Origin of the sequence: Synechococcus sp. BIOS-E4-1 (assembly GCF_014279995.1) — a bacterium.
Taxonomy (GTDB): domain Bacteria; phylum Cyanobacteriota; class Cyanobacteriia; order PCC-6307; family Cyanobiaceae; genus Synechococcus_C.
This window is the reverse complement of the sequence record NZ_CP047935.1, coordinates 3,120,994-3,236,336: the sequence shown is the minus strand read 5'-3', so window position 1 is coordinate 3,236,336 and position 115,343 is coordinate 3,120,994. Positions and strand designations below refer to the sequence as shown.

General features: G+C 56.1%; 93 protein-coding genes, 1 tRNA gene and 2 pseudogenes (2 of these 96 only partly in view). 31 read left to right on the top strand and 65 right to left on the bottom strand.

What is annotated here, in order from left to right:
- Both urtD and urtE read left to right on the top strand, forming a co-directional pair.
- Positions 1-730, top strand: the 3' portion of a protein-coding gene (urtD, locus tag SynBIOSE41_RS17405; RefSeq protein ID WP_186539106.1) for an urea ABC transporter ATP-binding protein UrtD. Its footprint begins 44 nt before the window's first position; 730 of the gene's 774 nt are visible here — the last part of the coding sequence; the start codon falls outside the window, past its left edge; the stop codon is at positions 728-730.
- Positions 727-1,437 (top strand): urea ABC transporter ATP-binding subunit UrtE, encoded by a 711-nt coding sequence (gene urtE, locus SynBIOSE41_RS17400; RefSeq protein ID WP_186539105.1) that lies wholly within the window; start codon positions 727-729, stop codon positions 1,435-1,437. The genes urtD and urtE overlap by 4 nt, the downstream gene beginning before the upstream one ends.
- Positions 1,438-1,465: 28 nt before the next feature.
- Here the strand turns inward: urtE and SynBIOSE41_RS17395 are convergent, their stop codons facing one another.
- Positions 1,466-1,711: a DUF1830 domain-containing protein gene (locus SynBIOSE41_RS17395; RefSeq protein ID WP_067327000.1), complete on the bottom strand. Its 246-nt coding sequence runs from the start codon at positions 1,709-1,711 to the stop codon at positions 1,466-1,468.
- A gap of 216 nt (positions 1,712-1,927) precedes the next feature.
- Entirely contained in the window at positions 1,928-3,223 is a 1,296-nt protein-coding gene (locus SynBIOSE41_RS17390; protein WP_186541407.1) for a glycosyl transferase, read from the bottom strand.
- 69 nt (positions 3,224-3,292) lie between these two features.
- Here SynBIOSE41_RS17390 and SynBIOSE41_RS17385 point away from each other — a divergent pair, with 69 nt between their 5' ends.
- On the top strand, positions 3,293-5,023 hold the full coding sequence (locus SynBIOSE41_RS17385; protein WP_186539104.1) for an alpha-amylase family glycosyl hydrolase: 1,731 nt from the start codon (positions 3,293-3,295) through the stop codon (positions 5,021-5,023).
- Positions 5,020-5,841, top strand: coding sequence for an HAD-IIB family hydrolase (locus SynBIOSE41_RS17380; protein WP_186539103.1), 822 nt, complete (start codon positions 5,020-5,022; stop codon positions 5,839-5,841). The genes SynBIOSE41_RS17385 and SynBIOSE41_RS17380 overlap by 4 nt, the downstream gene beginning before the upstream one ends.
- A 14-nt stretch (positions 5,842-5,855) precedes the next feature.
- On the opposite strand, the gene SynBIOSE41_RS17375 is transcribed toward SynBIOSE41_RS17380, so the two are convergent.
- Genes SynBIOSE41_RS17375 through queC form a run of 3 tightly spaced genes read right to left on the bottom strand, consistent with a single transcriptional unit; the run spans position 5,856 to position 8,673 of the window.
- A complete protein-coding gene (locus SynBIOSE41_RS17375) occupies positions 5,856-6,692 on the bottom strand; it encodes an aminotransferase class IV (protein ID WP_186539102.1) in 837 nt (278 codons plus the stop codon).
- A complete protein-coding gene (locus SynBIOSE41_RS17370; protein ID WP_186539101.1) occupies positions 6,689-7,996 on the bottom strand; it encodes an anthranilate synthase component I family protein in 1,308 nt (435 codons plus the stop codon). Before SynBIOSE41_RS17370 ends, SynBIOSE41_RS17375 begins: the two co-directional genes overlap by 4 nt.
- Entirely contained in the window at positions 7,993-8,673 is a 681-nt protein-coding gene (gene queC, locus SynBIOSE41_RS17365) for a 7-cyano-7-deazaguanine synthase QueC (RefSeq protein ID WP_186539100.1), read from the bottom strand. Before queC ends, SynBIOSE41_RS17370 begins: the two co-directional genes overlap by 4 nt.
- 27 nt (positions 8,674-8,700) lie before the next feature.
- On the opposite strand from queC, the gene SynBIOSE41_RS17360 reads away from it, so the two are divergent.
- Positions 8,701-9,246, top strand: a complete 546-nt coding sequence (locus SynBIOSE41_RS17360; RefSeq protein ID WP_186539099.1) for an ecotin family protein — start codon at positions 8,701-8,703, stop codon at positions 9,244-9,246.
- On the opposite strand, the gene SynBIOSE41_RS17355 is transcribed toward SynBIOSE41_RS17360, so the two are convergent.
- The 10 genes from SynBIOSE41_RS17355 to gcvT form a co-directional block, all read right to left on the bottom strand.
- Positions 9,247-10,527, bottom strand: a complete 1,281-nt coding sequence (locus SynBIOSE41_RS17355; protein WP_186539098.1) for an HlyD family secretion protein — start codon at positions 10,525-10,527, stop codon at positions 9,247-9,249.
- Position 10,528: 1 nt separating this feature from the next.
- A complete protein-coding gene (locus SynBIOSE41_RS17350) occupies positions 10,529-13,465 on the bottom strand; it encodes an ABC transporter transmembrane domain-containing protein (RefSeq protein ID WP_186539097.1) in 2,937 nt (978 codons plus the stop codon).
- Between the two features lie 17 nt (positions 13,466-13,482).
- The gene (locus SynBIOSE41_RS17345) at positions 13,483-14,241 is read right to left on the bottom strand and encodes a peptidylprolyl isomerase (protein ID WP_186539096.1); all 759 of its coding nucleotides are present in this window, start codon (positions 14,239-14,241) and stop codon (positions 13,483-13,485) included.
- 3 nt (positions 14,242-14,244) lie between these two features.
- The gene (locus SynBIOSE41_RS17340) at positions 14,245-14,898 is read right to left on the bottom strand and encodes a M23 family metallopeptidase (protein ID WP_255475865.1); all 654 of its coding nucleotides are present in this window, start codon (positions 14,896-14,898) and stop codon (positions 14,245-14,247) included.
- A gap of 33 nt (positions 14,899-14,931) precedes the next feature.
- Entirely contained in the window at positions 14,932-15,555 is a 624-nt protein-coding gene (locus tag SynBIOSE41_RS17335) for a 7-carboxy-7-deazaguanine synthase QueE (RefSeq protein ID WP_370594157.1), read from the bottom strand.
- Positions 15,552-17,231 (bottom strand): CTP synthase, encoded by a 1,680-nt coding sequence (locus tag SynBIOSE41_RS17330; protein ID WP_186539095.1) that lies wholly within the window; start codon positions 17,229-17,231, stop codon positions 15,552-15,554. Before SynBIOSE41_RS17330 ends, SynBIOSE41_RS17335 begins: the two co-directional genes overlap by 4 nt.
- Positions 17,232-17,292: 61 nt before the next feature.
- Entirely contained in the window at positions 17,293-17,775 is a 483-nt protein-coding gene (locus SynBIOSE41_RS17325; protein ID WP_186539094.1) for a Dps family protein, read from the bottom strand.
- 29 nt (positions 17,776-17,804) lie between these two features.
- Positions 17,805-18,935 (bottom strand): RNA polymerase sigma factor, RpoD/SigA family, encoded by a 1,131-nt coding sequence (locus SynBIOSE41_RS17320; protein ID WP_066912133.1) that lies wholly within the window; start codon positions 18,933-18,935, stop codon positions 17,805-17,807.
- Positions 18,936-19,018: 83 nt separating this feature from the next.
- Positions 19,019-20,854, bottom strand: coding sequence for an aspartate--tRNA ligase (gene aspS, locus SynBIOSE41_RS17315; RefSeq protein WP_186539093.1), 1,836 nt, complete (start codon positions 20,852-20,854; stop codon positions 19,019-19,021).
- A gap of 48 nt (positions 20,855-20,902) precedes the next feature.
- A complete protein-coding gene (gene gcvT / locus SynBIOSE41_RS17310; RefSeq protein ID WP_186539092.1) occupies positions 20,903-22,006 on the bottom strand; it encodes a glycine cleavage system aminomethyltransferase GcvT in 1,104 nt (367 codons plus the stop codon).
- A 219-nt stretch (positions 22,007-22,225) separates the two neighbouring features.
- Here gcvT and SynBIOSE41_RS17305 point away from each other — a divergent pair, with 219 nt between their 5' ends.
- Positions 22,226-22,414: a hypothetical protein gene (locus tag SynBIOSE41_RS17305; protein WP_255475864.1), complete on the top strand. Its 189-nt coding sequence runs from the start codon at positions 22,226-22,228 to the stop codon at positions 22,412-22,414.
- A 101-nt stretch (positions 22,415-22,515) separates the two neighbouring features.
- Positions 22,516-22,896: a cyclic nucleotide-binding domain-containing protein gene (locus tag SynBIOSE41_RS17300; protein WP_066912148.1), complete on the top strand. Its 381-nt coding sequence runs from the start codon at positions 22,516-22,518 to the stop codon at positions 22,894-22,896.
- On the opposite strand, the gene speB is transcribed toward SynBIOSE41_RS17300, so the two are convergent.
- Positions 22,890-23,708, bottom strand: coding sequence for an agmatinase (gene speB, locus SynBIOSE41_RS17295; protein ID WP_186541401.1), 819 nt, complete (start codon positions 23,706-23,708; stop codon positions 22,890-22,892). The two genes, SynBIOSE41_RS17300 and speB, sit on opposite strands and share 7 nt — an antisense overlap.
- 44 nt (positions 23,709-23,752) lie before the next feature.
- Positions 23,753-24,616, bottom strand: a complete 864-nt coding sequence (speE, locus tag SynBIOSE41_RS17290) for a polyamine aminopropyltransferase (RefSeq protein WP_186539091.1) — start codon at positions 24,614-24,616, stop codon at positions 23,753-23,755.
- 110 nt (positions 24,617-24,726) lie between these two features.
- Between speE and arfB the strand changes: the two genes are divergently transcribed.
- The 3 genes from arfB (at position 24,727) to SynBIOSE41_RS17275 (ending at position 26,197) form a co-directional block, all read left to right on the top strand.
- The gene (gene arfB, locus SynBIOSE41_RS17285; RefSeq protein WP_186539090.1) at positions 24,727-25,161 is read left to right on the top strand and encodes an alternative ribosome rescue aminoacyl-tRNA hydrolase ArfB; all 435 of its coding nucleotides are present in this window, start codon (positions 24,727-24,729) and stop codon (positions 25,159-25,161) included.
- 64 nt (positions 25,162-25,225) lie between these two features.
- Entirely contained in the window at positions 25,226-25,402 is a 177-nt protein-coding gene (locus tag SynBIOSE41_RS17280; RefSeq protein ID WP_186539089.1) for a hypothetical protein, read from the top strand.
- A gap of 54 nt (positions 25,403-25,456) precedes the next feature.
- Positions 25,457-26,197, top strand: a complete 741-nt coding sequence (locus tag SynBIOSE41_RS17275; RefSeq protein ID WP_186539088.1) for a dienelactone hydrolase family protein — start codon at positions 25,457-25,459, stop codon at positions 26,195-26,197.
- On the opposite strand, the gene mazG is transcribed toward SynBIOSE41_RS17275, so the two are convergent.
- Together mazG and SynBIOSE41_RS17265 are read right to left on the bottom strand one after the other, a co-directional pair.
- Positions 26,198-27,052 (bottom strand): nucleoside triphosphate pyrophosphohydrolase, encoded by an 855-nt coding sequence (mazG, locus tag SynBIOSE41_RS17270; protein WP_255475863.1) that lies wholly within the window; start codon positions 27,050-27,052, stop codon positions 26,198-26,200.
- 29 nt (positions 27,053-27,081) lie between these two features.
- Positions 27,082-27,648 (bottom strand): metal-binding protein, encoded by a 567-nt coding sequence (locus tag SynBIOSE41_RS17265; protein WP_370594156.1) that lies wholly within the window; start codon positions 27,646-27,648, stop codon positions 27,082-27,084.
- Position 27,649: 1 nt separating this feature from the next.
- On the opposite strand from SynBIOSE41_RS17265, the gene SynBIOSE41_RS17260 reads away from it, so the two are divergent.
- Together SynBIOSE41_RS17260 and SynBIOSE41_RS17255 are read left to right on the top strand one after the other, a co-directional pair.
- Positions 27,650-27,721 (top strand) — tRNA-Val (locus SynBIOSE41_RS17260).
- A gap of 607 nt (positions 27,722-28,328) precedes the next feature.
- On the top strand, positions 28,329-28,610 hold the full coding sequence (locus SynBIOSE41_RS17255) for a hypothetical protein (RefSeq protein ID WP_186539087.1): 282 nt from the start codon (positions 28,329-28,331) through the stop codon (positions 28,608-28,610).
- A gap of 431 nt (positions 28,611-29,041) precedes the next feature.
- Here the strand turns inward: SynBIOSE41_RS17255 and SynBIOSE41_RS17250 are convergent, their stop codons facing one another.
- A complete protein-coding gene (locus SynBIOSE41_RS17250; protein ID WP_255475862.1) occupies positions 29,042-29,314 on the bottom strand; it encodes a DUF3104 domain-containing protein in 273 nt (90 codons plus the stop codon).
- Positions 29,315-29,539: 225 nt separating this feature from the next.
- Here SynBIOSE41_RS17250 and SynBIOSE41_RS17245 point away from each other — a divergent pair.
- A pseudogene (locus tag SynBIOSE41_RS17245) lies at positions 29,540-29,698 on the top strand (Nif11-like leader peptide family RiPP precursor); the annotation flags it as partial.
- A 402-nt stretch (positions 29,699-30,100) separates the two neighbouring features.
- Here the strand turns inward: SynBIOSE41_RS17245 and SynBIOSE41_RS17240 are convergent.
- Together SynBIOSE41_RS17240 and SynBIOSE41_RS17235 are read right to left on the bottom strand one after the other, a co-directional pair.
- Positions 30,101-31,045 (bottom strand): DMT family transporter, encoded by a 945-nt coding sequence (locus SynBIOSE41_RS17240; RefSeq protein ID WP_186539086.1) that lies wholly within the window; start codon positions 31,043-31,045, stop codon positions 30,101-30,103.
- Positions 31,046-31,627: 582 nt separating this feature from the next.
- Positions 31,628-32,344: a hypothetical protein gene (locus tag SynBIOSE41_RS17235; protein ID WP_186539085.1), complete on the bottom strand. Its 717-nt coding sequence runs from the start codon at positions 32,342-32,344 to the stop codon at positions 31,628-31,630.
- A gap of 248 nt (positions 32,345-32,592) precedes the next feature.
- Between SynBIOSE41_RS17235 and SynBIOSE41_RS17230 the strand changes: the two genes are divergently transcribed.
- Positions 32,593-32,904, top strand: a complete 312-nt coding sequence (locus SynBIOSE41_RS17230; RefSeq protein ID WP_186539084.1) for a hypothetical protein — start codon at positions 32,593-32,595, stop codon at positions 32,902-32,904.
- Positions 32,905-33,951: 1,047 nt separating this feature from the next.
- Here the strand turns inward: SynBIOSE41_RS17230 and SynBIOSE41_RS17225 are convergent.
- Positions 33,952-35,427 (bottom strand): cell wall metabolism sensor histidine kinase WalK, encoded by a 1,476-nt coding sequence (locus SynBIOSE41_RS17225; protein WP_186539083.1) that lies wholly within the window; start codon positions 35,425-35,427, stop codon positions 33,952-33,954.
- A 102-nt stretch (positions 35,428-35,529) separates the two neighbouring features.
- Positions 35,530-36,498, bottom strand: a complete 969-nt coding sequence (locus tag SynBIOSE41_RS17220; RefSeq protein WP_186539082.1) for a PhnD/SsuA/transferrin family substrate-binding protein — start codon at positions 36,496-36,498, stop codon at positions 35,530-35,532.
- 127 nt (positions 36,499-36,625) lie between these two features.
- Here SynBIOSE41_RS17220 and SynBIOSE41_RS17215 point away from each other — a divergent pair, with 127 nt between their 5' ends.
- Positions 36,626-37,321, top strand: coding sequence for a response regulator transcription factor (locus SynBIOSE41_RS17215; protein ID WP_186539081.1), 696 nt, complete (start codon positions 36,626-36,628; stop codon positions 37,319-37,321).
- 405 nt (positions 37,322-37,726) lie between these two features.
- Entirely contained in the window at positions 37,727-37,960 is a 234-nt protein-coding gene (locus SynBIOSE41_RS17210; RefSeq protein WP_186539080.1) for a hypothetical protein, read from the top strand.
- Between the two features lie 192 nt (positions 37,961-38,152).
- On the opposite strand, the gene SynBIOSE41_RS17205 is transcribed toward SynBIOSE41_RS17210, so the two are convergent.
- The 4 genes from SynBIOSE41_RS17205 to SynBIOSE41_RS17190 all read right to left on the bottom strand — a co-directional run bounded on the left by SynBIOSE41_RS17205 (position 38,153) and on the right by SynBIOSE41_RS17190 (position 40,179).
- A complete protein-coding gene (locus SynBIOSE41_RS17205) occupies positions 38,153-38,419 on the bottom strand; it encodes a hypothetical protein (RefSeq protein WP_186539079.1) in 267 nt (88 codons plus the stop codon).
- 364 nt (positions 38,420-38,783) lie between these two features.
- A complete protein-coding gene (locus SynBIOSE41_RS17200) occupies positions 38,784-38,969 on the bottom strand; it encodes a chlorophyll a/b-binding protein (RefSeq protein ID WP_186539078.1) in 186 nt (61 codons plus the stop codon).
- Positions 38,970-39,293: 324 nt separating this feature from the next.
- Complete coding sequence (locus SynBIOSE41_RS17195; protein WP_186539077.1) at positions 39,294-39,497, bottom strand: hypothetical protein; 204 nt, start codon at positions 39,495-39,497, stop codon at positions 39,294-39,296.
- Between the two features lie 58 nt (positions 39,498-39,555).
- Entirely contained in the window at positions 39,556-40,179 is a 624-nt protein-coding gene (locus SynBIOSE41_RS17190; RefSeq protein ID WP_255475861.1) for an AAA family ATPase, read from the bottom strand.
- A gap of 560 nt (positions 40,180-40,739) precedes the next feature.
- Here SynBIOSE41_RS17190 and SynBIOSE41_RS18245 point away from each other — a divergent pair.
- Positions 40,740-40,874, top strand: a complete 135-nt coding sequence (locus tag SynBIOSE41_RS18245) for a hypothetical protein (protein WP_255475860.1) — start codon at positions 40,740-40,742, stop codon at positions 40,872-40,874.
- Positions 40,875-41,310: 436 nt separating this feature from the next.
- Here the strand turns inward: SynBIOSE41_RS18245 and SynBIOSE41_RS17185 are convergent, their stop codons facing one another.
- The gene (locus SynBIOSE41_RS17185; protein WP_066910661.1) at positions 41,311-41,544 is read right to left on the bottom strand and encodes a chlorophyll a/b-binding protein; all 234 of its coding nucleotides are present in this window, start codon (positions 41,542-41,544) and stop codon (positions 41,311-41,313) included.
- Between SynBIOSE41_RS17185 and SynBIOSE41_RS17180 the strand changes: the two genes are divergently transcribed.
- Positions 41,543-41,689 (top strand): hypothetical protein, encoded by a 147-nt coding sequence (locus SynBIOSE41_RS17180; protein WP_186539076.1) that lies wholly within the window; start codon positions 41,543-41,545, stop codon positions 41,687-41,689. The two genes, SynBIOSE41_RS17185 and SynBIOSE41_RS17180, sit on opposite strands and share 2 nt — an antisense overlap.
- A gap of 124 nt (positions 41,690-41,813) precedes the next feature.
- Here SynBIOSE41_RS17180 and SynBIOSE41_RS17175 read toward each other — a convergent pair whose 3' ends face one another.
- Positions 41,814-41,978: a hypothetical protein gene (locus SynBIOSE41_RS17175; RefSeq protein ID WP_170951801.1), complete on the bottom strand. Its 165-nt coding sequence runs from the start codon at positions 41,976-41,978 to the stop codon at positions 41,814-41,816.
- Positions 41,979-42,115: 137 nt separating this feature from the next.
- Here SynBIOSE41_RS17175 and SynBIOSE41_RS17170 point away from each other — a divergent pair, with 137 nt between their 5' ends.
- The gene (locus SynBIOSE41_RS17170) at positions 42,116-42,313 is read left to right on the top strand and encodes a hypothetical protein (protein WP_186539075.1); all 198 of its coding nucleotides are present in this window, start codon (positions 42,116-42,118) and stop codon (positions 42,311-42,313) included.
- 81 nt (positions 42,314-42,394) lie between these two features.
- On the opposite strand, the gene SynBIOSE41_RS18240 is transcribed toward SynBIOSE41_RS17170, so the two are convergent.
- The 4 genes from SynBIOSE41_RS18240 to SynBIOSE41_RS17150 form a co-directional block, all read right to left on the bottom strand.
- Complete coding sequence (locus SynBIOSE41_RS18240) at positions 42,395-42,475, bottom strand: DUF1651 domain-containing protein (protein ID WP_231857159.1); 81 nt, start codon at positions 42,473-42,475, stop codon at positions 42,395-42,397.
- Between the two features lie 284 nt (positions 42,476-42,759).
- Positions 42,760-43,155 (bottom strand): transcriptional repressor, encoded by a 396-nt coding sequence (locus tag SynBIOSE41_RS17160; RefSeq protein WP_066910742.1) that lies wholly within the window; start codon positions 43,153-43,155, stop codon positions 42,760-42,762.
- 14 nt (positions 43,156-43,169) lie between these two features.
- Positions 43,170-44,090 carry an oxidoreductase gene (locus SynBIOSE41_RS17155; protein ID WP_186539074.1) on the bottom strand — a complete coding sequence of 307 codons (921 nt, stop codon included), beginning with the start codon at positions 44,088-44,090 and terminating at the stop codon, positions 43,170-43,172.
- A gap of 38 nt (positions 44,091-44,128) precedes the next feature.
- Entirely contained in the window at positions 44,129-44,386 is a 258-nt protein-coding gene (locus SynBIOSE41_RS17150) for a hypothetical protein (protein ID WP_066910649.1), read from the bottom strand.
- Positions 44,387-44,454: 68 nt separating this feature from the next.
- Here SynBIOSE41_RS17150 and SynBIOSE41_RS17145 point away from each other — a divergent pair, with 68 nt between their 5' ends.
- A complete protein-coding gene (locus SynBIOSE41_RS17145; RefSeq protein ID WP_186539073.1) occupies positions 44,455-44,904 on the top strand; it encodes a protein phosphatase in 450 nt (149 codons plus the stop codon).
- A gap of 17 nt (positions 44,905-44,921) precedes the next feature.
- A complete protein-coding gene (locus SynBIOSE41_RS17140; protein ID WP_186541375.1) occupies positions 44,922-45,548 on the top strand; it encodes a 2OG-Fe(II) oxygenase in 627 nt (208 codons plus the stop codon).
- Here the strand turns inward: SynBIOSE41_RS17140 and SynBIOSE41_RS17135 are convergent.
- On the bottom strand, positions 45,499-46,773 hold the full coding sequence (locus SynBIOSE41_RS17135) for a mechanosensitive ion channel family protein (protein ID WP_186539072.1): 1,275 nt from the start codon (positions 46,771-46,773) through the stop codon (positions 45,499-45,501). The two genes, SynBIOSE41_RS17140 and SynBIOSE41_RS17135, sit on opposite strands and share 50 nt — an antisense overlap.
- The gene (locus SynBIOSE41_RS17130; RefSeq protein WP_255475859.1) at positions 46,770-47,999 is read right to left on the bottom strand and encodes an extracellular solute-binding protein; all 1,230 of its coding nucleotides are present in this window, start codon (positions 47,997-47,999) and stop codon (positions 46,770-46,772) included. Before SynBIOSE41_RS17130 ends, SynBIOSE41_RS17135 begins: the two co-directional genes overlap by 4 nt.
- A gap of 174 nt (positions 48,000-48,173) precedes the next feature.
- On the opposite strand from SynBIOSE41_RS17130, the gene SynBIOSE41_RS17125 reads away from it, so the two are divergent.
- The 4 genes from SynBIOSE41_RS17125 (at position 48,174) to SynBIOSE41_RS17110 (ending at position 53,544) form a co-directional block, all read left to right on the top strand.
- Positions 48,174-50,918 carry a valine--tRNA ligase gene (locus tag SynBIOSE41_RS17125; protein ID WP_186539071.1) on the top strand — a complete coding sequence of 915 codons (2,745 nt, stop codon included), beginning with the start codon at positions 48,174-48,176 and terminating at the stop codon, positions 50,916-50,918.
- Positions 50,919-50,982: 64 nt separating this feature from the next.
- A complete protein-coding gene (locus tag SynBIOSE41_RS17120; RefSeq protein WP_186539070.1) occupies positions 50,983-51,957 on the top strand; it encodes an ATP-binding cassette domain-containing protein in 975 nt (324 codons plus the stop codon).
- Entirely contained in the window at positions 51,957-52,754 is a 798-nt protein-coding gene (locus tag SynBIOSE41_RS17115) for an ABC-2 family transporter protein (protein ID WP_186539069.1), read from the top strand. Before SynBIOSE41_RS17120 ends, SynBIOSE41_RS17115 begins: the two co-directional genes overlap by 1 nt.
- 1 nt (position 52,755) lies before the next feature.
- The gene (locus tag SynBIOSE41_RS17110) at positions 52,756-53,544 is read left to right on the top strand and encodes an ABC transporter permease (RefSeq protein ID WP_186539068.1); all 789 of its coding nucleotides are present in this window, start codon (positions 52,756-52,758) and stop codon (positions 53,542-53,544) included.
- Here the strand turns inward: SynBIOSE41_RS17110 and SynBIOSE41_RS17105 are convergent.
- From SynBIOSE41_RS17105 to SynBIOSE41_RS17090, 4 genes are read right to left on the bottom strand one after another with little or no spacing between them, the layout of a single operon-like run.
- Positions 53,541-54,731 (bottom strand): mechanosensitive ion channel family protein, encoded by a 1,191-nt coding sequence (locus SynBIOSE41_RS17105; protein ID WP_186539067.1) that lies wholly within the window; start codon positions 54,729-54,731, stop codon positions 53,541-53,543. The genes SynBIOSE41_RS17110 and SynBIOSE41_RS17105 overlap by 4 nt on opposite strands.
- Complete coding sequence (locus SynBIOSE41_RS17100) at positions 54,728-55,957, bottom strand: ABC transporter substrate-binding protein (RefSeq protein ID WP_186539066.1); 1,230 nt, start codon at positions 55,955-55,957, stop codon at positions 54,728-54,730. Before SynBIOSE41_RS17100 ends, SynBIOSE41_RS17105 begins: the two co-directional genes overlap by 4 nt.
- Before the next feature lie 44 nt (positions 55,958-56,001).
- The gene (locus SynBIOSE41_RS17095) at positions 56,002-56,160 is read right to left on the bottom strand and encodes a hypothetical protein (RefSeq protein WP_186539065.1); all 159 of its coding nucleotides are present in this window, start codon (positions 56,158-56,160) and stop codon (positions 56,002-56,004) included.
- 12 nt (positions 56,161-56,172) lie between these two features.
- Complete coding sequence (locus SynBIOSE41_RS17090) at positions 56,173-57,060, bottom strand: mechanosensitive ion channel family protein (RefSeq protein ID WP_255475858.1); 888 nt, start codon at positions 57,058-57,060, stop codon at positions 56,173-56,175.
- Positions 57,061-57,063: 3 nt separating this feature from the next.
- Between SynBIOSE41_RS17090 and SynBIOSE41_RS18235 the strand changes: the two genes are divergently transcribed.
- Positions 57,064-57,309 carry a hypothetical protein gene (locus SynBIOSE41_RS18235; protein WP_255475857.1) on the top strand — a complete coding sequence of 82 codons (246 nt, stop codon included), beginning with the start codon at positions 57,064-57,066 and terminating at the stop codon, positions 57,307-57,309.
- Here the strand turns inward: SynBIOSE41_RS18235 and SynBIOSE41_RS17085 are convergent.
- Positions 57,306-58,688, bottom strand: coding sequence for a mechanosensitive ion channel family protein (locus SynBIOSE41_RS17085; RefSeq protein WP_186539063.1), 1,383 nt, complete (start codon positions 58,686-58,688; stop codon positions 57,306-57,308). The two genes, SynBIOSE41_RS18235 and SynBIOSE41_RS17085, sit on opposite strands and share 4 nt — an antisense overlap.
- Positions 58,685-59,953 carry an extracellular solute-binding protein gene (locus SynBIOSE41_RS17080; protein ID WP_186539062.1) on the bottom strand — a complete coding sequence of 423 codons (1,269 nt, stop codon included), beginning with the start codon at positions 59,951-59,953 and terminating at the stop codon, positions 58,685-58,687. The genes SynBIOSE41_RS17085 and SynBIOSE41_RS17080 overlap by 4 nt, the downstream gene beginning before the upstream one ends.
- A gap of 224 nt (positions 59,954-60,177) precedes the next feature.
- Between SynBIOSE41_RS17080 and SynBIOSE41_RS17075 the strand changes: the two genes are divergently transcribed.
- Positions 60,178-60,819: a TVP38/TMEM64 family protein gene (locus SynBIOSE41_RS17075; RefSeq protein ID WP_186539061.1), complete on the top strand. Its 642-nt coding sequence runs from the start codon at positions 60,178-60,180 to the stop codon at positions 60,817-60,819.
- Here the strand turns inward: SynBIOSE41_RS17075 and SynBIOSE41_RS17070 are convergent.
- From SynBIOSE41_RS17070 to SynBIOSE41_RS17055, 4 genes are all read right to left on the bottom strand, one after another.
- A complete protein-coding gene (locus SynBIOSE41_RS17070) occupies positions 60,801-60,989 on the bottom strand; it encodes a hypothetical protein (RefSeq protein ID WP_186539060.1) in 189 nt (62 codons plus the stop codon). The genes SynBIOSE41_RS17075 and SynBIOSE41_RS17070 overlap by 19 nt on opposite strands.
- A complete protein-coding gene (locus tag SynBIOSE41_RS17065; RefSeq protein WP_186539059.1) occupies positions 60,986-62,113 on the bottom strand; it encodes a TIGR00341 family protein in 1,128 nt (375 codons plus the stop codon). The genes SynBIOSE41_RS17070 and SynBIOSE41_RS17065 overlap by 4 nt, the downstream gene beginning before the upstream one ends.
- A gap of 133 nt (positions 62,114-62,246) precedes the next feature.
- Positions 62,247-64,346 (bottom strand): NAD-dependent DNA ligase LigA, encoded by a 2,100-nt coding sequence (ligA, locus tag SynBIOSE41_RS17060; protein WP_186539058.1) that lies wholly within the window; start codon positions 64,344-64,346, stop codon positions 62,247-62,249.
- 12 nt (positions 64,347-64,358) lie between these two features.
- Entirely contained in the window at positions 64,359-64,778 is a 420-nt protein-coding gene (locus SynBIOSE41_RS17055) for a hypothetical protein (protein ID WP_186541371.1), read from the bottom strand.
- A gap of 92 nt (positions 64,779-64,870) precedes the next feature.
- Between SynBIOSE41_RS17055 and SynBIOSE41_RS17050 the strand changes: the two genes are divergently transcribed.
- The 3 genes from SynBIOSE41_RS17050 (at position 64,871) to SynBIOSE41_RS17040 (ending at position 66,647) form a co-directional block, all read left to right on the top strand.
- The gene (locus SynBIOSE41_RS17050; RefSeq protein WP_066910586.1) at positions 64,871-65,419 is read left to right on the top strand and encodes a SprT family zinc-dependent metalloprotease; all 549 of its coding nucleotides are present in this window, start codon (positions 64,871-64,873) and stop codon (positions 65,417-65,419) included.
- 110 nt (positions 65,420-65,529) lie between these two features.
- Positions 65,530-66,081: an RNA helicase gene (locus SynBIOSE41_RS17045; protein ID WP_066910584.1), complete on the top strand. Its 552-nt coding sequence runs from the start codon at positions 65,530-65,532 to the stop codon at positions 66,079-66,081.
- 44 nt (positions 66,082-66,125) lie between these two features.
- Entirely contained in the window at positions 66,126-66,647 is a 522-nt protein-coding gene (locus SynBIOSE41_RS17040; RefSeq protein ID WP_186539057.1) for a DUF1269 domain-containing protein, read from the top strand.
- Between the two features lie 10 nt (positions 66,648-66,657).
- Here the strand turns inward: SynBIOSE41_RS17040 and SynBIOSE41_RS17035 are convergent, their stop codons facing one another.
- The 13 genes and pseudogenes from SynBIOSE41_RS17035 to SynBIOSE41_RS16980 all read right to left on the bottom strand — a co-directional run bounded on the left by SynBIOSE41_RS17035 (position 66,658) and on the right by SynBIOSE41_RS16980 (position 93,617).
- On the bottom strand, positions 66,658-67,089 hold the full coding sequence (locus SynBIOSE41_RS17035; RefSeq protein ID WP_186539056.1) for a hypothetical protein: 432 nt from the start codon (positions 67,087-67,089) through the stop codon (positions 66,658-66,660).
- Between the two features lie 87 nt (positions 67,090-67,176).
- On the bottom strand, positions 67,177-67,770 hold the full coding sequence (locus SynBIOSE41_RS17030; protein WP_255476065.1) for a chorismate lyase: 594 nt from the start codon (positions 67,768-67,770) through the stop codon (positions 67,177-67,179).
- A gap of 14 nt (positions 67,771-67,784) precedes the next feature.
- Entirely contained in the window at positions 67,785-68,516 is a 732-nt protein-coding gene (locus SynBIOSE41_RS17025; protein WP_186539055.1) for a hypothetical protein, read from the bottom strand.
- Between the two features lie 24 nt (positions 68,517-68,540).
- Positions 68,541-70,517, bottom strand: coding sequence for a tRNA uridine-5-carboxymethylaminomethyl(34) synthesis enzyme MnmG (gene mnmG, locus SynBIOSE41_RS17020; RefSeq protein ID WP_186539054.1), 1,977 nt, complete (start codon positions 70,515-70,517; stop codon positions 68,541-68,543).
- Between the two features lie 40 nt (positions 70,518-70,557).
- Positions 70,558-79,242, bottom strand: coding sequence for a cadherin domain-containing protein (locus SynBIOSE41_RS17015; protein WP_255475856.1), 8,685 nt, complete (start codon positions 79,240-79,242; stop codon positions 70,558-70,560).
- A 147-nt stretch (positions 79,243-79,389) separates the two neighbouring features.
- Positions 79,390-79,566, bottom strand: a pseudogene (locus SynBIOSE41_RS18450) (SwmB domain-containing protein); the annotation flags it as partial.
- A 174-nt stretch (positions 79,567-79,740) separates the two neighbouring features.
- Complete coding sequence (locus tag SynBIOSE41_RS17010; RefSeq protein ID WP_255475854.1) at positions 79,741-80,052, bottom strand: helix-turn-helix domain-containing protein; 312 nt, start codon at positions 80,050-80,052, stop codon at positions 79,741-79,743.
- The gene (locus SynBIOSE41_RS17005; protein ID WP_186539051.1) at positions 80,049-80,717 is read right to left on the bottom strand and encodes a hypothetical protein; all 669 of its coding nucleotides are present in this window, start codon (positions 80,715-80,717) and stop codon (positions 80,049-80,051) included. Before SynBIOSE41_RS17005 ends, SynBIOSE41_RS17010 begins: the two co-directional genes overlap by 4 nt.
- A gap of 18 nt (positions 80,718-80,735) precedes the next feature.
- On the bottom strand, positions 80,736-81,071 hold the full coding sequence (locus SynBIOSE41_RS17000) for a hypothetical protein (protein ID WP_186539043.1): 336 nt from the start codon (positions 81,069-81,071) through the stop codon (positions 80,736-80,738).
- Between the two features lie 106 nt (positions 81,072-81,177).
- Positions 81,178-81,927: a helix-turn-helix domain-containing protein gene (locus SynBIOSE41_RS16995; RefSeq protein WP_186539047.1), complete on the bottom strand. Its 750-nt coding sequence runs from the start codon at positions 81,925-81,927 to the stop codon at positions 81,178-81,180.
- Between the two features lie 271 nt (positions 81,928-82,198).
- The gene (locus tag SynBIOSE41_RS16990) at positions 82,199-82,612 is read right to left on the bottom strand and encodes a hypothetical protein (protein WP_186539046.1); all 414 of its coding nucleotides are present in this window, start codon (positions 82,610-82,612) and stop codon (positions 82,199-82,201) included.
- Between the two features lie 331 nt (positions 82,613-82,943).
- Positions 82,944-83,240 (bottom strand): hypothetical protein, encoded by a 297-nt coding sequence (locus tag SynBIOSE41_RS16985; RefSeq protein ID WP_186539045.1) that lies wholly within the window; start codon positions 83,238-83,240, stop codon positions 82,944-82,946.
- A gap of 27 nt (positions 83,241-83,267) precedes the next feature.
- A complete protein-coding gene (locus SynBIOSE41_RS16980; protein ID WP_186539050.1) occupies positions 83,268-93,617 on the bottom strand; it encodes a hypothetical protein in 10,350 nt (3,449 codons plus the stop codon).
- On the opposite strand from SynBIOSE41_RS16980, the gene SynBIOSE41_RS16975 reads away from it, so the two are divergent.
- The gene (locus SynBIOSE41_RS16975) at positions 93,616-93,759 is read left to right on the top strand and encodes a hypothetical protein (RefSeq protein WP_186539049.1); all 144 of its coding nucleotides are present in this window, start codon (positions 93,616-93,618) and stop codon (positions 93,757-93,759) included. The genes SynBIOSE41_RS16980 and SynBIOSE41_RS16975 overlap by 2 nt on opposite strands.
- A 7-nt stretch (positions 93,760-93,766) precedes the next feature.
- On the opposite strand, the gene SynBIOSE41_RS16970 is transcribed toward SynBIOSE41_RS16975, so the two are convergent.
- The 6 genes from SynBIOSE41_RS16970 to SynBIOSE41_RS16945 all read right to left on the bottom strand — a co-directional run.
- Complete coding sequence (locus tag SynBIOSE41_RS16970; protein WP_186539048.1) at positions 93,767-100,426, bottom strand: hypothetical protein; 6,660 nt, start codon at positions 100,424-100,426, stop codon at positions 93,767-93,769.
- An 18-nt stretch (positions 100,427-100,444) separates the two neighbouring features.
- On the bottom strand, positions 100,445-100,780 hold the full coding sequence (locus SynBIOSE41_RS16965; RefSeq protein ID WP_186539043.1) for a hypothetical protein: 336 nt from the start codon (positions 100,778-100,780) through the stop codon (positions 100,445-100,447).
- Positions 100,781-100,886: 106 nt separating this feature from the next.
- Positions 100,887-101,636, bottom strand: a complete 750-nt coding sequence (locus SynBIOSE41_RS16960) for a helix-turn-helix domain-containing protein (RefSeq protein ID WP_186539047.1) — start codon at positions 101,634-101,636, stop codon at positions 100,887-100,889.
- A 271-nt stretch (positions 101,637-101,907) separates the two neighbouring features.
- Positions 101,908-102,321: a hypothetical protein gene (locus SynBIOSE41_RS16955; protein ID WP_186539046.1), complete on the bottom strand. Its 414-nt coding sequence runs from the start codon at positions 102,319-102,321 to the stop codon at positions 101,908-101,910.
- Between the two features lie 331 nt (positions 102,322-102,652).
- A complete protein-coding gene (locus tag SynBIOSE41_RS16950) occupies positions 102,653-102,949 on the bottom strand; it encodes a hypothetical protein (RefSeq protein ID WP_186539045.1) in 297 nt (98 codons plus the stop codon).
- 27 nt (positions 102,950-102,976) lie between these two features.
- Positions 102,977-115,343, bottom strand: partial view of a hypothetical protein gene (locus SynBIOSE41_RS16945; RefSeq protein ID WP_186539044.1) — the 3' portion only. Its footprint extends 5,456 nt past the window's final position; only the last 12,367 of its 17,823 coding nucleotides appear in the window; its start codon lies off the right edge, out of view — the gene reads right to left on this strand; the stop codon is at positions 102,977-102,979.

Sequence of the window (115,343 nt, the reverse complement as noted above, 5' to 3'; positions counted from 1 at the left end):
GCAGATCACTGTCAGCTTTGATGGTTTTCTGGCTCTGAGAGACCTCAACCTCAGCCTGGCTCCTGGCGAACTTCGGGCGGTGATCGGCCCCAATGGCGCCGGCAAGACCACATTCCTTGATGTGATTACGGGCAAGACGGCACCAACGGAAGGCGATGTTGTCTTCAAAGGCTGTTCATTGCTGGGACGTCCAGAGCACCGCATTGCTCGCATGGGCATCGGTCGCAAGTTCCAGAGTCCAAGGGTGTTTGAACACTTGAGCGTTCAGGACAACCTTGTGCTGGCTGTGAATCAGCCGAAGCAGCCCTGGTCGCTGCTGGTTGGCGGCCTGAATGCCAGCAAGAGGGATCAGGTGCATCACTTGATGAGTATCGTCAACCTGCAAAACCGAGCAGACTGGGTTGCCGGTTCGTTGTCGCATGGTCAAAAGCAGTGGCTAGAGATTGCCATGCTTGTTGGCCAGGATCCCGATCTCTTGCTGGTGGATGAACCGGTTGCTGGTCTGACTGATGAGGAGACTGATCTCACCGCAGATCTGCTCAAGTCATTAGCTGGGGATCACACCGTGCTGGTGATCGAGCACGACATGGAATTCATCCGTCGTTTGGAGAGCCCAGTGACGGTGTTGCACCAGGGGCATGTGCTTTGTGAAGGAACGATGGATCAGGTGCAGGCCGATCCACGTGTGATTGAGGTCTATCTCGGAACCACAGAGGAGGACAACGGATGACAACGCTTTTGGAAATGCGCGGTCTGAACACCTACTACGGGGAGAGTCACATTCTTCGCGATGTCGATCTAACCGTAAAGGCTGGTGAGATGGTTTGTCTGATTGGTCGCAACGGGGTCGGCAAAACGACCTTGCTCAAATCTCTGATCGGGTTACTGCGACCACGTCGTGGTGAGATCGTTTTCAACGGCATCCCCCTCGATCGTCAGGCTCCGCATCAGCGGGCGCATGCTGGTTTGGGTTATGTGCCTCAGGGACGCGAAATCATTCCGCAGCTCACAGTTGAGGAGAACCTCATGCTCGGTATGGAGGCGCTGCCGGGAGGTCTGGACCGCCAACGAGGGATTGATCCCTTCGTTTACGACTTGTTCCCGATTCTGAGGGATTTCCTTACTCGCAAGGGTGGGGACCTCAGTGGTGGTCAGCAACAGCAATTGGCGATTGCACGCGCGCTGCTTGGAAAACCCAAATTGCTCCTACTGGATGAACCCACCGAAGGGATCCAGCCCAATATCGTTTCTAATATCGAATCGGCAGTGCGACAGATCATTTCCCAGGCTGGAATCAGTGTCTTGCTGGTGGAACAGCATTTGCACTTTGTTCGTCAGGCAGATCGTTATTACGCCATGCAACGTGGCGGCATTGTTGCCAGTGGCCCAACGCAAGAGCTGAGTCAATCAGTCGTTGATCAGTTTCTCAGTGTTTGATCAAAGAGTTCAATGGCATTGGCCTCCATTAACTTGCCATCGCTGATTCGGGGATTTGATCATTGTCCATCGCGTAGTCGGCTGCATAGGCTCGTACATCCAGCATCTGGCCTTGTGGCGACATCAGCCAGAGCTCCAACCGAGCCTCTTGTGGGGCTTGAAACCAGAACATCTCTTTGGGCATGACAACCTTTTCCAGGTAAAAGTGCGATTCCCCAATGCACTTCATAATCACCATCTTGTTGGTGTTGTTGCGGTACACGCATTCGATCATCTTGTTGGAAAACTCATTCATCCAATGTCGTCAAAATCTGACAGGTCAAATGTCTGATTCGTCACAAAAGCAGCCTCGGCAATATTCCAATTTTGCGCGCTTGATACCAAATCCTTCGATTTGGTAGTTGTCGCAACATTGCTTACAGTTCGCTGTGTAACACCCATTATCTTCTGTTCACTGATTGGCAAGAAAGGTCTTGCTTCACGGTCAGCCTCACGCTGCTGCGGTTGTTGCTGCTTTGGCCTGATCTTCGTGTCTTGCTGGTGAATGGTTCGGTCGTCTGAGCCTGATGGCGCTGGGTGTGTAGCTCGGTGACTGGCGCCCGACTCTGCCAGCTGTTGCCAAATCCATTGCAAAGGATGGATTACAGCTGTTCAGTCGCGACCAGCTGGGGAGCTGATGGGCGATCGGAGAAGCCAGCAGACCGCTCAGGCTTGGGCGCAGCAGGTCTGCAAACCGGTGTAAAGCAAGCTCCTCGCCATGACGGTCATAGGGAAGACGGTTAATGGCGGAGTCGAGCCCGAATTGACGCACTCTGTCTTCTCCGACACGCCGGTAAAGCACCTCCAGTGTGGGCAGTTGATCCATCGACATCACGCAGCCTTCGTGTTCCATCAGGCTGCGCAGCACGGTGCAGAAGATTTCGCTGGCCATGCGTTGCAGGCCTTCGTCTGGTTTGTTTCCCAGGCTTTTGTGCTTGTGATCAAACAACCCCAGATCCACCTGCGTGATCCGGCTGGGTGCAACGTGTCGATAAACCTCGGAGAGCAGTCCCATCTCCAGTCCCCAGTCGGAAGGGATCCGCAGGTTCATCGCCAGGTCGCGCGTGAAAGCGAATTCACCAGCCAGTGGATAACGGAAGGTCTGGATGTAGCGGAGGTAGGGCAGTGCGCCGAAAATCTGTTCCAGGCTTGCCAGTAAGGGGCCGACGAACAGTCGTGTGGCGCGCCCCTGCAGCGCCTGTGTCTCTAAGGAGAGTCGGCTGTAGAAGGCCTTCACATAGGCCATTCCATGGGATGGGTTGAGCAGTGGTCGCAGCATTCGCTCCGGATAGCCGGAACCAAAGGTGCGGATGTCTGCGTCAAACAAGCCGATCACTTCCGCCTGCTGGCAGGCCACTCCCAGACCTTGCCAGACAGCCCAGCCTTTGCCGGGTGGGCCCGTCAGATCCAGCCCCAGGCTGGCCATGGAGGAGAGCACGTCCTGCACAGCAGGGCCGTTGGTCCAGTGCACCTGCACTTGGAAAGGCATGTTTGCAAAGAAGGCTTCGGCTGCATTGACGTCGTCGATGCTGTCGGCGGAGAGGGCAATCACCAGGCTGGATAGTCCTGTGAGCGTCGATAGTGTGTCGCGAATCAGGCTCAGGGCCGGCCGCTTGAATTCCTCCATCAGGCAAGGAATCAGCAGGGCGGTAGGCCTTTGCCGCAGCTCCTTGTTGAAGTCGATGGCGTCGAGATTGCCAAGGCTGTAATCATGAACCGTGGTGATCAGGCTTTGCTGAAAATCCATGCGGTGTTCGATGCGACAACAGAGGAGAAGAACCTGTTCCATACCTGAACGACGTTCTGGTGGAACCTGATGCAGCCTCCGCGCGATCAAACGCTGCGAACCCTGCTAGGAGATCTCTACCTCAGTAATTCTTCCGTCGATCTCCAAGAGTTGTCGTCGCAATTGCTGCAAATTCTCGGACCGGCTTCAGCACATGCCGACCCGGCAGTCGCGAATCACTGCTGGAACGGAGACGATGTGGTGTTGATCACCTATGCGGATTCTGTCGTCGATGATGCAAAACCTGGATTGCAGGGGCTTCGCAGCTTTGTGAACCGCCATCTGCAGGTTTTTGCACCTGTGATTCATGTGCTTCCGTTTCTTGAGTCCACCAGTGATGGGGGGTTTGCCGTTTCGAGTCATGAGCAGTTGGAGTCACGTCATGGCGACTGGACTGACCTTGCTGCGTTGGCAGAGGGGCGTTGCTTGATGGCGGATCTGGTGCTCAACCATGTTTCTGCCTCCCATCCGTGGGTCCGTCAGTTTCTGCGAGATGAGCAGCCTGGTTGCTCCTGTGTGCTTGAGGCTGCCCCTGATCCCTGCTGGGACGACGTGGTCCGCCCTCGTAGTTCAGCGCTATTCACCCATCTGCAGAGCTCTGGGGGTCAGCGTCAGGTGTGGACCACATTCGGACCGGATCAGGTTGATCTGGATTGGCGTTGTCCTGAAGTTCTGCTGGGCTTCACGCGTTTGTTGAAGCAGAAGCTCGCCCATGGTGTGCGCTGGATTCGACTCGATGCTGTTGGCTTCGTCTGGAAGGAGCCGAATACTTCCTGCATTCACCGTCCTCAGGTTCATCGGCTCGTTGAGGTGCTGCGTCATCTGCTCACGCATGCCTGTGCGGGTCGAGGCGTAGTGGTGACGGAGACGAATGTTCCGGAGGAGGAGAACCTCTCTTACTTACGAAGTGGTCGGGAAGCCCATCTCGCCTACAACTTCCCGCTTCCTCCCCTGTTAATGGAGGCCGCGATGAGCGGTTCTGCTGATTTGCTCAATCGCTGGCTCTCGCGCTGGCCCCAACTGCCAAACTCCACTGCATTGCTCAACTTCACGGCCTGCCATGACGGTGTGGGGTTAAGGCCACTGGAGGGACTGATGCCCCAGCGGCGTTTGTTGAATCTGCTGATTGCCTGTGAGCAGCGAGGTGGCTTGGTGAGTCATCGTCGTCTCGCTGATGGGGAGGACGTTCCCTATGAGATCAACATCAGCTGGTGGAGCGCCATGGCCGATGGCGGTCTCGACCCAGCTCATCTTCAGCGCCAGCGTTTTCTGCTCACCGAAATGCTGAAGTTGGTGCTTCCTGGCATTCCCGCTTTTTATTTACCAGCTTTGCTGGCCAGTCCAAACGATCTGGCTCGCTTTCGTCAAAGTGGTCATCGCAGGGATCTCAACCGTCCTCAATTCAAAGCAGCGGCTCTGGAGCGGCGCCTTGATGATCCCGATAGTGATGCCACCGCTGTGTTGAGGGCTCTGCGCCATGCGCTTACGCTGCGGGCTGAGCTGCCTGCACTGCATCCGGACAGCGTTTTGGATGTGCTCAGTGTGGATCGCGTGGATCGTGTCGTCCTTCGCTGCTCCCATCAGGGCCACACTCTGGTGGCTGTCCACAATTTCACAGCCTCTCGCCTCACGTTTGATCCCACCGTTCTGGGCGGTCGAGATGATCGGGTCTGGGTCGATCGCCTCACTGATCAGCAGTTCGCGCCGCGGAGGAGACATTCACTGGAGCCGTATGCCGTGCTCTGGCTGGTGCAGCCATGACGGTGACTCCACACTCCAACTGGTGGGTTGTGACTGATCTCGATGGCACGCTCATGGATCATCATTACGACTGGTCCGCCGCGATGGACGTGATTCTTTGTCTGCAGCGTCATGGCATTCCTGTGATCCCCTGCACGAGCAAGACGGCAGAGGAGGTGCTCCGCTTTCGTGAGTTGGCGGATCTGCACGATCCGTTCATCGTCGAGAATGGTGGAGCCATCTATGGAGAATCCGCGACTGGTGAGCTTTGGCACCATGACTTAGGTCCATCCTGGAGACAGCTCAGACCGCAACTTGCTGATCTTGAGCGTGAGCTCGGCGAACCGCTCCAGGCTTTGGACGATCTCAGTGAAAGCGAGGCTGATCGACTTTTAGGCCTCAGTGGTGAGGCCTTACGGCAAGCACAGCGCCGTCAGTGCAGTGTTCCCTTCGTTCCGCCGAAGACCCCTGAATCTCGCCATCGACTTCAGGGGCTGGCTGCGATGCGCCAGCTGGGCGTGGTGCAGGGCAATCGTCTCGGTCATCTGCTGGGTGCTGGCGTCAGCAAGGGCCAGGCACTGAAGACCCTCAAACAACGCCAGGGAGTTCCGGACGTGAAGGTGCTGGCTCTGGGCGATTCGCCCAACGACCTGCCACTGCTGGATGCCGGCGACTGTGCTGTGGTGGTTCCAGGACCGACCGGACCGCATCCCGAGCTGAAGAACGGAGTGGCCGAGGGTCGTTATCAACTGGCGCCTGCACCCCATGGCGAGGGTTGGTCGGCGGCTGTGCTGCGCTATATCCCAGGGTTGCAGGACAACGACACGGTGCTTGCCTGAAAGCCAGTTCTGCTTCAGCCATCGAGCAGCTGTTGCCACAGCTGTTCTGGCTCGGGATATGGATCCAGGTCCATTCCGTTTACGCTGTTCAGTGATATGCAGCCCAGGCTGTTGATCAATAGCGCCTGGTCATTGGCTCTCAGCTCCGGACCGATCGTCGTCTCTTTGATGAGTCTCTGTTCCAGTGCTTTGGCTCGCATCACACCTGGCAGGCAACCGCTGCTCAGCGGTGGGGTGATCCAGGCGCCTTGTCGTTTCACCAGCAGGTTGGAGCTGTCGCCGCAGCAGAGATCACCAGTTGTGTTGCGCAGCAGGGCCAGTTCTGCTCCCCGCGCCTGCACTTCCCGCCTGGCCTGAATCGCCTGACCGTAGGCGAGTGTTTTGCAACGACTGAGAACACTGTTGACGTTGCGTTGTTCCTGAACACTGATCCAGGCCTGAGCGGGTTCAAAATTCAGCTGATGGGGTTGAAGGGTGAGCCAGAAGCGGTGCTGAGTTGGATCTGGATCACCGGTTGCTAAGCCGATTCCTCGGCCAGCGCTGCTGCCGCGGCTCCAGTTGAGACGCATCGCCCCTGCAGTAGCGGCGGTGTTCAGGCCTGCTCGAGAGATGGCTTCATCAGTTAGTTGCTCTAGCCAGGGGCGAGCAGGAGGAGCTGCCATTCCGAGCAGTGATGCGCCGCGCCGCCACCGCTGCAGATGTTCACTCAGCAGCTGGGCATTTCCGTTCTGGACCAGCACTGTCTCGAACAATCCATCCGCAAGCTGCAGACCTCGATCCGTAAGCGGCATTCGCAGGTCATCGGCACTGCCCCACTCGCCGTTATGCCAGCCGAGGATTGTTGCCGTCATGTCAGTGCCTCCAGCAAGGGCAGCAGCTTCCAGTCGAGCTCGTCCGCTTCCGCTTCGGGGTCGGAGTCAGCCACAATTCCGCAACCTGCATGCAGCCGTAGCTGCGCGTCTTTACGTAGCAGGGTGCGGATCAGGATGTTGCTGTCGAAGCGGCCGTTCCAGTCGAGGTGCAGCAGCGAGCCGCAATAGGGGCCACGGCCCTGCGCTTCCAGTTCATGCAGCCTTTGGCAGGCTCTCAGCTTGGGTGCTCCCGTGATCGACCCCCCTGGCCAGCTGGCCTCCAGCAGATCCACCCAAGACGCGTCCGGATGCAACTGACCTGTGACAACAGAGGTGAGATGGTGCACGCGCGCATAGCTCTCGAGCCGTACGAGGTCTGGCACCTGGATGGATCCAGGACGGCAGACACGACCAAGGTCGTTGCGCAGCAGGTCCACGATCATCACGTTTTCGGCGCGATCTTTGGCGCTGCACACCAGGTCTGCTGCCAGGTCGTCGTCGATGCGCGGATCAGCATGGCGCGGCCGGGTTCCTTTGATCGGCCTTGTCTGGACTGCGCCGCTGGCCTCCACCTGCAGAAAGCGCTCGGGGGAGGTGGAGAGAACCGCTTCACCTGTGGCAGAACCGCTGCCAACCAGCAGACCGCTGAAGGGAGCGGGGCATTGATCGCGCAACCGTCCGTACAGCTCCAAATTGTTGACATTGTTTCTGAGCGTGCTGCTTGCGCAGCTGGTGAGGTTGGCCTGGAACAGATCGCCGCTGGCAATCAGCTCACGGATTGTGCTGACGCCCGCTTTGTATGTGGAGCGGTCGCTGTGTCGATGCCAGCTGCATCCAAGCGTCTTCCTAGGCAGTGAAGTGGTTTTGGCTATGTCCAGGTTCTCCAGTGTCCTGACCATGGCGACATGGCGTACGGGGTCGACGCCTTCCAGATGGATCTCTCTGGCTTTGAGATCAAAGCGCAGCACAGGATCGTGGCGTGCGATCCAGAGGGTTGCCATTTCATCACGGCGCCAGGGGTTTCCGGGTTCCGTCCAGGCGGCAGCGTCGTAGCTGAGCCAACCAGTCCAGTGGCCGCCCTTGAGTTGCCGCAAGGTCGTGAAGGGATTGGTCGCTCCTGGGTCACCCGGCAGCCCTCTGCAGCAGTACTGCTCCAGAGGATCAACCGCCAGGGTGATGTGCCGTCCAAGGTCGCTGCCATCTCCATCGAGCCAGATCAGGCCGCTTTCACCGTGAAGGTCAGCCAGGTTTTCCGCGACCAAGGCCGGCTCGAGCCAGGGCAGACGCCTGCGCAGCAGGGTCATCGGCTTGCGCTGCTGCACAGATCGGGGCGACCTGCATCGCGCAGAGCCGCATCACGGATGCGACAGCTGTCGCAGACGCTGCAGGGTCTGCTTCCTCCGCTGTAGCAGCTCCAGGTGGACGCAATCGGTACCCCCAGGCGCAGGGCTTCTTCCACGATGCGTTGCTTGCTCCATTTCACCAGTGGTGCCCAGAGCCGGGGGCCATGTCCCTCGCGGCCAACCCTGCTGCTGAGATTTGCCAGGGTCTGGAAAGCCTCCAGATAGTCGGGCCGACAATCGGGATATCCCGAGTAGTCCACGGCATTGACCCCAAGAACCACTCGCTCGGCGTTGCGAGCCTCGGCCAGGCTGAGGCCGATGCTGATGAAAACAGTGTTTCTGCCTGGGACGTAGGTGTTGGGGATGACTCCCTCCTGCACCCCATGGGTCGGTAAGGCCTGCTGCTGGTCAGTCAGCGACGATCCACCCCAACTGGCCAGGTTCACGCTGATGGTGTGGTGCTCGGCCAGCTTCAGAGCTTCGGCGATCGTGTTGGCTGCCTGCAGTTCCCGCCGATGGCGTTGGCCGTAATCGAAGGAGAGCCCGATCACCCGCCCACCTGCTTCAATCGCCAGGGCTGCCGCTGTGGCGGAATCCAGGCCGCCAGATAAGAGGGCAATCGCTGTGAAATCGGTCATGCTGTGCATTCTGTTGTCCATGGGGTGATGACGAAGCCTCCGCATCAGCTGTTGAAGCCAATCACCTGCTTTGGAGCTGCTCTGTCGCTCTCCGCTGTTTCTGCGCTGCCCGGTGTTGCGATTCCGCGGCTGAATTTGACCGGCTATCCGGAGCCAGCCCCTGGCCTCAAACGTTGGGTGATTCAGCCGTCGGGTCTGCTGCCTAAGAGTTCAGATCCATTCATCTCTGCACAACCGATCGACTGGCGGATTCAGCTGATCGTGGGCCTAACGGTCACCCTTGATTGCAACACCAAGCGCCTTTCAGGTTCTGGGATGACCATGCGCATGCTGCCCAAGGCATCTGGCAAGGCCCTTTTTGAAGTGAAGGCTCCAGTGGCTGTGATCAGCACCAAGATGGCCTGTCCTGATGATCAGTCCACCGGTACTTCTTTCCTATCGCTCGGCAAGCAACCCTATCTCGTTCCTTACAACGCCTCCTGGCCGATCGTTGTGGATCTGCCCGAGACCTTGCAGCTGCGCTGGCGGATCTGGAAAGCGGAGACCCGCCAGCAGCCTGGGGTCAGGCTCTGATCAAATCTGTCGCAGTGAGTCGGTCTTGCTTCGGAAGGTGTTCAGCATCAGCTGCAAATAGCTGACACTGCGCAACTTGATGTTGGCGGTGAGTGACATGCCCACCTGAAGTGGCAACTGTTTGCCGCTCTTGAGTTTGAGTTGCTGGCTGTCCAATTTGATCACTGCTGGGTAGGTGTACTCCTGTTCCATCTGCTGTGGGTTAGGAGGAAGTGCGTCTGATCCCACCGACTGAACGGTTCCTTCAAGTACGCCGAAGTCAGTGGCTGGAAAGGAGTCGATGCTGATGTCTGCTGGCTGACCAGTTCGTACGAAACCAATCTTGTTGCTTGGGATCATCACGTCCGCCTCGAGGGTGTTGAAAGGCACCACCTTCAACATCACATCGGACGACATGGCCTGGGAGACGAAACCGGGATTGTTCAGTTTCAAATCAAAAACAATTCCGTCAACAGGTGCTCGCAGGATCTGATTTTTGTTCGTAACCCTGACTTGCGTCAGCTCGGAATTGAGCCGAGCTCTCTCGCTGCGTAGGCCTGCAAGCTGTGCGTTAATTAATTTGGTTTCCTGGTCGAGCTGATTCATTTGACGGCGACCATCGAGCTTCAATTTGATTAGATCACCTTTCACCTCCTCTACCGTGTTGCGTTGCTGCAGATATTGAATATCTTTGATGCCTCCTTCTTCGGCCAGGGTACTTAATCGTCTCAGGATATCTTCTTCAAGAGCAAGTTTGGCGCGCGTGGTGGCTACCTGTTCGCGGTTTAAATCCTTGGTGCGCTCTTTTTCCTGATTTTTCAGAACGAGCTGTTGTTCTCTCTGGTTGATTTCAGTGGTTTTTTCTTCCACGCCCTGGATCGCGGACTTGAGTTGTTCCGCTGTGCTTTCCTGATCGAGGCGGATGAGGGCCTGGCCCTTGGTGACGCGTTCGCCGCTTTCTACCAGAATTTCCTCGACGACTCCGCCAGGTGGGACCCGAACTTCCTTGACGTTCCCGATCGGTTCGAGTTTGCCCTTAGCAACCACCACTTCTTCAGTACGAGCTACCGCCAGGAAGCCGATGCCGAGCAGGGTGGTACCGATCAGCCCCCAGGTGACTGTCTTCATCCACAAGCGACTTTGCTGCAGAACGTTCTCCTGATCGCTGACCAGGGTGATGCGGTTCTCCAGTGCTGAGCGTGCCTGCCTGACAAGCTTTCCGGGAGCACTTTCCTTGTTGCTTCCGTTCTCCTGACTGCCAGTGTCGTTCTGAGAGTTGTTGTTGTTGGAATCGTTCTTCATCTCAGCTGGCCTCCTGCTGGCGGTAAAGGGCGTAGTAACGACCGCGTTGGCTCATCAGTTCGTCGTGCGAACCCTTTTCAACCACCGCGCCCTGGTGCATCACAACAATCAGATCTGCCCGACGCACGGTGGATAGGCGGTGGGTGATGAAGAAAACCGTGCAGTCGTGCAAGGCCTGGATCATGTTGTCGCAGACCCTGCGCTCGGTTTCGTAGTCGAGTGCGCTCGTGGCTTCGTCCATCACCAGCAGCTTTGGATTGGCTAGGAGTGTGCGGGCGATGGCAATGCGCTGACGTTGTCCTCCACTGAGAGAGGCTCCACGCTCACCCACTGAGGTGCTGTATCCAGCCGGTAGCTCCATGATGAAGTCATGGGCACAAGCAACTTTTGCGGCCATCACAATCTGTTCGCTGGTGGCATCCGGCTGTGTCAGAGCGATGTTCTCGCTCACGTTTCCCGAGAACAGCAAAGGGTCCTGGGGAACGATGCCGATCTGGCGCCGCAGCGAGTAAAGCTCGACTTTGTCGATGTCATATCCATCGATCAAGATCCGGCCCTTGTTTGGCGAGTAAAGCCGTGGCAACAGTTTCATCAGCGTGCTTTTGCCGCTTCCGCTTTGTCCAACGATTCCGACAAAGGTGCCGGGTTTCACTTGCAGCGATACATCGTTCAAGACCGGAGCTGAGCCTGGATTGAAGGCGAAAGTGAGGTTGTCGAAGTGCACTGCACCTTCAATGGGGGGCAGGGGCACCTTGGCTTTGTCCTGATCGTCAGATTCCTGTTTGGTGTCGATCACATCAGCCAATCGCTCGAAGCTCACCCTTAATTCCTGGATCGTCTGCCAGATCGTTGAAAGGCGCAGAAGTGGTTGAGTCACATAGCCGGAGATGATTCGGAAGGCAATCAGCTGACCGAGGGTGAGATCTCCAGAGAGAACCAATATGGCGCCCACCCAGAGCACCAAGAGCTGGGAGATTTTCTGCAGAACCTGTGATGTTTGGCTGAGTGCTGTTCCAGTAATGGTCTGTTCAAATGTGCGGCTGATGTACTTGGCATAGCGTTCTTGCCAGGTCCAACGACTCACCATTTCAACGTTTTGGCTTTTCACCGTTTGAATTCCGGTAAGCACTTCAATGAGATGGCTTGACGTTGAAGCATTGGCTTCAGCCGCTTTGCGGTACTGCCTCCGGAACAGAGGTGCACCCAGCAGGGTGAGTGCGATCTGTATCGGCAGAACGGCCAGGGCGACCAAGGTCAGCACCCAGCTGTAGAAGAGCATCACCACGATGTAGATGACTGAAAAAGCCGCATCAAGAACAGTGGTCAGAGCCTGACCAGTCAGAAAGTTGCGGATCTTTTCAAGCTCGGCGATTCGGGATCCCAGCTCACCCACCGGGCGGCGATCGAAATAGCCGAGGGGGAGCCGGAGCAAATGGTCAATGACTTCCGCGCCGAGGCGCTGGTCGATACGGTTGGTGGTTTCGGTAAATAAGTAGGTCTTCAGACTGCCCAGAACTCCTTCAAGCAGCGTCACTGCCACAAGTGCGATGCCAAGAACCTGCAGGGTGTCCAGGCTGCGCTGGGCAATCACCTTGTCGACGATCACCTGGATCAGCAGAGGATTGGTCAGGGTGAACAACTGCACCACGAAGCTGGCGATCAGCACCTGAGCCAGTACACCGCGGTAGCGCTTGAGAGCAGGCCAAAACCAGGAGGGACCAAAATTTTGCTCTTGTGTGGCGCTGGTGCGGTCGATCAGCAGCAGATCAATTCCCTCTGGGAAAGCGTTTTCCAGTTGGGTTAAATCGAGTTCCACAAAGCCCTGGCTCGGCGACGCCAGCACAAGGCCTCGTTGATCGCTGCGCACTGCCAGGGCAAAGGCCTGTCCCCAGGGCACCAATGTTGGCGTCTGCAGACGCAGGCCCATGCTCGCCGCCACCTTGGCACCCGATACGTGCAGGCCTAAACCGGCTGCGATCTGGCCACAGAGTCGCAATGTGGGTGCCTGGTTGCGGCGCAGCTGATCGCGTAGGACCCGTTCAATGGCATCGCGCCGGAATGGCAGCTTCATCAGCTTGGTCAGCATCTGGAAGCAGGCCAATGTCTCTTCGACAACGCCTTCACCCGCCACGAAGAAGTCGCGGTTGTCTTCATTGGTTTGGTTGAAGCGGCTCACCGGCACGTGCCGAGGGGCCTGCGTGATCTCACTGCGAGATTGGGAGCTGTCAGTCAGGTTGCTGACGGCCTCGGGTTCGACTTTTTGCTCTTGTATTTCGGCGTCGATCGCTGCAAAAGCCCCGCCTGGAAGGGCGATCACCCGCATCGGCAAGCCGTGCACATCGACTGGCATCGCAGCGATGAGACCAGGATCGATGAGCTCATCTCCAAGCGCAGCCTCAGTTCCCTCAGGGGGTTGACTGGCAAGGAACAGTCGCTCCCCTTGGTTCAGGGAGGTGCGGATGGCGCCGTCGTTCGAGGCGTCCAACAGTTGTGCTGTGGGCAGGAGCTCCGTGAGCAATTCGCTCAGAGACAGTGATTGCTTGGCGACACGATCGAGTTGCTGCTGCAGAAGCGCTGCTAGCTCCGCTTCCCACAGATGATTGCGGCAAGCAGCAGCGATTGTTGGGTCACTGTTCACAAGTGCAAGCAGCTGTTCGTCGCTGAGGCTGATGGCGACCAGCTCTGAGGCAGCTCTGACCTCTTCGCAAGCAGCGGCACGCAGCAGTGAAGCCACACCCACAAAGCTGCCAGCCTCAAGACGGATCAGGGTGCTGAGTCGACCCCCTTGTTCTCCGAGCAGTCGGGCACTGCCACTCTCGATCAGCAGCACGCGACCAGGGATGAACTGCCTCTCACAAAGGGGCTGACCCAGGGCATACCGCTGGGATTCACCCTGTTCGCGGAATCTGGTACGCAGGGCTTCGAGCCCGATCGACATTGCGGATTCCAGAATCGTTAGGGCACGGCCGGATCATTTTCCATGCTTGAGAGAGATTTGACCAGTTCCTTGGTCTCAATCCGCAGCCAATCCTCAAGCATTTCGCTGGCCATGCGCTGACGCATCGCGTCATTGAAGCTGGCTTCATGACGCTCATCAAGGCGGCTCACCACCCACCATTGATCGATGAGTATGGGTTCCATGACCACACCAGGGGTGGCTGTACGCAACCGATAGCGCAGTTGAGGATGCGCACGCATCAGGCTTCCTGGGCCGATTTTGCCGCTGCTGCGTTTTTCAGGTCCTTCGCTGTGATCTGTGGCCAGGTTCTCAAAGCTTGCTTCACCTGCCTCCAACTGCAGATACAGCTCATGGGCCATTCCGGAATCCTTGACCCGCAGCAGGCTGTAGGTCACTTGATCGAGCGATTCCTTTCGCTGCAGAAAACGTGCTTCTGCTTGGATGCCAAAACTGTTCAACGCCAGTTCAGCGAGCTTGAGAGGCATACTTAATTGCACGAGCAGCTCATCCCTGCTCAAACAACGCTCTTCCAACCAGATTTTCAGAGCTGCTTCATCTTTGATCTGGGCCTGTTGGCAGTGGTTGACCAGCGCCTTCTGAATCAGTTCTGCTGAGGGGCTGAGGCCGGTGGTGGCCTCGTGCATGAGCTGCTTTCTCACCAAGGAATGCAGCAGGTCATTGCGACGCAGCAGGTCGAGGGTGTCGGCACCCAGGTTGGTCAGTGAGGCCTGAACAGCGGGCCGGAAGTCATCCATGCATCAGAAGCTAGCTGGCGGGCCAGTGATCTCTGAGAGTGTGGATTCTGGCGGCAGTAATGGACCAAGATCCAGCGCAAAGGCCTGGCGTCCTTCCAGTCGTCGCAACTCCACATGCAGATGGTCGGTGCTGGCGGAGCCGCTGCGACCAACGCGGCCGATGCGGTCACCGGCACGCAGCAGCTGACCGGCATGAACGTCCGCGCTCTGCAGATGGGCGTACAGGGTCTGCCAGCCCCGGCCATGGTCCAGCAGCACCGTGAGTCCATAGCCACTGATCGACTGCACCAGATGGACCCGTCCTGAAAGCATGGCCAGGACCGGGGTGGCTGCAGGAGCGATCAGGTCATGACCCACGTGCATGCGCCAGCGTTGGCGACGGTCTGAGTAGCGCCAGCCATAGGGCTGAACCTCCTGCGCAGGCTGAGCGAGTGGATAAACCAGACGCAGAGTTTCGCCTTTGCGGAAAGGACGGTGGGTGTCGGGCAGCCGTCGCGGGCGGGATTGGCTCAGCAAGGCCAGATTGGAAACACCAGTGCGTTCTGGGACCTGTTCAGGAGGAAGAGGTTGTGCATCGATGGTCGATGCCATGTCTGCAAAAGCCCATGTGATCCCAATCGCCGTGGCTGCGAGCATCAGCAGACTGTTCCGGCGCATGGCAGAAGGATCTGATTCCGCTGTTGTATCGATTCAGCGCACGCCAAGCCACTTGTGGTTCTGCAGGCTCAGCCGCCAGCGTCCGTCTCTCTGTGCTTTGGTCACTGCCAGCTTCTGGCCTTCCTGGCTCTCCCATCCCGGTTGTACAAGCCAATGAGCCTGAGGAGCCTGAGAGGCCACCACATCGGCGAACAGCAGATCTGCAGCTTCATGAACCACCACCTTCAGTTCATGGCAGCAGGAGAGCAGATCCTGCCTGGGTGGTTTGTGTCGTTTCGGCGAGAGCGTGATCCAGTCGGGGCTGCCGCTGAGGGGATCCACGCCACTGGTCTCAAGGTGGATCGGAAGTGAACAGCTGCTGTGGATGGCGCTGGTGAGCGGTTCAAGCTGGTGATGCAGTGGTTCTCCGCCGGTGATGACCACGAATGCTGCTCCTTCCTTCGCGGCCTGCAAGGCATCCTGCGCCAGGTCTTCGACGCTGCGTTGCGGGTGCACGTTTGCTGACCAGGAATGCTTGGTGTCACACCAGCTGCAGCCCACCTTGCAGCCGCCGAGGCGGATGAAGAAGGCGCTGCGACCTGCATGCAGACCTTCCCCCTGCAGGGAGTGGAAGGTTTCCACCAACGGCAGGCCGTTCAGGGACTCGGCAATGCTCAAGGGTTGCGGCTGGCTTCAGGGAAGTCGCGGCCTCCGATGGCAGAACCCTGTTGACGCAGAGCTTCGCTGGGACTTGAGGGCAGGCGCTGCTGGGCTGCCTCGATCAAACCGCGGAACAGGGGATGTGGTCTGCCCGGGCGCGACAGGAATTCCGGGTGGTACTGGCAGGCCGTGAAGAAGGGATGACCCGGCAGCTCGATCAGTTCCACCAGCCGGCCATCGGGTGAGCTGCCGCTGATCCGATAACCCGATTCGAGGAACAGGCTGCGGTAGGCATTGTTGAACTCATAACGGTGCCGGTGTCGTTCGTAGACCACCTGATCGCCGTAGAGGTGTGCGGCCATCGAGCCCTCTGCGATCCGGCACGGATAAACCCCCAGACGCATCGTGCCGCCGAGATCGACGACGTCCTGCTGCTCAGGAAGCAGGTGAATCACCGCATGTTGGGTGTCGGGATCGAGCTCAGCGCTGGATGCATCCGTGAGACCGGCCTGATTGCGAGCCCACTCGATCACCGCCGTTTGCATGCCGAGACACAAACCCAGGAAGGGCACCCGTTGTTCCCTTGCCCAGCGAATGGCGGCCACCTTGCCGTCAACACCCCGATTGCCGAAGCCGCCCGGTACCACGACGGCGTCCATGCCTTTCAGCAGGCTTTCGGCTCCGTCGTTCTCGATCTGCTCAGCGCAGACCCAGTGCAAATCCAGGGAGGCATTCTGCGCTAAACAGGCGTGGCGCAGGGCTTCGACCACCGAGAGGTAGGCGTCGTTGAGTTGCACGTACTTGCCGACCAACGCCACCTTGACGGTCGGTCCTGGGTTGCGCATCTGATGCACCAGCTGGGCCCAGCCAGCCATGTCGCTGTCATGGTCCTCCAGTTGCAGAACATCGAGCACTTCGCGGCAGAGGCCTTCGTCCTCGAGGGTCAAGGGCACGGCATAGATGCTGTCGGCGTCGAGGGAAGGAATCACAGCTCGTTCGGGAACCCCACAGAAGCCGCCGATTTTGCGTTTGAGCTCCTGGTTGATGTCCCGGTCGCTTCGGCATACCAGCACATCGGGTTGGATGCCGATCGATCGCAGCTCCTTCACCGAGTGCTGGGTGGGTTTGGTTTTCAGTTCTCCAGAGGTGCCGATGTAAGGCAGCAGGGTCACGTGGATGTAGGCCAGGTCATGGCGACCCACATCGCCGCGGAATTCTCGGATGGCTTCCAGAAAGGGCAGCGACTCGATGTCACCCACGGTGCCGCCGATTTCGGTGATCACCACATCGGCGCCACTGTTGGCGGCCACGCGGTGGATCCGTTCGCGGATCTCACCGGTGATGTGGGGGATCACCTGCACCGTGCCACCGTTGTAATCACCGCGGCGCTCCTTGTTGATCACCGACTGGTAGATCGAACCGGTGGTCACGCTGTTGAGGCGCGACATCGCTGTATCGGTGAAGCGTTCGTAGTGACCCAGGTCGAGGTCGGTCTCAGCCCCATCTTCGGTGACGAAGACCTCGCCATGTTGAAACGGGCTCATCGTGCCTGGGTCCACATTCAGGTATGGATCCAGCTTCAGAATCGAAACGCTGTAGCCACGCGATTTGAGCAGGCGTCCCAGGCTGGCGGCCACGATTCCCTTGCCGATGCTGGAGACGACACCACCGGTGACGAAGACGAACTTGGCCATGAACCCCTGGTCGATTCTTCAATGTACCCATTGCACCAAGGGGTTCGGTTTTGGCCGAGCCTCAGTCCTCCAGCAGGCTTCTGAGCATCCAGGCGGTTTTCTCGTGAATCTGCAGCCGCTGGGTCAGCAGGTCAGCGGTGGGTTCATCGCTGGCGGCCTCCGCCAGCGGGAAAATGCTGCGAGCGGTTCTGGCCACGGCCTCATGGCCAGCCACCAGTTCGCGCACCATGTCGAGAGCAGCAGGTGGTTGGCTGACTTCCTTGATCGATGCCAGTCCGGCAAGGGTCGCGCCGCCATAGGGGGCCACGATGCCCAGAGCCCTGATTCTCTCGGCGATCTCGTCCAGGGAGTTCCAAAGCTCGGTGTACTGGTCCATGAACATCAAATGCAGGGTGTTGAACATCGGACCGGTCACGTTCCAGTGGAAGCCATGCGTTTTTCCATAGAGCACATAGGTATCAGCCAGTAATCGACTGAGCCCAGCAGCGATCTGCTCGCGCTGTTCCTGAGGGATACCGATGTTGATCTGGGGTGCGCTGGCCATGCAATTGGTTTGGATAACGGTGGTTGAGGTCAGGAATCCAGGCCCAGGATGTAGTCCTTCACCTTGGATCGCCGCTGCGGTTGGCGCAGCTTGAGCAGGGCGCGCGTCTCGATCTGGCGAACCCGTTCCCGCGACAGCGCCATCGCTTCACCGATTTCCGCCAGGGTGCGCGGGTGATCGTCCTCGAGGCCGAAACGGCTGCGAATCACTTCCGCTTCCCTTGGTGTCAGCTCATCCAACAAGTGCTCCAGATCGTCATGGAGGGAGTCGCGGGTGAGGGTCTGCTCAGGTGTGGCACTGCCGTCTTCCAGCAGGTCTCCCAGCTGGGTGTCCTGATCCTTTCCGACCCTGGTCTCCAGGGAGACCGAGCGAGGAACCCGCATTAGCGTCATGCGCACTGTTTCTTCGCTCAGCCCCAGTTCCCTGGCCAGATCAGTCACCGATGCCAGTCGTCCCTTTTCGGTGGCGATCTCCTGCTGAACGCGCTTGATGCGGTTCAGTTTTTCGGTGACATGCACCGGCAGACGAATCGTTCGGCTCTGGGTGGCGATGGCTCGGGTGATTCCCTGACGGATCCACCAGTAGGCATAAGTGCTGAAGCGGAAGCCTCGGGTGGGGTCGAACTTTTCAACCGCCCTCTCGAGGCCAAGCGTGCCTTCCTGAACCAGATCCAGCAGCTCCATGCCCCGCTGCTGGTATTTCTTGGCCACTGCCACCACAAGGCGCAGGTTGGCCTGGATCATCCGGTCGCGTGCCCTGCGACCCTCCCGAAGCCGTCGCTGCAATTCCTTGGCCTCAAGGCCCACCTCCTCGGCCCAGAGGCTGTAGCCCTCATTCAGCTGTCGATTGAGTTCCTCGAGGGGCAACTCAGCCGCCCGAGCCCATTCCTGACGTGTGGGCCAGTGGCTCACCTGATTGGCCTCACGCAACTGCAGTTCCTCCAGATCCAGCAGGATCCGGATTGCCGCATGGTGATTGCTGAGGTCCCGCTCCTGCACGAGCAGTTTTTCCCGCGCCTGGACCTGACGAGAGAGGGTGACTTCTTCTTCGCTGGTGAGCAGGTCGACTCGACCGATGTCCTGTAAGTACAGGCGCAGCAGGTCGTTGCCACCGCTCCAGCGGATCGGGGCATGCCCCGTCGATCGGGAGTGTTTGGCCAAGGAAACCCTGAATGGCTCACAGTCCTTCCAGGGTTGATGCTTTGAGAGCCCAGTGCTCCGAACCGCTGGTTTCTGTTCGGGTTCTAGTTCGCGGTCTCGTCGTTCTCTTCCACCCAGGTGCTGGCCACATGCAGCTCCTCAAGCTGTTTGTCGGCAACACCGCCGGGAGCGTTGGTCATCAGACAACGCGCCTGCTGGGTCTTGGGGAAGGCGATCGTGTCGCGGATCGATTCCTCGCCTGCCAGCAGCATCACCATCCGGTCGACGCCGAAGGCCAGGCCTCCGTGGGGGGGAGCTCCGACATCCAGGGCATCCATCAGGAAGCCGAACTGCTCCTGGGCTTCCTCCAGGGGCAGACCCACGGTCTGTAACACCTGTCGCTGCAGGGCCGAGTCATGGATGCGCAACGAGCCACCACCGAGTTCGAGCCCGTTGAGCACGAGGTCGTAAGCCTGAGCGCGGGCTTCCGGCAGTGTCTGGGCCCACTTCGAGGGGTCGTTGCCCAGGTCTTCGGCGTTGGGAGCGCAGAAGGGGTGATGCAGAGCCTCAAAACGATTCTCATCACTGTTGAACTCGAACATCGGGAAATCCACGACCCAGAGGAAGTTCCACTGGTCGTTCTCCCTGTCGGGTTGGACCATGCCCAGCTCTTTGGCGAGGTATTGACGCACCCGGTCGAGGGCCTTGTTCACCGTGGCGGTGTCACCGGCACCGAATAACAGCAGCGTGCCTGGTTGGGCTCCGGTGCGACTGAGCAGCTCCTGCTTCTGCGCATCGCTGAGATTGTCCTTGATCGCACCGATCGTGTCGATTTCGCCACCGTCGCGCACGCGGATGAAGGCCAGGCCACCGGCACCGGCTTTCTGGGCTTCGCTGAACACGTCGCCGCCGGGCTTGATCCGCACGTTGCTCACCGCATCGTTGCCGCCGGGGACAGCGATGCACTTCACCGATCCGCCGGATTTCACTGCACCGCTGAACACCTTGAAGCCCATGTCCTTGACGATGTCCGAAACGCTCACCAGCTCCATGCCGTAACGGGTGTCGGGCCTGTCGGTGCCGTAGCGCTCCATGGCCTCATGCCAGGTCATGCGGGGGAAGGGCCGCGGCAGCTCGATGCCCTTCACGGCCTTCCAGATGGCGCAGATCAGTGATTCGTTGAGCTCGAGGATCTGCTCTTGATCCATGAAGCTCATTTCGATGTCCAGCTGGGTGAACTCCGGCTGGCGGTCGGCACGCAGGTCTTCGTCGCGGAAGCAGCGGGCCACCTGGTAATAGCGCTCGATGCCACCCACCATCAGCAGCTGTTTGAACAGCTGGGGGGATTGCGGCAGGGCGAACCAATCGCCGCCGCAGACGCGGCTTGGGAGTACGTAGTCGCGCGCGCCTTCGGGGGTTGAGCGCGTGAGCACCGGTGTCTCCACCTCGATGAAGCCTTCGTCTTCCAGGTAGCGGCGGGCGGCCTGGATGGTCTGGGCCCGCAGGCGCAGGTTGTCGTTCATGCGCTTGCGGCGCAGATCCAGATAGCGGTGACGCAGTCGCAGCTCTTCTCGGGTGTTTTCCTCGTCGTGCACGGAGACGGGGAAGGGAAGGTTTCCTTTCACGCTGTTCAACACCGTGATGCCGCTGGCCAGCACTTCCACTGAGCCCGTCGCCAGCTTGTCGTTGAGGGATTCGGCCGGCCGGGCTCGCACCTTGCCGTTCACCTGCAGCACGGTTTCGCTGCGCAGATGTTCGGCCACAGCAAAAGCCTCAGTACCCAGGTCGGGGTCCACGGTGATCTGCACGGTGCCGCTGCGGTCGCGCAGGTCAATGAAAATCACACCGCCGTGGTCGCGGCGTCGATCTACCCAGCCGCACAGCTGCACCTGCTTATCAATGTGCTGCTTGCGCAGGTCGCCGCAACCGTTGCTGCGCATGGGATTTATCAGCTGGTGACAGGCGAGTTTCCCATAGCCCGGGCCCTTTTAACCACGTCGGTAGAAGGGTCGCTTCACCACAGTGGCCGGTTGCACCTGCCCTCGGATCTCCACACCAAGTTCGCTGCCGACTTTCGCCAGTTCCTTGGGTACGAGGGCAAGGGCGATGGCCTCCTCCAGGGTGGGTGACCAGCTGCCGCTGGTGACCACTCCCACCTTTTCACCGTTGTGCAGCACCGGGTAGTCATGGCGGGCGATGGCTCGTCCTTGCAGCTTCAGCCCCACCAGCCGCCGGGAGACTCCATGGGCGGCGACCTGCTCCAGAGCGTCTCGGCCGATGAAGTCCTGAGGCATCTCGAGGTGGACCAGCCAACCCAGGCCTGCTTCAAACGGGTTGGTGTTGGCGTTCATATCTTGGCCATAAAGGTGCATGGCGGCCTCAAGACGCAGGGTGTCGCGTGCTCCCAGGCCGCAGGGCACCACATCCAGGTCCAGCAGTTGCGCCCAGAGTTTGCGTCCGTCTGCCCGGCTCAGCAGCAGTTCAGCACCGTCTTCTCCCGTGTAGCCGGTTCGGGCGCAGAACACCTGTTCGCTGAGCCCTTGCAGTTGCAGCAGGCGATGGCCAAAGCGGGGTAGCTCGTGCAGTGACTCCCCGCTCAGTTTTTCGAGAATCCCAATCGCCTTTGGACCCTGCAGGGCGAGCAGCACGCCATCCCGCTTTTCATCTTGAACACTGAGACCTCGCGGTTCCAGCTGCTGTTTCAGCCAGGCCGTGTCGCTGTCAGCGCAGGCAGCATTGATCACCACCAGCACGGTGCCGTCGCCGGATGCCGCTTCCCCCTGGTCGTAGACGATCAGGTCGTCACGGATGCCGCCGTTGTCATTCAGCAGCACGGTGTAGCAGGCCTGCCCCACACCGATCCGGTGCAGGTCTGTTGGCACCAGAGTCTGGAGTGCGTCCTTGGGATTGCTGCCTTCGATCCGAAGCACGCCCATGTGGGAGATGTCGAACATGCCCACGCCTTCACGCACGGCTTTGTGTTCGGCGATCAACCCCGAGAATTGCACCGCCATGTCCCAGCCAGCAAAAGGAACCATGCGGCCCTTGGCTTCTCGGCAGAGGTCATGAAGCGGCGTGCGTTGCAGATCCATGACGGAGATCAGGCGTTCACAGCGGATCCTATGGATGCAGTTCCGGTTTGCGTTGGAAGTGGAAGCAAAGCCGCAGATTGAGTCATCAGCGTCGACCGCTACGGAAAGCGTCCTTAGCTTGAACTCCTCCGTTCAGAGTGCCTTCTGTCCAAGTCTTCCTGCCAGTCCTGTCAGCACTGCATCCCTGCCCAGGGTGGTGGGGGAGGCGGATGGTGCAGGTTGCGCAATCTGACGGTGCACGTTGAGCTTGCACGGGTGATCTGGTGCCATCACTGGACAGCGCGTGCTCCGGTGCTTCCTGGCCTCGTGTCCTCCGATCAGCCTTTGGTCGGAGGTGATCGACAGCTGGACCTGGGATCTTCCCTGGATGGTCTTGGTCAATCCGAAGAGCCAGCCCAGGTCTTGTGAACAAAGATGGTGTGTCGTTTCAGTTACAACACCCCTTGAATCGGTCGCAACAATGAAGAGACTGATGATTATTTGCGTCTCCGTTGTCGGTCTCCACATCCATGCCGACCGCTGTTCAGCTGATCGCTGAACATCGCAACGTTGATCAGTTGTTGCTGCCCACGGGCAGCATCCTGTTTGAACGGGGTGAATCGGCGACTGCTCTCTACGCGATTGAACGCGGGCTGGTGGAGCTCACGACCGGTGGTCGTGACCGCCTTCGCTATGGCGATGGAGAAGTGTTCTTCTACGAAGACCTGGTGGCGGAAGACGCCCATCACAGCCGAACAGCGCGAGCGATCACTCCGGTTCACGTTCTTCGACTGGATCGCAACAGTTTTCTGGAGTTGATTCACGGGCATCCCACACTCGTGCTCAGTCTGCTCAGCGGTCAGCACCGACGACTGCGGCAGCAGCGTCTGGAAGCTGCTCACTTCTACTGAGCCATCAGCAACAGCAGGCTGCGGGTCACCTTGGCTGCCAGAACGCTGCTGATGCCACTCGGGTCCAGTTGAGGAGCCAGTTCGACAACATCGGCTCCGACGAGGTTGTGATGGCGTAATTCGCTTATCAGTTCGGCGAAGTGTTGCCAGAGAAAGCCACCTGGTTCAGGGGTCCCTGTGCCAGGAATCACGGCCGGGTCAAACCAGTCAAGGTCAACGGTCAGATAAAGAGGCTTGCCGCGCAAATTCTGCAGACGTGAGCCCATCTGATCGAAGGGGACCAGGCGGTTGCTGCTGTGCAGTTCCGAGAATTCCTCCCTGGTACCGCTGCGAATGGCGATCTGCAGCAGCTCCCGACTGGGAAGCACCTCCAGGCAGCGTCGCATGGCGCAGGCGTGGCTAAAGCGAGATCCCAGCCATTCATCGCGGAGATCTGCGTGGGCATCCAGCTGCACCAGTGCCAGATCAGGATGTCGTTCGGCGACAGCAGCCACCGCTCCGGAGCTGATGGAGTGCTCACCACCCAGCATCAAGGGCTTGAGCTGCAGGTCCAAGGCATGGATCGTGGCCTTGTGAACGGCCTCCACCACGGGTTCAGCGGCGCCAAAGGGGATATCAACCGCTCCAAGGTCGGCGTAGGCCATGGTCTCGAGGTCAAGGTCAAGCTGGGGGCAGTAGGTCTCAAGGCCAGCACTCACATCCCGTACTGCTGAGGGTCCGAAACGGGTGCCTGGCCTGAAGGATGTTGTGCCGTCGTAGGGCACGCCGAACAGGCCTACCTTGCAGCCGTTCGGATCCCGGCTCGCGCCCATGTAGACCGCTCCCTCCCGGTCAAACAGTGAATGGACCGGGATGCTCACGCCAAGAGCTCCCGTTCGATGAAGGCAGGTATCGCTTCAAAGGCACCGGCTTGCCAGCGAGGGCTCCAGATTTCGCAGCCTGCGGCGATGTTGGCCGCTCGCTCCACAATGGCTTTTCGGTAGCGGGGGCCCTCCACCGCAGCGAAAGTCCAGCTCCACCAACCGCTGGGATACATCGGCACCCAGCCGTAAAGGGGATCGGCATGGCCGAACACATCCCTCAGCAGCCGAACGATATCGATGTGAACCTGCCGGAAGGCCTCAGGTGATTCGCTCTGGGTGGCGAAGATGCCTCCCGGCCTGAGGATGCGCCGGCAGTGCTCGAAGAAGCTGCGGTTGAACAAACCTTCGGCCGGACCTGCCGGATCGGAACCGTCCACGATCACCACGTCGTAGCTGGCTTTAGTGCAGTCCGCTGCCCAGGCAATGCCATCTCCCACCGTCAGGTGAAAGCGGGGGTCCTGCCAGCAGCCTCCACCAATGCAAGCCAGATGCTTCTGGCTGAGTTCCACCACCCGGCCATCGATCTCCACCATGTCGAGATGTCGCACGCCCGGATGGCGAAGGCATTCGCGAGCAGTGCCGCCGTCGCCACCGCCGATGACCAGGACGCGTTCAATGGCCGCGGCACTGCAAAGAGCCGGATGCACCAGTGCTTCGTGGTAGTGCCGTTCCTGGTGCTCGGCGGTCATCCAGCAACCGTCCAGCAGCAAGCCTCTGCCATAGCGCTCGCTCTCGATCACGGTGATGCGCTGGAAGCTGCTCTCTTCATCCACCAGCACCTGTCCAGTGAGTCCATAACGAACCCCTTCATGGTGTTCATCGATCCAGCGGCCTGTGGCCGGGGATGCCTTGGTCATGAAGGTTGTGGAGGAATCCTTCCTCCAGCTAAGAACAGCGTTGGCTCATCGTTTGCGCGGAGCGGACGCAGACTGCTGTTACCACCTCCAGTGCTCGTCGGAGTCGGCGCGTGATTCAGGATCTGCCGATCAACGACCGTTTGGTGATCCCAGCCGCTGAGCTGCAGTGGCGGTTTTCCCGGTCCTCTGGTCCGGGTGGGCAGGCTGTGAACACCACCGATTCCAGAGTGGAGCTGCGATTTGACCTGGAGAGTTCCCAGGCTCTGGGTCCCTTTCGCAAGGCCCGCCTGCGTGAGCATTTGGCGTCGCGTCTGGAGGGGAATTGCCTGCGGGTGGTTGCGGCTGAGGAGCTTTCGCAGTGGCAGAACCGTCAGAGGGCCATGGCGCGACTGGCCGATTTGTTGAGGGAGGGGCTCAAGCCGCCGCCGCCGAAGCGCAGGCCCACACGTCCAGGACGTGCTGCAGTCAAACGGAGATTGGAGGCCAAAGGCAGGCGCAGCGAACTCAAACGTCGTCGCCAAGGCCGGCCCTCACTGGATGACTAAGGGTTGGTTCAGATGGATTGCTTGATTAAGGTGCGGTTAACCAAGCTGTCTTGGAGGTGGATTGATGAATCAATTTCATGATCAACACCCCGCAGCGGAATTGGTCAACCTGATGCGTCTGGAAGAAGGGGCGCGGAGCTGCACAACCCGTGATCAGGCGCGCGCCATCATCCGCGAAGCCGACCAGGTCAAGCGCCATCTCTGGGGCACAACGGAAGGCACGATCGCTGCTCACGATTGATCCAGGCCTCAGAGCTGGTTTCTGTCTACGGTCCGCGCAACGTCGCTGATCATCGTGCAGATACGCAAAGACACTGTGGGCCTGACCGTCGACAAAAGCTTGATGCGCCTGCACGTTGTGCGGCCCCAGAGCGATGGTCGCTGGCCGGGCATCCTGTTTTATTCGGATATTTATCAGCTCGGTGCGCCGATCACCCGTCTTGCTGATCGTCTTGCCGGCTATGGCTATGTGGTCGCTGCGCCGGAGATCTTCCATCGCCGTGAGCTGATCGGCTCAGTGATCGAGCCTGATCCCATCGGCCGATTGCGAGGCAACGACAACGCTGCGCACACGTCAATCGCGGCCTATGACGCCGATGCGTCGGCGACATTGGCCTGGCTGGCTGAGAATGCGGATGTGGATAGCGGTCGCCTTGGGGCCGTTGGCTTCTGCATCGGAGGTCATCTTGCCTTTCGTGCTGCGCTCCTGCCGCAGGTCAGGGCCAGTGTGTGCATCTATCCCACCGGTCTTCAGGACGGCAAACTCGGTCTGGAAACGGCTGATTCATTGCAACGGGCTGCAGAGATCCAGGGGGCTCTGCTCACGATCTTCGGCCGGCTCGATCCCCATGTCCCTGGCGAAGCCAGGGAAGTGATTCTTGCGACGCTCGCGGCGATCCCTCACCTGCGGCACGAATCCATTGTTTATGAGGCGAACCACACCTTCATGCGCGATGACGGCGAGCGGTGGGATCCGCAGTGTGCTGATCAGGCCTGGACAGAGCTCACTGGTTTCTTGGAGAGGGAACTCAGCTGATCAGCTTCCCTGATCTTGAGACGCGCTCTGGCTCCGGATGGCTTGTTTGGCCTGCTGCCAAAGCCCCTCCAGTTCCTGAATGCTGTGCCCGTGGAGATCACCGCCCAAGGCTGCTTCGACCCGTGAAAAGCGATCCAGGAAGCGGTGATTGGTTCCTGCCAGTCCTTCCTCCGGACTGATCTCACACCAGCGAGCCACATTCACCAGGGTGAACAACACATCCCCAAGCTCCTCCTGGGCATGGGCCCTGTCGCCTGAGGCAACGGCTTCCTTGAGCTCTTCGAGTTCCTCGTTCACCTTGCTCCAGACACCGGTCATGTCCGCCCATTCGAAGCCGGCCTTTGCGGCTTTTTTGGAGATGGTCATCGCTCCAGAGAGGGCCGGCTGTCCACGTACCTTTTCGGCGAGCTGATCGCTGAGGGGAGAGGTCGAGTTCGCGGCAGCTTTTGCTTCTGCTCTTTCCTGCGCCTTGATGGCCTCCCAGCTGATGCGAACAGCTGCACTGTCGCGGGCTTCGGCGTCAGCGAAAACATGGGGATGGCGGCGAATCAGTTTCTCGCTGATGCCGACTGCCACAGCATTGAGATCGAATCGTCTGTCTTCTTCGGCGATGCGGGCATGAAGCACCACCTGCAACAGCAGGTCACCGAGCTCCTCCTTCAAGTGCTTGTCATCGCCATGACGGATTGCATCGGCCACCTCATGGGCTTCCTCCAGCACGTAGGGGGTCAATGACTGGTGGGTCTGTTCGAGGTCCCAGGGGCAACCTTCTTCAGGATCGCGTAACCGTGCCACCAATCCCTCCAGCTGGCGCAGGGGGTCCTGGTGCTGGGTCATTTCGGAGCCTGAGGCCATGGAAACCACAAAAGGTTGTGGACACCCTCTCATCGACGTCGATGCCTGCGCCATGGTTTTGACCACTCCGCAGGCAGTGGATCCCCATCCAGAATCAGATGCAGCCAAACGCTGCTTTCCAGACCCACCAGGACGCCGATCCAAGTTCGGGGATGTTCTCTCAAGGTTGTGAGCAGGTCTGGCCATGCCTGGGATGGAGTTGGAATGGCAGGGGACAACAGCGATGCAGTGGCTGTCCAGCTCAGCAGCATCAGGGCTGACAGCCATGCCAAGCGCAGTGTCATGCCGATCAGGGGGCCGTGGGATAAGAGGGATCGATGCGGAAGCAGCCGCCGATAGGGCCACCAGATTCCACCCAGTACTCCCCAGCGCCTGAGGGCGGTCGAGCGCACGTCAAGGTCTGGTGACAGCCAGAGGCCTCCCACCAGGAAGGCCAGCGCTGTTAGAGCACCGTTGATCCATCCCAGCCAGCAGCTCGTCAGTAGGCCAACGGGCAGGCACCAGGCCAGGGTGGCCCGGTCATGGTCTTGGCCTGAGGCCACATCAATGGGTGTTGAGCTGCTCCAGCCTGCCTCGATCAGGCAGAATCGTCTCACCGGGCGATTAGCTCAGCGGTAGAGCACCTCCCTTACAAGGAGATTGTCACAGGTTCGATCCCCGTATCGCCCATCAGTCACCGCAACGCATCTCAGCGAATCCTCACCCGCCACTCGGCGTGGTTTTTGCTGCCCTGGAGCCTTGGCGTCACCGGCTTCCTGGTCAGCTGAGCCCTCTCAACCACCGTGTTCTGACCCAATCACCAGAGTCTCACTAGAATCTCGTGGGGTCTACACCAGAGCTGTGTAGTGGGGTTCACCAGTAGGGCTGTGATCTTGAAGGAGTCGAGGGGGCAACACCCCACACATCACTCACTCACTTCAAAACCATGACTGCACTCAAGAAACAAGCCCAAATCATTGAACTGACTGACGATCAACTCGAAGCAGCTCAAGGAGGCAATTTCGGGCGAGATGTCGCTCAGATCATGTATGAACACGCCCGGAGGAAATCTCCCGGGATTGCGCTTTTGGAATGGTTTGGCGGTGGTCGTGCTCCCTGGCAATGATTGCGGAGCAGTCAGACTCCTCGTTCACAACCTGATCATCAACCCCGCCAAGTGCGGGGTTTTTTATTGCCCTAGTGCCTTGGCGTGACTGGATTCAGGGTGAGCTGAAAAGACCGCGCTAATCGGGCAGTTATTGTTGACATTGTTTAAAATGAAAAGCCTGGAAAACAAATGAAAATCCTAGTTCTATTAAGTGCCTTATTGGTTTCGGTTGGATCTGTTAGAGCACAATCGAATGAAGCTAAATATTACTATTGGAATGGTGTTGCTTATACCGCAGGAAATATTTTATGCGGTTTGGCGAAGGAGGGCAAAATTGATAAAGAATATGCAAGAAATTTTTTATCTGCAATCACTGAATCATATTCAAGAGATCCGGAAATGGAGCGGTATATAAGTGCAATTGAGCAGGGTATTAAAAGTGCCAAAGATGAATGCCCTGAAGTTTACTGATAGCAAATTTTGCTGCACTGGAGCCTCGGTGTCACCGGCTTCCGCGTGAGCTGACCCTCTCAATCACCCCCATGAGGCAATTAAAGCAGGCTATAGAGGCACGTAGCCACCTTAGAGAGGATATATGAGTTAATCCTCGCCCACCAAAGCTATCGACACTCGACGAAATAGGGATTGTTGATTGGTAGTTGACAAATCACTTCAGAACTTTATGCGCGGTTCCGTCGCCGTCATACTTGTCTGTGTTGTAAAAACCATTCCTAGTGCCGAAGTACAGGGTGACTAACACAAAGGGTATGGAGATATAAGTAAGCACCGTAGCTAAATCCATTTTTTGATCTGTAACTCAGTTTGATATTTCGATGTTAGTTGCAGGGTTTTTGATGTCGATGCTTTGCTTGAGGTTGAACACCAAGTGGGCCTACCTGCCTTCAACAGTCCGGGATGATATGAGTGACTAGGTCGGCGTTGACCCAGCGGATCACGCCGGAATCCACATCCGCGATCTGGAACAGGTTGTGAATGCTCGGGTCACGGGCACCACCGCCGCAGTAGATCACCTGCCCCATCCACCAATCCTTATCGGCCTTCTCTCCGGTCAGGTGGTCATGCCGCACCACCACCGTCATGCCCGTAACCACGCTCAGGAAGATCGGCTTCTCCGAGGGGTTCTGCTGGTTGTAGATCCCGTGGTCGACTGACACGCCCTCGCTACTAGGACACCAGTACTAGCCACAAAACAGCAGGTCTGCCCCAAGTTCCTTTGGCAAGACCAGGCCGGATGGCGCCCGGAGTACGGGTGACGCTGCAGCCTGCCATGGCTAAGCCTTCTGTACTGGCCAGTCAAGTCACCCATGTCCCTAGAACAACTCTAGGCATTCCTCGCCAAAGTCAAAGACGATTCCAATCTTCAGGAGAAACTCAAAGCAGCTAAGTCGCTTGAGGATGTTGTGGCTATCGCTAAAGAACATGGTCACGAATTCACTGCTGATAGGATCAGTAAGCTCAGTGAAGAGGAGCTGGAGGACGTGGCTGGGGGCAACAGTGTGGTTGTGGCTCTGTGCCCCTTTTGGGAGATACCAAGGTAGGTCCACAAACAAGCCTCAATCACCTGGCACAATTGAGTGCAGCTGAGCAGAGATAGATAAAACTTGGCGTAGCTAAAATAAGTTGTCTTCTTGCGTAAGCATCTCATCGAGTGAGTGAAACCTTCAATCTGATGCTTGCTAGTCCTAAGCGGTATCGATTGCCCACGGAGCAGCACGAGTTGCTTATCAGCCGTCAGATTAGGGAGTTGCTTGATACCGAAAAGCCGACAAGATTACAGGTCAAGCGTTGGTAGCGTGCAAAGAGCTATCGCTCGATCATCTGAGGTACAGATCAGCTTTTGGATGTTTTGTCCTTGTCTAGAACCACATGGACGGCCAACTCGGTATTGATCCAGTGGGTCTCCTACCTCCTTGGTCTGTTGGCGATAACATTGACATTGTTTAAATCGCCTTAATTCTCTCCTCTCCTGAGAAAATTCCAATAATAGCCGAGGCAACCATCAGAAGGATTCCTGCCCATTGCGAAGGATGCAGATAATCTTCGAAAATCCACATATCACAGATCGCCACAATAGGTAAATTTAATAATAGAATATTTTCAAAGGGCAATGGTGGCAATGCAAATGCAGTCTTGGAGGTCATGAAACTTACGAACATGCTTAAGCATCCAACGATAATGAGAAGCGCCCATAAAATAGCTATTGAATGTGGTGATGAGGATGGTATTTTGAACCATATCAATATTCCAGCACACCCAAATAAGATTTTACTTAATTGTTTGGTGAAAACTACCTCTTTTGCGTCAATTTTCTCCCTCATCCTTCCCATTAAAAACGATGCATTCGTGGCAAAGGCTAACGCTCCAATGCCGCACGAAATGCCTATGAGCGAATATGACTGGACTCTGATTCCAAGCATTAGATAAACTCCTATTATTGCGCTCAAGCCAGATACTGCTTCTAGCAGCATAGGCTTTCTTTTTTCAATCCCGCAGGTTCTGAGGATCAGCAATAGTGGTGCCAATCCAAGGAACATCGCCATGATTGTTGCTGGTAAGAAATTCAAGCCAAGAAAAAAGCAAATGTTGTACAAGCCGCTAAGCATTGCCAAGACAAAAACCAATTTCCACTCCTTCTTGCTCCACACTTTGTAAACGTTCCAATTCTTTATTGTCCTTTGCAGTAATAATACTATTCCTAGCCCTGATGCAAGCAATAGCCATCCTGCGGAAAAGTGTTGAATAAGGAATTTTGACAAAATCGTAAATGAGGCAATTCCAAGCGCAGAGGTAATTCCCCATTTCAAACCATTTTTCATAAAAGCGTAGGCGTTGTTTTGTGTCTTGCCAGATAAAGCAATATTTACTTGTTTTGTTTGTCCGTTCATGCCCCGCCATGTACAGAGTTTTTGTTGGTTGTTCCTGAATAATAAATCCTCTGACAAGTGAATGAATCAAAGTTTGGCACCCTTTGCTGATGATTGAGTAATGCTTCGTCCTTTCTTCCAGTCATTCCTTTCTTTGCAATATCTGGAGATTATCCCAGGTCCAGACAGTAAGGCAATGGCAAAGACAAGTCGTTACCACCTTGCAGCTAGGGCCTAATTCTCGACAGACTCGCCTCATGTCTTGGCCTGGGATGCCATCACAACTCACCCAAAAGAGGGATTTGCCAACAGGTAATCCCAAGAGATGGATCTGGGAACTCCAAGCAAGAGCTCAGCCCAAATATCCTTTACCCCTACAGAACTATGAGCAAGAAAAAGCCCAAGAAAGAAGCCACCTACTACTACAGCAACCTCAACCTGGTCGCTGACCAGAAGGTGTTAGAGCAGGTCTCTAACGAGAAAGCACGGCAGAAGCTGAAATTATGGAAAAGGACCGATGGAGCCATTTACACGAAAACGAGCGGTTCCACGACTGGCTCTTTGAACGTCACGAGCCAATTAGGAATCCTGCAAGGCACGGAATCAGAAATTATTTCGCAACACCTCCATCTTCAGATCGGTCATCGACATGCCTTGATTGTGAAACCCATCCCAGAACGGAACGTTCAGAAACCAGGCCAGCTGATCAGCGTCGCGACGCAGGCCGGCCAGATCAGCGTGATCAATCAGATTGAGGCGTCCACCACGACGATTGACCAGATTGAGTTCATAGCTCTTGTAAAAATATCGGTGTCGAAGATGCGAAAGCCCCTGAGGAGCAAATGCTCCTGAAGTTGAAACCCTTTCTCCAAGCAATTGAATGGCATAAATCCCCCTGAGACTGCCACCAACAGCTGCAGCTGATCGAGCCGGAGCGGCTGGGGGAGCGCCTTTCGGCCGGGCTTTCCATGCCATCCTCTGCTCCCAGAATCGACCGGATCGGAGATCGAATACAACCGTCCGCAGCGTTAGTGCATAGATGGGCATAAAGATCAGAACGATGGTCAGCCACGGGAGCCAGCCGGTCGTTACGACATCAGTGGACGACAGAACGTCTCTGGCGATCTGCCAGACGATCAGGATCAGCCCCGTTGCCTCACTCACAATCAGCAATGGTCTGTTGTGAGGAAGGTTTGGTCGCAATTCGGCCCAGCCTTCAGCCTCATGCACTACAAGGCGATGGGTGCGCCATGCATGACCGTTCATGGCCATAGGTGTCCAGGATGTTCGCTCGTAAACAGGGTCTGGCCGCATCGTCATTGACCTCTCCGGAATCGATCGACTGCTGCGGATTCCAACTCCTCACACCCGTTTTCTCGATTCTGACCCCGCCTAGGACTGACTCAGCGCCATACCAACCACCGCGCCAGTGGGAGTCTCCATTCAATCCACCTCTGAACCAGACCCAGCAACGGGCGTTCGGCTGCGTGGTGGATTCCTGCTTGGCCACGCGGGCTCCCTATGAGCACGGATTCAATAGCCAAACTGAAACCTGACATCAGCCGCTCATGCCAAAGATCACCACGACCTGCGTTGAGATGACATGTCTGCAGGGGTTGGCTGATCTGGAGCGACTGGAAGGTCCCTGGGTGGAACGGATCGCCGGTGGTGATCCAGAGGGAGCGATGGTGATTCTGCGTTTGCTGCTGGCCCATATGGCCTCGACGAGCAAGCGGCTGTGGGAGCGATGCTGCTCGATCGGCTGGATGTTGAAACCGATGCCGTGGAGCGAGCATCTCTGCGGTAGAGAGATACTCATTTGCAAAGTGGTCCCGCTGCCTGAAACGGGACCACTTTCACCCTTTTTCGGGCATACCTAGGGCACCCTCCGAATCCAACAATCCAGCTATTGCTTGAAAAACGCAGTCGCTGACTGTGAATTTTTCTCCCTTACAAGGAGATTCTCACAGGTTCGTTCCCCGTATCGCCCATCTCGGACCATGACTCCAAAACGCAGTTTTACAGGGGCTTCTTGGGGTTCATGTCACCGACCGTCCCTGACGCTTGAAGTGGCTTGATGCACCGTTTTGGTTCACCTGTGAACACGTCTCTGAGCACGAGCTGTGACGGATGAAGGCCGATGGCAGAAGCGGAAGTGCTGGGAATGGCTCGGGAGACTCAGTTGCGGTCCAATGAATCACTGCACACCCAGGCTGAAGACGATGCTGTCAGGCCATGGTGCAAACAGTTGATTGATGCTGGTGTCGATGCAGTCGACCGGCCTATGAGGAAGCGCCATCCAGAACGGCAACAGCGCTTAAGGCGACGCCAATACCCAGGAAAAGAGCAAGAGCTAAGAACACAGGACTAGAGAAGAATCCAATCCGATGAGTATTAACGCTTAAGTACATTTACTCATGTCTTCGGGAATACGCTGTTTGCTTGTTCTCACGCAAGGAAGCTCCTTCCTTCGAGGCAGGTGCACATCTGCAAAGTGGCCCGCCCTATCAAGCGGGATCAGTTTCGCCATTTCAGGGGAATGCCTAGGGCGCTCTCTGAATCCAGCCACCCAGCCACAGATTCAAAAACGCAGTCGCTGACTGTAAGTTTTTCTCTCGTACAAGCAGACTGTCACAGGTTCCATCCTCCTCTCGCCCCACCAGTCACCTCAATGCATCTCAGCACCACCACCCGCCAGCCGGCGGATTGTTTATTGGTGTTCCCACTTAACTGAGCAAGCGGCTCAAGACCGGCTTGTGGGCTCAGCTGATTACAAACCGGAAGGGACGTAGCCCGTTCGACCTGGCGATCTTTGCGAGTCACAACCCAGAAGGACGAGAGAGAGCCCAGCCACCGATGAAAACCAACATCAATGAATTTTTTGCTTAAAGATTTGCTTTAAACTGGTCGCAATTGATTAGTGCAATTTAGCTCAACGAGCGCTGCAAGGTAAGAGTGAAGCGACTGCCAACCCCGATTTCTGATTGCACACTCACACTGCCGCCCATGCCTTCCATCAACATCTTGACGATCGATAAACCTAGCCCTGAGCTGGAGTCGCCACGGCGCAGAGCGACTCCATCTGCACGCACGAAGCGCTCAAAGATTCTTTTCTGTTGATCTTCCGGAATTCCCTGGCCATAGTCTTGAACGGCGAATAAAACACACTGATCCTTGACATCAACGACAAGATCTATCGCGCTCATTGGTTCTGAGTACTTCACTGCATTTCCAATTAGGTTTTCAAGGCACTTAACAAGGCAATCTGGGTCACCTATGACCCAGATAGAGTCTTCGAATCCACTGTCATCAAATCTAATTGGATTATTCGGAAAGGCAAATTGTGCAAGACGCAGTGCTTCGCGACAGCTCAAAATACATTCGAAGGGTTCACGCAAGACCTTGAGTTGATGATTGTCTGCACGGCTAAGATCTAATAAGTCGCTTAGCATTCTATTCAGTCTAAAAGCTTCTTTGTCAGCAATCGATAAAGACTCGCGATATCGCGAATCCAGGTCTTGGGCGCGATTTAAGACTGACTGAATAAATCCGGAGATTACCGTAAGTGGTGTTCTAAATTCATGTGATATGGTTGAAGCAAATTGCTTTTGATTCTTGGCAGAAGCTTCTAATCGCTGAACCATGCGATTGAACTCAGTGAGAATGGGCTGAAGCTCAACTGGCTGCCCTTCCAAAGAAATCAGTGCAGTATCAAGGTTGTCTGGTTGAATATTGGATATCCGAGAACGCAATGACTGAATTGGCTTGAGAATATAGGTGAGAGCAATAGCAAGTAAAACGACCAAAGAAAGCATTAAAACAATCTCAGAAAAAAGTCTGACCCTATTCAGTGCATTAAACAATGACATGTTGTAGATAGGTCTGATATAGATCAGTGATCCGGTCTCTGGACCACCAGACAGATTCATAGACTTCACAGCGACGGCGTTTTTATCCCGAAAATCAACCAGCGAAAAGCGGTTCTTGCTGGTCGTTGCCAGGTGAGCAAATTCACGCAGGCGTTCGGGGCTATAAAGCGATTGGGCTCCTTTCCCCGGAACAAGACCAGCACTTCCCGAGATCATGACCGCCTTGCCATCAGCTAAATCAATATCCGACAAAAAATATTCGTAATCCTCCCTAGTGCAGCATTCCATTGCTTCTTGAGCAGAAAGAGAATCTAATTTGTTATCAACAAGATTTAATGGACGCAGGAGCTCCCTGGAAAGGGCAAAATTCAAGTGTGAAGCGGTGAAATCTCTCCAAAGCTTTCCTGAAATTGCCAGGCTGAGTCCAGACTGGGCAACAATCAGAATAAAAGACGTAAGAAAAAAGCGGCGTGCGATGGACCATGAACGGTCACCAGAAAGCGATTGCGATGAATCTAGATCTGATGACCCCACAACAAGAATGCCCCTTTAACGGAAAGATAGCCAGTGGAAGCAGTTTTTTCTGGTGAATTTCTGGTGAAAATGCTGCCAAACACAAAGATGCTCCAGAAAGGATTAGGTCTTTTGATTCGATGTGCAACGTGTCCGCGCTCCCAAGGTCTTCACAAATTCCTTCATCTCCTGAAACGACTTAAGGTCTTCCTTGCTGTTCGGTAACTCAAAACCGGTGACCCAGATATCTTTTAAAAGTTCTCGATTGGATCGAGACTCTTTGTTCCACGCCAATAGAGCTTCTTGTATTTGTATAACCATTGGCGAAACTGACGGCTTTAACAGCCTGGAAGAGGCCAGGATATAGTTATTCCGTTTCTTGTCACTGGCCCAGCCAACAATAACTTCTGATTGTGCTGCTGGAGGAACATGCTGCAGAGGATTGTCGACAGTGCCAGGAACAAATGCAAAGTCTTGATCATTACTGTCACCAAGAAACATTGCACGAAGCTCATGTTTTTGCTCATGCGTACAGCTTCTCAAATCCAATAAAGTAACTCCTTGAGATTTCATCTCCAGTAGAGGTGTCAGAAACGAAGAGCCAGAAGAGCTGTTTCCAAAAACAACACTTCTCCCTTTCAATGCCTGAAGTGGCTGCTTGCTATCAAGCCCACTTTTAACTTGATCTAAAATTTGACGATTAACAAGCAGTATATTGGCGAAAGATTTTTCCTCAATTGCTATTGGCTTCGCGTCTGGGTCTGCATTTAAAATCTTTGCGGTGTTCAAAGATCCAGACCAAAACAAATCCACCTTCCCAGAGGCGAATAGCTCATAAGCATGGGAATAGTTAATTGCGGGGATGTATTCGATGTTAAGACCGGTTTGTCTGTGAAGGTATTCAGTAAATATTTTCATTTTTTCATACATCTTGTCCTGCGAATAATTAGGCTCTTCTGTGATGCGTAGATCGACTCGTTTTGCTTTTGACTTCGGTTGCTCAATTGCGACTCTTGAGCCGTCCTGACCGCAGCCAAATAAAAGAAGCCCAGCGATGATTGGGCCAACTATATGTTTTTGCCGTAAGCCCAAGGCCGATCGTGCAAAATTTTACTGTAGTAACATTGGCTTACTGATTCTTCACTCTTCATTAAATCAAAAGAGTTAATTCGCCACAATGCCTCAGATCCTTTCAGACTGAAACCGTTGGCGACGAGAGATGGACGCAAAAAATGATGTGGTGCTCATCGCTGATGATGAAGCCAACATTCTCATGCTTCTCGAAATGGAGCTTCAAGCCGAAGGGTTTGAAACCATCGTCTGCGAAGACGGTGCTAAAGCCCTGGCGCAGATCAGGGAGTCCGCCCCGGCGATCGCACTGCTCGACTGGAATATGCCCATCATCACTGGGCTTGATGTCTGCCGCAGGCTGAGAGATACCGGTAATGGCCTGCCCGTGATCATGATCACGGCACGGGATGAAATGGACGATCGCGTTGCTGCTTTGGAAGCTGGTGCAGACGACTTTATTGCCAAGCCATTCAATATCCGTGAGGTTTTGGCCAGGGTTAAGGCCTTACTGAGGCGTAGCGCTGCTGTTAGCCCCGATCAGCTCAGCTTTGGAGATCTTCATCTCAATGGACCAGAGCGCCGATGCAATTACGCAGGGGTGCCTTTAAACCTGACCGTCAGAGAGTTTGACCTTTTGGAATGCTTCATCCGTAACCCGCGTCAAGCGATGAGTCGATCTCAGTTAATTCAGAATGTTTGGGGCGATGATTACTTTGGAGACGAGAATGTGGTCGATGTGTATGTGCGTTACCTGCGTAAAAAACTCGAAGACGTTAAGCCTGAACGCATCATTCAGACAATCCGTGGCATCGGTTTTGCTCTGAGGCTGGATGATCAGTCATGATTAATATCAGCGTGCTTCTTATGCTGCATCCTTGAAATCAATGATGCTGCGGTGACTCAATAGTGTTGTTCAGTGGAAGTTTTGTTGTGTCCATGAGACAGGATGATGCCTGTTGAGCGGTCCGAGATGTCAACGGCATTCGAGTGAAAAGGCACGGAGATCAGCTGTGCTTGCGAGCTTGATCGCACTTGTTGATCAAGGCCGTTGGAGAGGGGGATGCTCTCAATCGTGAATCAGGCTGGTCGGCCAAAGACCCGTTGAGAAACCTGGTGTCTGGGTTTCACCAGCCCTTCACCAGAAATCTTCAGGTCGTGCACCAAAGCTGTGCAGCTTGGTTCACCAGAAGGACTGTGATCTTGAAGGAGTCGAGGGGGCAGAACCCCCAAACATTCACGCACACCAGTCATGTTCATCAAGTCCACCTTCGTCTACACCCTTTCCCTCACGCTGGGCATTGCTGCTGTCACCCATGCAAAAACGCTGTTAATCGAGCAGGCACCTCAGGAAACCGCTGAAAACGAGGAATTGGTTTATCGCACCTGTGATGCGAGCCGCCATGGATTTGATCGCTCCAGAGGCCAGCGCATGAGCCCCTTCATCAGCTATGTCCCCGAGCAGTGGTCCCGTTGGACTGTGTGACTTGTCTTGATCGGATTGAGCTGATCAATCCGGTCTGAGCAATCGGAGATAGCTTGAAAGTCCACTCTCTGACTTTGATTTTTATCCTTTTTAGGAGATTGTCCTTGGATCGATTCTCCTATCGTCCATCCTGAGACGCCACATAACAACGCAGTTCTGAACGGGGCATACGGTCTCTGCATCGAGACTGGTCTAAGCAGGAGCCAAGGCAGGTGCTGGCTGTTGGATTCCGTTCATGGTGTCTTTGAGCTCGGCAACATCAAGCAGGCCTTCAGCACTGAACCATGGAGAGTTTTCCCAGCTAAAGCCTTCGCCGAAGGTGTTGTCTGGAGCAACGACATACCAATGGCAATTCACATCCGGCGCATCGACGGAGCATTGCGACCAGTCGGCTTGCCATTGGGGAACCTGCACCCACATGACAGCTGCAAGCACGACTGAAAACAGGCTTTGCAGCATTGCTTTATCAATTGAGGAGGTCGACCCTACTCGCCTGTGCCCTCGGCAGGACGTTCACCTCTTGAAAGGGCAGACCGGGGACCAAAAAAAACGCCCCTTTCTCAAGGGGGCGTGAAGTGAGGTCCGTGACCATTGCATTCAACGTCAAATCTCTGCGCTGTCCAGCCAGTCATTGATGACCAACCATGACTCAACACGGACACAAGACCGATGGAGAAGCTCGAACCGGACAATCAGGACACCCAGCCCGGAAGCCGCCGCTTGTTTCTGCTCGTGTGCAGACCTTATTGGGCGGGGGTGCGTCAGCGTCGCGCTTTCGATTAGGCATGGCTGAGAGTCTGGCCAACGGTCTGATGGCAGCGGATCAGAGACCCAGCGCTATCAGCAGTCCCTGGTGAAGCAAAGCTTCGGTGCCGATCAGCGCAATGAAGCCCATCATCGCCAGACGTCCGTTCAGGCGTTCAGCTTTCGCCAGTCGCTCACGGCGCATCTGAGCTGCGGCAAGGTCCTGCCAGTAGCGCTCATCAGCCAGAAGGGTTGCAGTTGTCATGGGTGTCTCCGTGTGGGACCAGACAGGTCTATGCCCACCGGAGCTGGCTCGGAAGCAGGGACAGCCGCCCATGCAGGTTCGGATTTAGGACTTTCTCCCGTCGGATTCAAGGGGGTCAGTTCAGTAATCGGGAGCCACGGAAGCACCCATTCGATTGCCATCATTTCGCCGCGGGGAAATGAAAGGCCCACGCGCGTCTCGACAAACCCGGCGGCGTAATGCGGATTGCAGCGTCGGGTTAGTCAACGTTGCTGATCAATGATGCCACTGTTGTTAACCGCTGGGTCCTGCCAGTGCAGCCTGCGCCTGGTTCACAGGGAAGAGTCATGATTTTCTTTTGGAGTTGATGAAGGCATCCAGCTGATCATTTCGACCCGTTGTTGTGGTTTCTCTGGTGAGCGTGGTGGAGATGTTTGCCAGGTTGAGGCTGCTGAACAACGTGTTGGGCTCTTCAGCCAACTGCTTCTGGACATTGGATCCATTGCGGTTGAAGCCACCATCACGGAAATCTGTCGCTGTGTCTGTCAAGCAGGGGACACATGTCTCGCAACGCTCAGCTGCAGTGCCCATGTTTGTGCGGATTTGATCAGTGCATGCATGACGCCGATGCTTGCTGGAGTTGATCGAGCCTTTGCTCACGGGAGCCCCAGAGTTCAATCAGCTTGGGCCGGTTCATTTCTGGCATAACGGAGAAGCGATCATCGCGGTAAATCTGTTTAAAGATTGCGTCGACTTCTGCTCTGTAAGCAAGATCGACGGGTCTGATGCCGTCATCCTCCATATCAACTGGCCAGCGATCAGTCATTGGAACAAAAGCCACCAGATCAAGCTTCTGCAGAGTTTCCCTGACTCTTGGCACCATTGTGTTCACAAATGCATTATCAATATCGGTTGTTTTTTTGTCAGCTGTATATTGAGAGTAAGCAATGTAATCCACGGGTGCGCGATCGAATATCACACAGTCGTTGATTGATGAATAGAGATTCACGCGGCTAGCGTTGTAATACATCTGTATGCCGTTGTGAAGGCGGTTGCTTTCTTGGCGGAAGCGGATGTCATACATCTCTGCATCGAGGGCACGGAACGGCTCCTCTTCGCGTTTGTATTGGGGATGTCGTTTCACCCAGTCCCAGACCAAGGTGCTTTTCCCGAGGGAGTGGGATCCACTGATGGCGATGCGCATGTTGAGATCTGTGGTTAATCGCGCCATTCATTATGTTTCGACTTCAACGCAATGGTGCGTGGCTTAATTGCTGAGCAGGGTTGTCCATTGATGGTCCGCAGGTTGAGCCGAGTCTGGATTGCCTGGTGCGATGCCAGATCTCGCGAGTGCCTGAGACTCTGGTCAGCAGTGGACACCCCTGTTGGGGGATTCAACGGTGCGAGCAATCACACTTTTGGGTGATGTGAGTTCGGCTTGTTTCAGCGATGGTGGAATCATCACAGAGATGATCTTCACGAGTGATGACAAACAAATGAAAGTCATTCCCTTGATTGCCTCAGAAGCCTCTTTGCGAGCAGCAGAGGACTAAGCGGAAGCCACTCATTAGCGCCGACCCTTTCGCCATTCCGGCGACTGCCGCTGATCGAGGGTTCTGGAGTCTGAAGCCATGATGAGCTGGTTGAAAGTCATACATAGCCCTTTCAGGGAATAGCAGGATGGTCAAGTCGTGCTCATCCATCTCCAGGCAAAACCTTTCAAACAACAGGTTGATTTGAATGAGAAAATTAATGACCGGAACTAGTGCCAAATCCCATTTGCTTGAGCTGTTGCTCGAGCCGCTGAAAGGCTGCAAAGGGCTTTACAACTACAAGCAGGATTTGATGAAAAAGATCATGCAGATGTCAGACCTGCAAGTGAGGGAGTATCTCGACTACCACCAGCGCTGTGATGCTTCTGGCTGATGCACCAGTTTCAGCACAGCGAGCTGTATTGATGCTTGGATCCAGATCAACGCGAGATGGAAGCATCACTGTCAGATCACATCTTCACCCTGGATCAAGCAAGCTCTGCTGCGATCTCTGGCGCTGAGGCTTTTTGACAAAACAGAGTCCAAGCCTGCCTTATACGTTCTTAATGACGTGAACGCCACAATCAAAATTGTGAGTTGGCTTGAAAGGTCAGGGCAAGTGTTGATTCTGACGAAGTTTGTCCTCCAGGGAGGTCATGCCTGGCCCTATTCAATCGGATGTCCCGAAGCTGGTGAACCCTTTAAATGACGACTTGCGGCAGTTCCATCACGCTGCAATCAAGTCAATGATCTCTGCTCATCGAAGGATTGCGCTTCACCATTGATCAGCCAGACATCTTGGCAGTATCGATATCTGGCATTGATCCTGATTAAAGGCCAATGGTGTGAAGCAATCCTTCGCCACTGATCAATTCTGTTGCGATCGCTGCAATGAAGCCGAGCATGGCCAGGCGACCGTTCAACTTCTCTGCCCGTTCGTGGAACCCCCAGCCGGCGTCGGGTCCAGCCATTTCCATGGGTGGCTCCTTGGCATAGACGTTGTCATGCCCCTCAAGATCGTGAGTCACCAGTCCGGTTGGTGCCTGAAGTGTGGTTGCTGTCATGGATGTCTCCGAGTGGGACCTGTTTGGTCTACGCCTCCTGTTGGCTGCCTGGAAGGCAGGACAGCCGTCCATGCAGGTTCGGTTTCAGGACCTTCCCAGACGGGTTCTACGGGAGCACATTCACCCACTGTCTGCTCTGGCTTGATGCCGTGCTGATGCGTGTGCAGGCTCTGCCCTAACAGCCTGCAGTGAGCTCAAAGCGCAGTTTGTGGCCCCTTTCAATATCAGCGATCGTTGAGTCGTCCCAAGTGCGGGACACTTCACTCCGATTACTCAGGCAAGTTTTCGACTGCGCGGTGCATGAAACGCTTCACCAGCGGCATTGGCCAACCCTCGCGCTGCAGGGATTCCGCGATGTGATCAATCTGGAGGGCAATTTCCTCTGCCACGACATCTTCCAGCAGGGATTCGGAATGGTCTGTGCTGCTTGTCATTGGGATGGATGCCGTCCTTTTGCTCTAACCCTGGTTCAGACAGGCCTGCAAATGCTGCCGGAATTCAGAAAACAATTGCGCATTTGCTGGCCTATGTGATCTGGGTTGGCCAGAACTGAACCATCCGCGCAGTCTTGATGGCACCGAGCTCTCCCCAGCGGCATCCCGACGACATCACACACCATCTGCTTCGGGCTTTTGGGGTTCTGGTAGGGGTCAGCATTGTGGCTGTGGTGGTCTGGCTTGTCACTGCTTCGCAGGCCACCAGCTCCAGACTGCCAATGGACATTGCGCTGGATCGCGTTGAGTCCTCCGAAGCGACTCCTGTGCCATGACATCGCTAACTCCCCTGGCCTGCGCCTGTGGAGAGTCACTGGAGAGTCATGCTTCCTGTGGAGATTCACATTTTTGAATCTCTAGTGCACCGGCAGTGAGCAGCGTCGCCAGCCGGTCTTGAGCATCGTCTCCCAGGTTTCGATGGCGTTTGAGCTGAGCAAGGTCGTCTTGACTGAGGCTCAGGGGGATGCCGCGCGACCCATCCATAGGTTCTTATGGATATCCACTGCTCCTGAGCTGCTGGCGTGTTGGGTTTGAACTGCACCAGCAGCTTTTGCGCAGCATTGACCAACCACCCTTCTCCTCCGGACTTCACTGGGGGTTTTTTTGTGATCCGATTGCGGCTTGGCATGCTCAGCAGTCTGATCAAACCCTGTTCAAAAAATGTCGGACCTAATGGGTGATGGATTCCAGTGAATGGAAAAGTGTGAGGTCCGTGAGGGATTCAGCGCTTGGTTCGACAGATGTTGCAAAGCCCGAAGAATTCCAGCGTGTGAAAGATCAGCTTGAAGTTGTCTGTCTCCGGGGCCTGCACGTTCAATTCATGCATCGGGCATTGCTGCAACGTCTGCGTGGTGCCGCAGCTCACACAGGTGAGATGGTGCTGATCACGCTCCACTGGTGCGTAGAGAGCTTCGCCCGTCGGCAGATGTCGGCAGCGGATCTTGCCTTGTTGATGGAGTTTGCGCAGATTGCGATACACCGTTGCCAGCCCCATGGCTCCCGGTTGCCCCTCCAGGCAGCGATGCAGCTGCTGGCCGGTCATTTCGGCCTCACTGTTTTGCAGTTCTTCCAGCAGCAATTGCTGCCGTTGCGTCCCCGTAGATCCCTGTTGCTTCATGGTGAATTCTGACCTCATACTGCTGCGCTTCTGGTTTGGATCAGTTCGGCACTGACGGCCCAAAGACGTGATCGTTGTTCCTGGCTGCGAGCGGCGCGAGCCACGGGCTGCCGTTTGGGAGCACCACGCATACCTCCAAATTTACTGGGGCCGTAATGCTCTCCACCTTGTACGGCCGGAGAGGTTGCCGCCATGAGCTGCGGCAGTGCCCCCTGGGCTGCGCTCTGGAACATGGGATCCATCAATCGGTAAGCCAGGGCTTCCTGCCAGGCGCCATTGGCTGCCACCGAGAGTGGTTGAAGATTCGTCCGCGCCAGCCCTGGATGGGCTGCCAGCGATCTCACGCTGCTTCCCGACTGCTCGAGACGATGATTCAACTCCAGTGCAAACATCACGTTGGCCAACTTGCTCTGGCCGTAAGCCTTCCAGCGGTCGTAGCGCTTTTCACCGTTCAGGTCATCCCAGGCGATCGCCCCGAAATACTGTGCTCCCGAGGTGACGGTGACGACTCGAGCCTGTTCGCGGCCCTCCATCAGAGGCAGAAGCGCCTGGGTCAGTGCGAAGTGGCCAAGGTGGTTGACGGCGAACTGCATTTCATGTCCCTGCTGGCTCAGCAGCCGTGGAGGCGCCATCAGTCCCGCGTTGTTGATCAGAAGATCCAATCGGTCGTAGCGCGACTGAACTTCTCGGCAGCAGGCATCGACATTGTCGAGGTCAGCTAGATCCAGGTCGAGCAAATCCACACCAGAGGACCCCTGCTCCAGCAGTTCCGCGCGAGCCGCCTCTCCCTTGCGGCGGCTGCGACAGGCCATCAGCACAGTTGCCCCGGACCGGAGCAAGGCCCGCGTGGTCTCCAGGCCAAGGCCGCTGTTGGCCCCTGTGACGAGGGCTATCCGTCCTCGCAGGTCAGGCATGTCGTCGATGGTCCAGCCCATGCGGCGATGTCAGCGCCCATCCAGTCTCGCGGGTTCGCTCAGTCTTCGGGGAAGAGCAGGCCAGCGAGTTCGTCGGCATCCACGTCATAGACGCGCGCCAGCGAAGTTTCGATGGCGCTTGTCACCTCACCAGGCAGGAAGCGCATGGCATTGAGAGCGTCTTCAGCGATCTCGTCGCTGAGCAGGATGTCCTCGGAATCCAGTTTTTCGTCGTTGATGATGGCCATCACCCAGCTCTGATAGGCATAAACCAGATCCGAGAACTCGAGTTCGGGATCATTGAGATCCAGGGTCATGGTCAGGCGTAGACGCGCAACACCAGTCTGACCTCCGGGGGAGAGGATGTCTTCAAGAGAGGGTCAGCATGAGCCGTCCGGATCCCGAACAGTTGCAGGGCACGCTTGTGGACTTCGCTCTGCTGGAACTGATTCGCCAGCACCGCGAAAGCTTTCAGCCGCTCTGGAGCGTTGACAGCTGGGCCAAGCTGATGATCTGGCTGTCGCTGAACTGCGGGTTGTCGGGAGAGCGCGACAGCCTTGAACATTTCGCTGCTGCCCTCGGAGAGCGCATCACCTCGCGGCTGCGTCGAACCTTCTTTGAGCGGGAGTTGGCGGATCTGGAGCTTCAGGTGCTGGCGGATCCCGCTGAGCAGCAGGTGCTGTTGTTGTCACAGGCACCTCCGGATCCCGCTGTGCTGGATCCGGAGCGCCTGGCCAGGGCTTTGGAGCGGGTGGAACTCACCGACCTGGTTGTCGCTGATCGCAGTCGCTGGCAACAGCTGGAGGCCGTGGTGGCGATTCCCTGGAAGGGCTGATGTCTGAGCTGAACGACCTGAGCCTGATCGGTCGCTACGGCAATGCCGGTTTTGAAGCGGTCGCCGATGGCGTGATGGCCTTTTTTGATCGGCGCACCGACCTCCACCGTCCTGGCGTTGCCTTCGGTTCCTCCACAGATGAGGAACCGTCGAAGCTGAGCACGGATATCAGCCTGGTGGCCATTGATCGCAGTGACCCCGAGTCCTGTGCTTTGTCGGAGGTGATTGTGCGGGGTGTCACTGCCGGTTTGGATCGCTACCTGGAGGAGCGACCTTTGTTTCGTGACGTCTGCCCTGACCGGGAACTGTTCGTTTTGCCGATTTTCAACCTTCAGCGCTACGCCCCAGGCGAGGGATTTCGGAAATGGCACTGCGACTGGACCATCAGCGATGAGGCCACGGAACCCGTTCATCGCGTGCTGGCCTGGATTCTTTATTGCGACACCGTGGCTGAAGCCGGTACGGAGTTTCACTGGCAGCAGCATCACGAGGAGGCCGTGCGGGGAAAACTGGTGATCTTCCCTGCAGGCCCAAGTCACATCCACCGCGGTCGGGTGAATTGCAAGCACAGCAAAACCATCGCCACCGGGTGGATCAATGCAGGGACAAAGGAGGGTTATCTGCGGCGCCTGGCTCGCTCTTGAGCGGTGGTATCTCACGGACTGTGTTGACCTGTTGCGGGAAAGGAATTTCAATCCCTTCCCGTTTGAATGCTGTCCAGATCGCCTGATTCACTTCACTGACAATGCCGATGTTGCTCATCGGGTCGGAGATCCAGTAGCGCAATGAGTACTCGATGGCGGAGTCTCCGTAGTGCACCTGCAGCGCCCTTGGCGCTGGATGATTCAGCACTCTGGGCACGCTCAGAGCTGTCTGCTCAAGGATCTTCAGGACGAGCTGGGGATCATGGCTGTAGGCCGCGCCAACTCGGATCTCGCTGCGCCGCATTCGGTCTGTGGCGGTGTAACTGGTGGCCTGCGCGGTGAAAAACATCTGATTGGGAATCAGCAGTTCCGCGTTGTCTCGATCTCGCCAGAGCAGAGTGGCGCGCAGGCCCAGCTTGCGCACTTCGCAAGGATCTCCATCCACCATCAGGATTTCTCCCGGACGCACTGACCCTTCAAACAGCAGCCAGATGCCGCTGATGAAGTTGGAAAACACCTCCTTGATGCCGAAGCCGAGGCCCACGGACAATCCACCTGCGATTGCCACGAGAGCCGTGGAGTTCAGACCGATGTGAAACCCCACGGCCGTGATGCCAATGCCAATCACCACATAGCGGATGATCAGCTCCAGAGCTTTGCGGCTGCTGTCACTGCAGCTGAGCAGTTTTTGCAGCATCCAGGCCACCCCCGCGGCCGGAAGCTTGGTGCCCACCAGCAGCAGATAGGTCACCAGCATGGCGATGACCAGATTGTTCAAGGTGAGGATCTCGCCGAAGAGGCTGCCCAGCTTGATCACGCCGAGATCTGCGGGATTGTCGAACTTGCTGATCAGGTTCAGGCCCACCAGAACCAGGAACAGCGGCCTCAGCAGTCGACTTTCCAGTTGATGGATTGTTGAGGTGGGAAGCAGCAGCAGCAGCAGTTGGTTCAACAAGTTGAGCAGATTCCAGCCCAGCCAGCAAAGGCCGGCATAGCTCACCAGCCCAGTCTTTCCGCCGGGAAGTTCGATCAGCCAGGCGATCAACAACATGGCGATGGGCGCCACCAGCAATCTCAGTGCTGGGTGCAGGTTTCCAAGCCGCCGTTGTGGATTGATCAGGTGCCATCCCACGCTCAGTCCAAGGATCAGCAGCAATTGGGCGACGACAGCGCTTCGCTGCAGGTAACCCAGCCAGCCGAGGATTTCCCAGAGCAGCTGGCTCATGCTCCCCCCTCCAGGGCTTTGACCAGGGATTTCTGGCTGGAACGCGGGTTTGAGGCTCCGAACACTAGTTTGACCAGCACTTGCGACCCATCGCGATCGATGCTGCGGTGGTGAGCCAGCCCAGCCAGTGCTGATTCATGCAGCATCGAATCCTCTCTGGACTGCACCAGGGTGGCCAGCGTGCGGGAACTGCGCACCGGCACAGCCACGGCGGGATTGACTGGCAGGAATGCGAGGGATCGCAGCGACAGATTCCGCTGCACCATCGGGTTGGTAATGAACTGGGCCAGGCTCACGGCCATGTTCCGCTGCCTTGGACTTGAATTGGCTCCGAGCGCCAACACCCTCAAGGCATTCATGGGGCTTGCAGTTCCAGCAGGACCGCTGGGAAGCGGCGAAACCCCGAGGTTGTCGCCCATCAGTTTTCTGAGCCGCAGCAGGCTGTTGGAGTTGCAGCTCACCCAGTCGAGTTCCCCATCGTTGAGCAGGTTTTCCAGTTGCCCCTGGTCCTGGAAAAAGGTGATGTTCTGCTGGGCACTGGCCCGTTGTAACCAGGCCAGCCACTCCACCATCGCTTCAGTGTTCTGTGGCGTCAGTGTCTGGTCATCGTTGGCCTTGGCCAGACTTTGAATGGCCCCCAGGCTGCCTGCGGTCCAAAGCAGTTCCGAGAAGTTCACCGCCAACCCCACCCGTGTACCGGATGCGCCCTGTTGGAGCAATTCCTGCAGTGTGGTGGGAGGGTTCTGAACGATTTCGCGGTTGAAGCAGGCGATCTGCGGGTAGATGACCATCGGCTGGGCCGTGATTCGCCCATCGTCCAGCTTCACCCTTTCCCACAGGCCTTGATCAGTTTGATAACGATTGAATGACTTGACTGGAAGCTCGTCGGTGAGTCCTTCGCTCAGCAATTGATTGGCTTGAGGGGCATCCGTGACCACCAGATCGGGCCCCAGATCAGAGGCATTGCGGCGCTGGAGTTCCTGTTTGAGATTGGCGCGCTTGTACAGCGCGACCTGCACTTCCACGTTGGGTTTGATCTTGCGGAAATCGCTGATGATGAGCTGAATCCGCTGGCGGAAGTCGGTCTGTGTGGCGGTATCGATCTTGCTGTCCTGGTCGATCACCATCGCCAGGTAAAGCATCACCGGAAGCTCATTGCCGAGGCGGCTGCAACCGCTGAGCGCCAGGGTGGAGAGCAAGACGCTGGCTGCCAGCCGAGCACGCACGATCGAGAGTTGATTGGTCGATCCATTCTGATAATCAATTTCGTTGCTGTCTCGTCACAGCTGGTTCAACGGCCATCAGGCTGCCCCGTTTGCTCGGGAGGCCGATCTTGCGGCCTGAGTGTTGGTTCAGACAGTTGTTTTGCGAGCATGGATCGCTGTTGTTGAGCGCGTCCCGTGTCCGAACTGGCCAAGACCTATGACCCGGTGGGCACCGAGGCCCGCTGGCAGCAGGCCTGGGAGGACCAAGGTGCTTTTCATCCCGATCCCCAGGCGCCTGGGGATCCGTTCTCGGTGGTGATCCCGCCTCCGAATGTGACCGGCAGCCTGCACATGGGCCATGCCTTCAACACGGCCCTGATCGACACGATCGTGCGCTACCAGCGTCTGGCTGGAAAAAATGTGCTTTGCCTGCCTGGCACTGACCATGCCTCGATCGCTGTGCAGACGATCCTTGAGAAGCAGCTCAAGCAGGAGGGCAAGACCCGTCATGAGCTAGGTCGCGAGGCTTTTCTGGAGCGGGCCTGGCAGTGGAAGTCGGAGAGCGGCGGCCGCATCGTTGATCAGCTGCGCAGGCTTGGCTATTCGGTTGACTGGCGCCGGCAGCGTTTCACCCTTGATGAAGGGCTGAGCGAGGCCGTCAGAGAAGCCTTTGTCCGCTTGCATGAGCAGGGCCTGATCTATCGAGGCGAGTATCTGGTGAACTGGTGCCCTGCCTCCGGTTCGGCGGTGAGCGACCTGGAGGTGGAAATGAAGGAGGTGGATGGTCATCTCTGGCATTTCCGCTACCCGCTCAGCAGCGGCGACGGTCATCTGGAGGTGGCCACCACCCGGCCCGAGACGATGTTGGGCGATACAGCTGTTGCTGTGAATCCCAGCGACGAGCGCTATGCCTATCTGGTGGGCCAGACCCTCACCCTGCCCTTTGTGGGGCGAGAGATTCCGATCGTTGCCGACGATCATGTGGACAAGGACTTCGGCACCGGTTGCGTCAAGGTGACGCCCGCTCACGATCCCAACGATTTCGCCATCGGCCAGCGCCACGGTCTGCCCCAGATCACGGTGATGCGCAAGAACGGCACGATGAACAAGCATGCCGGGCAGTTCAAGGGACTGGATCGCTTTGAAGCACGCAAGGCCGTGGTGGCCGGTCTGGAGGAACTCGGTCTGCTGGTGAAGGTGGAGGACTATCGCCACAGTGTTCCTCACTCAGACCGTGGCAAGGTCCCTGTTGAGCCGTTGCTGTCCACCCAGTGGTTTGTCAAGACCGAGCCTCTGGCAGCCCGTTGTCGTGAAGCGTTGGAGCAGCAGGATCCACGCTTCATTCCCGAGCGCTGGGAGAAGGTCTATCGCGACTGGCTCACCGACATCCGTGACTGGTGCATCAGCCGTCAGTTGTGGTGGGGGCATCGCATTCCGGCCTGGTTCGTGATCAGTGAGACCGATGGCAAATACACCGACACCACGCCTTATGTGGTGGCACGCAATGAAGCTGATGCCCTGGAGAAGGCCAGAGCTGAATTTGGTTCAGCTGCGGAGATTGAGCAGGATGAGGATGTGCTCGACACCTGGTTCTCCAGCGGCCTCTGGCCGTTTTCCACCCTGGGATGGCCCGATGCTGACAGCGCTGACCTGCAGCGCTGGTATCCCACCAGCACCCTGGTGACGGGCTTCGACATCATTTTCTTCTGGGTGGCCCGGATGACGATGATGGCCGGCGCCTTCACGGCTGAGATGCCGTTCAAGGACGTCTACATCCACGGTCTGGTCCGGGATGAGCAGAACCGCAAGATGAGCAAGAGCGCCGGCAACGGCATCGATCCGCTGCTGCTGATCGAGCGGTACGGAACCGATGCACTGCGCTTTGCCCTGGTGAGGGAAGTGGCTGGTGCCGGTCAGGACATTCGCCTGGACTACGACCGCAAGAAGGACACCTCCGCCACCGTTGAGGCCTCACGCAATTTCGCCAACAAGCTCTGGAATGCCACCCGTTTTGCCTTGATGAATCTGGATGGCATGACGCCTGCTCAGTTGGGAGAAGCCGATCCTGCTGCCCTGCAGCTTGCGGATCGCTGGATCCTGTCGCGCCTGGCCAGGGTCAATCGCGAAACCGCGGATCGATACAGCCGCTACGGCCTGGGGGAAGCGGCCAAGGGGTTGTATGAGTTCGCCTGGAACGATGTTTGCGACTGGTATCTGGAGCTCAGCAAGCGCAGGCTTAATCCAGGTGAAAACGCCAGCGCTGGCGCTCTCGCGGATCAGCGCACGGCCAGGCAGGTGCTGGCCAAGGTGATCAGTCAGATGCACCTGATGCTGAATCCGCTGATGCCGCATCTCACCGAGGAGTTGTGGCACAGCGTCACCGCTGAGCCAGAGACAACCTTCCTGGCGCTTCAGGCCTGGCCGGCCGTCGATGAAGTAGCCCTTGATCACGATCTCGAAGCCTCATTCGCCGAGTTGATTGCTGCGATCCGCGTCGTACGCAATTTGCGTGCAGTGGCCGGTCTCAAGTCATCCCAGACCGTCCCGGTCCGTTTTGTGAGTGGCCGCGGCGATCTGGTCGCAGTGCTCCAGCAGGGGATGGCCGACATCACGGCGCTCACCAAAGCTGAAACGGTTCAGGTGATGACGCCGCCTGAGGCGGATGCAGCCCCGGTGACCAAGGCTCTTGCTGGCGTCAGCGGTGAGCTGCAGGTGCTGCTTCCGATCGAAGGACTGGTGGATCTCGCTGCTCTCGCTGCAAGGCTCGAGAAGGACATCGCCAAGGCCGAGAAGGAGATCAAGGGTCTGGCCGGTCGACTGGCCAATCCCAATTTCGCTGACAAGGCACCGGCCGCTGTGGTGGCGGAATGCAGGGCCAATCTGGCTGAGGCCGAGGCACAGGCTGATCTGGCGCGCAGGCGTCTGGAGGATCTCAGTTGAGTCGCTTGCGCTGTTCAGATCCCTAGCCTTCTCCAAGCGCTGCCCTTGACCGCTGGACTCTCCATTGATCACGGTCGAAAGGCTCAGCAAGACGTACCGCGTCGCTGACAAACAGCCTGGCCTGACGGGAACCCTGCAGCATTTTCTGCGTCGCCGGCAGCGTGACGTGTCGGCGGTGCGGGATGTGTCGTTCGCGATCGCTCCCGGCGAGATGGTGGGCTTTCTTGGGGCCAATGGCGCCGGCAAGACGACCACGCTCAAAATGCTGTGTGGCCTGATCTATCCCAGTTCCGGTCAGGTGTTGGTGGCCGGTCATCAACCCCAGCGTCGGCACCCCGATTTTCTGCGGCGCATCACGTTGGTGATGGGCCAGAAGCAACAGCTCATCTGGGACCTGCCGCCCATGGACTCGTTGCGTGTCAATGCGGCGGTCTATGGCATTCCTGATCGCGTTGCCAGCAGACGCATCGCCGACTTGTCGGATCTGCTGGAGCTGGGTGAGGAACTGACCCGTCCGGTGCGCAAGTTGTCGCTGGGTCAGCGCATGAAGGCTGAGCTGCTGGCTGCCTTGCTGCACGAACCCGAGGTGTTGTTTCTGGATGAACCGACCCTGGGGCTGGATGTGAATGCCCAGCTGCGGGTGCGCCAGTTTCTGGCTGAGTACAACCGCCGCACCGGTGCGACCATTCTGCTCACCAGTCATTACATGGCAGACATCACAGCGCTGTGCCCTCGGGTGCTGTTGATTCATCAGGGACAGTTGTTTCACGACGGTGCCCTGGATCGCCTCGCCAGTCGTCTGGCGCCGGAGCGTCATGTGCGCCTTGAACTGAAACAGCCCGCCCCTGCAGAAGCCTTCACCGGGTTAGGTCGCCTCGACAGCCTCGAGAACTGTGAGGTGAACCTGCGGGTGGACCCGGCCTCACTCACCAGGGTGCTGGCAGAGCTGCTGGACCGTTTTGAAGTGCGCGACCTGGAGGTGAATGATCCACCCATTGATCAACTGATCGGCGAACTGTTCCGCCAGGGAAGTCTCTGATGCGCGTTTTTGGGCTCAACCGCCGCATCGTGCGTGCTCTGTTGGGCAGTCAGTACGCCCACATGCTCGAGTACCGCGCTGAGATCGCACTCTGGGCGCTGTCGGGAGTGTTGCCATTCATCATGCTCAGCCTCTGGAGCGGCAGTGATGCCCGTTCCCAGCTGGGTTTGGACGGGGTGGCTCTCGATCGCTACTTCCTCAGCGCCTTTCTGGTACGTCAGTTTTCGGTGGTCTGGATGGTCTACGCCTTTGAGGAGGATGCGCTGCTGGGCAGGCTCTCGCCCTATCTGCTGCAACCGTTGCATCCTCTCTGGCGCTATGTGGCCTCGCATCTCGGCGAGCAGCTCACGCGGCTGCCCTTTGCCGCCGGCATCGCCGGAGTGTTTTTTCTGATTCAGCCGCAGGCCTTCTGGATTCCATCCCTGGCTGGCTTTCTGCTGGCCTGGCTCGCCACCTGGATGGCCTTTGCTATCACCTTTCTGCTGCAGAGCCTGATCGCTTCGCTGTGTTTCTGGAGCGAGAAGGCCACGGCGCTGGAACGGTTGCTGTTTCTTCCCTTCCTGTTTTTCTCTGGACTGCTCGCTCCGTTGACGGCCTTTCCGCCCGCTGTGCAGGAGTGGGTGCGCTGGACTCCCTTCCCCTATCTGATTGATTTTCCGGCCCGGGTCCTGTCCGGTGATCCCGTGAATCTGGCAGCAGGTTTCGCCGCACAGCTGGCCTGGGTGGCGTTGCTCCTGCCGTTGGTGCTCGTGCTCTGGCGAGCCGGTGTGCGGCGCTACAGCGCCATGGGGGCCTGAGATGGGGCGCTACTGGCGAACCTTGCGCCGTTTCTGGGGCACCGCTCTGGCCACCCAGCTGGAGTATCAGCTGAATGTGCTGGTGGAGCTGCTGGCGGTGGCTCTCAGCCTCGGCGGCAGCCTGCTGCTGCTCTCACTGTTTTTCGGCCCCGGTCGGGAGCTGGGGGGATGGAACTGGAATCAGGCCCTGATCGTGCAGGGCTTCTACACCGTCTTCGATGGCATGACGACCGCCTGGCTGAGGCCCAACCTGGGAGCGATCGTCACCTATGTGCGCGAGGGCACCCTTGATTTCGTGCTGCTCAAACCGATCGACAGTCAGTTCTGGGTTTCACTGCGCACCTTCGCTCCGGCGGGTCTTTCGGAGGTTGTTCTGGGCCTTGGCCTGGCCGGTTGGGGTGCGCATCAATCCGGTGTGGTGTTGACCCCAGTTGTGCTGGTCACGGTGTTGCTGATGCTGATGGTCGCTGCGCTGATTCTTTATTCACTGTGGTTTCTGATCGCTGCCACCAGCATCTGGTTCGTGAAGACCTGGAACGCCACGGAAGTGCTGCGGGCCCTGTTGGCTTCTGGTCGCTATCCGCTCGAGGCCTACCCGGCGCCGCTGAGGCTGCTGTTCACCCTGGTGCTTCCCGTGGCGTTTCTCACCACGGTTCCTGCTGAGGTGTTGTTGGGGCGGGCTTCACTGCCATTGTTGGCGTTGGGGTTTGTCTTGGCCGGGGTCTTTTTCGCTGCTGCCCGTGGCTTCTGGTTGTTCGCGTTGCGGCACTACACCTCGGCATCCAGTTAGTTGGTGGCTTTGATGCCATTGTTAGCAAAAGCGACCCAGATGGACTGCCTTAACTCACTCCCGATGGACAAGGCCTCGAGAGGATTGGGAACTGAGAACTTGAGTTTGTAGTCGATCGATGATTCAGAGAAATCGATGGCAAAGGCTTTTGGTGCCGGTATATTCAGCACTCGCTGATGTTCCTTGGCAACTTGTTCAAGCACAGCAATCACGGCCTTCGGTTCGTGCTTGTAAGCAGCACTCACGTGAATCGATTCACGTCGCTCGTTTTCTCCGGCGGTGAAGGATTCAGCATCCTTCGTGAAGAAGGTAAAGTTGGGGATCAATAAGGTTGCATCATCTCGTGATCTTGATAATTCAGTGGCTCTGAGGCCTAGTTTCGTAACTCTGCAGGGATCTCCGTTGATCATTAGAACTTCTCCTGGTTGAATCCAACCTTCGAGTAGAAGCCAGATACCGCTCAGAAGATTGGCCATGATTTCTCTGAGGCTAAAACCAAGGCCAACAGACAAACCACCTGAGATCCACAACAAAGCTGTGACATTGAAGCCTGCCTGTAGGGCTATTAACAAAGTACCAATCCCGACGATGAGGTATTGAATGAGTTGTTCTAACAGTTTGCGACTTTGTGCTTTTGTCCTCATCAGTGTTTGCAACAGCCAGGCCATCACAAAGGCGATTGTTCGACTGCAAGCGAAGATTAGATAGAGGCCAATGAGTGATATAAAAACATTGCCGATTATAAGTTCTGCATCAAGAATGGTGCCTATCTGAATTAGTGCGATGGATGAAATACTGCTTAGCCGATCGATAAAATAAGTAATGGCAGCGATTAGAATGGCTGGGCGTACTACTTTGCCTAGCCAAGGAGTGACTCGAGAAACGCGGTGTCTCTTCTGAGTCCTCAGCTCTAACCAGCTCACAACGTTCCAAAGACCCCAGATCAAGCCAAACTGAGTACTGATTCCTGTGGGAACAGCAATGAGTCTCAGTAAAAGGCTGGGCACCAGCAGCAGCAGGGGACCAAAGAGCAGGTCGAGAGAGGAAGACACACGGTGGCCCTTCCTGTATTTGTGCAAAATCGTTGCTGCGATGATGACCACCAGAATGAATCCCAACTGCCAGCTGACGGCAGGTCGATTGAGATATCCCAGCCATGCATAGAGCTCCTGAAGAACTGCATTCATGGCTTGCTGCCCTCGCTAAAGCTGGTGAAAATATCCAATGTTTGATCAACTGTCAGGTAACCACTAATTAGATCAGCGAGGGCAGATGTTAACTCTTGATATCGATTAGGATTGTTTTTTTCACCGAAGACAAAGCGTGTCACTCCAGGCCATTCTTCTGAATACCCTCTTACTTGATCGTTGAAGGACGTATTTATAGCTTGCAGTGCTTGTGAGCTTCTGGTGGGGATCGTTACATGTTTGTTGGTCGGTAGAAAGTCAGTGTTTCGCAGCATGAGCTGCCTTTGCACGATGAGATTTGTGCTGGATTGTATGTATTTAATTGCGGCATCTCGCTGCGATTTGCTGGAGCTAGATCCAAGTCCAAATGAAATGTAGTAAGGGATGGGGAAGGCAGCAGTTTGTGCGCCATTGGGAAGTGCGGAAACCCCAAGAGTGTCACCCATCTTGTTGCGTAGTTGTTCGATTCCTCCAGCATCGCAGCTAATCCAGTCCAGCTCACCATTGATTAATGATTCATCTTTGCGTAACTCAGATTTGAAGAATGAAATGTTTTTATAGAGTGCGGCCTTTCGAAGCCAGGCAAGCCATGAGCGGATTGATTTGAATTTCGTAGTTTTGCTTTTATTGAGTCCAAGTGCGCTCATTTCTTTGATGGCGCCCATTGAACCTGCAGTCCACCACAAACCTTCTGGCGTGAGAGATAAGCCTACGCGTGTTCCGCTGGCGGTGAGCTCTTCCAGCTCCTGGATTGTTTGAGGTGAAGCTGGGACTGTTCGTTTGTTGTAACAAGCAACCTGAGTAAAAATTAAAACCGGAGCCGCTACATATTGGCCTTTGATGCTGGCAATCTCTTTTACTAAAGGGCTGTATGTCTGATCCCAATTGATTCGTGCTGGGAGCGCGTCTACGTATCCTTTGTTATGTAGGCTTTTGATCAGCCCCGACGCTGAAACGATCAGATCTGGCCCTAAGTTAAGCTTAGTATCGCTGATGATTTGTTCCTGAAGTTGCCCAAATTTGTAACCGAATAAGACTACATTGGTGTCGGGGCTAGTGCGTTTAAAGTTTTCAGTGAATTCTGTAAGCCTCCCCTCAATAAGCGTTTTTGATTCTTTTGAGAACCAGCTGTCCTCTATCCCGTAGGCGATGAAAAGTGTGTTCGGTGGCTGAATTCCCCTGGCGCAGCCTGTTAGCAGAACAGGAATGGCTGCAGCAGTAGTCATCAGACAGGTTCTTGGTCGATACCGCAGCCTCATAGCAATGCCAATCATTGATTCTCTTTGGTTTTTTGAGCGTCTTGCACGTCTGCAATTTTGGTTGTGGTCATTGAATACAACTGTGTTTTTTGATCGACGGGTATTAATCGCTCGTCCAGGTCATTTGACACTTCAGGCATCAGCGCTTGATCAAAGTAAGGGTTGTCCATGGGATTGATCAATCATTCCTGTTTTTGCATGCCTATGGATGCAGTTATTGCGTTTGCGCTGATATTTGGGGCGGGGTACAGCGTGGTGCAGTCAAAGGCAAAATCAGCGCCGCTGCGTTGAACAATTCCAGCGATGTCTAGGAAAATGGATTGTTGGATGTCGAGCCAGTCTTTCCATACTGTTGTTTTGGTAAAGCAGTAAACCATCATGTTGATGGACGATGCATCCCATTCGTTGAAGTTCACAAGAATTGTCTGGCTTTGATCGATATCTGGGTGTTGCTGAAGATGATTGCGAACTTCCTTGGTAATGCCGTTGATTTTGCCTAAATCTTCATAGCGCAAGCTGATATTTGCACGGATTCTGCGGTTGTACATTTCACCTGGATTTTCGATCGGGTTCGTAGCAAATACGGAATTCGGGATATAAAGCGGCCTACGGTCAAAAGTGCGAATTCGTGTGTAATACCAGCCGATGGATTCAACAGTTCCTTCGAGGCTATTGGCGTTAATCCAGTCGCCTTCTCGGAATGGGCGGTTGAAAAACAGCATGAAGCCTGAGAGGAAGTTCTGGCTGATCTGTTGGGTCGCGAATGAGAGGCCGATTCCTGCTCCGCCGAGCATGGTCGCGATGGCTCCCGATGGAACCCCAAAGGTCACCATCAGTGCTGCAGTGGCGACCAGCAGCACTGCAATGGTGAAGAGCCTGCTCATCACATTGATCAGCATGGATTCATCCTGTTGATCCTCGATCTGGATCCACCGCCTCATGGATGCAGACCTCAGTACGGTCTGGCCGATGTTCATCACAGCCCAGGTGATGCTGGCGATCACCAGTGTTGTGGAGATTCTGTTCACTTCAGCTTGAGCGAGCAGTCCCAGTTCAAGAACCTCGTTCACCTGATGGATGATCCAGCTGGCATACAGCGAGATGCCGAGACCAAACAGCACCGGTCGGCGGAGTGCCGCTGCGAGATGGCTGCCCATGTTGCGGCCATGGCGGCTCAGGAACTGAAGCAGGAGCCAGGCCGCCACGAGCGCCAGGGTGCCCACCAGCAATCCTGTATTGGTCTGCAGGAATTGCAGGTGGAACCTCGCTGCCGCATGCGGCTCGGCCATGAGACTCGTGTGTCGCAGTCGCGAACCTAGCTCACGTCCTCTGTGGCTTCCGGTTCAATCACCTGCTCGGCTTGTAGCTGGGGCGTAAGGCCTTTGCCTGTGCTGGGCGGCCACTCCATCGGGTAGATCTGGCGCTGAGGGAAGGGAATGGTGATGTTGTCTTTCTCAAAGCGCTTCCAGATCGCGCGACGAAGATCACTGCCCACGTTGAATGCATCAAGAGGATCTGCAACCCAGAACGACATCTTGTAAATGATCGAGGATTCTGCGAAATCCATCACAAAAGCCGCTGGTGGCGGATACTTTTTCACTTTGGAATGCTCTGCCGCAATCTCCAGCAGAATGTCGATGATCTTGTCTGGGTCGTGTTGATAGGCAGCTCCAACCAACAGGCTGTCGCGCCTTGAGGTTTCTGTCGCTGTGTACGATGCGGCCTCCTGAGTGAAGAAGTTCTGATTCGGAATCAGCAATTCGGCGCCATCGCGACCTCGTCTCAGCTGGGTGGCGCGCAGGCCCAGTTTTCGCACGGTGCATGGATCACCGTTGATCATCAGGATCTCGCCTGGTCGGACTGATCCTTCGAACAACAGCCAGATGCTGCTGATGAAGTTGGAGATGATTTCCTTGGTGCCGAAACCAATCCCCACTGACAATCCACCGGCGATGGCTACAAACGCGTTTCCGTTGATGCCGATGTAGTAAGCCACACCGATGATGCCGATTCCGATCACGCTGTAGCGGAACAGCAACTCAAGGCCGCGTTGATTGCGTTTCTGTACTCCGAAAATCACACCACTGAGCCAGGCCATCAGTGCCGCCGGTCTGGAGGCAATGGTCACGATGAGGTAAATCGCCACGATGGCGGTGTACATCTTGCCGAGAGTGATCTCAACTCCAAAGAGATTGGCAACTCCGATCCTTGACAGGTTTTCTCGACTACCCAGCAGGCTCAGCAGCGACAAGGTGGCTGTGAACACATAGATTGGCTTGAACAGGGTGGTCTCCACTTCTCCGATCGGGAAGCGGGGATTGGTTTTTTCCACCAATGTTTTCAAAGGTGTGAACAGATTCCAGCCCAGCCAGAGCAGTCCGAAGTAACGCAGCAGACCGTAGGGAACCTGGATTAGTGCGAAGACCCCTGCCATCAGCAGCACCAGGGCCGGTCCCAGCAAGACGCGGATTGAATCAGGCAAGCGTTGATGCAGGCCTGCTCGGTTCAGAAGGCGCTGGAGACGTTGGTTGCGCTTGAGAAGGATGCTGCGTGTGCGTGCAATCAGAAGCACGATCAACACCAACATCAATTGGATGAGAACAGGCCAGCGCTGCACAAATGACAGCCAGCTGAGCATCTCGACCAGGATGTCTCCAGGCGCCACCGTGATCAGCAGATCGGAGAGGGTGGTAGTCATGAGGATTGGCTCAACACGGTCTGCAGTCGCTCAGCTGCCTTGGCGGGAGTTTTCGCCCCGAAGATCACATCATTGAGGATCTGTTGGATGGCTCGAGCGAGTTTTGGCTGGGCATCGATGGCACCAACAATTTCATCGCCAATTTGAATTTCTTCCTTGCCTTTGAATAAGTAGAGATTCTCGATACCAGGGATTTGCCGGTTGATAATCGTGGCGGCTGCGGGATTCACTGGGTAGTTGGTGCGGTAGCGCAATGACCAGGTCTTCTGGGCCCATGGTTGAACGATGAACTGCATCAGTTCTTCGGCGGTATCCCGCTGGCGCGCACTGGAGTTGCGGCCCAGTCCCCACACCTGGAGTTTGGTGATGGGCATGGCAGGGGCTGCGGGTCCAGCCGGCAACGAGGCAACGCCGAGATTGTCTTTCAAGGCTTCTCTCAGTTGGGGTAACTGTGAGGTCCAGCAGCTGATCCAGTGGAGTTTTCCACCAATCAGCTGCTTGCGCAGTGTGGCCTGATCCCTCCAGAACATCACGTTCTGCTGATAGCTGGCATCCCGCAGCCAGCTCAGCCAGCTGACCAATCGCTGGGTTTGTTGTGCAGTGGGTTGTTTGCCGCGCAGGGAACTCGCCAGTGCGCTGCCGGCCTTGAATCCGCTCATGCTCCAGTAGAGGTCTTCAAAGTTCTGGGTGATGCCAAACACCTGACCTTCGCTGCTCTGTTTGGACATCAGTGCGAGCGTTGTTGGCGGCTCCTTGAGTTTGCGTTTGTCGTAACAGGCGAGCTGGATGTACTGGGAGACCGGAAGACCTGTGACTTCTCCACGGGAATTGGTGACGCGTTGCAGCAGGCCTGGTGCGATGGCGCTGCGTTGCTCTGGCGTGATGGGCACTGGGTCCAGCAGATTCGCGACGGAGAGTTCCTGGATCACGCGGGCATCTCCCATCACCAGATCCGGCCCAAGTCCGCTGTAGGTCTGGCGTTCCAGTTCAGATTCGACAGCCGCTTCTGAATAGAGAGCGGGTTGGATGCGCAGCCCTGGAACCACATCCCAAAGGTTGTTTTGAAAACTGCGCAGACGCTGACGGTCCCTGGAACTGTCAGCCGGGGTGACTTTTTCATTGGTCGGCAGGATGCGGGCCACACGCAGCAATTTGATCGGGGTTCGACCGTTGCTGCTGCAGGCGCTCAGCAGCCCAGCTGTGCAGAGAAGACCAAGTAGCACCAGGCGATGACGGACTGGTTGTCCTGAGAGGGGAAGGGTCATGAGCCGTTCATCTCACCGGTCGGTTTCGGATTAAACGGGGAGGCATTGCTTCAGCCGGCCAGAAACTCATCAATCAGTTGACTGGTATCCCGCTCGATACCACGACGCTAGAGCCTGATAAGGATTTGGTCAGGGTTCTGATTCCATCAGCGGCCTATCTCTCGCTGTTGCAGTTGCGTTGTTGTTGTGGTCCATGGAACGGTGATGGCACCGATGGATGAAGGATGGACGCGATCGCTCATCTGATTGACACCGAGGCGGTTCTGGCATGGCTGCAGTCGCCCGCGGGAGTTCTGCTTTTTGTGCCCCTTTACGCCATCTGGGTGACCCTGCTGCTGCCAGGGATCTGGGCTTCGATGCTGGCGGGTGCGCTGTATGGACCCTGGTGGGGCAGCCTGATCGTGTTTGCCGGGGCAACCCTTGGAGCTGAGGCCGCGTTTTTGCTGGGCAGGCACTGGCTCAGGGGCTGGGCGCAGCAGCGCCTTAGCCGTTTTCCCAAGCTGCTGGCGATTGAGAAGGCCGTCAGTCGGGAGGGGTTTCGCTTGGTGTTGCTGACGCGTCTCTCACCAGCGTTCCCCTTCTCTTTGCTGAACCTGGCCTATGGACTGAGTGAGGTGAGTCTGCGGGATTACAACCTCGGCTTGATTGGGATCATTCCTGGAACGATTCTGTTCTGCGCTCTTGGTGCTCTGGCCGGCAGTGCTGCCAGATTTGGCGAAGTGTTGGCCGGGGAGACCTCCGCTCAGGCATGGGTGCTTCGGGTCGTGGGAGTGCTGGCCACGGTGGGAGTGGTCTGGCTGGTGGGACGTTCCGCTCGCAAAGCCCTACAGGAAGCAGGCGCTGATGCTCAGGATTCTGAGCTCTGATCAGGATCCGGAAGGCGCCAGTCACGCACAGCGGCGATCACAACAAACCAACCCAGCCTGGCTTTGGCTGTGAAGCCACTGCGGTTGCTGAGGTCGGCATATTTGGCCCGACCGCACTCTGTTTTGATCCAGCGGAAGATGGGCGGATGATCTCTCTCTAGGTTGCTCATTGCGAGGCCGGAAGTGCTGAGGTGTCGCTGAATTTGTTGATCTGATTGGGAATCACGCTGATCGTGATTTTGATGTCATCAAGTTGGAACTCCTGTTTCGCATTGTTCATAAGTGTTTCGGAGATTTCATTGGCCAGGTCTTCGTTGAGAACCCCCCGTGGTGCGCTCAAGACCAGATCCACGCTGGCCTTGTTGTTGAGCACCCGCACATTGCTGAACAGCAGCCGCACCCTTTGCCACAAATAGGCGTTCTTGCTGGTGATCTTGAGCTGATTGACCTGACCTGCCTTGAAGGTGTCGAACCTGCTGACGATCTTCTGCTTGACATTGAAGTCATGCAGAGCCGAAGACAGGGGAATGCACAACAGTCCCAGAAGCGCCAGCCATAACAGCAGATTGCGCCAGCACTGAACGACGCTGCCGTAACGCTGCACGAGGAAGATGAACAGGCTTGCCACCGTGATCCCAATCAGGTTGACCAGGAACAGCAGGAAGGAGCCTTCGGAGATCTGATTGGTGATGCCGGCCACCGTGCCGCGACCAAACACCGCCACCACCTCATTGCCCATGCTCAGGCCGATGCCGCAGACGCACAGTGGTGGAACCAGAGCCACAGCGATGGCGACGCCGGCCAGGGAATTGGACAGACGTTCGCGGGTCATGCTGAAGGATCCGGCGACAGCGGCCGCCACTGCCACTCCCAGGTCAATCAGATTGGGCGCTGTGCGAGACGTCATCTCGCGATTCACCTCACTCACATCCAGCAGTGACGCCAGCAGTGCTGCGGTGGCAACCACAGCGATCACACCGATCACCACCGTCAGCAGTGAGCGTTTTGCCAGCTTGTTGTTGCTGATGGAGAGAGCAAACGCGAGGCTGAGGATTGGATCCATCAGTGGCGCCACGATCATGGCTCCGATCACGACTGCCGGGCTGTTGGAGATCAGTCCCAGAGTGGCGATCACCGCCGCGCACAGCAGCAGCACGAAAAAACCAAGTGAGGGCTTGGATGATGCGATTCGGGCCTGGTAAAGCTCCTTGCGCGGTATCCGGTTCTCGAGGTTGATCTGCCATTCGCCGGACAGATTGTTCAGAACGCTTCGAAAGGGAGAGGCAGAGTCCACTTGGTTTGGATGCTGGACATGAATGCTTGTTCAGTCTCTGCCATCACTCCAAGCGAGCAGATGCTTCGGGCAGGAGACGCATCTCTGCGTCATCGTCTCTGCGAAACGGTCCAAGAATGGCTGCCCAGGCTTTTTAGGTTTTGCTTGATTGGAGCAAGGCGACCAGTCCCGCTTCATCGATCACGCTGATCCCCAGTTTGTTGGCCTTCTCCAGCTTGCTGCCGGCCTCTTCTCCAGCGAGCAGGAAGGTCGTTTTTTTGCTCACGGATCCACTGACCTTGCCACCTGCGGCTTCGATCAGCTCCTTTGCCTGAGTGCGGCTCATGGAGGGAAGCGTGCCTGTGAGGACGACGGTTTGACCGGAGAGCACTCCATTCGTGCTGCTGCGGCTTGCCAACTCCTGGCGCTCCTGCTCACTGCTGGCGAGGGAGAGGCCAACGTCCTGAAGCTGCTTAATCAGCGTCTGATTGGCAGGGGTGTTGAACCATTGCTGCAGGCTCTGGGTGATCTCCGGACCAATGCCGTGCAGCTCGCTGATCGCTTCAGGGTGATCAACGGCAGTGCTGCTAAGCGTGTCGATGTCTGGAAAGGCTGCTGCGAGGCCTTTGGCGTTGACCTCGCCCACATGGTGGATGCCAAGTCCATAGAGCTGGCGTGCCCAGGGCTGGGAACGGGAAGCCTCCATTGCTGAGATGAGATTTTCAGCACTTTTCTCACCCATCCGTTCCAGGCTGCTCAGCAGCGCGGCATCAAGGCCATACAGGTCGGAGATTGAACGTACGAGCCCCCTCTCAACCAGCTGTTCGATTAATTTCCCGCCCATTCCCTCCACGTCGAGGGCTGCTTTGCTGACCCAGTGACGTAAAGCGCCTCGCAGAATTGCCGGGCAGCTGCTGTTCACGCAGCGGGTTGCGGCTTCACCGCTTTCGCGAACAAGCTCAGAGGCGCAGCTGGGGCACTGATGGGGAAGATCAAGCGGTCGAGCGCCTTCAGGCCTGAGTTCGGAAAGCACGCGGAGTACCTCAGGGATGATTTCTCCGGCCTTGCGCACCACAATCGTGTCGCCGCTGTGGAGATCCAGTTCCGCCAGTCGGTCGGCGTTGTGCAGGGTGGCGCGACTGACGCTGGTGCCAGCCAGGGCGACCGGTTCGAATTCGGCCACCGGGGTGATCACGCCGGTTCGGCCCACCTGGCAGGTGATGCGGAGCAGCCGGCTCGGAGCTTCCTCGGCTGGGTATTTCAGCGCGATGGCCCAGCGTGGTGCTTTCTGCGTGAAGCCTGCGCTGTCTTGAAGACGCAGATCGTTCAGTTTCACCACGACTCCGTCAGTGGCGTAATCAAGGTCGTGACGTTGGCTGTCCCAGCTGTTGAAGAAGGTCTCCACCGCAGCAAGATCCGGCAGCAGGGCTGCGTTGGGATTCACCCGGAAGCCTGCGCTGCTCAGCCAGCTGAGGCACTCCCACTGGCTGATCGGGCGTGGCCCAGCCCAGTTGTCCGGTAGGTGCAGTGTGTAGGCGAAGAAATCCAGTCGACGTGCCGCCACCACTTTCGGATCGAGCTGGCGCAGGGTGCCGGCACAGGCATTGCGTGGATTGGCGAACAGCGGTTCATCCCGCGCTGCCCGGTCGGCATTGATGGCAGCGAAGGTGCGATCGGGAATCAGAGCCTCGCCACGAACTTCCACCCAGGCCGGTGGTGGGTCGAGCTGCAGGCGCAGAGGGATCGACGCGATGGTGCGCACATTGGTGGTGATCTCTTCTCCCTGTTCCCCGTCACCGCGGGTGGTGCCTCGAATCAGGACTCCGTTTTCGTAGCTGAGAGCGAGGGCATTGCCATCGATCTTGAGTTCCCCGACCATGGCCAGTGCCGGCAGGGGTTCACCCGCCTGCGGCTCTCTGTCGAGCACCTTCAGCAGGCGTGCGTACCAGCTGCGCAACTCTTCGGCGCTGAATGCATTGTCGAGACTGAACAGCGGGATGCGGTGGGCGACGCTGGCGAATCCCTCGGAGGGCGTCCCACCCACTCGTTGGGTGGGGCTGTCGGCGCACACCAGCTCGGGGTGAGCCGTCTCCAGATCCAGCAGTTCCCGGTAAAGCTGGTCGTAGACAGCATCCTCAAGCTCGGGAGCATCCAATACGTAGTACGCGTGGGCGGCCCGGGTGAGCAGCTGTCTCAGTTCAGCGGCGCGCTCGCTGAACTGAGTCGACGCGTTGTCTGGAGCTGGCGCTGTCACGGGCAGGACGACTCAACTCTTGATGGTGGCGATGCGCTCGATTTTCCAGGTGTCTTCCACCTTGGTGAAGGTGAAGTCGAGGGGCATTTCCTCTTTGTTTTCTGCGATCAACTTCACGGTGAGGATCATGCTTCCTTCCTGCAGGCGTGGTCGGCCCGATTTGAGGTTGCGAAAGCGATTGAGCTTCAGACCTGCGAGGAAGCGGATGAACTGCTGTCGATTGACATGCTGCCGGTAGGACTTGGTGGTGAGCAGATATGCCGCATCCACACGGCCCGCTGCCACCTGAGTGAAAAATTGCTTGATCAGCGGGTTGATGCCGCGGGCGCTGAGCACCAGCTTCACGGCGGTGACCGTCCAATAAACAAGCAGGGCTCCACCACCGGCCAGCAGGGCCTTGCTCCCGATCTCCCGCACCAGACCCAGATCCATCAGCTGTTTCCAAGTGAGTGCTGAGTCTGACTGACGAACTGCGAGATGGAGGCAGACTGGGCCGACGTCGTTGTTCAAGGCCTCCGCCATTCATGCCGCTCGAGCCGCTGCTCCCTTTGTTTCATCGCCTGAATCGGGAGCATTTCGAGGGAGCTCTCTGCCGAGGACATCAACCACTGCTTGCGTTGCGTTGGAGTGATGGTCGCCTGCGTCGAACGGCTGGTCTCTACCGGCGAGGGCCTGCGGTGGCTCCGCCGTTCGGGCGTGAAATTGTTCTCTCCAAACCGTTGCTGGATCCTCTGCCGAGAGAGGCCACTGAAAGCACCCTTTGTCACGAGATGATCCATGCCTGGGTGGATCTGGTGCTGAAGCGTGAGGAGGGTCACGGACCCTGCTTTCGGCAGCGCATGGAGGTCATCAACGCGGCCCAGACACGCTTCGAGGTCAGCGTTCGCCATCGTTTTCCCGTTCCGCAGAGTTCCCCGCGCTGGATCGCGATCTGTCCTCGTTGCGGACGCCAGACTCCCTATCGCCGCAGGATGCGTCAAGCGGCCTGTCGATTGTGCTGCGATCGGCATCATGGGGGTCGCTGGAATGCAAGTTGTCTGCTTCGCTACGAACCTGCAGCGGAGGACAGCTGAGCGGGATGGAGGTTTTTCTCTGGGTGTTGGAAGCAGGTGGAGTTTCGATCGTTTTGATTGGTCTGCAACGGGAGCGTTGGTTGCAGCACAGACGTCGGTAACGTCGGGTCATGGATTCACGTCGACAACGCTCGCAGCGCAGTCCTGACCCCTTGGACCGGCGGCTTGACCGCTGGTTAGACACGGGACGTCAGCTGGTGGATGGTGTCTCCGGAGCCAGACCAGGCCGACGCGGTCATGACCGTCTGGATGGGTCTTCCAGATTGGATGCAATGGGTCGTTGGGTTGGTGACCGAATCGACTGGCTGTTGGATGAAGAGGATGACTGGCGTGAGTTGTCTGAGCGGCCGCAGAGTTTTCAGTCCGCACGCCCTGCGCGTGCCGACGTCTCAACACCAGTGGAACGATCAACGCCTTCACCACGTAAACGTCCACTCCAGGCTCTCTCCCGTCGCCAGCCGGTGTTGCCTCCGCCTGTGGTCTCAAAATCATCTGTGAGGTCGTCCGATGACGATGATGTCTGGCCGGAAGACGATAGTTTCCGGGTGGAGCGCTGGAAGCGTTCCGCCAGTCGTGATGTCGAGGCGGATTCCGGCTCTTCGTCAACCTCTCGGGCGTCGTCCCGTCGACCTTTGCCGCGTTCCAGTCGCCGTCGGGATTGAGCGACAGCATTTCTACCTATGATTAGGGTCGTTGCATCAACAACATGAGCAATCTTGTGGTGATTGGTTTCCCCAAGGTTGAGGAAGCTGAGCAGGTTCGTCTTGAGCTGGTTGCGATCCAGGAAGAGCATCTGATCACCCTCGAGGACGCTGTGGTTCTCGAACACGGCAGTGACGGTCACGTGCACCTTCGCCAGGCCATCAACATGACCGCCGCAGGTGCCATGGGCGGAAGCTTCTGGGGACTGCTGATCGGACTGATCTTCGCCAACCCGCTGCTTGGCGTGGCAGCGGGTGCCGGTGCCGGTGCGGCTTCGGGAGCCCTCAGCGACATTGGCATCAACGACAAGTTCCTCAAGGAGCTGACCGAAACCCTGCCTCAGGGAAGTGCAGCACTGGCTCTGCTTGTGCGGGATTCAACGCCTGATCGTGTGATTGATCGCTTGCGTCGTCATCTGCCCAATGCCCGCTTGATACACACCAGCCTCAGCCATACGGATGAGGAGAAGCTCAAGCAACAGCTGGAGCAGGCCCGCAAGCAAGCCGAAGCACTGCGGATGGCCTGACCTGATCAGCTCAGTGCCGGTTGCTCAATGGCCGGCACACCTGATATTGACAGCCGCGCTGGCTCAGCTGGCGGTTCACGTCTTCCACCAGATCGGCTGGTAGCTCTTCGGCCATCTGATCCGCTGTGGTGGTGATCGATGGGGAACCGTCATTCATGGCTTCGAGCAGATCTGTCCATTGGCCGATGTGCTGAGAGCGGGATACCGGCTGGTACCCCTGTCGCTTCAGTAACTCTGCGCAGAGATCAGCGTTCCAGAGCAGCGAACGTCCACTCATGTGTGGCATGTGTTGATCAACCGCACCCGCTGAGAGTGCCGCTTCTGTGGGGCGCCCATGCCTGTCCCGCCATCCCTGATGTTCGAGGGCTCGTCCGCAGTGGAACGAGGAGATGCCGAAGTTGCGGCCCAGATCGTTGAGGGTTACCCAGGTGGAAGTCGCCATGGAACCATTGCCGATGTGGCCATGATTGCTTCAGCACAAGAGCAGGCAAGTTGTCAAGTGAAAATCCGCATCAAACGCTGGCTTTCTTCATGACGTTGCATGAAGCGGTCGTCGTGGCGCTTCACCCAGCCAGCGTTCGAGAGCTGGGCTGAACACTTCTCGGATCACGGTGAGCTCCCTGCCCTGGCGGAAGAAGCGGTAGTGGCGGCTCCAGAACGGCCCTCGTTCGCCAAATCCTTGCTCCAGCCAAGGCTCTGTGACGAGTGCCAGTCCATCCACTTCACGAAACAGTTCCGATCGTCCCTGGGTGAGGCTGAGCCAGATCGGCTGTTCTCGATTGCTCAGATTGCGCTCCGCTTCATCCTGGTTCCACCAGCTTTCGGCCCAGGCCAGCGTGGTTTCGCCACAGTTCAGCCAGACCTGGCGGCGAAGCAGGGGTGGCTCCAGTTCCTGGACCTCCGCAGGCCGTGGTCCTCCGGTTGCCTTGCTGAGGTTGGCGTCCGCGTCCATCGCGATCAGACGCACTTGCACGCTGTGGCCAGTGAGCAAGCGCAGGTGTCTGGTGGGACTGCCATCTCCCAGCAGCATCAGTCGCCATGGGCCTGGCAGCCAGCCTGGTTCCTCTCCCGCCAGCACGGAGGATGTGGGGGCTTCCCACAGCACGGAAGGAGAAGGGATCAGGGAGCTCACAGTGTTTAGAAAGCACCTCCAACACTGAGTGATTGGCTTGCACCTGATCGCTCAATCACGGCGCCATGGGCGCTAACGCTTTGCAGCGTCCAACCGCTGTTGCCGATCGATTCACCGGGAACAGTGGAGAGGGAGAGCCCGCCGAGTTGAAAGATGGCTGAGCCTTCGCCGTTACCGGCGTGAACCACACCGACTAGCTGAGGTTGCGCAGTGACTGCTGATCCCTGATCGGCAATTGAGGGATTGCTGGTGGCCTCGGCTGTCGGCAGTGGAATCGTGATCGGCTCCAGTTGTGTTGCCGATGCGTTGGGTAGTGCAGTGATGTCCAGAGCGTTTGCTGTTGTGGATTGATCGGTCAATGTCTCAGCAGCTGTCTTTGATGTGGTCTCTGGAGCAGGCTTGCTTGTTGCGTTCTTGCGTTCAGATGGTTGGTTGTTGCGCAGTCGTTCGATTAAGGCGAGGTTCCCTTCCCGTTCCAGTGCCTGCTGAGTCAGCCTCCAATGGAGTGTCAGTCCGCTGCTGCCGAGAACAGCAATTAGGCCTAGCGCGGCCAAGCCGACCTGTGGCCAGGACAAACCTGCTTGATTTTGATCACTCGCTTCTTTTTGTTTTGACGGCGGATTGACCTGCAGCTGCACGGTTTTGAGGATGTTGTCGTCATCGTTGAAAACGCGGTCGAGAATTTGCTCGGCGCGCAGGTTCCAGTACGCACTGGACGTGGGGATGCGAGAGGGCAATGCAGACCAGTGAGTGCGCCAACGCTATCGAGCGTTGGCGCTTGAGGCGAGGGATGTGCGCTTCTGGTCGCGACGCTGCTGCAGCTCCAGCCACACCAGCAGGGAGCTGAGATCAGCCTGGCTGACGCCGGGGATCTGGCTGGCCTGGCCCAGTGTGAGCGGCCGCAGATCGCTCAGTTTTTCGCGCGCTTCACGCGACAACGTGCTGATGTTGGCGTAATCGATCCCAGCGGGCAGCTTGCGTTTGCCCTGGCGTCTCACCTGATCGATCTGCTGCTGTTGCCTCTGCAGATAGCCGCTGTATTTGATGTCGATCTCAGCGCCTTCCCTCACTGGTAGGGGCAGATCGGCATCAGCTAGGCCGTGGCGTACCAGGTCTGCTGTGTGCATGCCTGGCCGGCGCAGCAGGTCGGCCAGGGTGATGGATCCTTTGATAGGTGCGCCGGTCTCCGCTTCCACAGCTGCTGCCACAGGGTCGCTCACCTTGAGCCGTTGGCACTGCAGCCGCTGCTTTTCGTTCTCCATGGCAGCGAGCTTCTGCTCGAACAATTGCCAGCGGCGGTCATCGATCAGACCGATTTGCCGGCCAAGAGGGGTCAGGCGTCGATCGGCGTTGTCACCGCGAAGCACGAGCCGGTATTCACTGCGGCTGGTCAGCACCCTATAGGGCTCACGCAGATCCTTACTCACCAGGTCATCGATCATCGTGCCGATGTAGCTGCTCTCCCGGGAGAAGTGCACCGCTTCCTGACTGCGGACGCGCCGAACCGCGTTGAGTCCGGCGACCAGGCCCTGAGCAGCGGCCTCCTCATAGCCAGTGGTGCCGTTGAGCTGGCCTGCGCTGAACAGCCCCTCCACCCGCTTGGTTTCCAGTGATGGCAGCAGCTGTGTGGCTGGTAGGTAGTCGTAATCGACTGAGTATGCCGGTCTCAGCATCACGCACTGTTCCAGTCCTGGAAGGCTGCGCAGCAATTGCAGCTGGATGGGCTCAGGGAGCCCGGTGGAGAATCCCTGCACATAGATCTCCGGAGTGTCGCGACCTTCAGGTTCCAGAAAGATCTGGTGGCTCTCTTTGTCGGCAAAGCGAACGATCTTGTCTTCGATTGAGGGGCAGTAGCGAGGCCCCTTGCTGTCGATCACGCCGCCGTAGATCGCCGTGAGGTGCAGGTTGTCCTTGATCAGTTGATGGGTTGCAGCGGTGGTGCGGGTGATGTGACAGCTCATCTGTTCACCGCTGCTCCAGGAACCTGGGTCAAAGGAAAAGAAGCGGTCTGCAGCGTCGCTGGGCTGTTCCTCCAGTTGATCAAGGGCAATGCTGCGCCGGTCGACACGTGCTGGAGTGCCGGTTTTGAGCCGGTCGGTGTGGAATCCGAGCTGCTGCAGGGCTTCAGTGAGCCCCTCGGCAGCCTGCTCCCCTGCACGTCCAGCGGCCATCGACTGGTGCCCGACCCAGATGCGCCCACCCAGAAATGTGCCGGCGGTGAGCACCACGGCTTTAGCCCCGTACACGCTGCCGAAATAGGTGCGTACGCCGCTGATGCGTGCCTTGGGTCCCTGGCTTGGGTCCCAGGATTCGCCACCGCCGTTCGGATCACCGTCGATCTCCAGACCGGTGACCATGGCTTCGCGCAGAGCCAGGTTGGGGGTGTGCTGCAGTAGTTGCAGCATCTGGCGCGAGTACTGCCGTTTGTCGGTCTGGGCACGCAGGGCCCAGACGGCGGGGCCGCGGCTGGCGTTGAGGATGCGCTTCTGGATGGCTGTGGCATCGGCGAGGCGCCCAATCACGCCGCCAAGAGCATCCACTTCATGTACCAGCTGGCTTTTTGCCGGTCCGCCCACGGCCGGATTGCAGGGTTGCCAGGCGATGCGGTCGAGATTGAGGGTGAACAGTGCTGTGTTCAGCCCCAGGCGTGCAGCCGTGATGGCCGCTTCACAGCCTGCATGGCCTCCTCCCACGACGATCACGTCGAAGACTTCAGTGGGAGCTTTGGAGGCCGTCATCTCTTCATTCTCCAATGCCACCGGTGTTGGCCCCAAAGGCTCAGATCATTTCCACCAACATGGTGATGTCGTTGAAGTCCCAGTCCGAGCTTGGCGATGAGATTGTGTCTTCGTATCCAAAGAAGTTGCTGCCCAGGTTTTTGATGGAGCCCTGGTTGTCCGTCGTGCTGGTGATGCCGAATGTGAACAGACGATCTGTTTCCTGATTGATAAAAACAGGAGCATAAAAACCTTCGTCAGCCTGATTAAATGTCCAATCGATTTGTGTTGTCTTTTCTCCGCTCATCAGGATCTCTGTATTGTCCGGGTTGATCAGGCTGTCACGAACTGCTGCTTCAAAGGTATTTTCGTCTGACGAAGCAATTCCGTCAACGGTGAATCCGTTGACATCGTCAGCAGTGAGTTTGACAAAAGCCACTCGATTGGTGTCGCCGCAGTCGCTTTTTAAGGTCAACCGAAGTTTGGTTGCACCTGGATTGAGATCCGTCATGTTCAGGATTGAATCATTGACGTGATCTTGCTCTGAGGCGAGTTTGAAAGCGTTGATGTTCTGGGACTGTTGAGAGGTGGTGATTTTTAAGGATAAATCGTCGTAATCCCTTTCTTGATTGTCAGTGTCTTCAAGATGGAGCATGAAGCTGTTGTCGAGCTGCGAATCGATTTGCAGATCTGGGGACTGAATGAGTTTCTGATTATGGCTTGATTGATGGAATTTGATCTCACTGCCGCCGCTGAGAAAGAGTTCAGTTTGTCCCATGTTGGTGGAATCTCTGGTGGCGCCAATGGATCCCATGGCTTCTCCATCAGCATTCACGATTTGCAGGCTGTTCTGCCAGTCGGAGTTGTTTCTGAGAACTTCCAGCTGGATCCAAACACCGCTTTCTCCCGTAACACGGAAGCCAGTGTCATCGTTGTTTCTGACCAGTTCACTGGGAGTTGCAAGTGGTTGAGCAGGGTTGATGTTGTTTTGGCTGCTGCTGCTGTCGCTATGACGACCACCACTGCCACTGCCACCACCACTTCCTCCTGGGCCACCGCTAACGGCATCGTTGGCGCCGGTGATGTTGACCTGGAAGGATCTCGTCGCTGTGAGGCTGCCGTCCGAAACGAACAGCTCAAAGGAATCGGAAACGCTTTCACCTTGGTTGAGGGCTTCGATCACAGCGGTGGTGGGTATGTATTCATAGGCTCCGGTTGAGCGGTTGAGGCTCAATGTGCCGTAATTTCCAGATGCTGTTGATCCGCTGTTTCCACTGATTCCATAGTTCAGGACTGCAGAAGCATCAGCATCGGTACCGGACAGCTGGCCTGAGAGGTTGCTCGTATTTAAAAATGAGGAGTTTTCTTGATCTTTAATGTCGCCTGGAGTGATTCCTTGAAGAGTCGGAGCATCATTAACGCCTACGACTTTGATATCGATTTCAGCAGTATCAGTGTTTTCGCCATCGCTTAGTGTGTAAGTAAATAAATCAGAGACTTGATCGCCTGCATCCAGTGTATCTGCAGTTTCTTGGTTTGCCGTATAGCGATAGGAGCCATCCTCATTAATTGCGATTATTCCATAGGTGCCAGTTGCTGCTCGACTGACTATTTTGGCATTGGATGATTGAATAGAAGTATTGCCTGTTTCATCTGAGCTGGAATTGCTGCCTGTTGAGCTTGTATTGGATGATTGGATAGAAGTATTGCCTATTTCGTCAGAGCTGGAATTGCTGCCCGTTGAGCTTGTATTGGATGATTGAATAGAAGTATTGCCTATTTCATCTGAGCTGGAACTGCTGCCTGTTGAGCTTGTATTGGATGATTGACTTGATACTTCAGCGCCTGTTCGTACGGTTGAGATTGAGAGGGAATCGCCGTCAACATCAGAATCGTTGGCTAACAAGCCCTGAACAGTGGGCCTAAACTTTGAGCTGTCTTCTTCAACTTCGAAGGCATCATTGGTGGCAACTGGGCTGTCGTTGAGGCCGGTAATGGTGATGGCAATTTCACCCGTATCTGTGTCTTGAGAGTCAGAGACGGTGTATGTAAAGGTCTCGGTGCGGGTTTCGCCTGTGAGTAAACGTTTGGATGTGGTTTGGTCGGCCGTATAAGAGTAGGAGCCATCAGATTCGATGGTCATTCTTCCATATTGACCTGTCAGTGTTTTGCCTGGTTGAAATGCAACGTTGCTTTGCTGTTCTGTGCCTAAACGGAATTGTTCAATCGTCAGAGAATCCCCTTCTGGATCGGTGTCATTCGCTAAGAGCTTTGCTTTTGATTCCGTTGAGATCGTGGAACCTGCTTCTACTGCAACGGCTTCATCAATACTTTCGGGTGCATCATTGGTGCCGCCAACATCGACGATCGAAGTGATGGCAATCGAGTTGGTATCACCATCGTTGACTTGCCATTCAATTTTTCGCTCTCCAATGACGGGATTAGTATTATCAGTATTGGTGTAGGTGACCGTCTCGAGCGCTGAGATGTAATTGGATAAAGAAGTTGAGCCTGTTAAAGAGAGCTCTCCTGTTGAGCTATTCCAGTTGTGAACAATTCCGTAGGCATTGGTGAAGCCAAGTTGATCCTCAGATGCTTGGTAGGTGTCTGGGGTAAATTTGATGCTTGCGCTTTCAATGTCTGTATCGTCGGGGTCAACAATATCTAAACTTCCGTCAATGATCGTGACAGCACCTTGTTTTTCGGTGTATTTCTTTTTTTTGGTGGCATCAACGATGTACGGTGCATCATTGATTCCATTGATGGTGAACTGAATATCAGCTGTTTGTGTCAGTTTGTTGTCAGTTAAGACGTAGTGGAACGAATCAACGGCAGTTTCACCTGATCTTAGAGCATTAGCGTTGTCGGCTGAATACTGATAAGAGCCATCTGTATTGAGCGTGAGTAAGCCATAGTTGCCGTTGATGGCTTGACCCAGAATCCCCTCAGTTGCATTGGTTTCTGTGCTTTCGCCAAGGTAGAACCTGTGAATAGTTAGTGAGTCACTTTCTGCATCGCTGTCATTGCTTTGGATGATGCCACTAGATGCAGAACTATCAATGCTGCTGTCTTCATTGAGTGAGATGGCATCATCAACCGCATTAGGTGCTGTGTTGGAGTCTTGAACATCGATTGTGATTTCTGCTGTGCCTGTCTTGTTACCGCTATCTGTAGCTGTGATGCCTAGGATATGTTGATCTGATTTGTCATAGTCAAGTGACTTGTCTGTTGCTACTGATATCTTTCCTGTTGTTTCATTGATGGCAAAGAGATTGCTTTCATTGCCTGATGTGATGGAGTATTTGATTGAATCACCGTCCAGGTCGGTGTCCTTTGATGTATTGGAATCACTCAGATCGACCAGTTCTGTTCCAGCACTCACTGAATCCAGAACGTCAATATTTTGAGCCGTCAGGGCGGGGTCATTGTCGTTGATATTGCCGACGTCGACTTGGAAAGTCTTTTCTGTGGTTTGGGTGCCGCCTTTGGGGCCAGTGGCGGTGCCAACCACTTTGATTGAATGACTGGTTGCTGTTTCGTAGTCCAGACTTCCAGCGAGAGTGACAACACCAGTTGTTGCGTTCAGGTCAAATAAGACGCCGCGGTTGCCATCGCTGGCAAAGGCATAGGCAAAGCTGGTTCCAGCATCGCCATCACTGCCCTTTGCTGTGATGCCAACGGTGGTGCCAGTCGTTGCATTTTCTGCAACTGTGTTGGCTGTGCTATCACCGTCACTCAGGGTTGGAGCGAATTCATCAACGTCAGTGACGTTGATGGTGATGTCTTTGGTTGCGGTTGAGGTATCGCTGTTGGTGTCGGTGGAAGTGGCACGAACCGTGACGGTATGGGACTGGGCAGATTCGAAATCGAGCGCTTTGCCAGCAGCGAGGGTGATGACGCCAGTTGAGGCATCAATGGCAAAGAGGTTGCTGGGGTTGGAGGTGAAGTCGTAGGCAATGGATGTGCCGTGATCAGCATCAGTGCCGAGAGCTTTGACACCAACGCCATCACCAGTCGTGGCATTTTCCGCAATGGTGTTGGTGGCTGAATTGCTGTCGGCTACGGAGAGGGCGTTGTCATCAACATCGGTGACGTTGATGGAGATTGTTTTGCTGGCAGTTGATGTATCGCCGTTGGTGTCGGTGGAAGTGGCACGAACCGTGACGGTATGGGACTGGGCAGATTCGAAATCGAGCGCTTTGCCAGCAGCGAGGGTGATGACGCCAGTTGAGGCATCAATGGCAAAGAGGTTGCTGGGGTTGGAGGTGAAGTCGTAGGCAATGGATGTGCCGTGATCAGCATCAGTGCCGAGAGCTTTGACACCAACGCCATCACCAGTCGTGGCATTTTCCGCAATGGTGTTGGTGGCTGAATTGCTGTCGGCTACGGAGAGGGCGTTGTCATCAACATCGGTGACGTTGATGGAGATTGTTTTGCTGGCAGTTGATGTATCGCCGTTGGTGTCGGTGGAAGTGGCACGAACCGTGACGGTATGGGACTGGGCAGATTCGAAATCGAGCGCTTTGCCAGCAGCGAGGGTGATGACGCCAGTTGAGGCATCAATGGCAAAGAGGTTGCTGGGGTTGGAGGTGAAGTCGTAGGCAATGGATGTGCCGTGATCAGCATCAGTGCCGAGAGCTTTGACACCAACGCCATCACCAGTCGTGGCATTTTCCGCAATGGTGTTGGTGGCTGAATTGCTGTCGGCTACGGAGAGGGCGTTGTCATCAACATCGGTGACGTTGATGGAGATTGTTTTGCTGGCAGTTGATGTATCGCCGTTGGTGTCGGTGGAAGTGGCACGAACTTTGACGGTGTGGGACTGGGCAGATTCGAAATCGAGCGCTTTGCCAGCAGCGAGGGTGATGACGCCAGTTGAGGCATCGATGGCAAAGAGGTCGCTGGGGTTGGAAGTGAAGTCGTAGGCAATGGTGGTGCCGTGATCAGCATCAGTGCCGAGAGCTTTGACACCAACGCCATCACCAGTCGTGGCATTTTCAGCAATGGTGTTGGTGGCTGAATTGCTGTCGGCTACGGAGAGGGCGTTGTCATCAACATCGGTGACGTTGATGGAGATTGTTTTGCTGGCAGTTGATGTATCGCCGTTGGTGTCGGTGGAAGTGGCACGAACTTTGACGGTGTGGGACTGGGCAGATTCGAAATCGAGCGCTTTGCCAGCAGCGAGGGTGATGACGCCAGTTGAGGCATCGATGGCAAAGAGGTCGCTGGGGTTGGAAGTGAAGTCGTAGGCAATGGTGGTGCCGTGATCAGCATCAGTGCCGAGAGCTTTGACACCAACGCCATCACCAGTCGTGGCATTTTCAGCAATGGTGTTGGTGGCTGAATTGCTGTCGGCTACGGAGAGGGCGTTGTCATCAACATCGGTGACGTTGATGGAGATTGTTTTGCTGGCAGTTGATGTATCGCCGTTGGTGTCGGTGGAAGTGGCACGAATCGTGACGGTATGGGACTGGGCAGATTCGAAATCGAGCGCTTTGCCAGCAGCGAGGGTGATGACGCCAGTTGAGGCATCGATGGCAAAGAGATTGCTGGGGTTGGAAGTGAAGTCGTAGGCAATGGTGGTGCCGTGATCAGCATCAGTGCCGAGAGCTTTGACACCAACGCCATCACCAGCAGTGGCATTTTCAGCAATGGTGTTAGTGGCTGAATTGCTGTCAGCTACCGAGAGGGTGTTGTCATTAACGTCAGTGACGGCAATGGTGATGTCTTTGGTCGCTGCCGAGCTATCGGAGGATGTGGCTTTGACCGTGATCGTGTGTGATTGCTTGCTCTCGTAGTCAATCGTTCCTTTAACGGAGACAACTCCGGTGGAGGAGTTGATGGCAAAAAGACCACCAGCATCGTCGGTTAGTGCATAGGAGCTGATCGATACGCCGCGGTCAGCATCAGCTCCTAAGGCTGTGACTCCGACAGGCGTTCCAGCAGACGAATTTTCTGCGACTGTGTTTTGACTGCTATTGTTATCACTTAGGACAACGTCATTGTCATTGAATGGGGTGATATTGACTGTGATAACCGCTTCTGTTGATGCATTGCCGGCTTGGGCACTGATGGTGAGTGAATAGCTGGTTGCTGTTTCGTAATCCAGGCTGGCACCGGCTTTGATTGTGATGACGCCCGTTGAGTCGTTGATGGCAAATAATGTCGTATCGCCTGACTTGATGCTGTAGCTAATTGCTTCACCATCTGGACTCTCATCTTTGAGGGTGTTGGAATCCTGCAGGTCAATGACTTTGACCTGAGATGTTGTGTCGGTGTTTTCAGCAAAGCTCTCGGTTGCTGACTGGATGCTTGGTGGAGTACTGGTGCCAATGGCTAAGTAGTGGATACTTTCGTTGCTGCTATGCGTTACCTCGCCATCGCTTGAAGTGTCTTCTTGAATGCCAACGCTAAAGGTGCTGGTGTTGAGATTATGAACGCGGCTAAAGGCTGGGTCTGAGCCTTCAAATGTGCGTAGTCCGGCGAGTAAGAAGGGAGTTGATGCATAGGTGTTGAGGAATGTTTGCTCTTTGGGCTTGTGGGTAAAGACCTTGCCTAGTGCTTGACCTTCAAGATCAATGCCACCACTGTTGCTCTTGCCGCCCGAGTAGGCCATCCAGGCAAAGATTTCCTTGGCAGGGTGGCCGCCTTTGTGCTCTGCTTCCTGGAAGCTGTATTGAAAACCTGTTGAACTGACATTTTTGGTTCGTGTGGTGATGAAATCTGAACCGTTATGCGTTTGTGACTGACCAAAGAGAACAGGAATATCGCTGAAATCTGCACCACTAAATGGGATCGTGCCTGACCAGCTACTTGATTTTGTAGAGGGATTGCTGGGATGTCTCTTTTGCCCTTCTGAATTTGCTAGAAAGATCTTTTCATCGACGAGTTCATGCTTGCCAGTTTCTATAACAAAGTAGCTGATGATTTCGTCAGTGTGAAAACTCTTTCCTTGGGAAGTTCCGTAGTACTTTGGTTCGTCAAGTTGTACTTGGAAGGAGCTTTTTTTGACAGCATGTAGCCTTGTTGCAACCGGGTCTTGCTCATTGCGGCTGACAACATTGCTGAAGACCAGAGGCGATGAGAAGCCTCCTGGAAGATTGAGGTCTATCTTTTGAAAAGCGGGCCCAACTTTGGCGTAGCCGTACTCGGCAAATTTATTCCCGTATTTATCAACTAAGAATCTGCTGCTGAGGTCAATGATGGAGAGATTGGTGACCGATTGGTTGCTAAATGAGCTTGCGTCATTGCCGCTGTAATCCTGAACCGCAGCACTATCATCGCCGCTCGCGTCGCTGTAACTAATTTGAATGTTGGTATCGCTGCTCTTAATCGCTTGATTCAGGGTTAGTTCAATGCTTGGGCCATTGGCCTCAATCTCCGTGATTGCTCTAGTTGTTCCATCGACCTTAACGCTGAATTGGCTGCTGCTTGGTAGGTCTGCCGAAAGGTTTTCGCTGAATTTGACAATGATCTTTTCACCGTCAATTGAGGTTTGAATGGAGCTCAGGTTGGGTGTGACGCTGTCATGGAACTTGAGGACGCGAACTGTTCCTTCGACACTTGGAGCTGAGTCATGGGAAGCCGGAGATCCAATCGCCAGATAGGTGCCATCTCCCGACAGACTGATCGCTGTATCTTCGTTATTTCTAAAATTGTGTTGAGTTGGCCCATCAAGGTCAATTCCTTGCTGTTGCCATGAGCCATCAATGAACTCGTAGAGCCGAACATGGCCTGCATTGGTGCCGCCACCATCATTGAGGTGGGCTGCAATCGCAACTCGCTTGCCATTATCGGAAAGGCTTACGGCAATACCTGATTGATCATCATTGGCTTCTCCATAGATGGGCGAGCCAAGAGGTTGCAGGCCTCCTCCTTCCTGGACCTCATAAATATCAACCCGGCCTTTATTGCTACCGGCGTCGTCATTTTGCGGTGATCCAGCCGCTACAACTGTGCCATCACCTGAGATGGAGATTGAATATCCTCGCCGATCATATTCAGCGACTCCATCAATACCGCGACCATGTTTAAGCCATTGCTTTTTGCTGCTGTTGTAGCGATATAGATAAATCCTCCCATCCTCTTTATCATTTCCAGTATTTCCATAACCACCGAAAGCTACCGTGTCGCCATCTGCAGAGATGTCGACGGCTGCGCCAACGTGGCCGTCGGCTGTATCGCCGCGGTGCCATTTCTCCTGGTTCCACTTGTTGGAATCACTGAGGCGGAAAATTCTGACAAGTCCAACATCCTTCTTTGAGCTGTGATCAAAATTAGATGCCCCGACGACGAGTACTTTGCCGTCGGCTGATAATGCAACCGATTTTCCAAATGCCTCGCCTTCAGTGCCCCCTTTGATTTCGTGGTTGCTGGCATATTCTGTATAGCTTGTGCCGTCATATTGAAATGTGCGGACATGCCCAGCATTTGTTTTAGTTCCGTTATCAAAATGACTGGCTCCTATCGCAAGAATCGTTCCGTCGGCTGACAGGGCCACGGCATGGCCATATCGATCTTGAGTATCTGTACCGTTAATCGTGTCAATGAGATTCCAATTTTCTCCACTCCGCTTGTAAATACGAATTTGACCTCTATGTGTTCCACCTCCGGCTGCTTGTGGCACGCCGACAGCCATTGTGCTGCCATCTTTTGATAGGCAGACTGCAGTGCCATACCAATCATCTGTGGTGTCGCCTTTCAGGTTGCTTTGATTACCAGCTTCTTCGAAGGCCCTGCCTTCCACCGTTGAGTTGTTGGTGACGGAAGTGCTGCTTAGCGATGCAGCGTCATTCCCTTGGCTGTCTTGAACGGCATTGCTGTCGTTTGAGCTCGATGGATCGGTGTAAGTAACGGCGAGGTCATGCCAGCTGGGAATGGGCCTGCTGACTGTGAGTTCAACGGTGGAACCAGAGACAGCAACAGCTGTGACGTCGTTGTCAACCCCGCCTGAGGTGACTGTGAAGGCGGAAGCGGCAGCTGTTGTGGCAGAGAGCGTCTCGTTGTAGGTGAGGATGATCTTGGTGCCGGCAGTGTTAGTGGCAGCAGACAAGAAGGTTGGAGTTGACATCGCTACTCCATGCCTGCGAAGTACTTCTCAGCCCCAATTCCTGCCAGGCGTAACCCAATCACCAGGATTTCTCAGTTGGCACTCAGACTTTTCTAAGTATCCATTCCCCGTTTTGGGGCGTTCTTTGACCCCATAAGTGCGCGATTTGCTTCAGAGCCTCTCGTTCACTGGGTTTTAAGGGGGCTCTCCTGCATTGATTGTGTTAGGAGCTTCGATCCGGTTCAGGGTGGCTTGTGGGGGTTCGCCGTACTGCTGCTGGTATCGCCGTGCAAAGTGGCTGCGGCTGGTAAATCCCACGGCCGATGCGATCGCTCCGACGCCATTCAGCCCCAGCTCACGGCGTCGGCTTGGATTGAGCAGTAGTTGGCCAATCCTGTCCATGCGGATCGATCGTTGCAGCTCAAGAGGGGTGCAGGCGAAGTGTTTCCTGGCTCCTTTAAACAGTGATGTCCGAGATTGATTCAGCTCGGCTGAGAGCGCATTCATGGACAGCGACTTGCTTGTGTTGTTGGCACACCAGTGCAGCAACTCGATCGCGGCTTGATGGCGATCCTCCCGTGTGGCGATGTGCATGGTGTGTTGATGGAGGAGGCATTAATGGCACCGGAGGTGTGTCCGTCGAGGGCATTGAGAACGGAAGCAGCAAGAGAGGTGTCCGTGAGGGTGACGGCTTCATTGCCGAGATTGCTGATGCCGCCTGATGTGTAAGCAGTATTGAGGTCAGCGGCAGTGCCAGAGAGCGTGTTGATGGAGCTGGCATTGATGGCGCCAGAGGTGCGTCCATCGAGTGTGTTGAGAACAGAGACAGCAAGGCTGGTGTCAGAGATGGTGACGGCCTCGTTGCCGAGATTGCTGATGCCTCCTGATGCATAGGCAGTATTCAGGTCAGCGGTGCTACCGGTGAGCGTGTTGATGGAGCTGGCATTGATGGTGCCGGAGGTTTTGCCGTCCAGTGTGTTGAGAGACACAACGGCCAGGGATGTGTCCTCAAGGATGTGTGCTTCATCTCCAAGCCCTGTCAGATTGGGCAAGTTGTAGAGGTAATTGATGTCTGCAAAACTGCCTTGAATTGTGCTGACAAAAGCTGCATCAAGGCTTCCGCCATTCAGGTTCCAGGTATTGATCAGATTGTTTGCCGTAACTAAAGACATGGCATCTATTCTCTCGCTTTATTTCTTCAACAGGCAAAGTGGCGGATTGCCTGGATTTGTTGAAAAGAATGTTGCCCAGTCAGCGGGATATGGTTTGCGTGTAGTATCAACAAACGTTTTGGCTATAGAAATATTGGCGTGAATTAATTTTGACTCAAAACAGAAATTGGATTGATCTTTGGGAAGCGTCGAAATGTCTGCTCTAATAAATTTGGTTGTTGTAGTTGCGTCCGCAAAAAATTTTGATTCTTGTTCCAATGTCGATGTCTTCTGCTTGTTCGACATTGATTGGTTCGTCAATGTGATTGAGCTTTCGACGGCATCAGGTGCTTCAGAAGGCGTGGTGTCGGTCACGTCTGGAGCAACTCAGGAAAGTCTCAGCAAATTCTGGGAGAAAACCCATCAATCCCAAGGGCAACGTGATCCCAAAAGTGCGGGATTTTTTTCAATCCCTGATCGTTCAGGTGTCCGTCGCATCGCGGCTGCGGTTCAGGGTGGCTTGTGGGGGTTCGCCGTACTGCTGCTGGTATCGCCGTGCAAAGTGGCTGCGGCTGGTAAATCCCACGGCCGATGCGATCGCTCCGACGCCATTCAGCCCCAGCTCACGGCGTCGGCTTGGATTGAGCAGTAGTTGGCCAATCCTGTCCATGCGGATCGATCGTTGCAGCTCAAGAGGGGTGCAGGCGAAGTGTTTCCTGGCTCCTTTAAACAGTGATGTCCGAGATTGATTCAGCTCGGCTGAGAGCGCATTCATGGACAGCGACTTGCTTGTGTTGTTGGCACACCAGTGCAGCAACTCGATCGCGGCTTGATGGCGATCCTCCCGTGTGGCGATGTGCATGGTTTGGCTGTTTTGCGCTTCAAAGCAGCCAATCACAGTGTCGATCAGCTGATCGGGTTCTTCGGGTTTCCAGGTGTCCTGATCTCGTTCCACCAGATCGTTGAGTTGCTGCTGCAGGCGGCGTCGCAGTTCCACCTGCACTTCCAGCTGATTGGTGCCCTCCCAGCGCTTCAGCATCAGCGGTCCACCTCCATGCTGTGCATGGCGTTCCAGCAAGGCTTCCTTGCCGATCACCAAAGTTGCCAGTGTTGCCTGGGCAGGCACGCTGAGATCGAAATCGCTCAGCGTTCGTTTGTAGCCCATCAAGCCTGGCCAAGGCATGGGAATTCCCTGGGCGCGGTACGGCTGATCCGCTATGGCGTCCGTCAATGGAATGGCCAGCGTGCAGGGCTTGGGCCGCCGCGTCCCGCTGAGAAACAGGTTCTAGTTGGTTTCGATCGCTTCGCGCAAGCAATTCAGCGAAATATTCCCCTTCGTCGCCTTTTGTGTCTTTGCTTTTTAGTATCCGATCAAAGTGGTGGCCAAGCTCTTCATTCAGCACTCTGGTGGTATCTTTAAATGATGCCGTTTTGAGCCAGTCTTGGTTCAGAAAAATCTTGCCATTTGTCGAAGAGTACGCGCCGCTGCGGCCGTACATCTTTTAGCTTGCAAGCAGAACAATCTCGGGAAGTAATGAGTAGTTTTGTTCTGCTAGCTGGGCGTTGATTTCTTGCAGCTTTGCGGGTATTTCTAGTAGGTTTAGGGCTATTTTGCCTGAGGAAATTAGATCGCCATTTTTTGCTGCTCTGTGCAGGCTGCTTTGCCATGCGTTTTCATGTTCAGAAAGGGTGTGGCCTATTCCGCTGTCAACATCAATGGGGTGGGTTGTCTGCTCTGAGATCTGCTGGGGGGAATTCTGGGTAGCTCTTGGTGGAGTGGCTTCGTTGGGGTTGTGCTGAATTCCGGCTGGTTGGCAAGGATCCGTGCAGTCTCCGTTAGTTGTGTTTTCTCTTTGGCTACTCCCAGCCGCAACTTCTGGCTTCTCGCCTGATGACGCATCGCTTGGATTTCTCATTGCACCTTCCCTCTGTTAAGGCGCAGCAAGCTCCTGATGATTACGACGTAACCAGCTGCAGCTATGGGCATCCCGGATCGTTTCAGCAATCACTCACCTAATTTTTAGCTATTTCCAAGCATTGCCAACGTCTGTATGGGCCTGATCGTGCGAGAAATTCATGTGCAGATTTGTTCGGGTCGCCTTGTCGTTGCTGGGATCGCACTGCCCGCTGGCTCACGACTGGTGATCCCTGTGGGGGCGATTGATCTCAACTTTGTAGGTTTCAGCCCCAGATCTCGCCCTGGATTAGGCAGTTGGTGGGTTCTGGTTTGCTGTGTTGTTCACACCCTTAGGCAGGCATTCGATACTGGCTTGGTGGAGGTTTTTCCGTTTGCCACTGGTCATGCTTTGTCTGTTTTGAGTTTCTCAGCAGTAAACAAAGTATTGGTGAGCTGATCGGGTTTTTCGGTTTTCCAGCCTGCCTAGTCTCTTTGAGCCGTATCATTGAGTTGCTGATAAAGGCAGCATCGCCGGTCTGGCTCAACTGCCCAGCGGATTGATGTTTTTCAAGCGCTCCAGGCTTCTGTTGCTTCTCCTGGCGCCCAAAATCGTTGAAGTGAAGCAGGCTTATGGCTGTTCCATCCATTAATGAATAATTTGGATTTAATGCGAATTAAATTACAGAAATTTGAACAGTAACATCATTGTAATCCCATTGATTACTTTCGCTTTGCTGATTGTCTTCGAAGCCGAAGTGATTCATTCCTAAAATCTTGAGATTGTTTGGCGTGCTGTTAGCGGAAGCATTGTTAGCTGTATAGATTAATCCATCGCTGGTAATCAGGACAGGGGCGTAAAGGCCGTATTCGCTGGATTTGATGGTCCATTCCAGACTTGTTGTTTCGTTTCCAGTGAGATCAATTTGTTCTTCGTTGGGATTGATAAGTGATTGTCGAACCATATTCTGGAAGGCATCACTTCCATCAGCCTTGACTCCGTTGACACTCAAGACTTCGCTGTCGTCATCGAAGCGTATGAAGGCGAGTCGGTTTTGTGATCCGGATTCGCTGCTTGCTTCGACTCTCAGAGTCACCATGTCTTGGTGTAGAGCCTGCAGGTTAAGAACGCCAGTTTGTAGAGAGCTTTGCGAGCGAGCTATCAGGAAGTTGTCAAGGTTTTCCGGCGTCAGATGGCCGCTGATGGAGATTTCTAGTTTGTTGGTCTCCTGGCTCGAAAATCCAGATTCTTCATTGAGCAGTAACGACCAAGTTCCATTCTCATTGCTCTCTTGAAGCTTGATCGCAAGAGAGGTTTGGTCTGTGTTCTCGTTGCTTGAGTTCTGGAATCGCAGCTCTTCTCCAGCTTGTAGGTAGATCTCACTGCGACCGAGATTTTGATGATCAATGGTTGCTCCGATTTCACCAATTCGGTTTCGTTCATTGCTGATCAATAGGAGGCTGTCTTGCCATTCTTCGGCAGCACTTTCAGTGTTAAGTCTGATCCAGAGGCCCAGCCCCTCCGGTCCTTCAACGGTGAGGCCAAGCCCATCTGCTGTGGTGGTCAGCCTGGGCGGACTTTGCAGCTCAGCCGCCCCGATCGGGTCTTCGATGATGAATGGGTCGGGGTTGAGGTCTCCGGGGCCGTTGTCTCGAAGGAACAAGGTTGCTCCATCTGGCCTGCCATCGCCATCTCGATCCATGAGGATCCCTCCGAGGCCTGTGATCGGGTCGAAACCAAAGAAGCGCAGTTGACCGGATGCATCCGGTTTGATCAGTGCGTTCCATAGGGATTCATCGTTATCGAAGCGATAATCAACGCGATGAATGGCATTTGCAAATTGTTGGTTAGCGGTATCCCTGTAGGCGGCACTTTCGGATTTGGAAACGTCCCCGTCGACGATCACTTCAGGGACGAGTCGGAATCCCACTTGATCGGTTGTATTCAGGACTGAGTTCGTGCTTTCTTGCGTTTGACTGTTGTTGTTTCTTCGGGTGAGCTGATTCAGTGCGTTGATGCTGTCTCCTTTAATACGCTCTGCTTCTCTTTTGATTCCCTGGAAGCGAAGTGCGATGTGTGAGATTAGTGCTCCACCAGCTTTTGTCGCTTGATCAAGCAGTGTGTTCTTGATCAAAGTGAGGCTTGATCTCCCATTGTTAGAGGATGGGAACGTGGCGACATCTCTTTGTTTGAAGTCTGGAATGCCATCATCATTATGGTCCCAGGGCAGTTGACTCACGGGATTGATTTCGCGTTCAATTACATCTTCGACGCCATCGTTATCTGAATCGACTCCCTTTTTTGAGGTTTCCAAGTTGGCTGAGTTGGTTTCTTTCTCTGAAGTTCCAGAGTTGGCTCCTTTTTTTGAAGCGATTGTGTTGTCTGACTCTGTGGGTTCTGATTTTTCGTCAGTGTCTATGGTGTTAACTGTAAACACGAGAACGTTGTCTGTTTCTGATCCATCGCGATTGAAGTTGCCCAATGAATTGCAGAATTTATTCGACTTAACACAGATCATTCCATCATCTGTGCTGTCGATGGCTGGTGTGAATCTGGCGCTGTAATTGGTTCCAGAGCCGGAGAAGTTTGAGATAGAGCCACCCGAATAGGTGAGATCAGATTCGGTGAAATCACTCGATGGACTAGAGAGGGTGAAGATTATTTCGGCTGTTTGTCCTCGCTTGAGTGATCTCACCGCCGATGAGAGTGCAATGGAAGGTGTGCGAGTTTCTGCGTCCTTGTTGAGATTGCTGATGCCGTCTGATGCGTAGCTTGTTGCGATATCACTTTCGCTGCCAGTCAGTTCACTGATGGAGCTGGCATTGATGATGCCCGTTGTATGTCCATCTAATGTGTTGAGGATTGACGCTGCAAGGGTGGTGTCAATGAGAGTCACTGCCTCATCGCCGAGATTGCTGATGCCCGAGGAGGTATAAGCTGCGTTGAGATCTGCGGCTGTGCCGCTGAGTGTATTGATGGTTCCGGCATCGATGCTGCCGCTTGTGTTGCCATCGAGTCTGTTGAGAATTGATGCAGCGAGCGATGTATCGGTAAGGGTGATTATTTCACTGCCGAGATTGCTGAAGCCTGAGGAGACATAGAGGGTGATGAGGTCTGCCGCAGTTCCAGTGAGTTTGTTGATATCGGTGGCATTGATGGCGACCGTGGTTTTGTTGCCAAGATTGTTCAACGCAGAGGTTGAAACGGATGAATCGGTAACGGAGATGGAGTAAGCATTTCCGGTTTCATTGAGTCCAGCGAGTGTCGCCATATCGCCATCTGAGATGGTTGCCGTGACCACGCCGGTTGTGGCAGCTGCGAGAGTGTTGGCTTCCGAGGTTGTTGCTGTTCCTGTGCTGACGTTGAGATTTTCATCGCCGAGATTGCTGATGCCGGAGGAGGAGTAGGCGGTGTTCAGGTCAGTGGCAGCACCTGAGAGTGTGTTGACGGAGCTGGCATTGACGCTGCCGGATGTGTTGTCGTCGAGTGTGTTGAGGACTGATGCGGCGAGTGAGGTATCGGTGAGGGTGACGGCTTCATCACCGAGGTTGCTGATGCCAGTGGAGGAGTAGGCGGTGTTCAGATCAGCTGCGCTACCGGCAAGTGTGTTGATGGAGTTGGCATTGACGCTGCCGGATGTGTTGCCATCGAGCGTGTTGAGGACGGTTGCGGCGAGTGAGGTATCGGTGAGGGTGACGGCCTCATTACCGAGATTACTGATGCCAGTGGAGGCGTAGGCGGTGTTCAGGTCTGCGGCAGCACCTGTGAGTGTGTTGACGGAGTTGGCATTGACGCTTCCGGACGTGTTGCCGTTGAGCGTGTTGAGAACGGAGGCAGCGAGTGAGGTATCGGTGAGGGTGACGGCCTCGTCACCGAGATTGCTGATGCCTGAGGAGGCGTAGGCGGTGTTCAGGTCTGCGGCAGCACCTGAGAGTGTGTTGATGGAACTGGCATTGATGCTGCCGGATGTGTTGCCGTCGAGGGTGTTGAGGACGGATGCGGCGAGTGAGGTGTCGGTGAGGGTGACGGTCTCATCGCCGAGGTTGCTGATGCCGGATGAGGCGTAGGCGGTGTTCAGGTCTGCTGCAGCACCTGAGAGTGTGTTGATTGAAGTGGCATTGACGCTGCCGGATGTGTTGCCATCGAGCGTGTTGAGGACGGAGGCTGTGAGTGAGGTATCGGTGAGGGTGACGGCCTCGTTGCCGAGGTTGCTGATGCCAGTTGAGGTGTAGGCCGTGTTCAGCTCTGCAGCTGTACCTGTCAGTGTGTTGATGATGAACGCGTTGATGTTGCCTGAGGTTTTTGAGGCGAGGTTGTTGAGAACGGATGCAGACAGCGAGGTGTCGATGAGGGTGATTGCCTCATCGCCAAGTGTGTTGATCCCGGAAGAGGAGTAGGCGCTGATCAGGTCTGAGGCCGAGCCGAAAAGTGTATTGATGGAGCCAGCATTGATGACTCCTGTGGTGTGTCCATCAAGGCTGTTGAGGATTGAAGCGGTAAATGAAGCCCCAGAAAGGGTGAGCGCCTCGTCGTTGAGGCCTGAAATGCCGGATGAGCTGTAGGCGTTGATCAGGTCTGCGGCCGTTCCAGTGAGTGAGTTGATGGAGTTGGCATTGATGCTGCCTGTTGTGTTGCCATCGAGCGTGTTGAGGACGGATGCAGCGAGTGAGGTGTCGGTGAGGGTGACAGCCTCGTTGCCGAGATTGCTGATGCCGGAGGAGGCGTAGGCGATGTTCAGATCTGCCGCTGTACCCGTCAGGGTGTTGATGGAGTTGGCATTAATGGTGCCTGAGGTGCGTCCGTCGAGGGTGTTGAGAACGGAGGCGGTGAGGGTTGTATCGGTGAGAGTGACGGCCTCCTTGCCGAGATTGCTGATGCCGGAGGAGGCGTAGGTGGTATTCAGTTCAGCGGCAGCACCGGAGAGTGTGTTGATCGAGTTGGCATTGATGCTGCCAGAGGTGTGTCCGTCGAGTGTGTTGAGAACGGATGCAGCGAGGGTTGTGTCGGTGAGGGTGACGGCTTCGTTGCCGAGATTGCTGATGCCGCTTGATGCGTAGCTGGTGTTGAGTTCAGCGGCAACACCGGAGAGTGTGTTGATGTTGCTGGCATCGATGCTGCCTGTTGTGTTGCCATCGAGGGTGTTGAGAACGGATGCAGCGAGGGTTGTATCGGTGAGGGTGACGGCCTCGTTGCCGAGATTGCTGATGCCGGAGGAGGCGTAGGCGGTGTTGATTTCAGCGGCAGCACCTGAGAGCGTGTTGATCGAGCTGGCATTGATGGCACCGGTTGTATTGCTATCGAGCGTGTTGAGAACGGTGGCTGTGAGTGAGGTGTCGGTGAGGGTGACGGCCTCATCACCGAGGTTGCTGATGCCTGTGGAGGCATAAGCGGTGTTCAGGTCAGCTGCTGTGCCTGTGAGGGTGTTGATCGAGCTGGCATTGACGGTGCCGGATGTATGGCCGTCGAGGGTGTTGAGAACGGAGGCTGTGAGTGAGGTATCGGTGAGGGTGACGGCCTCGTTGCCGAGGTTGCTGATGCCGGAGGAGGCGTAGGCGGTGTTGATTTCAGCGGCAGCACCTGAGAGTGTGTTGATCGAGTTGGCATCGATGCTGCCTGAGGTGTGTCCGTCGAGTGTGTTGAGAACGGAGGCGGTGAGAGAGGTGTCGGTGAGGGTGATGGCCTCGTTGCCGAGATTGCTGATGCCGGAGGAGGCGTAGGTGGTATTCAGTTCAGCGGCAGCACCGGTGAGTGTGGTGATGTTGCTGGCATCGATGGTGCCTGAGGTGTTGCCGTCGAGGGTGTTGAGGACCGATGCGGTGAGGGTGATCTGATTGCCGAGATCAAAGACTCTTACGTGCCCAGCGTTTCCTGCACTTCCATCGTTTCCCAGGGCACCAATGGCGACGGTGCTGCCATCGCTGGAGAGAGAAACGCCGAGCCCGCTGAGATCGCCGGTAGCTTCTCCATCGATATCGCTACCGCGTTGATTCCAAGAGGAGGAGGCTGAATTCCACTGGTAGATGCGCGTATGGCCCGAATTTGAGCCATTGCCATCGTTTCTGTAGGCACCAATGGCAACGATGCTGCCATCGCTGGAGAGAGAAACGCTGAAGCCGCTGTAATCGCTGGTAGCTTCTCCATCGATATCGCTACCGCGTTGATGCCAGCTGGAGCCGTCCCATTTGTAGATGCGCGTATGGCCCGAATTTGAGCCATTGCCATCGTTTCCGTAGGCACCAATGGCAACGGTGCTACCATCGCTGGAGAGAGAAACGCCGAGCCCGCTGAGATCGCTGGTAGCTTCTCCATCGATATCGCTACCGCGTTGATTCCAGCTGGAGCCGTCCCATTTGTAGATGCGCGTATGGCCCGAAGATGAGCCATTGCCATCGTTGTTGTAGGCACCAATGGCAACGATGCTGCCATCGCTGGAGAGAGAAACGCTGAAGCCGCTGTAATCGCCGGCAGCTTCTCCATCGATATCGCTACCGCGTTGATTCCAGGAGGAGGAGGCTGAATCCCACTGGTAGATGCGCGTATGGCCCGAATTTGTGCCATTGCCATCGTTTCCGTAGGCACCAATGGCAACGGTGCTGCCATCGCTGGAGAGAGAAACGCTGCGGCCGCTGTAATCGTTGGCAGCTTCTCCATCGATGTCGGGGCCGAGTTGGGTGAACGACACCGATCCGGCGAGTGAGGTGTCGGTGATGGTGACGGCCTCGTTGCCAAGACCTGAGATGCCCGAGGAGTCGTAGGCGGTCTTGAGGTCAGCGGCCGTGCCTGAGAGTGTGTTGACGGAACTGGCGTTCACGCTGGCGGATGTGTTGCCGTCGAGGGTGTTGAGAACCGAGACCGCGAGTGAGGTGTCGGTGAGGGTGACGGCTTCATCACCGAGATTGCTGATGCCGGAGGAGCCGTAGGCGGTGTTGAGGTCAGCGGCCGTGCCGGACAGTGTGTTGATGGAGGAGGCATTGATGGCACCTGAGGTGCGTCCATCGAGGGTGTTGAGAACGGAGGCTGTGAGAGAGGTATCGGTGAGGGTGATCGCCTCGTTGTTCAGGCCAGAGATGCCGGCTGAGGTGTAGGCGGTGTTGAGGTCCGCGGCAGTGCCGGCAAGTGTGTTGATGGATGAGGCATTGATGGTGCCTGAGGTGCGTCCATCGAGGGTGTTGAGAACGGAGGCTGTGAGAGAGGTATCGGTGAGGGTGATTGCCTCGTTGTTCAGGCCAGAGATGCCAGCTGAGGTGTAGGCGGTGTTGAGGTCAGTGGCGGTACCGGTGAGGGTGTTGATGGAGCTGGCATCGATGGTGCCTGATGTGTTGCCGTCGAGGTTGTTGAGAACGGTCGCGGTGAGTGAGCTGTCGGAGAGGGTGACGGCCTCATTGCCGAGATTGCTGATACCACCTGCCGCATTCGAGGCATAGGCGGTGTTGAGGTCAGTGGCGGTACCGGTGAGGGTGTTGATGGAGCTGGCATCGATGGTGCCGGATGTGTTGCCATCGAGTGTGTTGAGGACCGATGCGGACAGAGAGCTGTCAGTGAGCGTGACGGGCTCATTGCCAAGGCCTGAAACACCGCTGGAGGCATAGGCGGTGTTGAGATCTGATGCACTGCCCGTTAGAGAGGCAACGCCTGATGCATTGATCACCCTGCTGTTGGCCGCATCAATTGCGTTTAAAAGATCTGCCTGGATATTGGCGAACGTAAAGATGATTTCTTCGTCACCTAGACCGGTAAAACCTCCAGATGTGTAAGCAGTTGCGATATCACTAATTGCACCAACGATTTGGGTGATATTTCCGCAGTCAATATTGACGGTTGTTTTGCTGTTTAAGGTATTTAATTCATCCGCATTGACGCGTGTATCGGTAATGGTGACGGCGTAGGCGTTGCTGGTTTCGGTGAGATCGGCAAGTGTGGCCATGTCTCCTTCGGAGATGGTGGCGGTGACGACACCGGATGTGTCGGCGGCGAGGCTGTTGGCCTGGGTCGTGGAAGCAGTGCCGCTGTTGACATTGACCGCCTCATTGCCAAGGCCTGAGATGCCGGAGCCGTTGGCGGCGTAGGTGCTGATCAGATCAGCAGCAGTGCCAGAGAGCGTGTTGATGGAATTGGCATTGATGCTGCCTGAGGTGCGACCGTCGAGGGCATTGAGAACGGAGACGGCGAGTGAGCTGTCGGTGAGGGTGACGGCCTCATTACCGAGATTGCTGATGCCACCGGAGTCGTAAGCGGTGTTCAGGTCAGCTGCGCTGCCTGTGAGTGTGTTGATGGAGTTGGCATTGATGGCGCCTGAGGTGTTGCCGTCGAGGTCATTGAGAACGGAAACAGCGAGGCTGGTATCGGAGAGGGTGGCAGCTTCATTGCCGAGGCCGGTGATGGAGCCGTTGCCGTTGCCGGTGTAGGCGGTGTTGAGGTCAGCGGCTGCACCGGTGAGGGTGGTGATGTTGCTGGCGTTGATGGCAACAGTTGTTTTGCCGTCGAGTGTGTTGAGAGCAGCTGCGGCAACGCTGTTGTCGGTGATGGTGATGGAGTAGGCGTTACCGGTTTCAGTCAGTCCGGCGAGTGTGTCCATGTCGCCATCGGAGAGAGTGGCGGTGACCACACCGGATGTTGCGGCGGCGAGGTTGTTGGCCTGTGAAGTGGATGCGGAGCCGCTGTTGACGTTGACCGCAGTCGCTCCAAGGTTGTTGATGCCTCCTGATGCGAAGGCGGTGATGAGGTCTGTTGCTGCACCGGTGAGGGTGTTGATCGAGTTGGCATTGATGGTGCCTGAGGTGCGACCGTCGAGGGCATTGAGAACGGAGACGGTGAGGGTCGTGTCGGTGAGGGTGACGGCCTCGTTGGCCAGGCCGTTGATGCCACCGGAGTCGTAGGCGGTGATCAGATCAGCGGCGCTGCCGGTGAGCGTGTTGATGGTGTTGGCGTTGATGGTGCCTGAGGTGTTGCCGTCGAGGTTGTTGAGAACGGAAACAGCGAGGGAGGTGTCGGAAAGAGTGACGGCCTCGTTGTTGAGACCAGAGATGGAGCCGTTGGCGTTGGCGGTGTAAGCGGTGTTGAGATCAGCGGCTGCACCGGTGAGTGTGTTGATGGAATTGGCATTGATGGTGCCTGAGGTGTTGCCGTCGAGGTCGTTGAGAACGGAGACGGCGAGGGTCGTGTCGGAGAGAGTGACGGCCTCATTGCCGAGATTGCTGATGCCGCCTGATGTGTAAGCGGTGTTCAGATCAGCCGCTGTACCGGTGAGCGTGTTGATGGTGCCCGCATCGATGCTGCCTGAGGTGCGTCCGTCAAGGATGTTGAGAACGGAAACAGCGAGGGATGTGTCAGAGAGGGTGGCAGCTTCGTTGCCGAGACCAGAGATGGATCCGTTGCCGTTGGCGGTGTAGGCGGTGTTGAGGTCAGCGGCTGCACCGGTGAGGGTGGTGATGTTGCCGGCATTGATGGAAACAGTTGTTTTGCCATCGAGGGTGTTGAGAGCTGATGCAGCAACGGATGTGTCCGTGATGGTGATCGTGTAGGCGTTGCCGGTTTCAGTGAGTCCGGCGAGTGTGGCCATGTCGCCATCGGCGATGGTGGCGGTGACAACTGCCGATGTGGCAGCCGAGAGCGTGTTGGCTTGCGCTGTGGTGACGATCCCACTGCTGACGGAGATGGCCTCGTCGTTCAGGCCAGAGATGCCGCTTGATGCGTAAGCGGTGATCAGATCAGCGGCGTTGCCTGAGAGTGTGTTGATCGATCCGGCATTGATGGTGCCTGAGGTGTGTCCGTCGAGCGCGTTGAGAATGGATGCTGCGAGGGATGTATCCGTGAGTGTGATGGCCTCGTCGCTGAGCCCAGAAATTCCGGCTGAGGTGTAGGCGGTGTTGAGGTCAGCGGCTGCACCGCTGAGGGTGTCGATGGAGCTGGCATTGATGGTGCCGGAGGTGTTGCTGTCGAGCGTGTTGAGGACTGAGGCTGAGAGCGACGTGTCGGAGAGGGTGACGGCTTCGTTATTGAGACCGGAGATGCCACTGGATGCGTAGGCGGTGTTGAGGTCAGCGGCTGTACCGGTGAGGGTGGTGATGTTGCTGGCGTTGATGGTGGTGTCTGTTTTCCCATCCAGGGTGTTGAGAGCAGCAGCAGCAACGGATGTGTCGGTGATGGTGATGCTTAAGTTGTGTCCGCTCTCACTGATTCCTGCCAATGTGGCCATATCTCCGTTGGAGATTGTGGCCGTCAGGCTTCGGCTGCCATGCGAAATTAATCCTGAAAGAGTATTGGCTTCTGCAACAGTGATTGACCCGCTTGCTGTGAAGCTGCAATTGCTGCCTAAGCCAGAAATCGTTCCGGCAGTTTCGGCCGCATACGTTGAAATAATGCTTGCATAAGTTCCGGTTAGCCTCGTTATTCGTGTTGCATTGATCGTGACAGTCGTCAACGCATCAATGCTTAAAAGATCAGTGGTGGCAACGGTTCTATCACGTATGAAAATTGAGTAAGCATTGCCTGTGCCGTTAAGGGTCAGGGCGTTGGAAACAAGCAGAGCGCTGGTTCCATTTGAGTCTGTCACTGTTGCAGTAACGACTCCCGACGTGTGGCCATTCAGTGTGTTTGCTTCTGAAGCGCGAATCCGGTTGTTAACGGTGATGGCTTCATTGCCAAGGCCTGTGATTGCGCCACTGCCTGCTGCTGTGTACGCAGTGTTGAGTGAGTTGTAGTCATCACTTGTCAGCGTATTGATGCTGCTGGCATCGATGGCGCCGGATGTGTTGCCGTCGAGGTCGTTGAGAACGGAAACAGCGAGGGTTGTGTCCGAGAGGGTGGCTGCTTCATTGCCGAGCCCGTTGATGGAGCCGTTGCCATTGGCGGTGTAGGCGGTGTTGAGGTCAGCGGCTGCACCGGTGAGGGTGGTGATGTTGCCGGCATTGATGGCAACGGAGGTTTTGCCATCGAGGATGTTGAGAGCTGATGCAGCAACGGATGTTTCCGTGATGGTGATGGAGTAGGCGTTACCGGTTTCGGTGATGCCGGCGAGAGTGGCCATGTCGCCATCGGAGATGGTGGCGGTGACCACGCCGGATGTGGCGGCAGCGAGGGCATTGGCCTGTGAGGTGGAAGCGGTGCCGCTGCTGACATTGACGGCTTCATTGCCCAGGCCTGTGATGCCGGAGCCGTTGGCGGCGTAGACCGTGATCAGGTCAGCAGCAGTACCGGTGAGCGTGTTGATCGATCCGGCATTGATGGCGCCGGATGTGTTGCCGTCGAGGTCGTTGAGGACCGATGCATTGAGGGTCGTGTCGGAGAGGGTGATGGCCTCGTTGGCCAGGCCTGAGATACCTGAGGAGGCGTAAGCGGTATTGAGATCTGCGGCTGTGCCTGTGAGGGTGTTGATGGAGCTGGCATTGATGGCGCCGGTTGTATTGCTATCGAGCGTGTTGAGAACAGAGACGGCGAGGGATGTATCAGAGAGGGTGGCTGCTTCATTGCCGAGGCCGTTGATGGAGCCGTTGCTGTTGGCGGTGTAGGCGGTGTTGAGGTCAGCAGCTGCACCAGTGAGCGTGGTGATGTTGCTGGCATTGATGGCAACAGTGGTTTTGCTGTCGAGTGTGTTGAGAGCAGCGGCCGCAACACTGTTGTCGGTGATGGTGATGGCGTAGGCGTGACCGGTTTCGTGGCCATGTCGCCATCGGAGATGGTGGCGGTGACAACAGCGGATGTGGCAGCAGCGAGGTTGTTGGCCTGGGAGGTGGAAGCGCTGCCGCTGTTGACATTGACCGTTTCATTACCAAGGCCGGAGATGCCACCAGAGTCGTAGGCGGTGATCAGATCAGCGGCGCTGCCGGTGAGTTTGTTGATGGAGCCGGCATTGATGGTGCCGGAGGTATGGCCGTCGAGATCGTTGAGGACGGAGACGGCGAGGGATGAGTCCGAGAGGGTGGCAGCTTCATTGCCGAGCCCGTTGATGGAGCCGTTGCCGTTGGCTGTGTAAGCGGTGTTGAGGTCAGCTGCTGCACCGGTGAGGGTGGTGATGTTGCTGGCGTTGATGGCAACGGAGGTTTTGCCATCGAGCGTGTTGAGAGCAGCTGCGGCAACGCTGTTGTCGGTGATGGTGATGGAGTAGGCGTTGCCGGTTTCGCTGATGCCGGCGAGTGTGGCCATGTCGCCATCGGAGATGGTGGCGGTGACGACAGCGGACGTGGCGGCAGCGAGGGCATTGGCCTGGGAGGTGGAAGCGCTGCCGCTGTTGACATTGACGGCTTCATTGCCCAGGCCGTTGATGGAGCCGTTGCTGTTGGCGGTGTAGGCGCTGATCAGATCAGCAGCGCTGCCTGAAAGTGTGGTGATGGCATTGGCATTGATGGCAACGGAGGTTTTACCGTCGAGGGCGTTGAGAGCAGCAGCGGCAACACTGTTGTCGGTGATGGTGATGGAGTAGGCGTTGCCGGTTTCGCTGAGCCCGGCGAGTGTTTCCATGCCTCCATCGGAGATGGTGGCGGTGACGACAGCGGATGTGTCGGCGGCGAGGGCATTGGCCTGGGATGTGGAGGCAGTGCCGCTGTTGACGTTGACCGTTTCATTGCCCAGGCCGGTGATGCCACCGGAGTCGTAGGCGCTGATCAGATCAGCGGCGCTGCCTGAGAGTGTGTTGATGGAGCTGGCATTGATGGCACCTGAGGTGCGTCCGTCGAGGTCGTTGAGAACGGAGACGGCGAGGGTCGTGTCGTTGAGAGTGACGGCCTCATCGTTCAGTCCAGAGATGCCGGCTGAGGTGTAAGCGGTGTTGAGGTCAGCTGCTGCGCCGGTGAGCGTGTTGATGGAGGAGGCATTGATGGTGCCGGAGGTGCGTCCATCGAGGATGTTGAGGACGGAGACGGCGAGCGAGCTGTCGGAGAGGGTGACGGCCTCATTACCGAGATTGCTGATGCCGCCTGATGTGTAGGCGGTGTTGAGATCAGCGGCGCTGCCGGTGAGCGTGTTGATGGTGTTGGCGTTGATGGTGCCGGAGGTGTTGCCGTCGAGGTCGTTGAGAACGGAGACGGCTAGGGATGTGTCCGAGAGGGTGGCTTCTTCATTGCCGAGCCCGTTGATGGAGCCGTTGCCGTTGGCGGTGTAGGCCGTGTTGAGGTCAGCGGCTGCACCGGTGAGGGTGGTGATGTTGCCGGCATTGATGGCAACGGAGGTTTTGCCATCGAGGATGTTGAGAGCTGATGCAGCAACGGATGTTTCCGTGATGGTGATGGAGTAGGCGTTACCGGTTTCGGTGATGCCGGCGAGAGTGGCCATGTCGCCATCGGAGATGGTGGCGGTGACCACGCCGGATGTGGCGGCAGCGAGGGCATTGGCCTGGGAGGTGGAAGCACTGCCGCTGTTGACATTGACCGCTTCATTGCCGAGACCGGAGATGGAGCCGTTGCTGTTGGCTGTGAAGGTGGTGATCAGATCAGCAGCGCTGCCTGAAAGTGTGGTGATGTTGCTGGCGTTGATGGCAACGGAGGTTTTGCCATCGAGAGTGTTGAGAGCAGCAGCGGCAACGCTGTTGTCGGTGATGGTGATGGTGTAGGCGTTACCGGTTTCGGTGAGCCCGGCGAGTGTGGCCATGTCGCCATCGGAGATGGTGGCGGTGACGACAGCGGATGTATCGGCAGCGAGGGCATTGGCCTGGGAGGTGGAAGCGGTGCCGCTGTTGACATTGACGGCTTCATTGCCCAGGCCGTTGATGCCACCGGAGTCGTAAGCGGTGATCAGATCAGCGGCGCTTCCTGAGAGTGTGGTGATGGCATTGGCATTGATGGCAACGGAGGTTTTGCCATCGAGCGTGTTGAGAGCAGCAGCAGCAACACTGTTGTCGGTGATGGTGATGGAGTAGGCGTTGCCGGTTTCGGTAATGCCGGCGAGTGTGGCCATGTCGCCATCGGAGATAGTGGCGGTGACCACGCCGGATGTGTCGGCGGCGAGGGCATTGGCCTGGGAGGTGGAAGCGGTGCCGCTGTTGACATTGACGGCTTCATTGCCCAGGCCGGTGATGCCACCGGAGTCGTAGGCGCTGATCAGATCAGCGGCGCTGCCGGTGAGTGCGTTGATGGAGTTGGCATTGATGGCACCTGAGGTGCGTCCATCGAGGTCGTTGAGAACGGAGACGGCGAGGGTCGTGTCGTTGAGTGTGACGGCCTCATTGTTCAGTCCAGAGATACCGGCTGAGGTGTAGGCGGTGTTGAGGTCAGCTGCTGCGCCAGTGAGCGTGTTGACGGAGGAGGCATTGATGGTGCCTGAGGTGCGTCCATCGAGGTCGTTGAGAACGGAGACGGCGAGGGTCGTGTCGGAGAGAGTGACGGCCTCGTTGTTCAGTCCAGAGATGCCGCTTGATGTGTAGGCGGTGTTGAGGTCAGCGGCCGCGCCTGTGAGTGTGTTGATGGTGCCCGCATTGATGGTGCCTGAGGTGTTGCCATCGAGGATGTTGAGGACGGAGACGGCGAGTGAGCTGTCGGAGAGGGTGACGGCCTCGTTGTTGAGACCAGAGATGCCGGAGCCATTGGCGGCGTAGGCGGTGTTGAGGTCTGCAGCTGTACCGGTGAGGGTGGTGATATTGCCGGCATTGATGGTGCCGGAGGTATTGCTATTGAGGTCGTTGAGAACGGAGACGGCGAGGCTGGTGTCCGAGAGGGTGGCTGCTTCATTACCGAGTCCTGTGATGGAGCCGTTGCCGTTGGCGGTGTAGGCGGTGTTGAGGTCAGCGGCTGCACCGGTGAGGGTGGTGATGGCATTGGCATTGATGGCAACGGAGGTTTTGCCGTCGAGTGTGTTGAGAGCAGCGGCCGCAACACTGTTGTCGGTGACGGTGATGGAGTAGGCGTTACCGGTTTCGGTGAGCCCGGCGAGTGTGGCCATGTCGCCATCGGAGATGGTGGCGGTGACCACAGCGGATGTGGCAGCAGCGAGGTTGTTGGCCTGGGAGGTGGAAGCGCTGCCGCTGTTGACATTGACCGTTTCATTACCAAGGCCGGAGATGCCACCAGAGTCGTAGGCGGTGATCAGATCAGCGGCGCTGCCGGTGAGTGTGTTGATGGAGCCGGCATTGATGGTGCCGGAGGTATGGCCGTCGAGATCGTTGAGGACGGAGACGGCGAGGGATGAGTCCGAGAGGGTGGCAGCTTCATTGCCGAGCCCGTTGATGGAGCCGTTGCCGTTGGCTGTGTAAGCGGTGTTGAGGTCAGCTGCTGCACCGGTGAGGGTGGTGATGTTGCTGGCGTTGATGGCAACGGAGGTTTTGCCATCGAGCGTGTTGAGAGCAGCTGCGGCAACGCTGTTGTCGGTGATGGTGATGGAGTAGGCGTTGCCGGTTTCGCTGATGCCGGCGAGTGTGGCCATGTCGCCATCGGAGATGGTGGCGGTGACGACAGCGGACGTGGCGGCAGCGAGGGCATTGGCCTGGGAGGTGGAAGCGCTGCCGCTGTTGACATTGACGGCTTCATTGCCCAGGCCGTTGATGGAGCCGTTGCTGTTGGCGGTGTAGGCGCTGATCAGATCAGCAGCGCTGCCTGAAAGTGTGGTGATGGCATTGGCATTGATGGCAACGGAGGTTTTGCCGTCGAGTGTGTTGAGAGCAGCGGCCGCAACACTGTTGTCGGTGACGGTGATGGAGTAGGCGTTACCGGTTTCGGTGAGCCCGGCGAGTGTGGCCATGTCGCCATCGGAGATGGTGGCGGTGACCACAGCGGATGTGGCAGCAGCGAGGTTGTTGGCCTGGGAGGTGGAAGCGCTGCCGCTGTTGACATTGACCGTTTCATTACCAAGGCCGGAGATGCCACCAGAGTCGTAGGCGGTGATCAGATCAGCGGCGCTGCCGGTGAGTGTGTTGATGGAGCCGGCATTGATGGTGCCGGAGGTATGGCCGTCGAGATCGTTGAGGACGGAGACGGCGAGGGATGAGTCCGAGAGGGTGGCAGCTTCATTGCCGAGTCCGGCGATGCTGGAGCCATTGGCGGCGTAAGCGGTGTTGATGTCAACTGCGGTGCCCGTGAGCGTGGTGATGTTGCTGGCATTGATGGCAACGGAGGTTTTGCCGTCGAGGGCGTTGAGAGCAGCTGCGGCAACACTGTTATCGGTGATGGTGATGGTGTAGGCGTTGCCGGTTTCGCTGAGACCGGCAAGGGTGGCCATGTCGCCATCGGAGACGGTGGCGGTGACCACACCGGAAGTGGCAGCAGCGAGGTTGTTGGCCTGGGCGGTGGACGCACTGCCGCTGTTGACGTTGACCGCTTCATTGCCAAGACCTGTGATTCCTCCTGATGCGTAGGCAGTGATCAGGTTTGCGGCGTTGCCTGAAAGCGTGTTGATGGAGCTGGCATTGATGCTGCCGGAGGTGTGGCCATCGAGGGTGTTGAGGACGGATGCGGCGAGGGTGGTGTCGGAAAGGGTGATGGCCTCGTCGTTCAGGCCAGAGATGCCGCTTGATGCGTAAGCGGTGTTGAGATCTGCTGTAGCACCAGTGAGAGTGTTGATGGAACTGGCATTGATGGTGCCGGAGGTGTTGCCATCGAGGGTGTTGAGGACGGAGACGGCGAGGCTGGTGTCGGAAAGAGTGACGGCCTCGTTGTTGAGACCAGAGATGGAGCCGTTGCCATTGGCGGTGTAGGCGGTGTTGAGGTCAGCGGCTGCACCGGTGAGGGTGGTGATGTTGCTGGCGTTGATGGCAATGGAGGTTTTGCCATCGAGAGTGTTGAGAGCAGCAGCAGCAACGCTGTTGTCGGTGATGGTGATGGAGTAGGCGTTGCCTGTTTCGGTGATGCTGGCGAGGGTGGCCATGTCGCCATCGGAGATGGTGGCGGTGACCACGCCGGATGTGCCGGCGGCGAGGGCATTGGCCTGTGAGGTGGAGGCAGTGCCGCTGTTGACATTGACGGCTTCATTGCCCAGGCCGTTGATGCCACCGGAGTCGTAAGCGGTGATCAGATCAGCGGCGCCGCCTGAGAGTGTGGTGATGTTGCTGGCGTTGATGGCAACGGAGGTTTTGCCATCGAGAGTGTTGAGAGCAGCGGCCGCAACGCTGTTGTCGGTGATGGTGATGGTGTAGGCGTTACCGGTTTCGCTGAGCCCGGCGAGGGTGGCCATGTCGCCATTGGAGATGGTGGCGGTGACGACCCCGGATGTGTCGACGGCAAGGGCATTGGCTTGGGACGTTGAAGCAGTGCCGCTGTTGACGTTGACCGCTTCATTGCCCAGGCCAGTGATACCACCAGAGTCGTAGGCGGTGATCAGATCAGCGGCGCTGCCGGTGAGTGTGTTGATGGAGGAGGCATTAATGGCACCGGAGGTGTGTCCGTCGAGGGCATTGAGAACGGAAGCAGCAAGAGAGGTGTCCGTGAGGGTGACGGCTTCATTGCCGAGATTGCTGATGCCGCCTGATGTGTAAGCAGTATTGAGGTCAGCGGCAGTGCCAGAGAGCGTGTTGATGGAGCTGGCATTGATGGCGCCAGAGGTGCGTCCATCGAGTGTGTTGAGAACAGAGACAGCAAGGCTGGTGTCAGAGATGGTGACGGCCTCGTTGCCGAGATTGCTGATGCCTCCTGATGCATAGGCAGTATTCAGGTCAGCGGTGCTACCGGTGAGCGTGTTGATGGAGCTGGCATTGATGGTGCCGGAGGTTTTGCCGTCCAGTGTGTTGAGAGACACAACGGCCAGGGATGTGTCCTCAAGGATGTGTGCTTCATCTCCAAGCCCTGTCAGATTGGGCAAGTTGTAGAGGTAATTGATGTCTGCAAAACTGCCTTGAATTGTGCTGACAAAAGCTGCATCAAGGCTTCCGCCATTCAGGTTCCAGGTATTGATCAGATTGTTTGCCGTAACTAAAGACATGGCATCTATTCTCTCGCTTTATTTCTTCAACAGGCAAAGTGGCGGATTGCCTGGATTTGTTGAAAAGAATGTTGCCCAGTCAGCGGGATATGGTTTGCGTGTAGTATCAACAAACGTTTTGGCTATAGAAATATTGGCGTGAATTAATTTTGACTCAAAACAGAAATTGGATTGATCTTTGGGAAGCGTCGAAATGTCTGCTCTAATAAATTTGGTTGTTGTAGTTGCGTCCGCAAAAAATTTTGATTCTTGTTCCAATGTCGATGTCTTCTGCTTGTTCGACATTGATTGGTTCGTCAATGTGATTGAGCTTTCGACGGCATCAGGTGCTTCAGAAGGCGTGGTGTCGGTCACGTCTGGAGCAACTCAGGAAAGTCTCAGCAAATTCTGGGAGAAAACCCATCAATCCCAAGGGCAACGTGATCCCAAAAGTGCGGGATTTTTTTCAATCCCTGATCGTTCAGGTGTCCGTCGCATCGCGGCTGCGGTTCAGGGTGGCTTGTGGGGGTTCGCCGTACTGCTGCTGGTATCGCCGTGCAAAGTGGCTGCGGCTGGTAAATCCCACGGCCGATGCGATCGCTCCGACGCCATTCAGCCCCAGCTCACGGCGTCGGCTTGGATTGAGCAGTAGTTGGCCAATCCTGTCCATGCGGATCGATCGTTGCAGCTCAAGAGGGGTGCAGGCGAAGTGTTTCCTGGCTCCTTTAAACAGTGATGTCCGAGATTGATTCAGCTCGGCTGAGAGCGCATTCATGGACAGCGACTTGCTTGTGTTGTTGGCACACCAGTGCAGCAACTCGATCGCGGCTTGATGGCGATCCTCCCGTGTGGCGATGTGCATGGTTTGGCTGTTTTGCGCTTCAAAGCAGCCAATCACAGTGTCGATCAGCTGATCGGGTTCTTCGGGTTTCCAGGTGTCCTGATCTCGTTCCACCAGATCGTTGAGTTGCTGCTGCAGGCGGCGTCGCAGTTCCACCTGCACTTCCAGCTGATTGGTGCCCTCCCAGCGCTTCAGCATCAGCGGTCCACCTCCATGCTGTGCATGGCGTTCCAGCAAGGCTTCCTTGCCGATCACCAAAGTTGCCAGTGTTGCCTGGGCAGGCACGCTGAGATCGAAATCGCTCAGCGTTCGTTTGTAGCCCATCAAGCCTGGCCAAGGCATGGGAATTCCCTGGGCGCGGTACGGCTGATCCGCTATGGCGTCCGTCAATGGAATGGCCAGCGTGCAGGGCTTGGGCCGCCGCGTCCCGCTGAGAAACAGGTTCTAGTTGGTTTCGATCGCTTCGCGCAAGCAATTCAGCGAAATATTCCCCTTCGTCGCCTTTTGTGTCTTTGCTTTTTAGTATCCGATCAAAGTGGTGGCCAAGCTCTTCATTCAGCACTCTGGTGGTATCTTTAAATGATGCCGTTTTGAGCCAGTCTTGGTTCAGAAAAATCTTGCCATTTGTCGAAGAGTACGCGCCGCTGCGGCCGTACATCTTTTAGCTTGCAAGCAGAACAATCTCGGGAAGTAATGAGTAGTTTTGTTCTGCTAGCTGGGCGTTGATTTCTTGCAGCTTTGCGGGTATTTCTAGTAGGTTTAGGGCTATTTTGCCTGAGGAAATTAGATCGCCATTTTTTGCTGCTCTGTGCAGGCTGCTTTGCCATGCGTTTTCATGTTCAGAAAGGGTGTGGCCTATTCCGCTGTCAACATCAATGGGGTGGGTTGTCTGCTCTGAGATCTGCTGGGGGGAATTCTGGGTAGCTCTTGGTGGAGTGGCTTCGTTGGGGTTGTGCTGAATTCCGGCTGGTTGGCAAGGATCCGTGCAGTCTCCGTTAGTTGTGTTTTCTCTTTGGCTACTCCCAGCCGCAACTTCTGGCTTCTCGCCTGATGACGCATCGCTTGGATTTCTCATTGCACCTTCCCTCTGTTAAGGCGCAGCAAGCTCCTGATGATTACGACGTAACCAGCTGCAGCTATGGGCATCCCGGATCGTTTCAGCAATCACTCACCTAATTTTTAGCTATTTCCAAGCATTGCCAACGTCTGTATGGGCCTGATCGTGCGAGAAATTCATGTGCAGATTTGTTCGGGTCGCCTTGTCGTTGCTGGGATCGCACTGCCCGCTGGCTCACGACTGGTGATCCCTGTGGGGGCGATTGATCTCAACTTTGTAGGTTTCAGCCCCAGATCTCGCCCTGGATTAGGCAGTTGGTGGGTTCTGGTTTGCTGTGTTGTTCACACCCTTAGGCAGGCATTCGATACTGGCTTGGTGGAGGTTTTTCCGTTTGCCACTGGTCATGCTTTGTCTGTTTTGAGTTTCTCAGCAGTAAACAAAGTATTGGTGAGCTGATCGGGTTTTTCGGTTTTCCAGCCTGCCTAGTCTCTTTGAGCCGTATCATTGAGTTGCTGATAAAGGCAGCATCGCCGGTCTGGCTCAACTGCCCAGCGGATTGATGTTTTTCAAGCGCTCCAGGCTTCTGTTGCTTCTCCTGGCGCCCAAAATCGTTGAAGTGAAGCAGGCTTATGGCTGTTCCATCCATTAATGAATAATTTGGATTTAATGCGAATTAAATTACAGAAATTTGAACAGTAACATCATTGTAATCCCATTGATTACTTTCGCTTTGCTGATTGTCTTCGAAGCCGAAGTGATTCATTCCTAAAATCTTGAGATTGTTTGGCGTGCTGTTAGCGGAAGCATTGTTAGCTGTATAGATTAATCCATCGCTGGTAATCAGGACAGGGGCGTAAAGGCCGTATTCGCTGGATTTGATGGTCCATTCCAGACTTGTTGTTTCGTTTCCAGTGAGATCAATTTGTTCTTCGTTGGGATTGATAAGTGATTGTCGAACCATATTCTGGAAGGCATCACTTCCATCAGCCTTGACTCCGTTGACACTCAAGACTTCGCTGTCGTCATCGAAGCGTATGAAGGCGAGTCGGTTTTGTGATCCGGATTCGCTGCTTGCTTCGACTCTCAGAGTCACCATGTCTTGGTGTAGAGCCTGCAGGTTAAGAACGCCAGTTTGTAGAGAGCTTTGCGAGCGAGCTATCAGGAAGTTGTCAAGGTTTTCCGGCGTCAGATGGCCGCTGATGGAGATTTCTAGTTTGTTGGTCTCCTGGCTCGAAAATCCAGATTCTTCATTGAGCAGTAACGACCAAGTTCCATTCTCATTGCTCTCTTGAAGCTTGATCGCAAGAGAGGTTTGGTCTGTGTTCTCGTTGCTTGAGTTCTGGAATCGCAGCTCTTCTCCAGCTTGTAGGTAGATCTCACTGCGACCGAGATTTTGATGATCAATGGTTGCTCCGATTTCACCAATTCGGTTTCGTTCATTGCTGATCAATAGGAGGCTGTCTTGCCATTCTTCGGCAGCACTTTCAGTGTTAAGTCTGATCCAGAGGCCCAGCCCCTCCGGTCCTTCAACGGTGAGGCCAAGCCCATCTGCTGTGGTGGTCAGCCTGGGCGGACTTTGCAGCTCAGCCGCCCCGATCGGGTCTTCGATGATGAATGGGTCGGGGTTGAGGTCTCCGGGGCCGTTGTCTCGAAGGAACAAGGTTGCTCCATCTGGCCTGCCATCGCCATCTCGATCCATGAGGATCCCTCCGAGGCCTGTGATCGGGTCGAAACCAAAGAAGCGCAGTTGACCGGATGCATCCGGTTTGATCAGTGCGTTCCATAGGGATTCATCGTTATCGAAGCGATAATCAACGCGATGAATGGCATTTGCAAATTGTTGGTTAGCGGTATCCCTGTAGGCGGCACTTTCGGATTTGGAAACGTCCCCGTCGACGATCACTTCAGGGACGAGTCGGAATCCCACTTGATCGGTTGTATTCAGGACTGAGTTCGTGCTTTCTTGCGTTTGACTGTTGTTGTTTCTTCGGGTGAGCTGATTCAGTGCGTTGATGCTGTCTCCTTTAATACGCTCTGCTTCTCTTTTGATTCCCTGGAAGCGAAGTGCGATGTGTGAGATTAGTGCTCCACCAGCTTTTGTCGCTTGATCAAGCAGTGTGTTCTTGATCAAAGTGAGGCTTGATCTCCCATTGTTAGAGGATGGGAACGTGGCGACATCTCTTTGTTTGAAGTCTGGAATGCCATCATCATTATGGTCCCAGGGCAGTTGACTCACGGGATTGATTTCGCGTTCAATTACATCTTCGACGCCATCGTTATCTGAATCGACTCCCTTTTTTGAGGTTTCCAAGTTGGCTGAGTTGGTTTCTTTCTCTGAAGTTCCAGAGTTGGCTCCTTTTTTTGAAGCGATTGTGTTGTCTGACTCTGTGGGTTCTGATTTTTCGTCAGTGTCTATGGTGTTAACTGTAAACACGAGAACGTTGTCTGTTTCTGATCCATCGCGATTGAAGTTGCCCAATGAATTGCAGAATTTATTCGACTTAACACAGATCATTCCATCATCTGTGCTGTCGATGGCTGGTGTGAATCTGGCGCTGTAATTGGTTCCAGAGCCGGAGAAGTTTGAGATAGAGCCACCCGAATAGGTGAGATCAGATTCGGTGAAATCACTCGATGGACTAGAGAGGGTGAAGATTATTTCGGCTGTTTGTCCTCGCTTGAGTGATCTCACCGCCGATGAGAGTGCAATGGAAGGTGTGCGAGTTTCTGCGTCCTTGTTGAGATTGCTGATGCCGTCTGATGCGTAGCTTGTTGCGATATCACTTTCGCTGCCAGTCAGTTCACTGATGGAGCTGGCATTGATGATGCCCGTTGTATGTCCATCTAATGTGTTGAGGATTGACGCTGCAAGGGTGGTGTCAATGAGAGTCACTGCCTCATCGCCGAGATTGCTGATGCCCGAGGAGGTATAAGCTGCGTTGAGATCTGCGGCTGTGCCGCTGAGTGTATTGATGGTTCCGGCATCGATGCTGCCGCTTGTGTTGCCATCGAGTCTGTTGAGAATTGATGCAGCGAGCGATGTATCGGTAAGGGTGATTATTTCACTGCCGAGATTGCTGAAGCCTGAGGAGACATAGAGGGTGATGAGGTCTGCCGCAGTTCCAGTGAGTTTGTTGATATCGGTGGCATTGATGGCGACCGTGGTTTTGTTGCCAAGATTGTTCAACGCAGAGGTTGAAACGGATGAATCGGTAACGGAGATGGAGTAAGCATTTCCGGTTTCATTGAGTCCAGCGAGTGTCGCCATATCGCCATCTGAGATGGTTGCCGTGACCACGCCGGTTGTGGCAGCTGCGAGAGTGTTGGCTTCCGAGGTTGTTGCTGTTCCTGTGCTGACGTTGAGATTTTCATCGCCGAGATTGCTGATGCCGGAGGAGGAGTAGGCGGTGTTCAGGTCAGTGGCAGCACCTGAGAGTGTGTTGACGGAGCTGGCATTGACGCTGCCGGATGTGTTGTCGTCGAGTGTGTTGAGGACTGATGCGGCGAGTGAGGTATCGGTGAGGGTGACGGCTTCATCACCGAGGTTGCTGATGCCAGTGGAGGAGTAGGCGGTGTTCAGATCAGCTGCGCTACCGGCAAGTGTGTTGATGGAGTTGGCATTGACGCTGCCGGATGTGTTGCCATCGAGCGTGTTGAGGACGGTTGCGGCGAGTGAGGTATCGGTGAGGGTGACGGCCTCATTACCGAGATTACTGATGCCAGTGGAGGCGTAGGCGGTGTTCAGGTCTGCGGCAGCACCTGTGAGTGTGTTGACGGAGTTGGCATTGACGCTTCCGGACGTGTTGCCGTTGAGCGTGTTGAGAACGGAGGCAGCGAGTGAGGTATCGGTGAGGGTGACGGCCTCGTCACCGAGATTGCTGATGCCTGAGGAGGCGTAGGCGGTGTTCAGGTCTGCGGCAGCACCTGAGAGTGTGTTGATGGAACTGGCATTGATGCTGCCGGATGTGTTGCCGTCGAGGGTGTTGAGGACGGATGCGGCGAGTGAGGTGTCGGTGAGGGTGACGGCTTCATCGCCGAGGTTGCTGATGCCGGATGAGGCGTAGGCGGTGTTCAGGTCTGCTGCAGCACCTGAGAGTGTGTTGATTGAAGTGGCATTGACGCTGCCGGATGTGTTGCCATCGAGCGTGTTGAGGACGGAGGCTGTGAGTGAGGTATCGGTGAGGGTGACGGCCTCGTTGCCGAGGTTGCTGATGCCAGTTGAGGTGTAGGCCGTGTTCAGCTCTGCAGCTGTACCTGTCAGTGTGTTGATGATGAACGCGTTGATGTTGCCTGAGGTTTTTGAGGCGAGGTTGTTGAGAACGGATGCAGACAGCGAGGTGTCGATGAGGGTGATTGCCTCATCGCCAAGTGTGTTGATCCCGGAAGAGGAGTAGGCGCTGATCAGGTCTGAGGCCGAGCCGAAAAGTGTATTGATGGAGCCAGCATTGATGACTCCTGTGGTGTGTCCATCAAGGCTGTTGAGGATTGAAGCGGTAAATGAAGCCCCAGAAAGGGTGAGCGCCTCGTCGTTGAGGCCTGAAATGCCGGATGAGCTGTAGGCGTTGATCAGGTCTGCGGCCGTTCCAGTGAGTGAGTTGATGGAGTTGGCATTGATGCTGCCTGTTGTGTTGCCATCGAGCGTGTTGAGGACGGATGCAGCGAGTGAGGTGTCGGTGAGGGTGACAGCCTCGTTGCCGAGATTGCTGATGCCGGAGGAGGCGTAGGCGATGTTCAGATCTGCCGCTGTACCCGTCAGGGTGTTGATGGAGTTGGCATTAATGGTGCCTGAGGTGCGTCCGTCGAGGGTGTTGAGAACGGAGGCGGTGAGGGTTGTATCGGTGAGAGTGACGGCCTCCTTGCCGAGATTGCTGATGCCGGAGGAGGCGTAGGTGGTATTCAGTTCAGCGGCAGCACCGGAGAGTGTGTTGATCGAGTTGGCATTGATGCTGCCAGAGGTGTGTCCGTCGAGTGTGTTGAGAACGGATGCAGCGAGGGTTGTGTCGGTGAGGGTGACGGCTTCGTTGCCGAGATTGCTGATGCCGCTTGATGCGTAGCTGGTGTTGAGTTCAGCGGCAACACCGGAGAGTGTGTTGATGTTGCTGGCATCGATGCTGCCTGTTGTGTTGCCATCGAGGGTGTTGAGAACGGATGCAGCGAGGGTTGTATCGGTGAGGGTGACGGCCTCGTTGCCGAGATTGCTGATGCCGGAGGAGGCGTAGGCGGTGTTGATTTCAGCGGCAGCACCTGAGAGCGTGTTGATCGAGCTGGCATTGATGGCACCGGTTGTATTGCTATCGAGCGTGTTGAGAACGGTGGCTGTGAGTGAGGTGTCGGTGAGGGTGACGGCCTCATCACCGAGGTTGCTGATGCCTGTGGAGGCATAAGCGGTGTTCAGGTCAGCTGCTGTGCCTGTGAGGGTGTTGATCGAGCTGGCATTGACGGTGCCGGATGTATGGCCGTCGAGGGTGTTGAGAACGGAGGCTGTGAGTGAGGTATCGGTGAGGGTGACGGCCTCGTTGCCGAGGTTGCTGATGCCGGAGGAGGCGTAGGCGGTGTTGATTTCAGCGGCAGCACCGGAGAGTGTGTTGATCGAGTTGGCATCGATGCTGCCTGAGGTGTGTCCGTCGAGTGTGTTGAGAACGGAGGCGGTGAGAGAGGTGTCGGTGAGGGTGATGGCCTCGTTGCCGAGATTGCTGATGCCGGAGGAGGCGTAGGTGGTATTCAGTTCAGCGGCAGCACCGGTGAGTGTGGTGATGTTGCTGGCATCGATGGTGCCTGAGGTGTTGCCGTCGAGGGTGTTGAGGACCGATGCGGTGAGGGTGATCTGATTGCCGAGATCAAAGACTCTTACGTGCCCAGCGTTTCCTGCACTTCCATCGTTTCCCAGGGCACCAATGGCGACGGTGCTGCCATCGCTGGAGAGAGAAACGCCGAGCCCGCTGAGATCGCCGGTAGCTTCTCCATCGATATCGCTACCGCGTTGATTCCAAGAGGAGGAGGCTGAATTCCACTGGTAGATGCGCGTATGGCCCGAATTTGAGCCATTGCCATCGTTTCTGTAGGCACCAATGGCAACGATGCTGCCATCGCTGGAGAGAGAAACGCTGAAGCCGCTGTAATCGCTGGTAGCTTCTCCATCGATATCGCTACCGCGTTGATGCCAGCTGGAGCCGTCCCATTTGTAGATGCGCGTATGGCCCGAATTTGAGCCATTGCCATCGTTTCCGTAGGCACCAATGGCAACGGTGCTACCATCGCTGGAGAGAGAAACGCCGAGCCCGCTGAGATCGCTGGTAGCTTCTCCATCGATATCGCTACCGCGTTGATTCCAGCTGGAGCCGTCCCATTTGTAGATGCGCGTATGGCCCGAAGATGAGCCATTGCCATCGTTGTTGTAGGCACCAATGGCAACGATGCTGCCATCGCTGGAGAGAGAAACGCTGAAGCCGCTGTAATCGCCGGCAGCTTCTCCATCGATATCGCTACCGCGTTGATTCCAGGAGGAGGAGGCTGAATCCCACTGGTAGATGCGCGTATGGCCCGAATTTGTGCCATTGCCATCGTTTCCGTAGGCACCAATGGCAACGGTGCTGCCATCGCTGGAGAGAGAAACGCTGCGGCCGCTGTAATCGTTGGCAGCTTCTCCATCGATGTCGGGGCCGAGTTGGGTGAACGACACCGATCCGGCGAGTGAGGTGTCGGTGATGGTGACGGCCTCGTTGCCAAGACCTGAGATGCCCGAGGAGTCGTAGGCGGTCTTGAGGTCAGCGGCCGTGCCTGAGAGTGTGTTGACGGAACTGGCGTTCACGCTGGCGGATGTGTTGCCGTCGAGGGTGTTGAGAACCGAGACCGCGAGTGAGGTGTCGGTGAGGGTGACGGCTTCATCACCGAGATTGCTGATGCCGGAGGAGCCGTAGGCGGTGTTGAGGTCAGCGGCCGTGCCGGACAGTGTGTTGATGGAGGAGGCATTGATGGCACCTGAGGTGCGTCCATCGAGGGTGTTGAGAACGGAGGCTGTGAGAGAGGTATCGGTGAGGGTGATCGCCTCGTTGTTCAGGCCAGAGATGCCGGCTGAGGTGTAGGCGGTGTTGAGGTCCGCGGCAGTGCCGGCAAGTGTGTTGATGGATGAGGCATTGATGGTGCCTGAGGTGCGTCCATCGAGGGTGTTGAGAACGGAGGCTGTGAGAGAGGTATCGGTGAGGGTGATTGCCTCGTTGTTCAGGCCAGAGATGCCAGCTGAGGTGTAGGCGGTGTTGAGGTCAGTGGCGGTACCGGTGAGGGTGTTGATGGAGCTGGCATCGATGGTGCCTGATGTGTTGCCGTCGAGGTTGTTGAGAACGGTCGCGGTGAGTGAGCTGTCGGAGAGGGTGACGGCCTCATTGCCGAGATTGCTGATACCACCTGCCGCATTCGAGGCATAGGCGGTGTTGAGGTCAGTGGCGGTACCGGTGAGGGTGTTGATGGAGCTGGCATCGATGGTGCCGGATGTGTTGCCATCGAGTGTGTTGAGGACCGATGCGGACAGAGAGCTGTCAGTGAGCGTGACGGGCTCATTGCCAAGGCCTGAAACACCGCTGGAGGCATAGGCGGTGTTGAGATCTGATGCACTGCCCGTTAGAGAGGCAACGCCTGATGCATTGATCACCCTGCTGTTGGCCGCATCAATTGCGTTTAAAAGATCTGCCTGGATATTGGCGAACGTAAAGATGATTTCTTCGTCACCTAGACCGGTAAAACCTCCAGATGTGTAAGCAGTTGCGATATCACTAATTGCACCAACGATTTGGGTGATATTTCCGCAGTCAATATTGACGGTTGTTTTGCTGTTTAAGGTATTTAATTCATCCGCATTGACGCGTGTATCGGTAATGGTGACGGCGTAGGCGTTGCTGGTTTCGGTGAGATCGGCAAGTGTGGCCATGTCTCCTTCGGAGATGGTGGCGGTGACGACACCGGATGTGTCGGCGGCGAGGCTGTTGGCCTGGGTCGTGGAAGCAGTGCCGCTGTTGACATTGACCGCCTCATTGCCAAGGCCTGAGATGCCGGAGCCGTTGGCGGCGTAGGTGCTGATCAGATCAGCAGCAGTGCCAGAGAGCGTGTTGATGGAATTGGCATTGATGCTGCCTGAGGTGCGACCGTCGAGGGCATTGAGAACGGAGACGGCGAGTGAGCTGTCGGTGAGGGTGACGGCCTCATTACCGAGATTGCTGATGCCACCGGAGTCGTAAGCGGTGTTCAGGTCAGCTGCGCTGCCTGTGAGTGTGTTGATGGAGTTGGCATTGATGGCGCCTGAGGTGTTGCCGTCGAGGTCATTGAGAACGGAAACAGCGAGGCTGGTATCGGAGAGGGTGGCAGCTTCATTGCCGAGGCCGGTGATGGAGCCGTTGCCGTTGCCGGTGTAGGCGGTGTTGAGGTCAGCGGCTGCACCGGTGAGGGTGGTGATGTTGCTGGCGTTGATGGCAACAGTTGTTTTGCCGTCGAGTGTGTTGAGAGCAGCTGCGGCAACGCTGTTGTCGGTGATGGTGATGGAGTAGGCGTTACCGGTTTCAGTCAGTCCGGCGAGTGTGTCCATGTCGCCATCGGAGAGAGTGGCGGTGACCACACCGGATGTTGCGGCGGCGAGGTTGTTGGCCTGTGAAGTGGATGCGGAGCCGCTGTTGACGTTGACCGCAGTCGCTCCAAGGTTGTTGATGCCTCCTGATGCGAAGGCGGTGATGAGGTCTGTTGCTGCACCGGTGAGGGTGTTGATCGAGTTGGCATTGATGGTGCCTGAGGTGCGACCGTCGAGGGCATTGAGAACGGAGACGGTGAGGGTCGTGTCGGTGAGGGTGACGGCCTCGTTGGCCAGGCCGTTGATGCCACCGGAGTCGTAGGCGGTGATCAGATCAGCGGCGCTGCCGGTGAGCGTGTTGATGGTGTTGGCGTTGATGGTGCCTGAGGTGTTGCCGTCGAGGTTGTTGAGAACGGAAACAGCGAGGGAGGTGTCGGAAAGAGTGACGGCCTCGTTGTTGAGACCAGAGATGGAGCCGTTGGCGTTGGCGGTGTAAGCGGTGTTGAGATCAGCGGCTGCACCGGTGAGTGTGTTGATGGAATTGGCATTGATGGTGCCTGAGGTGTTGCCGTCGAGGTCGTTGAGAACGGAGACGGCGAGGGTCGTGTCGGAGAGAGTGACGGCCTCATTGCCGAGATTGCTGATGCCGCCTGATGTGTAAGCGGTGTTCAGATCAGCCGCTGTACCGGTGAGCGTGTTGATGGTGCCCGCATCGATGCTGCCTGAGGTGCGTCCGTCAAGGATGTTGAGAACGGAAACAGCGAGGGATGTGTCAGAGAGGGTGGCAGCTTCGTTGCCGAGACCAGAGATGGATCCGTTGCCGTTGGCGGTGTAGGCGGTGTTGAGGTCAGCGGCTGCACCGGTGAGGGTGGTGATGTTGCCGGCATTGATGGAAACAGTTGTTTTGCCATCGAGGGTGTTGAGAGCTGATGCAGCAACGGATGTGTCCGTGATGGTGATCGTGTAGGCGTTGCCGGTTTCAGTGAGTCCGGCGAGTGTGGCCATGTCGCCATCGGCGATGGTGGCGGTGACAACTGCCGATGTGGCAGCCGAGAGCGTGTTGGCTTGCGCTGTGGTGACGATCCCACTGCTGACGGAGATGGCCTCGTCGTTCAGGCCAGAGATGCCGCTTGATGCGTAAGCGGTGATCAGATCAGCGGCGTTGCCTGAGAGTGTGTTGATCGATCCGGCATTGATGGTGCCTGAGGTGTGTCCGTCGAGCGCGTTGAGAATGGATGCTGCGAGGGATGTATCCGTGAGTGTGATGGCCTCGTCGCTGAGCCCAGAAATTCCGGCTGAGGTGTAGGCGGTGTTGAGGTCAGCGGCTGCACCGCTGAGGGTGTCGATGGAGCTGGCATTGATGGTGCCGGAGGTGTTGCTGTCGAGCGTGTTGAGGACTGAGGCTGAGAGCGACGTGTCGGAGAGGGTGACGGCTTCGTTATTGAGACCGGAGATGCCACTGGATGCGTAGGCGGTGTTGAGGTCAGCGGCTGTACCGGTGAGGGTGGTGATGTTGCTGGCGTTGATGGTGGTGTCTGTTTTCCCATCCAGGGTGTTGAGAGCAGCAGCAGCAACGGATGTGTCGGTGATGGTGATGCTTAAGTTGTGTCCGCTCTCACTGATTCCTGCCAATGTGGCCATATCTCCGTTGGAGATTGTGGCCGTCAGGCTTCGGCTGCCATGCGAAATTAATCCTGAAAGAGTATTGGCTTCTGCAACAGTGATTGACCCGCTTGCTGTGAAGCTGCAATTGCTGCCTAAGCCAGAAATCGTTCCGGCAGTTTCGGCCGCATACGTTGAAATAATGCTTGCATAAGTTCCGGTTAGCCTCGTTATTCGTGTTGCATTGATCGTGACAGTCGTCAACGCATCAATGCTTAAAAGATCAGTGGTGGCAACGGTTCTATCACGTATGAAAATTGAGTAAGCATTGCCTGTGCCGTTAAGGGTCAGGGCGTTGGAAACAAGCAGAGCGCTGGTTCCATTTGAGTCTGTCACTGTTGCAGTAACGACTCCCGACGTGTGGCCATTCAGTGTGTTTGCTTCTGAAGCGCGAATCCGGTTGTTAACGGTGATGGCTTCATTGCCAAGGCCTGTGATTGCGCCACTGCCTGCTGCTGTGTACGCAGTGTTGAGTGAGTTGTAGTCATCACTTGTCAGCGTATTGATGCTGCTGGCATCGATGGCGCCGGATGTGTTGCCGTCGAGGTCGTTGAGAACGGAAACAGCGAGGGTTGTGTCCGAGAGGGTGGCTGCTTCATTGCCGAGCCCGTTGATGGAGCCGTTGCCATTGGCGGTGTAGGCGGTGTTGAGGTCAGCGGCTGCACCGGTGAGGGTGGTGATGTTGCCGGCATTGATGGCAACGGAGGTTTTGCCATCGAGGATGTTGAGAGCTGATGCAGCAACGGATGTTTCCGTGATGGTGATGGAGTAGGCGTTACCGGTTTCGGTGATGCCGGCGAGAGTGGCCATGTCGCCATCGGAGATGGTGGCGGTGACCACGCCGGATGTGGCGGCAGCGAGGGCATTGGCCTGTGAGGTGGAAGCGGTGCCGCTGCTGACATTGACGGCTTCATTGCCCAGGCCTGTGATGCCGGAGCCGTTGGCGGCGTAGACCGTGATCAGGTCAGCAGCAGTACCGGTGAGCGTGTTGATCGATCCGGCATTGATGGCGCCGGATGTGTTGCCGTCGAGGTCGTTGAGGACCGATGCATTGAGGGTCGTGTCGGAGAGGGTGATGGCCTCGTTGGCCAGGCCTGAGATACCTGAGGAGGCGTAAGCGGTATTGAGATCTGCGGCTGTGCCTGTGAGGGTGTTGATGGAGCTGGCATTGATGGCGCCGGTTGTATTGCTATCGAGCGTGTTGAGAACAGAGACGGCGAGGGATGTATCAGAGAGGGTGGCTGCTTCATTGCCGAGGCCGTTGATGGAGCCGTTGCTGTTGGCGGTGTAGGCGGTGTTGAGGTCAGCAGCTGCACCAGTGAGCGTGGTGATGTTGCTGGCATTGATGGCAACAGTGGTTTTGCTGTCGAGTGTGTTGAGAGCAGCGGCCGCAACACTGTTGTCGGTGATGGTGATGGTGTAGGCGTTACCGGTTTCGCTGAGCCCGGCGAGGGTGGCCATGTCGCCATCGGAGATGGTGGCGGTGACGACACCGGACGTGTCGGCGGCGAGGGCATTGGCCTGTGCAGTGGAAGCACTGCCGCTGTTGACATTGATGGCTTCATTGCCCAGGCCATTGATGCCGCCGGAGTCGTAAGCAGTGATTAGATCAGCTGCTGTACCTGAGAGGGAATTGATGGAGCCGGCATTGATGGTGCCTGAGGTGTTGCCGTCGAGGTCGTTGAGAACGGAGACGGCGAGGGACGTGTCAGCCAGGGTGGCAGCTTCATTGCCGAGTCCTGTGATGCTGGAGCCATTGGCGGTGTAGGCGGTGTTGAGGTCAGCGGCTGCACCGGTGAGAGAGGTGATGTTGCTGGCGTTGATAGCAACGGAGGTTTTGCCATCGAGAGTGTTGAGAGCAGCGGCAGCAACGCTGTTGTCGGTGATATTGATGGTGTAGGCGTTGCCGGTTTCGCTCAGCCCAGCGAGTGTGGCCATGTCGCCATCGGAGATGGTGGCCGTGACCACGCCGGATGTATCGGCGGCGAGGGCATTGGCCTGTGAGGTGGAAGCGGTGCCGCTGTTGACATTGACGGCTTCATTGCCCAGGCCATTGATGCCACCGGAGTCGTAAGCGGTGATCAGATCAGCGGCGCTGCCTGTGAGTGTGTTGATGGAGTTGGCATTGATTGCACCTGAGGTGCGTCCATCGAGGGCGTTGAGAACGGAGGCGTTGAGAGAGGTGTCGTTGAGGGTGACGGCCTCGTTGCCGAGATTGCTGATACCGCTTGATGTGTAAGCGGTGTTGAGGTCTGCGGCTGCACCAGTGAGTGTGGTGATGTTGCTGGCATTGATGGCATCAGTGGTTTTGCCGTCCAGGGTGTTGAGCGCCGATACCGCGACCGATGCGTCGCTGATGGTGATCGAGTAAGCGTTGCCGGTTTCTGTGAGCCCGGCCAGGGTTGCGAGATCGCCATCGGAGAGTGTGGCGGTGACGACACCGGAAGTGGCAGCAGCGAGGTTGTTTGCCTGTGAGGTGCTGACAACTTCGGTGATGGAGACAGCTTCATTGTCAAGACCAGAGATGGAACCGTTGCTGTTAGCCGTGAAGGCGGTGGTCAGATCGGCATAGCTGCCTGAGAGGGTATTGATGGAGGAGGCATTGATGGCACCGGAGGTGCGTCCATCGAGGGTGTTGAGAACAGAAGCGGAGAGGCTGGTGTCGGAGAGAGTGACGGCTTCATTGCCGAGATTGCTGATGCCGCCTGATGTGTAAGCGGTGTTCAGATCAGCCGCTGCACCGGTGAGCGTGTTGATGGAGGACGCATTGATGGCACCGGAGGTGTGTGCATCGAGGGCGTTGAGGACGGAGACGGCGAGGGAGGTA

Bases quoted from the DNA above. Each gene is read 5' to 3' on its own strand.
- SynBIOSE41_RS17375 (WP_186539102.1), bottom strand. From the start codon at position 6,692: ATGACGGCAACAATCCTCGGCTGGCATAACGGCGAGTGGGGCAGTGCC.
- SynBIOSE41_RS17010 (WP_255475854.1), bottom strand. From the start codon at position 80,052: ATGAATGCGCTCTCAGCCGAGCTGAATCAATCTCGGACATCACTGTTT.
- SynBIOSE41_RS17395 (WP_067327000.1), bottom strand. From the start codon at position 1,711: ATGATCGAATGCGTGTACCGCAACAACACCAACAAGATGGTGATTATG.
- mnmG (WP_186539054.1), bottom strand. From the start codon at position 70,517: ATGACGGCCTCCAAAGCTCCCACTGAAGTCTTCGACGTGATCGTCGTG.
- SynBIOSE41_RS17215 (WP_186539081.1), top strand. From the start codon at position 36,626: ATGGACGCAAAAAATGATGTGGTGCTCATCGCTGATGATGAAGCCAAC.
- SynBIOSE41_RS17255 (WP_186539087.1), top strand. From the start codon at position 28,329: ATGAAAATCCTAGTTCTATTAAGTGCCTTATTGGTTTCGGTTGGATCT.
- SynBIOSE41_RS16970 (WP_186539048.1), bottom strand. From the start codon at position 100,426: ATGTCTTTAGTTACGGCAAACAATCTGATCAATACCTGGAACCTGAAT.
- SynBIOSE41_RS17050 (WP_066910586.1), top strand. From the start codon at position 64,871: ATGCCGCTCGAGCCGCTGCTCCCTTTGTTTCATCGCCTGAATCGGGAG.
- urtE (WP_186539105.1), top strand. From the start codon at position 727: ATGACAACGCTTTTGGAAATGCGCGGTCTGAACACCTACTACGGGGAG.
- SynBIOSE41_RS17300 (WP_066912148.1), top strand. From the start codon at position 22,516: ATGCCGACCGCTGTTCAGCTGATCGCTGAACATCGCAACGTTGATCAG.
- SynBIOSE41_RS17155 (WP_186539074.1), bottom strand. From the start codon at position 44,090: ATGGGCTGGACCATCGACGACATGCCTGACCTGCGAGGACGGATAGCC.
- SynBIOSE41_RS17035 (WP_186539056.1), bottom strand. From the start codon at position 67,089: ATGGCGACTTCCACCTGGGTAACCCTCAACGATCTGGGCCGCAACTTC.
- SynBIOSE41_RS17325 (WP_186539094.1), bottom strand. From the start codon at position 17,775: ATGGCCAGCGCACCCCAGATCAACATCGGTATCCCTCAGGAACAGCGC.
- queC (WP_186539100.1), bottom strand. From the start codon at position 8,673: ATGACCGATTTCACAGCGATTGCCCTCTTATCTGGCGGCCTGGATTCC.
- SynBIOSE41_RS17210 (WP_186539080.1), top strand. From the start codon at position 37,727: ATGTTCATCAAGTCCACCTTCGTCTACACCCTTTCCCTCACGCTGGGC.
- SynBIOSE41_RS17240 (WP_186539086.1), bottom strand. From the start codon at position 31,045: ATGAACGGACAAACAAAACAAGTAAATATTGCTTTATCTGGCAAGACA.
- SynBIOSE41_RS17280 (WP_186539089.1), top strand. From the start codon at position 25,226: ATGAATCAATTTCATGATCAACACCCCGCAGCGGAATTGGTCAACCTG.
- SynBIOSE41_RS17385 (WP_186539104.1), top strand. From the start codon at position 3,293: ATGCAGCCTCCGCGCGATCAAACGCTGCGAACCCTGCTAGGAGATCTC.
- SynBIOSE41_RS17045 (WP_066910584.1), top strand. From the start codon at position 65,530: ATGGATTCACGTCGACAACGCTCGCAGCGCAGTCCTGACCCCTTGGAC.
- SynBIOSE41_RS16950 (WP_186539045.1), bottom strand. From the start codon at position 102,949: ATGGATGGAACAGCCATAAGCCTGCTTCACTTCAACGATTTTGGGCGC.
- SynBIOSE41_RS17180 (WP_186539076.1), top strand. From the start codon at position 41,543: ATGGATGTCTCCGAGTGGGACCTGTTTGGTCTACGCCTCCTGTTGGCT.
- SynBIOSE41_RS17185 (WP_066910661.1), bottom strand. From the start codon at position 41,544: ATGACAGCAACCACACTTCAGGCACCAACCGGACTGGTGACTCACGAT.
- gcvT (WP_186539092.1), bottom strand. From the start codon at position 22,006: ATGGATCTGCAACGCACGCCGCTTCATGACCTCTGCCGAGAAGCCAAG.
- SynBIOSE41_RS17115 (WP_186539069.1), top strand. From the start codon at position 51,957: ATGCGCGTTTTTGGGCTCAACCGCCGCATCGTGCGTGCTCTGTTGGGC.
- SynBIOSE41_RS17230 (WP_186539084.1), top strand. From the start codon at position 32,593: ATGCCAAAGATCACCACGACCTGCGTTGAGATGACATGTCTGCAGGGG.
- SynBIOSE41_RS17150 (WP_066910649.1), bottom strand. From the start codon at position 44,386: ATGACCCTGGATCTCAATGATCCCGAACTCGAGTTCTCGGATCTGGTT.
- SynBIOSE41_RS17235 (WP_186539085.1), bottom strand. From the start codon at position 32,344: ATGACGATGCGGCCAGACCCTGTTTACGAGCGAACATCCTGGACACCT.
- SynBIOSE41_RS17205 (WP_186539079.1), bottom strand. From the start codon at position 38,419: ATGCTGCAAAGCCTGTTTTCAGTCGTGCTTGCAGCTGTCATGTGGGTG.
- SynBIOSE41_RS16955 (WP_186539046.1), bottom strand. From the start codon at position 102,321: ATGAGAAATCCAAGCGATGCGTCATCAGGCGAGAAGCCAGAAGTTGCG.
- SynBIOSE41_RS17175 (WP_170951801.1), bottom strand. From the start codon at position 41,978: ATGACAAGCAGCACAGACCATTCCGAATCCCTGCTGGAAGATGTCGTG.
- SynBIOSE41_RS17355 (WP_186539098.1), bottom strand. From the start codon at position 10,527: ATGAAGAACGATTCCAACAACAACAACTCTCAGAACGACACTGGCAGT.
- SynBIOSE41_RS17370 (WP_186539101.1), bottom strand. From the start codon at position 7,996: ATGACCCTGCTGCGCAGGCGTCTGCCCTGGCTCGAGCCGGCCTTGGTC.
- SynBIOSE41_RS17095 (WP_186539065.1), bottom strand. From the start codon at position 56,160: ATGGACAACCCTTACTTTGATCAAGCGCTGATGCCTGAAGTGTCAAAT.
- SynBIOSE41_RS17330 (WP_186539095.1), bottom strand. From the start codon at position 17,231: ATGGCCAAGTTCGTCTTCGTCACCGGTGGTGTCGTCTCCAGCATCGGC.
- speE (WP_186539091.1), bottom strand. From the start codon at position 24,616: ATGACCAAGGCATCCCCGGCCACAGGCCGCTGGATCGATGAACACCAT.
- SynBIOSE41_RS16990 (WP_186539046.1), bottom strand. From the start codon at position 82,612: ATGAGAAATCCAAGCGATGCGTCATCAGGCGAGAAGCCAGAAGTTGCG.
- SynBIOSE41_RS17040 (WP_186539057.1), top strand. From the start codon at position 66,126: ATGAGCAATCTTGTGGTGATTGGTTTCCCCAAGGTTGAGGAAGCTGAG.
- SynBIOSE41_RS16980 (WP_186539050.1), bottom strand. From the start codon at position 93,617: ATGGCCACTCTCGCCGGCATCACCGAAACCGGTAACGCCTACTCCATC.
- SynBIOSE41_RS17390 (WP_186541407.1), bottom strand. From the start codon at position 3,223: ATGGATTTTCAGCAAAGCCTGATCACCACGGTTCATGATTACAGCCTT.
- SynBIOSE41_RS17100 (WP_186539066.1), bottom strand. From the start codon at position 55,957: ATGACTACTGCTGCAGCCATTCCTGTTCTGCTAACAGGCTGCGCCAGG.
- SynBIOSE41_RS17075 (WP_186539061.1), top strand. From the start codon at position 60,178: ATGGACGCGATCGCTCATCTGATTGACACCGAGGCGGTTCTGGCATGG.
- SynBIOSE41_RS16985 (WP_186539045.1), bottom strand. From the start codon at position 83,240: ATGGATGGAACAGCCATAAGCCTGCTTCACTTCAACGATTTTGGGCGC.
- SynBIOSE41_RS17380 (WP_186539103.1), top strand. From the start codon at position 5,020: ATGACGGTGACTCCACACTCCAACTGGTGGGTTGTGACTGATCTCGAT.
- SynBIOSE41_RS17350 (WP_186539097.1), bottom strand. From the start codon at position 13,465: ATGTCGATCGGGCTCGAAGCCCTGCGTACCAGATTCCGCGAACAGGGT.
- speB (WP_186541401.1), bottom strand. From the start codon at position 23,708: ATGGGCGCGAGCCGGGATCCGAACGGCTGCAAGGTAGGCCTGTTCGGC.
- mazG (WP_255475863.1), bottom strand. From the start codon at position 27,052: ATGGCCTCAGGCTCCGAAATGACCCAGCACCAGGACCCCCTGCGCCAG.
- SynBIOSE41_RS17340 (WP_255475865.1), bottom strand. From the start codon at position 14,898: ATGCGCCGGAACAGTCTGCTGATGCTCGCAGCCACGGCGATTGGGATC.
- SynBIOSE41_RS17145 (WP_186539073.1), top strand. From the start codon at position 44,455: ATGAGCCGTCCGGATCCCGAACAGTTGCAGGGCACGCTTGTGGACTTC.
- SynBIOSE41_RS18235 (WP_255475857.1), top strand. From the start codon at position 57,064: ATGGATGATCCAGCTGGCATACAGCGAGATGCCGAGACCAAACAGCAC.
- SynBIOSE41_RS17160 (WP_066910742.1), bottom strand. From the start codon at position 43,155: ATGAAGCAACAGGGATCTACGGGGACGCAACGGCAGCAATTGCTGCTG.
- SynBIOSE41_RS17345 (WP_186539096.1), bottom strand. From the start codon at position 14,241: ATGGATGACTTCCGGCCCGCTGTTCAGGCCTCACTGACCAACCTGGGT.
- SynBIOSE41_RS17105 (WP_186539067.1), bottom strand. From the start codon at position 54,731: ATGAATGCAGTTCTTCAGGAGCTCTATGCATGGCTGGGATATCTCAAT.
- SynBIOSE41_RS17190 (WP_255475861.1), bottom strand. From the start codon at position 40,179: ATGGCGCGATTAACCACAGATCTCAACATGCGCATCGCCATCAGTGGA.
- SynBIOSE41_RS17005 (WP_186539051.1), bottom strand. From the start codon at position 80,717: ATGTCTTTAGTTACGGCAAACAATCTGATCAATACCTGGAACCTGAAT.
- SynBIOSE41_RS17110 (WP_186539068.1), top strand. From the start codon at position 52,756: ATGGGGCGCTACTGGCGAACCTTGCGCCGTTTCTGGGGCACCGCTCTG.
- SynBIOSE41_RS17135 (WP_186539072.1), bottom strand. From the start codon at position 46,773: ATGAGCCAGCTGCTCTGGGAAATCCTCGGCTGGCTGGGTTACCTGCAG.
- SynBIOSE41_RS17360 (WP_186539099.1), top strand. From the start codon at position 8,701: ATGACGAAGCCTCCGCATCAGCTGTTGAAGCCAATCACCTGCTTTGGA.
- SynBIOSE41_RS17085 (WP_186539063.1), bottom strand. From the start codon at position 58,688: ATGACTACCACCCTCTCCGATCTGCTGATCACGGTGGCGCCTGGAGAC.
- aspS (WP_186539093.1), bottom strand. From the start codon at position 20,854: ATGCGCAGCAACGGTTGCGGCGACCTGCGCAAGCAGCACATTGATAAG.
- SynBIOSE41_RS17200 (WP_186539078.1), bottom strand. From the start codon at position 38,969: ATGACAACTGCAACCCTTCTGGCTGATGAGCGCTACTGGCAGGACCTT.
- SynBIOSE41_RS16975 (WP_186539049.1), top strand. From the start codon at position 93,616: ATGTCGCCATCGGAGATGGTGGCGGTGACCACGCCGGATGTGGCGGCA.
- SynBIOSE41_RS17055 (WP_186541371.1), bottom strand. From the start codon at position 64,778: ATGGATCTGGGTCTGGTGCGGGAGATCGGGAGCAAGGCCCTGCTGGCC.
- SynBIOSE41_RS17170 (WP_186539075.1), top strand. From the start codon at position 42,116: ATGGCACCGAGCTCTCCCCAGCGGCATCCCGACGACATCACACACCAT.
- SynBIOSE41_RS17080 (WP_186539062.1), bottom strand. From the start codon at position 59,953: ATGACCCTTCCCCTCTCAGGACAACCAGTCCGTCATCGCCTGGTGCTA.
- SynBIOSE41_RS17070 (WP_186539060.1), bottom strand. From the start codon at position 60,989: ATGAGCAACCTAGAGAGAGATCATCCGCCCATCTTCCGCTGGATCAAA.